Genomic DNA, 82,912 nt, shown 5'->3' on the forward strand with positions numbered 1-82,912 from the left:
CCTCTACAACGAGGAGGAAAAGCGCGCCGTCTGGCGGCGCCTGGAAATCCTCCTGGTGCAGGTGATGACCGCCAAGCTCGAGGTTTTCGACGAAGATCGCCTGAGAATGCAGCTCGAGCAACGCCAGGTCCGCTTCGTTCCCGAGCAGTCGCCCTATTGCTGGGCCTACCAGTTGATCGCCCGCGGCTCGCGCATGATCAATCGCCTGGATGCCTATGGCGTGGCGCTGCTGCCGGAGTTCCGCGGCTGGGCCTTGCCGGAGCTGCGCGAGGCCATCGATCGGGAGTTCTTCCTTCTGTCGGAAGCCCACTACGAGCGCTACATCGCCCCGCGTTTCCTGCTGGAAGGGATGGAGATCCGCGTCTGAGCGCATCCCCACCCTCGGTGAACGCCAGGCATGAAAAAGCCGCCCATCGGGGCGGCTTTTTCGTTCGGGGGTTCAGCGTTGGGCGACCAGTTCCTCCAGGTGGGCGATGATCTCGTCCGGCTTGAGCACCAGCACATCGCTTTCCAGGGAGTCCAGCACCACCTCGGCGGTGTTGCCGATCAGGGCACCGGAGATGCCGGTGCGGGCGACCGTGCCGATCACCGTAACCGCCGCCTTGAGCTTGTGGGCGACATGGGGGATGAGTACGTCGGCCGGCCCTTCCTCCACATGCAGGCGCTCGTCGCTGATGTCGAACTCTTCCTGGAAGGCCCGGCATTCGGCGCGGTAGCGCGCCTCGATGCTCTCCTTGAGCTGGAAGGTCGGGTCTGCCGCCGACAGCATCGGCGAGGGGTGGGCGCTGATCACGTGCAGGGTGCCCTTGGCCAGCCCGGCGATGTCATAGCCGTGGCTGATGATGCTGGCGTGCAGGGTGCGGTGCTCGCCATCGCTGTTGCCGACGTCCACCGCCGCCAGGATGACGCCGTTGGTCCAGGGCGAGTCGGTCTTGACCATCAGCACCGGACCGGGGCAGTAGCGCAGCAGTTTCCAGTCGTCCGGGGTGAGCAGGAAGCGCTTGAGCGGGTTGTCCGGCACATGCTGCTTGATCACCAGGCCGCAACCCTCGGCCTGCTGCACGGCGATCACGGTCTGGTGCAGGTTCTCGTTCCAGGCCTGCTGGGTGGTGACGCTGTAGCCTTCGCTGGCGAGCGAGCCGGACAGGTCGGCAAGGTAGGCGGCGTGGTCCGCCTTGCGGTCGCAGACCAGCAGGTGCAGGTGCGATTGAGTCACCCCGGCGATGAGCTTGGCGCGCTTGAGCGCCAGGCCGCCGGGGTGGTTCGGATCAACTACCACGAGGATGCTGCGGATGGCTTGCATGGTCGTGCTCTCCCTGGAAGACATATAGCTGGATCCACTGTAGCTGCCCTGGGCGCCCGGTGTTCTTGACATATATCAGTGCATCACGCTGGCTGCGCCCTGCAGCCCCCGTATAATGCTCCGCCATTGCCCGCCCGACCAGATCGCCATGCCTGCATCCGCCCTGTCCGCCGTTCCGTTTCCCCCCGTCATCGCCCGCCAGGGAGCACCACGTCCATGAACCTCCCGGAAATCCACGACTTCCTCGGCTGCCGCACGCCCTCGGCCTGGGTGGAGGCCGCGCTGGCGGACCAGGAAACCCTGCTGATCGATCACAAGAACAACGAGTTCAAGGCCGCCGCGACGGCCATGGCGTTGATGGCCAAGTACAGCCTGCACCTGGACCTGATCAACTTCATGTCGCGCCTGGCCCGTGAGGAGCTGGTCCACCACGAACAGGTCCTGCGCATCATGAAGAAGCGTCGCGTGCCGCTGCGCGCGGTATCCGCTGCGCGCTACGCCTCCGGCCTGCGCAAGGTGGTGCGCAACCACGAGCCGGCCAAGCTGGTGGACACCCTGGTGGTGGGGGCCTTCATCGAGGCGCGCTCCTGCGAGCGTTTCGAAGCCCTGGTGCCGCATCTGGACGAAGAGCTGGGCAAGTTCTACTTCGGCCTGCTGAAAAGCGAGGCGCGCCACTACCAGGGCTACCTGAAGCTGGCCTACCAGTACGGCGAGGCGGCGGACGTGGATGCGGTGATCGAGAAGGTGAGGGCGGTGGAGCGTGAGCTGATCGAGAGCCCGGACGAGGCGTTCCGCTTCCACAGCGGTGTGCCGGCCTGAGTCCGGCCTTAACTGAAAAGCGCCCCGAGGGGCGCTTTTTTTGTGGCCGGGGAGGGCTCAGTCCTTCACTTTCAGGTCCAGTGCCAGGTCGCGGGCGGCCTTGGTGGCGAGCACGCCCATCAACTGGCCGATCTCGTCCTGGCGACTGCTGGCGCCATTCTGCCCGGCACCCATCATCACGCTGGGGACCGGCGCCTGGGCGGCGGCCTCGGCCCAGACCTTGTTGATGGCGATCAGCGCGTCGAGCTTGGGCTGCAGCGCGCCGTCCGCCTTGATCACCGCTTCACGGGCATAGGCCTCGGCGTCGGCGGTGATCTTGGTGGCCTGGGCGGTGATGCTGGCCTTGTCACGCAGCAGCTCGGCGGTCTGCTTCTCGATCTCGGCGCGACCCTTCTCGCGTTCGGCGTTGATGCGCGCCAGCTGCTTCTCGGTCTCGGCCTGGGTGGTGCGCTCGATCTGGTCGCGCAGGGTTTCCTGGCGGCGGGCTTCCACTTCCTTCTCGCCGCGGGCGGTGACCAGCAGCTTCTCTTCCTCTTCCTTCAGGCGGTTCTGCCGGGCCACGGCCAGCTCGGCCAGGGCTTGCTGAACCTTGACCATGCGCTGCTTGTACTGCGGGTTGGGGTCGACGTTGGTGATGCGGGCCTCGACCACTTCGACGCCGTACTTGCGGAACTGCTGCTGCTTGCGCACCGGCATGCCCTTGGCGTCGATCACCTTCTCGGTGACGAACTGGCTGGCGTTGTTGTCGCCGAAGGTGCCCTGCTCGGTGCCGGCCTGGAGGATGGCGGTCTGCTGCGGCACGTGGCCACGCGGGCCGCGGACTTCCTTGCGCTTGATCAGGTAGAGGCCGTCGTTGAGCTGGTTCTCGAACTCGGCGGCGAATTCGCTGCGGGCGCCGGCGTAGAAGTCGTCGGCGGTCATCAGGGATGCGGTGGCCTGCAGGGTTTCCTTGATCGCCGGCACCAGCGCGGTGCGGATGAAGTTCTCCGGGTTGCGGTATTCCTGGGCGATCTTGAGGAACTGCTCGCCGCTGGGCAGGCGGAAGCGTGCGGAGGACTCGACCTTGGCGTCGACGTTGCCGAGGAAGACGATGGGGAAGGCCTCGATGGTAGCGCCGAGGGAGTCGTTGTCGCTGGTGTCGTCGATCTGGTTGAGCGCTTCGGTGAGCACCGACTGTACGCTCAGGGCCTTCTTCCAGGGGGTGGCGCGGCCGAACCACTTGGTGGCGTAGCCGACGTCGTCCACCACTTTCTCTTCGCCGAAGATGGTGCGCACATGGGTGGCGAAACCGGCTTCGTTGTAGAAGAAGATGCCGTTGAACAGCACGAAGGCGGCGGCCGTGCCGGCGACGGCGCCGACCAGGTACTTGATATAGGGGGAATCGCTGAACGGCATGGTCGCTCCTTGACGGGTACAGGTGAGCGGCGATGCTGCTGGCCGCGTGCCATCCCGTCAAGGACAGCTGGTGCGGCCTGCGGAGGAGTTCGCGTTGCGCGGCTCAGTCGAGGGCGAACGGTGCCTGGCGGAAGCCATTCTCGTCGACTTCCAGGGCCCAGCCCTGGCGATCCCAATCCCCGAGGACGATGCGCTGGGCGGGCAGGCCGCCGACCTGCAGTTCGTGCACGGCGGGGCGGTGGGTATGGCCGTGGATCAGGGTCGGCACGCCCTGTTCGGCCAGCAGGCGCGGGATCTCTTGCGGGGTGACGTCGGTGATCTCCGCCGCCTTCTGCCGGGTCTGCATGCGGCTCTCGCTGCGCAGCTTGCGCGCCAGCTTGTGGCGGGTGGCCAGCGGCAGGTGGCGCAGTATCCACAGCACGACGGGGTTGCGCAGGAAGCGCCGCATGCGCATGTAGGCCTCGTCGCGGGTGCACAGGCTGTCGCCGTGCATCAGCAGCACCGGGTGGCCGGCCAGCTCGACGCGGCTCGGGTCCGCCAGCAGGGTGCAGCCGGCCTCGCGGCAGAAGCGCGTGCCGATCATGAAGTCTCGGTTGCCGTGCATCAGGAAGATGCGCGTGCCGCCATCGGCCACCTGGCGCAGGGCCTGGGCGATGGAGCGCTGGAAGGGGGTCATGGCGTCGTCGCCGATCCAGGCCTCGAAGAAGTCACCCAGTATGTAGAGCGCTTCGGCCTGGCTGGCGCGGGTCTGCAGGAAACGAAGAAACGCCCGGGTGATGTCCGGGCGCTCCTCTTCAAGATGCAGATCGGAGATCAGCAGGATCACTCGACGATCTCGGCCTTCTCGATGATCACGTCCTCGACCGGTACGTCCTGGTGGCCGGACTTCATGGTGGTGGCCACGCCCTTGATCTTGTTGACCACGTCCATGCCTTCGGTCATTTCGCCGAATACGGCATAGCCCCAGCCCTGCACGGTCGGTGCGCTGTGGTTGAGGAAGCTGTTGTCGGCGACGTTGATGAAGAACTGCGCGGAGGCGGAGTGCGGCTCCATGGTGCGGGCCATGGCGACGGTGCCGACCTTGTTCGACAGGCCGTTGTTGGCCTCGTTCTTGATGGGGGCGCGGGTGGTCTTCTGCTTCATGCCCGGTTCGAAGCCGCCGCCCTGGATCATGAAGTTGGAGATCACGCGGTGGAAGACGGTGCCGTCGTAGTGGCCGGCCTTCACGTATTCCTTGAAGTTGGCCACGGTTTCCGGGGCTTTGTCTTCGAAGAGTTCCAGGGTGATGACGCCATGGTTGGTGTGCAGCTTGATCATTTCGGTATCCGCTCGGTCGAGAATTCGAAGGCCTGTCAGGGGGTTGACAGCTTCGGCTATGATAAGCGCTTTGATTTGACCGGCCTACCCTGTGCCGCGCACCCGTAGACCTAAGGATCCCATGAGCAAGCCTGAGACCCCCGCCGCCGCGAACTTCCTCCGCCCGATCGTCCAGGGTGACCTGGATGCCGGCAAGCACGCCAAGATCGTCACCCGCTTCCCGCCGGAGCCCAATGGCTACCTGCACATCGGCCACGCCAAGTCGATCTGCCTGAACTTCGGCCTGGCCCAGGAATTCGGCGGCGACTGCCACCTGCGCTTCGACGACACCAACCCGGCCAAGGAAGACCAGGAGTACATCGACGCCATCGAGAGCGACGTGAAGTGGCTGGGCTTCCAGTGGTCCGGCGAGGTGCGCTACGCCTCCAACTATTTCGACCAGCTGCACGCCTGGGCCATCGAGCTGATCAAGGCCGGCAAGGCCTTCGTCTGCGACCTCAACGCCGAGGAGATGCGCGAGTACCGCGGCAGCCTGCACGAGCCGGGCAGGAACAGCCCGTTCCGCGACCGCTCCGTCGAGGAGAACCTGGACCTGTTCGCCCGCATGAAGGCCGGTGAATTCCCGGACGGCGCCCGCTCCCTGCGCGCCAAGATCGACATGGCCTCGCCGAACATCAACCTGCGCGACCCGATCCTCTACCGCATCCGCCACGCCCATCACCACCAGACCGGCGACAAGTGGTGCATCTACCCCAGCTACGACTTCACCCACGGTCAGTCGGACGCCATCGAGGGCATCACCCACTCCATCTGCACCCTGGAGTTCGAGGACCATCGCCCGCTCTACGAGTGGTTCCTGGCCAACCTGCCGGTGCCGGCGCAGCCGCGCCAGTACGAGTTCTCGCGCCTGAACCTGAACTACACCATCACCAGCAAGCGCAAGCTCAAGCAACTGGTGGACGAAGGGCACGTCAGCGGCTGGGACGACCCGCGCATGTCGACGCTCTCCGGCTACCGTCGTCGCGGCTACACCCCGGAATCGATCCGCAACTTCTGCGAGATGGTCGGCGTCAACCGCGCCAGCGGCGTGGTCGACATCGGCATGCTGGAGTTCAGCATCCGTGACCACCTGGACGCCACCGCATCCCGTGCCATGTGCGTGCTCAAGCCGCTCAAGGTGGTCATCACCAACTACCCGGAAGGCCAGGTCGAGAACCTCGAACTGCCGCGCCACCCGAAGGAAGACCTCGGTGTACGTGCGCTGCCCTTCGCCCGCGAGATCTACATCGACGCCAGCGACTTCGAAGAAGTCCCGCCGGCCGGCTTCAAGCGCCTGATCCCCGGTGGTGAAGTGCGCCTGCGCGGCAGCTACGTGATCCGCGCCGACGAAGCCATCAAGGACGCCGCCGGCAACATCGTCGAGCTGCGCTGCTCCTACGACGAGAACACCCTCGGCAAGAACCCCGAAGGCCGCAAGGTCAAGGGCGTGATCCACTGGGTGCCGGCCGAGGCCAGTATCGAGTGCGAAGTGCGCCTCTACGACCGCCTGTTCCGTTCGCCGAACCCGGAGAAGTCGGAGGAGGGCGGCAGCTTCCTCGACAACATCAACCCCGAGTCGCTGGTGGTGCTCACCGGCTGCCGCGCCGAGCCGTCCCTGGCCAATGCGCAGCCCGAGGAGCGCTTCCAGTTCGAGCGCGAAGGTTACTTCGTCGCCGACATCAAGGATTCGCAGCCCGGCAAGCCGGTGTTCAACCGCACCGTCACCCTGCGTGATTCCTGGGGGCAATGATGGCGCTGTCGATCTACAACACCCTCACCAAGGTCAAGGAAGCCTTCCAGCCACTGGAAGGCAACAGCGTGCGCATGTACGTGTGCGGCATGACCGTGTACGACTTCTGCCACATCGGCCACGCCCGCGTGATGGTCGCCTTCGACGTGGTCACCCGCTGGCTGCGCGAGCGCGGCTATGACGTGACCTACGTGCGCAACATCACCGACATCGACGACAAGATCATCCGTCGCGCCCAGGAGAACGGCGAACCGTTCGAAGCCCTGGTCGACCGCATGATCGCCGCCATGCACGAGGACGAGGCGCGCCTCGCCGTGCTGCGCCCGGACATCGAGCCCCGCGCCACCGGCCACATCGGCGGCATGCACACGATGATCCAGACCCTGATCGACAAGGGCTTCGCCTACGCCCCCGGCAACGGCGACGTCTACTACCGCGTGGGCAGGTTCGAAGGCTACGGCAAGCTGTCCCGCCGTCGCATCGACGAGCTGAAGATCGGCGCGCGCATTGAGGTCGACGAATCCAAGGAAGACCCGCTGGACTTCGTGCTGTGGAAGGGCGCCAAGCCCGGCGAGCCGAGCTGGGAATCCCCCTGGGGCCCCGGCCGTCCCGGCTGGCACATCGAGTGCTCGGTGATGTCCACCTGCTGCCTGGGCGAGACCTTCGACATCCATGGCGGCGGCCCGGACCTGGTGTTCCCCCACCACGAGAACGAGATCGCCCAGAGCGAGGCGGCCACCGGCAAGCTCTACGCCAAGGCCTGGATGCATGCCGGCGCGGTGCGCGTGGACGGCGAGAAGATGTCCAAGTCCCTGGGCAACTTCTTCACCATCCGCGAGGTGCTGGAGAAGTACCACCCGGAAGTGGTGCGCTACCTGCTGGTTTCCAGCCACTACCGCAGCCCGATCAACTATTCCGAAGACAACCTCAAGGAAGCCAAGGGCGCGCTGGAACGCTTCTACACCGCCCTGCGCGGCCTGCCCGAGGCGCCCGCCGCCGAGGGCGAAGCCTTCGTCGAGCGCTTCAATGCCTCCATGGATGACGACTTCAACACCCCCGAAGCCGTCGCCGTGCTGTTCGACATGGCCCGCGAGGTCAACCGCCTGCGCGACACCGACACGGCTGCCGCAGCGGCCCTGGCGGCCCGTCTCAAGGCGCTGGGCGGCCTGCTCGGCCTGCTCCAGCTGGACCCGGACGCCTTCCTCCAGGCCGGCGCCACCGGCAAGGTCGATGCCGCCGAGGTCGAAGCCCTGATCCAGGCGCGCCTGCAGGCGCGCGCGGAGAAGAACTGGGCCGAGTCCGACCGCATCCGCGACCAGCTCACCGCCCTGGGCGTGGTGCTGGAAGACGGCAAGGGTGGCACCACCTGGCGCCTCGCCGAGTAGTCGCATGCGTCATGAACGAGGCCGCTTCCGAGCGGCCTTTTTCTTGGGCGCCGGAACCTTCATCGAAACTCCACGGCAATTCCATCTGCGGTCCACGCAGCCAGCACGGCGCGCGTGCATAAAGGCGTCCCGCCCCGAGCAAAAGGACGTCGCCGTGGACATCACCCTGATCAACCCGCCCCACACCGCCATCGGCAGTCGCATGCCCCGCGAGCACCTGCCGCCCCTGGGGCTGCTCGCCATCGGCGGGCCGCTGCTGGACGCGGGCTTCCACGTCTCGCTGCTGGATGCGGACCGCGAGGGACTGAGCGTCGCGCAGATCGTGGCGCGCATCCAGGCGACGGCGCCGGATGTGGTGATGCTCGGGCACTCCGGTTCCAGTTCGGCGCACCCGACGGTGGTGGACATCTGCCGCGCCCTCAAGGCCGTGCTGCCCGGGCTGGTCATCGTCTACGGCGGGGTGCACCCCAGCTATCACTGGGACGAGATCCTCCAGCAGGTGGCGGAAGTTGATTTCATCGTACGCGGGGAGGGCGAGCAGACCGCCCTCTCGCTGATGCAGGCGCTGGCGCAGGGGGGCTCGCCGCTGGAGGTCCACGGCATCGCCCTGCGCTACCTGGGCGAACCCTACGCCACGCCCGCTGCCGCCATGTTGCGCAACCTCGACGACTACCGTGTGGGCTGGGAGCTGATCGACCACGCCGACTACGCCTATTGGGGTGGCAAGCGGGCGGTGGTGGTGCAGTTCTCCCGGGGGTGTCCCTACCTGTGCAACTACTGCGGGCAGCGCGGGTTCTGGACCCGCTGGCGGCACCGCGACCCGGTGCGCCTGGCCCGGGAGCTGGCACGCCTGCACCGGGAGCAGGGCGTGGAGCTGATCAACTTCGCCGACGAGCTGCCCACCGGTTCGCGCAGGATGTGGAAGGCCTTCCTCGAGGCCCTGATCGCCGAGGACGTGCCGCTGCTGCTGGTGGGTTCCACCCGTGCCGGGGACATCGTCCGCGACGCCGACATCCTCCACCTGTACCGCAAGGCCGGGGTGATCCGCTTCCTGCTGGGCATCGAGAGCTACGACGAGGGCACCCTGGAGGCGATTCGCAAGGGCGGCACCACCCGCGAGGACCAGGAGGCGATCCGCCTGTTGCGCCAGCACGGCATCGTCTCCATGGCCACCTACGTGATCGGCTTCCAGGAGGAGACCGACCTGGACTACTGGCGCTCCCTGCGCCACCTGCTGCGCTACGACCCGGACCAGATCCAGCTGCTCTACGTCACCCCGCACCGCTGGACGCCCTTCTACGAGACGGCGGCGCAGCGCCGGGTGATCCAGACCGACACCCGCCGCTGGGACTACAAGCACCAGGTGCTGGCGGTGCAGCGTGTGCCGGCCTGGCGGGTGTTCCTCTGGTTCAAGGCCATCGAGGTCTGCATGCAGGCCCGCCCACGGGCGCTTGCCCGGCTGGTGTTCCATCCCGATGCCGACTTCCGTCATGCCATGCGCTGGTACACCCGCATCGGTCGGCGGGTCTGGTTCCACGAGGTGGCGGAGTTCCTCTTCGCCACCCGGCTGATGAAGATGGGGCCGACGCTCAGGGAGTTTTTCGGCGCCTCCCTGGTGGATCGCGAGTACCTGCTGGACAAGCGCAAGGGCCGTGCAGTGGAGGTGATTGCGCGGGGATGAGCGTCATGGCGCGCCGGGTGCGAGGCCCTGCCGTCGTGTGGAGCCCGGCATCGCTGTGGTGGGCAATCGCGCTTGAATCCGTTCCCACGAGGTCGCTGCCCCTGGGATTGTCCAAACCGTATCCGCGCGGTGCACCGGCATCAGCCGCCCGGATACAGGCCCTGTTCCCGCAGGCGCTTGTACAGGGTGTTGCGGCTGAGGTTGAGGCGCCGGGCGAGGTCGGAGATGTTGCCGCCGCAGGCCTGGAGCTGGGCGGCGAGGCTTTCGTCCGTTGGCTGCGCTGGCGTGGCGCCGGGGTTGGGCTGCGGGGCGTCTGGCAGGTCGGCGAAGAAGTCATCCGGCAGGTGCTCGCGGCGGATGGGGTGTTCCTCGGCCATGGCCAGGGCGACCTGGATCACGCTGCCGGCCTGGCGCAGGTTGCCGGGCCAGGGGTGGGCCATGAACAGCTCCAGCACGTCGCGGCTGAAGCCGGCCCATTGGCGCGGCTCGCGGTGCTGTTCCCAGAGGCGGCGGAACAGTTCGCCACGGTCGCTGCGTTCGCGCAGGGGCGGCAGTTCGAGGTTGAGGCCGCTGACACGGTAGTAGAGGTCCTGGCGGAACAGCCCGGCGTCCACATCCTGGCGCAGCGGGCGGTTGGTGGCCGACACCAGGCGGATGTCCACCGGGTAGGGCTCGCCGCCGCCGAGCGGCTGCACGCTGCGTTCCTGCAGCACCCGCAGCAGGCGGGCCTGGACGTTGAGGGGCATGTCGCCGATCTCGTCGAGGAACAGGGTGCCCTGGTGCGCCTTGCGGATCAGGCCGACGCTGCCCTTCTGGTTGGCGCCGGTGAAGGCGCCCTTTTCGTAACCGAACAGCTCCGACTCCACCAGTTCGGCCGGGATGGCCGCGCAGTTCACCGCCACCAGCGCCTTGCCGGCGCGGGAACTGGCCTGGTGCAGGGCCTTGACGAACACCTCCTTGCCGACGCCGGTTTCGCCCTGGATGAGGATGGGGATGTCCTTTTCCAGCAACCGTTGTGCCTGTTGCACCACGCGGTCGACGCGGGCATCGCCGAGGCTGATGGCGCCCAGGGCCAGCTCGCCGGTCGGCGCTTCGCCCGATGCGGCCGGGGCCGGGCGGAAGTCGCGGGCCTCGATGCGCGGCTTGCGCGGGCGCAGCAGGCGGCCGTGGAAGCGGTAGCGGCCGGCGGCGCGAAGCGGGAATGGCAGGTTGTCCGGTTGCGCCAGCAACTGCGGCAGGCTGAGGTCGAACAGGCTCTCGATGTTCATCCACGACAGGCCGATGCCCAGCAGCGAGTCGGCGCGGCGGTTGGCCGAGACCACCTGGCCGGCCTCGTCGAACACCAGCAGCCCGGCCCACTGGCTGTCGAGGTTGTCCAGGCTGGTATTGAAGCTGAGCTGGAAGTAGTCGTCCTTGAAGCGCCCGAGGATCAGCCGGTTCTCCACCGACTGGCTCATCATCTTGACCATGCCCAGGGTGTGCGAGGGCGGCAGGTAGCTGTCGCTGGAGACGTCGAGCACGCCGATCATCTGCCGCGTGGCGTCGAAGATCGGCGAGGCGGAGCCGGTCATGAAGCGGTTGGCCTTGAGGAAATGCTCGTCGCGCTGGATGTGCACGGCCTGGCCGCAGGCCAGCGCGGTGCCGATGGCGTTGGTGCCGGTGGTGCGCTCCTGCCACAGGGCGCCGGCGACGAAGCCGGCAGCCTGGGAGGGTTCGACGAAGCGGCGGTCGCCCCAAGACTGCAGCAGCTGGCCCCGGCTGTCGGCGAGCATGATCAGGCAGTTGGAGTTGGCGAGGATGTTTTCGTAATAGGGCAGGACCTCCTGGTGGGTGGTCTGCACCAGGAAGTGCCGGCTTTCCAGCAACGCCGAGACGTCGCCCGCAGCCGCGTCGCCGAAGCTCGGCCGGCTCTGGTGGGTAAGGCCGAAGTCGCGGCAACGGTTCCACGAGTCGCGGACGATCGCATCGTGGTTCGGCGCCGGGGCGGGCGCCTGGGCAGGAGTGGCCATGTGAGCCTCGCAGCGTTCTTGTTGTTATGGGGCATTCGCTCTGCGGCGATCCGAGCAGTGTTGTTCATGACTGTTCAAAGTCAACGCCCGAGATGTTCAGTTGTTCACATTCGAATGTTCAATTCTGTTCAAGTGAACATCCCTGCGGGGCGCTGATTGGGCTCTAAGTTCTTATAAATCAACGGGATGAAGTGGGTTTTCGTGTCCTGGCACGGAAGTCGCCTTGTGGTAGTGCGGCCCAGAGCCGCCAATGGCTGAGAACAACCACAAGGACACGCCATGTCGTTAACGCTGGAGCATGTCTCCCGCGTCGTCGACCACCAGGTCTACATCGACGACGCCTGCCTGAGCTTCGAGCCGGGCTCCTTCAACGTGCTGGTCGGTCGCACCCTGGCTGGCAAGACGTCGCTGATGCGCCTGATGGCCGGGCTGGACAAGCCCAGCAGCGGGCGCATCCTGCTCAATGGCGTCGACGTGACCGGTGTGCCGGTGCGCCGCCGCAACGTGTCGATGGTCTACCAGCAGTTCATCAACTACCCCAACCTCACGGTGTTCGAGAACATCGCCTCGCCGTTGCGGCAGAACGGCGTGGGCCGCGAGGAGATCGAGCGCAAGGTGCGCGAGACGGCGCAGATGCTGCGCATCGAGAAGTTCCTGCAACGCCATCCGCTGGAGCTTTCCGGCGGCCAGCAGCAGCGCACGGCCATGGCCCGGGCGCTGGTCAAGGATGCCGACCTGGTGCTGTTCGACGAGCCCCTGGTCAACCTCGACTACAAGTTGCGCGAGGAGCTGCGCCAGGAGATGCGCGAGCTGTTCCGTACCCGTCGCAGCATCGCTGTGTACGCCACCACCGAGCCCAACGAGGCGCTGGCCCTGGGCGGCACCGCGACCATCCTCCACGAGGGGCGGGTGATCCAGAGCGGGCCGACCACCGAGGTCTACCAGCGGCCGCAGCAGGTGCTGGCCGCCGAGCTGTTCTCCGAGCCGCCGATCAACCTGGTGGACGGGCGCATCAGCGAGGGCGAGGTGAGCTTCCGCGACTTCGTGCACTTCCCCCTGACCACCGAGCTGCGCGAGCTGGGCGAGGGCGCCTACCGCTTCGGCGTGCGCCCCGGCCACATCGGCCTGGTGCCGTCCAACGACGACGACCTGGAACTGGCGGTGAAGGTGGAGCTGGCCGAGATCAGCGGCTCCGAGACCTTCCTCCATGTGCGCAGCGAGCACTTCGCCCTGGTCCTGCACCTGCAGGGCGTGCACGAGTACGACGTGGATGCGCCGATCCGCATCTACATCCCCACCCACAAACTCTTCGTCTTCGACGCCCAGGACCGCCTGGTCCTGGCGCCGAGCCGTCGTACCTGAGGAGCCGCCCATGGCCGAGATACGCCTGCAGAGCCTCGCTCACAGCTACGCCAGCCAGCCGAAGGGGCCGGAGGACTACGCCATCCTGGCGATGGACCACGTCTGGGAGCAGGGCGGCGCCTATGCGCTGCTGGGGCCTTCGGGCTGCGGCAAGTCGACCCTGCTGAACATCATCTCCGGGCTGCTCAGCCCGTCCGAAGGGCAGGTGCTGTTCGACACCCGCGAGGTCAACCTGCTGCCGCCGGAGGCACGCAACATCGCCCAGGTTTTCCAGTTCCCGGTGGTCTACGACACCATGACGGTGTTCGACAACCTGGCCTTCCCGCTGCGCAACCAGGGCCTGCCCGAGTCGCGGGTGCTGAGCAAGGTCAGCGAGATCGCCGAGGTGCTCGACCTGCACCACCTGCTCAAGCGCAAGGCGCGCAACCTGACGGCGGACGAGAAGCAGAAGGTGTCGATGGGGCGCGGGCTGGTGCGCGACGACGTGTCGGCGATCCTCTTCGACGAGCCGCTGACGGTGATCGACCCGCACCTGAAGTGGAAGCTGCGGCGCAAGCTCAAGCAGATCCACGAGCAGTTCAACATCACCATGATCTACGTGACCCACGACCAGTTGGAGGCCTCGACCTTCGCCGACAAGATCGCGGTCATGTACGAGGGCCGCATCGTCCAGTTCGGCACCCCGCGCGAGCTGTTCGAGCGGCCGCTGCACACCTTCGTCGGCTTCTTCATCGGCAGCCCGGGGATGAACCTGATCGAGGTGCGCCCGGAGGGTGAGGCGCTGGTCTTCGGCGCCACCCGGGTGCCCCTGGCCCCTGCCATGGCGGCGCACCTGGCCAGGGGTGGCTGGAGCAGCCTGAAGCTGGGCATCCGCCCGGAGTTCGTGCACGTCAGCGACGAGCCTTTCGTCGACGCCCTGGCCGGCGAGGTGACCCACGTGGAGGACCTGGGCACCTACAAGATCCTCACCCTGAACCTGGATGGGCAACGCCTCAAGGCGCGTATGCAGGAAGACCAGGCGGTACCGCGCGGCACGGCGTGGATCGGCTTCCCCTCGCAGTGGCTGATGCTCTACGCCGATGACTTGCTGGTGGAGGTGGCGCCATGACCGACAAGGTGATCAACAACAAGGCCTGGTGGCTGGTGCTGCCGGTGTTCCTGCTGGTGGCCTTCAGCGCCATCCTGCCGATGATGACGGTGGTGAACTATTCGGTGCAGGACATCTTCGATGCCTCCACCCGCACCTTCGTCGGCACCGAGTGGTACAAGCAGGTGCTGCAGGACCCGCGCCTGCACGACTCGCTGTTGCGCCAGTTCATCTTCTCCGCCTGCGTGCTGCTGATCGAGATCCCGCTGGGCATCGGTATCGCCCTTTGCATGCCGACCCGGGGGCGCTGGGCTTCGGCCAGCCTGATCGTGATGGCCATCCCGCTGCTGATCCCGTGGAACGTGATCGGCACCATCTGGCAGATATTCGGCCGCGCCGACATCGGCCTGCTGGGCTGGACCCTGAGCAAGCTGGGCATCAGCTACAACTACGCCTCCAACACCATGGATGCCTGGGTGACGGTGCTGGTGATGGACGTGTGGCACTGGACCTCGCTGGTGGCGCTGCTGTGCTATTCCGGCCTGCGCGCCATCCCCAATGCCTACTACCAGGCGGCGCGCATCGACCGTGCCTCGGGCTGGGCGGTGTTCCGCCACATCCAGCTGCCGAAGATGAAGAGCGTGCTGCTGATCGCCGTGATGCTGCGCTTCATGGACAGCTTCATGATCTACACCGAGCCCTTCGTGCTCACCGGCGGCGGGCCGGGCAACGCCACCACCTTCCTCAGCCAGACGCTGACCAAGATGGCGGTGGGGCAGTTCGACCTGGGACCGGCGGCGGCATTCTCGCTGGTGTACTTCCTCATCATCCTGCTGGTGTCTTGGCTGTTCTACACGGCCATGACCCACGACGACTCGAAGAGCTGAGGCCGCCCATGACGCCACGCAAAACCCTGGTGCTGCTCGCCTACATCCTGTTCCTGCTGGTGCCGATCTACTGGCTGCTGAACATGTCGTTCAAGAGCAACACCGAGATACTCGGCGGCCTGACGCTCTGGCCCCACGAGTTCACCCTGCGCAACTACCAGGTGATCTTCACCGACCCGAGCTGGTACGAGGGCTACCTCAACTCGCTCTACTACGTGTGCCTGAATACGGTGATCTCCCTGGCGGTGGCGCTGCCGGCGGCCTACGCCTTCTCGCGCTACCGCTTCCTGGGGGACAAGCACCTGTTCTTCTGGCTGCTGACCAACCGCATGGCGCCGCCGGCGGTGTTCCTGCTGCCGTTCTTCCAGCTGTATTCGTCCATCGGCCTGTTCGACACCCATATCGCCGTGGCCCTGGCCCATTGCCTGTTCAACGTGCCGCTGGCGGTGTGGATCCTCGAGGGCTTCATGTCGGGGGTGCCGAAGGAGATCGACGAGACGGCCTATATCGACGGCTACAGCTTCCCGCGCTTCTTCGCCAAGATCTTCATCCCGCTGATCGGCTCGGGCATCGGCGTGACGGCGTTCTTCTGCTTCATGTTCTCCTGGGTCGAGCTGCTGCTGGCACGCACCCTGACGTCGGTGAATGCCAAGCCGATCGTGGCGGTGATGACCCGCACCGTGTCCGCCTCGGGGATCGACTGGGGCGTGCTGGCGGCGGCGGGGGTGCTGACCATCCTGCCGGGCGTGCTGGTGATCTGGTTCGTACGCAACCACGTGGCCAAGGGCTTCGCCCTCGGCCGGGTATGAGGTGACTTATGGAATGGATGGCCTGGACCCTGCCCACCGCGACCTTCTTCGGCAGCATCGCGCTGGTGCTGTTGCTGATGGGTATCTGGGAGCTGCGTTCGCCCTGCGTCGAGCGCAAGGGCTTCCTGCCGATCGTCACCACCCGTGGCGACCGGCTGTTCATCGGGCTGCTCGGGAGCGCCTACCTGCACCTGCTGGTGATAGGCGCGACCAGCTGGAACCTGTGGGTAGCGTCTGCGCTATCCGTCGTGTGGTTGTTGGTCGTGATGCGCTTCGGCTAGTTGCGACCGTTCAAAATCCCCAAGGAGGTGTCTATGTTCGAAAACAATTACAAGACCCGACATAGCATGGCGATGGCGGCCCTGCTGGCGTTGTCTGGATTGAGTGGCGCGGCCTGGGCCGATGCCTATGAGGATGCGGCGAAGAAGTGGATCGACGCGGAGTTCCAGCCCTCGACCCTGAGCAAGGAGCAGCAGCTGGCGGAGCTGAAGTGGTTCATCAAGGCCGCCGAGCCGTTCCGCGGCATGGAGATCAACGTCGCCTCGGAGACCATCGCCACCCATGAGTACGAGTCCAAGGTGCTGGCCAAGGCCTTCAGCGAGATCACCGGCATCAAGCTCAAGCACGACCTGATGCAGGAAGGCGACGTGGTGGAGAAGCTGCAGACGCAGATGCAGTCGGGCAAGAACATCTATGACGGCTGGGTCAACGACTCGGACCTGATCGGCACCCACTTCCGCTACGGCAAGGCGGTCTCGATCACCGACATGATGGCCAACGAAGGCAAGGACGTGACCTCGCCGACCCTGGACCTCAACGACTTCATCGGCATCTCCTTCACCACCGGGCCGGACAAGAAGATCTACCAACTGCCCGACCAGCAGTTCGCCAACCTCTACTGGTTCCGCGCCGACTGGTTCGAGAAGCCGGAGCTGAAGGCCAAGTTCAAGGAAATCTACGGCTACGAGCTGGGCGTACCGGTGAACTGGTCCGCCTACGAGGACATCGCCGAGTTCTTCAGCAAGCACGTGAAGGAGATCGACGGCAAGCGCGTGTATGGCCACATGGACTACGGCAAGAAGGACCCGTCCCTCGGCTGGCGCTTCACCGACGCCTGGTTCTCCATGGCCGGCGGCGGCGACAAGGGCCTGCCCAACGGCCTGCCGGTGGACGAGTGGGGCATCCGCGTCGAGGGTTGCCGCCCGGTGGGCTCCAGCGTCACCCGTGGTGGCGATACCAACGGCCCGGCGGCGGTCTATGCGACCCAGAAGTACGTCGACTGGCTGCACCAGTACGCGCCGCCGGAAGCCCAGGGCATGACCTTCTCCGAGGCTGGCCCGGTGCCCGCGCAGGGCAACATCGCCCAGCAGATCTTCTGGTACACCGCCTTCACCGCCGACATGACCAAGCCCGGGCTGCCGGTGGTCAACGCCGACGGCACGCCGAAGTGGCGCATGGCGCCGTCGCCCAAGGGCCCGTACTGGGAGGAGGGCATGAAGCTGGGCTACCAGGACACCGGTTCCTGGACCTTCCTCAAGTCCACCCCCGAGAAGCAGCGCCTGGCGGCCTGGCTCTACGCGCAGTTCGTCACCGCCAAGACCGTTTCGCTGAAGAAGACCCTGGTGGGGCTGACGCCGATCCGCGAATCGGACATCAACTCCCAGGCGATGACCGACGCGGCACCGAAGCTCGGCGGGCTGGTGGAGTTCTACCGCAGCCCGGCGCGCCTGCAGTGGTCGCCCACCGGCACCAACGTCCCGGACTACCCGCGCCTGGCGCAGCTGTGGTGGCAGTTCATCGCCGAAGCCGCCAGCGGCGACAAGACCCCGCAGGAAGCCCTGGATGGCCTGGCCGCCGCGCAGGACACCATGATGGCGCGCATCGAGCGCTCCGGCGTGCAGGGCGAGTGCGGGCCGAAGCTCAACGAGGAGCGTGACGCCCAGTACTGGTTCGACCAGCCGGGTGCGCCGAAGCCGAAGCTGGCCAACGAGAAGCCGAAGGGCGAGACCGTGAGCTACGACGAGCTGGTCAAATCCTGGCAGAAGAAATAAGGCGGGAAGGCAGGTCCCGGACGCCCGGGGCCTGTTCGCTGAAACGAGAAACGGCACCCGAGGGTGCCGTTTTTCATGGTGCTGCCGCTGCTCAGTCGTGCAGGGTTTCCGCCGCGTGGAGGGTGTTTTCCAGCAGGCAGGCGCGGGTCATGGGGCCGACGCCGCCCGGGACCGGGGTGATCCAGCTGGCGCGTTGCAGGGCCGGCTCGTATTCCACGTCGCCCACCAGCTTGCCGTCTTCCTGGCGGTTGATGCCGACGTCGATGACGATGGCGCCTTCCTTGATCCACTCGCCCTTGACCAGGCCCGGCTTGCCGGCGGCGACCACCACCAGGTCGGCGCGGCCCACGTGGCCGGCCAGGTCCTTGGTGAAGCGGTGGGTGACGGTGACGGTGCAGCCGGCCAGCAGCAGCTCCAGGGCCATGGGGCGGCCGACGATGTTGGAGGCGCCGACGACGACCGCGTCCATGCCGTAGAGATCGGCCCCGGTGCTTTCCAGCAGGGTCATGATCCCCTTCGGCGTGCAGGGGCGCAGCAGCGGCATGCGCTGGGCCAGGCGGCCGATGTTGTAGGGGTGGAAGCCGTCCACGTCCTTGTCCGGGCTGATGCGTTCGAGCAGCAGGGACGCGTCCAGGTGCGCAGGCAGCGGCAGTTGCACGAGGATGCCGTCGATGGTCGGGTCGACGTTGAGGCGGTCGATCAGCGCCAGCAGGTCTTCCTGGCTGGTGCTGGCCGGGAGGTCGTGGGCCTCGGAGATGAAGCCGACTTCCTCGCAATCCTTGCGCTTGTGCGCGACATAGACCTGAGAGGCCGGATCGCTGCCAACCAGGATGACGGCCAGGCCGGGAATGCGCAGGCCTTGCTGGCGGCGCTCGTCGACGCGCTGGGCTATCTGTTGGCGGAGGCGGGCGGCGATCGTTTTGCCGTCGATCAGTTGTGCGGTCATGTCGCGTGATTAACCATCGGAAGGGGCTAAAAAGGGCGCATATTCTCGCATGGCGTGGCTTTCGGGCAAAGGCGGCTGGTCAGCATTTTCCCGTAACCCCTTTATCTTTATAAATATTTTTTAAAATCCTGTTGACGAGGTAGGGGCCCCTCTATAACATGCGCCCCGCTTGTCGAGCACAGCACCTAGCTGGGTAAGACGGCAAACGTAGAAGTCTACAGGCTTCTGCTGAAGCCGAAGCTTTTAGTAATCTGTTCCACAGATGAATAAGCGCCCGTAGCTCAGCTGGATAGAGCATCCGCCTTCTAAGCGGATGGTCGCAGGTTCGAGTCCTGCCGGGCGTGCCAATTTGGCAAGTTTGGCTCAAGCAAGACGTAATATGGTGGGCGTAGCTCAGTTGGTAGAGCACAGGATTGTGGCTCCTGGTGTCGTGGGTTCGATTCCCATCGTCCACCCCATATTCGAGAAAGCGCCAGGCCTAGTGCCTGGCGTTTTCGTTTCAAGCGTTGCAAGCGGACGTGGTGAAATTGGTAGACACACCAGATTTAGGTTCTGGCGCCGCAAGGTGTGAGAGTTCGAGTCTCTCCGTCCGCACCATGTAAGCAGTCGTAGTCCGGGTTGCGCGAGGTGAGCCTCCAAAGATCACGGATACGCAGTTAGAGAAAGGCAGCTCCCTCGGGGCTGCCTTTTTTCGTTTTAGGGCGCGGTTCGTGCGCCAACCGGCCGCAGTGCCGTTCCCTGGGGGCTGTGTTCTACTCGAGTCTCGCCGCCCGCCCGGCCGCAAGGCATCGGGCAGGGATGCTGGTCGGGTGGGGCGGTCTGTTCATTCCACGTTCTTGTAGAGCCTTTCCTGGGTGCATCCGCCCGGTTGGTTTTCTCGTGCGCGTAGTTTGCAGGCCGGCTGGGTGGTCAGGGATTGGCGTCATTGCGTACGAAGCGGTAGCCCAGGGCTTCGAAGCCGTCCGGGCGCAGGGTGAGGGTGTCGCCGAGGCTGCGGCCGCTCCCGGCGAGGATGGCGTGGGCATTGTCCTGTGGCTGCAGGATGTAGTCGCCGATGGGTTCGCCGTCGGAGCGACCGCTGGCCAGGAGCAGGCCGTCTTCCAGGCGCAGCCTGAGGCTCAGGGTGCTGTCGTCGCTCGCGTCACCGGCAATGCGATAGTCGCCAGCCAGCTCTGCCCATTCGGGAGTGATGGGGGCGGCATCTACGCGTTCACCGATGAATAGCGTCTGCCCGTGTCGGCGGCCGACCAGCACCTGGCGCTCTTGCAGTTCCACCACATCCAGCTGCAATTGGCCCAGCTCGCCCAGATCCTGGGGCCAGAGGCCGAGGAGTTTCTTGCGGGCCCTCAGCCAGCCGGCTTCGTCCCGCAGCAGTTCGACGCGAAGGCCGGGGAGCTCCGCGTACAGGCGTTCGCCCCTGGGATGGATATGGATCAGGCCGGCGCCTGTGGCGTAGCGCCCGCTCAGGCGTCGGCGATCCTGTGGGTGCGGGCGTTGCAGGCCGGCAATGCCGGAAGGCTTCGCCGGGTTGTTTTCGGGGTGGGCTGCCATGCCATCGCGCGCCTGCAGCATCAGTCGCATCGACAGGCTGGTGAGCTGAGCTGTGAAGGCTGCGGCACTGTCCGAGTTGGCGAGGACGACGACGCCGAGGCGCTGTTCAGGCAGCAGGATCATCTGGGCATTGAAGTCGCCGGTCGAGCCGCTGTGTTCGACGATGCTCAAGCCCGGGATGGCCAATTCGCCGCCGCAATCATCGAGGAACCAGCCGAGGCCCACCGAGCAGTCCAGGTCCAGCGCGTTGCCGACGTTCTGCGGGCGCAGCATCTCGCGGATGGAGGTTGGCTGTAGTACCTGTCGGCCCTGGTAACGGCCCTCGGCGAAGATCATCTGCATGAAGTGGCTGAGGTCGACCGGGCTGGCCCAGAGGCTGCCCGCGGAGAGGTCCCTTATGTTGAGATCCGCCGAGGGCTTGCCTCCTTTATAGCCGTGTGCGCGGTAGGGCTGCTGGGCGCTGTTGCCGAGGAAGCTCGCATGGCGCATGCCCAGCGGTTGCAGCAGGGCTGCCTGGGCACACTGCTCGAAGTCGCAGTCACTGCTGCGTTCGATAGCCGCGCCGACCAGGGCGTAGCCGAGGTTGGAATAGACGGTCTGGGTACCGGGCTTATGGCTCAGCCAGGTGCCGCTGGCGAGGGCGGGCAGTTCGCCCAGGGGCCGCGGGTGCTCGGCGACCTGGCCTTCGAGGCGGTCGGTCGGCAGGCCCGATTGGTGGCTGAGCAGGCGGCGCAGGGTGATCGCCCGGTCGGCTGCCGCCTGATCCGTGTGGAAGCGCGAGCGCACGTAGAACTCGCGCAGGCTGGATTGCAATGGGGCGTCCAGGTCCAGGGCTCCCCGTTCGCGCAATTGCATGGCGAGGCTGGCGGTGATCGGCTTGGACAGCGAGCCGACGCGGAAGGCGGTGTGCTCGTCGGCGGAGAGGCGTCGCTCGCGGTTCGCGTAACCGAAGCCCCGGGCCCAGATCACCTGCTGGTCGTCCACCAGCGCCAGGGCCAGGCCGGGTATTTCGTGGATCTGCATCTGCTGACGGATGTGCTCCTGCAGGAAGACGATCAGTTCGCTGTAGTCGCCCTGGCGGATATCCGGCGACGGTGTGCTCGGCAGGCCCTGGCAGCCAGCGCTGCCCAGCAGGCAACCGAGCAATGGCAGGCGCAACGCGTGGAACATGGGGGTCTCCCTGGGTGATCAGGGAGCCGATGCTAGGGGCGGTGGGGTGGGGCAGTCCGCCTGGCTTTGTCTGCAGTCTGTGAAAGATTGTGAAGCGGCGCCTCAGCCCTGGCGGGCCCAGCTGAGGCGGAAGGAGGCGCCGCCCTGTGGTGCGTCCAGCACTTCGGCTCGGCCACCGTGCCATTGCGCGACACGGTGGACGATGGCCAGTCCCAGGCCGAAGCCGCCGGTGCGACGGTCGCGGCTCTCGTCGAGGCGGGAGAAGGGTTCGAAGACCCGCTGGCGGGACTCCTCGGGGATGCCCGGGCCGTCGTCGTTGACCTGGATCTGGTAGCTGTCACCGTCCTGGAGGAGGGCGACATCCACCCGGCGGTCGGCATGGCGGATGGCATTGCGCAGCAGGTTGATCACTGCGCGGGCCATGAAGCGTGGCTCGATGCGCAGGCTTTCTACCGTGCAGGTGCTGATCTCGCAGCGCACGCCGGCCGCTTCGGCTTCCAGGGCCACGTCGGCGACCACGCTTTCCAGCCAGCTGGCGGCGTCGATGTTCTCGCGGTGCGAGCCTATGGCGCTGTGCTCCAGGCGCGCATAGGTGAGCAGTTCGGAGACCATCCCTTCCAGCTCGCCCAGGTCGGCACGCATGTCGTCCACCAGGGCCTGGTGGTCGGGGTGGTCGGAGCGGCGGGCCATCTGTTCCAGTTCGAAGCTGAGGCGGGAAATGGGGGTGCGCAGTTCGTGGGAGACGGCGTTGGTCAGCTCGCGCTGGTTGCTGATAAGGCTTTCGATGCGATCGGCCATCTGGTTGAAGTGCTCCGCCAGCTTGCGGCAGTCGGAGCCACGGAATACCGGCGTGCGGGTGCCGAGGTCGCCGTCGCCGAAGCGCTGGGCGGCCAGGCGCAGGGTCTCCAGGTTGCGCCAGTGTGGGCGGACCCAGAGGAACAGCACCAGGCCCACCAGGAAGCCCAGCAGCAGGTAGGCGCCGATGGTGTAGAGCAGGGTGCCGGCCGGCTCCGCGGGCAGGTCGATCACCAGCAGCTGCGGGCCGTCATCGATGCGGCTTATATAGCGGGTGTAGTTCTCGCGGGTGACCAGCAGGTCGTTGAGGATCAGCTTGCGCTCGCGCTCGTCCAGGGCGAGGTCGCTGGCGTCCTTCAGCTCCAGGCGCAGGCCGTAGTGGGGGCGCCAGTCATCCATCTGGCGCGCGCGGCCGGTGGCGTCCAGTTGGCGCAGGCGCTCGGTGAGGGCGTAGGCCTGGCCGCGCACCGCTTCGCGGTTGTATTCCTCGAGGCTCGGGGCGAAGAGGGTTGAGATGACGTGGTCGACCACGAAGATGGCGCCGCCGAAGCCCACCGCGAGCAACAGATAGAGGCGCAGGAACAGGCGCAGCATGGTTCAGCTCTCCCAGCCCAGGGGGTTGAACAGGTAGCCCTTGCCCCAGACGGTCTTGATCCGCACCGGCTCGCGTGGGTTGTCCTGCAGCTTGGCGCGCAGCTTGCTGATGCAGACGTCGACGCTGCGGTTGAGGCCGTCGAAGCCGATGCCGCGGGTGCGGTTGAGAATCTCGTCGCGGGAAAGGATCTCGCCAGCCTGGCCGGCCAGCAGCCAGAGCAGTTCGAACTCCATGGTGGTGAGTTCGATGTCCTGGCCGCCCAGTTCGGCACCTCGGCGGCGGCGATCGATGTTCAGGCGGCCGAATTCCAGGCTGTCGCGCTCGCCGCCGGCTGGGGCATGGCGCCTTAGCAGCGCGCGCAGGCGGGCGAGGAGGACAGGGGGCTCGATGGGCTTGATCACGTAGTCGTCGGCACCGGATTCGAGGCCGAGGATGTGGTCGAGGTCGCTCTCCTTGGCGGTGAGCATCAGGATCGGCGTGTCGGCGATGCGGCGGATCTCGCGGCAGACGTGCAGGCCGCTCTGGCCGGGGAGCATCAGGTCGAGCATCACCGCCTGGGGGCGGAATTCGACGAAGTTGTCGAGCGCGGTGTCGCCACGGTGCACCTGGCGAACCTCGAAACCGTGTTCGGAGAGGTACTGGGACATCAGGCGGGCGAGCTTCTGATCGTCCTCGACCAGCATTACCTTGCTGAGGGCGTGGCTTTCCATGGTTGTTTCGTCGGTCGGCGGGAGGCGTCGCGCATTATAAGCACCCTCCGCGGTCGTCGCTCCAGTGGTGCGCCAGGCGGCGTAGTCCCTGGCCTTGAGGCCTTCTCGGGGAGGCCTGCCGGGTCCAGGCGGAGCACGGGAAAAGCGCTGTTGCATCTGCCGTCGCCGCTGGGGTGACTTCTGCATTTCGCTCCTCTAGAATGCATGCCCTTGATTATGGGGCCGGTCCGGCCGGCTAACGTCTGCAACGAGGAATATCCATGCAAGTTTCTGTTGAAAGCACCTCCGCTCTCGAGCGCCGTATGACTGTTGGCGTTCCGGCTGAGCGGATCGAGACTGAGGTCACCAAGCGTCTTCAGCAGACTGCTCGTCGCGCGAAAGTCGCTGGCTTCCGTCCGGGCAAGGTGCCCATGAGCGTGATCCGTCAGCGTTACGAAGATTCCGCTCGTCAGGAAGTTCTGGGCGATCTGATCCAGTCCTCCTTCTATGAAGCCGTCGTCGAGCAGAAGCTCAACCCGGCGGGCCAGCCTTCCGTAGAGCCGAAAGTGTTCGAGAAGGGCAAGGACCTCGAGTTCATCGCCACCTTCGAAGTGTTCCCCGAGTTCCAGGTTGCCGGTTTCGATTCCATCGCCATCGAGCGCCTGCAGGCCGACGTGTCTGACGCCGATGTCGACAACATGCTGGAAATCCTGCGCAAGCAGAACACCCGCTTCGAAGCCGTCGAGCGTGCCGCCGAGAACGGCGACCAGCTGAACATCGACTTCGTCGGCAAGATCGACGGCGAAGCCTTCGCCGGAGGTTCGGCCAAGGGCACTGCCCTGGTTCTGGGTTCCGGCCGCATGATTCCGGGCTTCGAAGAGGCACTGGTCGGCGTCAAGGCCGGCGAAGAGCGCGTCATCAATCCGACCTTCCCCGAGGATTATCAGAACCTCGACCTGGCCGGCAAGACCGCTGAGTTCACCGTCACCGTGAACAGCGTTTCCGCTCCCCAGCTCCCGGAGCTGAACGACGAGTTCTTCACCCTGTTCGGCATCAAGGAAGGCGGTCTGGAAGGTTTCCGCGCCGAAGTCCGCAAGAACATGGAGCGTGAGCTGCGTCAGGCCATCAAGTCCAAGGTCAAGAACCAGGTGATGGACGGCCTGCTGGCTGCCAACCCGATCGAAGTGCCGAAGGCCCTGATCGGCAACGAAGTGAACCGTCTGCGCGTGCAGGCCGTCCAGCAGTTCGGTGGCAACATCAAGCCCGACCAGCTGCCGGCCGAACTGTTCGAAGAGCAAGCCAAGCGCCGCGTCGTGCTGGGCCTGATCGTCGCCGAAGTGGTCAAGCAGTTCGAGCTCAAGCCCGATGACGCCCGTGTTCGCGAGCTGATCGAGGAAATGGCTTCCGCTTATCAGGAGCCCGAGCAAGTCGTGGCCTGGTACTACAAGAACGACCAGCAACTGAACGAAGTGCGTTCTGTTGTGCTGGAAGAACAAGTTGTAGATACTGTCCTGCAGAAGGCCAACGTGACCGACAAAGCGGTCTCCTACGAAGATGCAGTCAAGCCGGTAGAAGCTCCGCAAGCCGCCTGATCGTTTCGCCTCGTTCGAGCACACCATAAGCCAGCCTCCGCGCTGGCTTATGCGTCTTTGAGACATGACATTAGTTAGGGAGTGATCGCTGGACATGTCCCGCAATTCTTATATGCAGCAACAGGTCCCTGATATCCAGGCCGCCGGTGGCCTCGTGCCCATGGTGATCGAGCAGTCCGCCCGTGGCGAACGTGCCTATGACATCTACTCACGCCTCCTGAAGGAGCGGGTGATCTTCCTGGTTGGCCCGGTAGAGGACTACATGGCCAACCTGGTCGTGGCGCAGCTCCTCTTCCTCGAGGCGGAGAACCCCGACAAGGACATCCACCTCTACATCAACTCCCCGGGCGGTTCGGTGACGGCTGGCATGTCGATCTACGACACCATGCAGTTCATCAAGCCCAACGTTTCCACCACCTGCATCGGCCAGGCCTGCAGCATGGGCGCGCTCCTGCTCGCCGGTGGCGCTGCCGGCAAGCGCTACTGCCTGCCGCATTCGCGGATGATGATCCACCAGCCGTTGGGCGGTTTCCAGGGCCAGGCTTCGGACATCGAGATCCACGCCCGCGAGATCCTGACCATTCGTGAGCGCCTGAACAAGATCCTCGCCGACCACACCGGTCAGCCGATCGACGTCATCGCCCGCGATACCGACCGCGACAACTTCATGAGCGGTGAAGAGGCGGTCAAGTACGGCCTCATCGATCAGGTCCACAGCAAGCGCCAACTGGCGAGCTAAGCGGTTCCGCAATACCGCGGCCGGAACATCTCCGGCCGCTTCGCGGGCTTGAAAATGCCCGCATTTGCCTTCATCTTGTGTTTCATGCCTATCCCGATTGGATTGATCGAATGACTGACACCCGCAATGGCGAGGACAACGGCAAGCTGCTCTATTGCTCCTTCTGCGGCAAAAGCCAGCACGAAGTGCGCAAATTGATTGCCGGCCCCTCGGTCTTTATCTGCGACGAGTGCGTGGACCTGTGCAACGACATCATCCGCGAGGAGGTGCAGGAAGCCCAGGCCGAGAACAGCGCGCACAAGCTGCCCGCGCCCAAGGAAATCCGCACCATCCTCGATCAGTACGTCATTGGTCAGGAACGTGCCAAGAAGGTGCTGGCCGTAGCGGTCTACAACCACTACAAGCGCCTCAATCAGCGTGACAAGAAAGACGATATCGAACTCGGCAAGAGCAACATCCTGCTGATCGGCCCGACCGGCTCGGGCAAGACGCTGCTGGCCGAGACGCTGGCTCGTCTGCTCAATGTCCCCTTCACCATCGCCGATGCCACCACCCTCACCGAGGCGGGCTACGTGGGTGAGGACGTCGAGAACATCATCCAGAAGCTGCTGCAGAAGTGCGATTACGATGTCGAGAAGGCCCAGATGGGCATCGTCTATATCGACGAGATCGACAAGATTTCGCGCAAGTCCGACAACCCGTCCATCACCCGTGACGTTTCGGGCGAGGGCGTGCAGCAGGCGCTCCTGAAACTCATCGAAGGTACTGTCGCTTCGGTTCCGCCCCAGGGTGGTCGCAAGCATCCACAGCAGGAGTTCCTGCAGGTCGACACGCGCAATATCCTGTTCATCTGCGGTGGTGCGTTCGCTGGTCTGGAAAAAGTCATCCAGAACCGTTCCGCTCGCGGCGGTATCGGCTTCAATGCCGAGGTCCGCAGTGTCGAGCTGGGCAAGAAGGTCGGCGAAGCCCTCCGTGACGCAGAGCCGGAAGATCTGGTGAAGTTCGGGCTTATTCCGGAGTTCGTGGGTCGTCTGCCGGTCATCGCCACGCTGGACGAGCTCGACGAGGCCGCGCTGATGCAGATCCTCACCGAGCCTAAGAATGCTCTGACCAAGCAGTACGCCAAGCTCTTCGAGATGGAGGGGGTCGATCTCGAATTCCGTCCCGATGCGCTGAAGGCAGTTGCCCACCGCGCTCTGGAGCGTAAGACCGGCGCCCGTGGCCTCCGCTCCATCCTCGAAGGCATCCTGCTCGATACCATGTACGAAATCCCCTCGCAGACCGAGGTGAGCAAAGTGGTAATCGACGAGAGTGTCATCGAAGGTACTTCCAAGCCCTTGCTGATCTACGAGAACAGCGAGCAGCCGGCCAAGGCCGCGCCTGACGCTTGATGAAACAAAGGGGCCTCCGGGCCCCTTTGCATTTCCTACTACAGCGCTTGTTTTTTCCCGGACCTGCCCCCATCTTAGGTCCCAGGGTTATCCCATCTGTTACCGGCCATTGGCCGCTGTAGAGCTGAAATCATGAAGACAACCGTTGAATTGCCTCTCCTGCCATTGCGTGATGTCGTGGTCTATCCGCACATGGTCATCCCACTCTTCGTGGGCCGTGAAAAATCCATCGAGGCCCTCGAAGCCGCGATGACCGGGGACAAGCAAATTCTTCTGTTGGCGCAGAGGAATCCGGCCGATGACGATCCGGGCGAAGACGCCCTTTACCGGGTCGGCACCGTAGCGACCGTCCTGCAGTTGCTGAAATTGCCCGACGGCACCGTGAAGGTGCTGGTCGAGGGCGAGCAACGTGGTTCGATCGAGCGTTTCACCGAGGTCGATGGCCACTGCCGCGCCGAGGTCTCCCTCATCGATGAGGTGGACGCTGGCGAGCGCGAGTCCGAGGTCTTCACCCGCAGCCTGCTCAGTCAGTTCGAGCAGTACGTGCAACTGGGCAAGAAGGTGCCTGCCGAGGTTCTTTCCTCGTTGAACAGCATCGACGAGCCCGGTCGCCTGGTGGACACCATGGCTGCTCACATGGCGCTGAAGATCGAGCAGAAGCAGGAAATCCTCGAAATCACCGAGCTTCCCGAGCGCGTCGAACACGTGCTGGCGTTGCTGGATGCCGAGATCGACCTGCTGCAGGTCGAGAAGCGTATCCGTGGCCGCGTGAAGAAGCAGATGGAACGCAGCCAGCGCGAGTACTACCTGAATGAGCAGATGAAGGCCATTCAGAAAGAACTGGGTGACATCGATGAGGGCCATAACGAGATCGAGGAGCTGAAGAAGCGCATCGATAACGCCGGCCTGACCAAGGAAGCATTGGCCAAGGCCAATGCCGAACTGAACAAGCTGAAGCAGATGTCGCCGATGTCTGCGGAAGCCACCGTGGTGCGTTCCTATATCGACTGGCTGGTCAATGTGCCGTGGAAGGCTGAGAGCAAGGTGCGTCTCGACCTCGCCAAGGCCGAGGATATCCTCGATGCCGATCACTACGGCCTGGAGGAGGTCAAGGATCGTATCCTCGAGTACCTCGCCGTGCAGAAGCGCGTGAAGAAGGTCAAGGGCCCGGTGCTTTGCCTGGTCGGCCCGCCCGGCGTCGGCAAGACCTCGCTGGCCGAGTCCATCGCTCGTGCCACCAACCGCAAGTTCGTACGCATGGCCCTCGGTGGCGTGCGTGACGAGGCGGAAATTCGCGGCCACCGTCGGACTTACATCGGCTCCATGCCGGGTCGCCTGATCCAGAAGATGACCAAGGTCGGCGTACGTAACCCGCTGTTCCTGCTGGACGAAATCGACAAGATGGGCAGCGACATGCGTGGCGACCCCGCTTCGGCGCTGCTGGAGGTGCTCGATCCCGAGCAGAACCACAACTTCAACGACCATTACCTGGAAGTCGACTACGACCTTTCCGACGTGATGTTCCTTTGCACGGCCAACTCCATGAACATTCCGGCGCCGCTGCTGGATCGCATGGAGGTGATCCGTCTTCCGGGCTACACCGAGGACGAGAAGGTCAATATCGCCACCAAGTACCTCGCGCCCAAGCAGACCCAGGCCAACGGCCTCAAGAAGGGCGAGCTGGAGTTCGACGAGGCCGCGATTCGCGACATCATCCGCTACTACACCCGCGAGGCCGGGGTGCGCAGTCTCGAGCGGCAACTGGCCAAGGTGTGCCGCAAGGCGGTCAAGGAACATGCCCGCGAGAAGCGTTTCAAGGTGCTGGTAACGGCCGAGTCGCTCGAACACTTCCTCGGTGTGCGCAAGTTCCGCTATGGACTTGCCGAGCTGCAGGACCAGGTCGGGCAGGTCACCGGCCTGGCCTGGACCCAGGTCGGCGGCGAACTGCTGACCATCGAAGCCGCCGTGGTCCCTGGCAAAGGCCAACTGACCAAGACCGGTTCGCTGGGTGATGTGATGGTGGAATCCATCACGGCTGCATTGACCGTCGTGCGCAGTCGCGCGAAGAGCCTCGGTATTCCTGCTGACTTCCATGAGAAGCGTGACATCCACATCCACATGCCGGAAGGGGCGACCCCCAAGGATGGCCCGAGCGCGGGTATCGGGATGTGCACCGCATTGGTTTCGGCCATGACCCAGATCCCCGTGCGGGCCGATGTGGCCATGACCGGGGAGATCACCTTGCGTGGTCAGGTACTCGCCATCGGGGGGCTGAAAGAGAAATTGCTGGCTGCTCACAGGGGCGGGATCAAGACCGTGATCATCCCCGAAGAGAATGTGCGTGATCTGAAAGAGATTCCCGAAAATATCAAGCAGGACCTGGCCATTAAACCTGTTAAATGGATTGACGAGGTCCTGCAAATTGCGCTGCAATACGCCCCGGAGCCCTTGCCCGATGCGGCTCCCGAGATGGTTGCAAAGGATGACAAGCGCGAGTCTGATTCCAAGGAGCGAATCAGCACGCATTAGCCGGGGGGCTTTCTTGACACATTTTTCTAGCCCTTGTTATAAAGCGGCTCTTATGTGTCGGCAGGCCATCCAGCACCCGCTTTGCTTACACCAAACAACTAAGAAACAAACTCAACAGAAATAAGGGGACTTAAGAGTGAACAAGTCGGAACTGATCGATGCCATCGCCGCATCTGCTGATATCCCGAAAGCTGTCGCTGGCCGTGCGCTGGACGCAGTTATCGAATCCGTCACTGGCGCTCTGAAGGCTGGTGATTCCGTGGTGCTGGTAGGTTTCGGTACTTTCGCTGTGAAAGAGCGCGCTGCTCGCACTGGCCGTAACCCGCAGACTGGCAAGCCGATCAAGATCGCTGCTGCCAAGATCCCTGGCTTCAAAGCTGGTAAAGCTCTGAAAGACGCCGTCAACTAAGCGTCTTTCGGGCTTTGCCCTTCCAGCCGGGGCCTTGCCCTGGCTGGCAGCGGAGCGGTAGACCACGGGGAATACCCCGCGTCCAGGAAGCCCAGCTTCCGACCGCTCCGCCAGTTACGAGAGAAGGCGCATCCTCGGATGCGCCTTTCTTATATCCGGACTCTACCCGCGCTGCGCGGCTGTTTTATTCGGTACAGCCGTTTCTGGGGGACGCATGCTGCAGAACATCAGGGACAATTCACAGGGATGGATTGCCAAGACCATTATCGGCGTCATCATCGCGCTGCTCGCGCTGACGGGTTTCGACGCCATCTTCAATGCCACCAGCAATCGCCAGGATGCCGCCAAGGTCAACGGTGAGGAGATCACCCTCGACCAGTTGAGCCAGGCCGCAGACATGCAGCGCCGCCAGCTGATGCAGCAATTGGGCAAGGACTTCGATGCTTCCCAGCTCGACGACAAGCTGCTGCGCGAAGCCGCCCTCAAGGGGCTGATCGAGCGCAAGCTGCTGTTGCAAGGTGCCAAGTCTTCCGGTTTCGCCTTCTCGCAGCCTGCCCTGGATCAACTGATCCTGCAGACCCCCGAATTCCAGGTCGATGGCAAGTTCAACCCTGATCGCTTCGATCAGGTGATCCGCCAGATGAGCTATACCCGCCTGCAGTTCCGCCAGATGCTCGAGCAGGAAATGCTCGTCGGCCAGTTGCGCGCAGGCCTTGCCGGCAGTGGCTTCGTCACTGACGAGGAAATCCGTGCCTTCGCCCGCCTGGAGAAACAGACCCGCGACTTCGCGACCCTGACCTTCAAGGCTGATCCCAAGGCGGTCACTGTCAGCGACGACGAGATCCAGGCCTACTACGACGAGCACAAGGGCCAGTTCATGAGCCCCGAGCAGGTCGTGCTCGAATACATCGAACTGAAGAAGGAGGCTTTCTTCAGTCAGGTCGAAGTCAGCGAGGACGACCTCAAGGCCCAGTACGACAAGGAGATCGGTAACCTCTCCGAGCAGCGCGACGCGGCCCACATCCTGGTCGAGATCAACGACCAGCAGACCGAAGAGCAGGCCAAGGCCAAGATCGAGGAGATCAAGCAGCGCCTGGACAAGGGCGAAGCTTTTGCTGCCCTGGCCAAGGAGTTCTCCCAGGACCCTGGTTCCGCTGCCAACGGCGGTGACCTCGGCTTCGCCGGTCGTGGTGTCTACGAACCGGCGTTCGAGGACGCGCTCTACGCCCTGAAGAAGGACGAAGTCTCCGCTCCGGTACGCACGCCCTACGGCCTGCACCTGATCAAGCTCCTCGCCATCCAGGCCCCCGAAGTGCCGAGCTTCGACAGCCTGAAGGAGAAGATGGTCCGCGAGCTGAAGACCCAACAGGTCGAGCAGCGCTTCGTCGAGGCCACCAAGGAACTGGAGGACTCCGCATTCGAGGCATCCGACCTGGCCCAGCCGGCCCAGGAGCTGAACCTCAAGGTCCAGACCAGCGCGCCCTTCGGTCGTGAAGGTGGCGAAGGCCTGACTGCCAATCGCCAGGTCCTGCAGGCTGCGTTCAGCCCCGAGGTCCTGGAAGACGGTGGCAACAGTGGCGCCATCGAACTTGATCCGGATACCGTGGTTGTCCTGCGTGCCAAGGAGCACCGCAAGCCCACGCAGCTCGAACTGGCTTCCGTCAGTGACAGCATCCGCCAGCACCTGACCCAGGAGAAGGCCAGCGAAGCGGCCAAGGCCAAGGCCGACGAGCTGTTGGCCAGCCTGCGTGAAGGCAAGACCCCGGCTACCCAGGCGCCGCAAGGCCAGACCTGGAACGTGGTCGAGGCCGCCACCCGCAGCCAGGAAGGTGTAGACCCCGCCCTGTTGCAGACGCTGTTCCGCATGGGCAAGCCCGAGTCCGCCGACAAGCCGACCTTCTCCACCCTGAAGCTGAGCAATGGCGACTACGTGGTGATCCGCCTGAACGGCGTGAGCCAGCCCGAGGACGCGCTATCCGAGCAGGACAAGGCCATGTATGGCCGTTTCCTGGCTTCGCGCAGTGGTCAGCAGGACTTCGCTGCCTACCGTCGCCAGCTGGAAGCCGAAGCCAAGGTCGAGCGTTTCTGATCGACCTGACGTGATTGACCAAGGCCGCTGCGAAGCGGCCTTTTTCATGCCTGGCGAAAAGGGGAGGGCTGTGGTTCCTGAGCGTTCCCCGGACTGAAGTCCGGGCTACAGATTGAGCAGCGATACGTTTCGAGCGTCCATGAAAAAGCCCGCCACCAGGCGGGCTTTTTCACGTCCGGGGCGATCAGTCTTCGATCGCGCCCATGGCGGTGGTGTTGAAGCCGCCGTCGACGTAGAGGATCTCACCGCTGATGCCCGAGGCCAGGTCGGAGCAGATGAAGGCGCCGGCGTTGCCGACCTCCTCAATGGTCACGTTGCGGCGCAGCGGAGTCTGCTTCTCGTTGGCGGCGAGCATCTTGCGGAAGCTCTTGATGCCGGAAGCGGCCAGGGTGCGGATCGGGCCGGCAGAGATGGCGTTGACGCGGGTGCCTTCCGGGCCGAGGCTGCCGGCCAGGTAGCGGACGCCGGCTTCCAGGCTGGCCTTGGCCATGCCCATCACGTTGTAGTTGGGCATGGTGCGTTCCGCGCCCAGGTAGGACAGGGTCAGCAGGCTGCCATTGCGGCCCTTCATCAACTCGCGGCCGGCCTTGGCCAGGGCCACGAAGCTGTAGGCGCTGATGTCGTGGGCGATGCGGAAGCCCTCGCGGGTGGTGACCTCGGTGAAATCACCGTCCAGTTGGTCGCCCGGTGCGAAGCCGACGGAATGGACGATGCAGTCCAGGCCGTCCCACTTCTTGCCCAGGGCCTCGAATACGGCTGCGATCTCATCGTCGTTGGCGACGTCGCAGGGGAAGCACAGGTCGGCGCTGGAGCCCCAGCCTGCGGCGAACTCTTCCACACGGCCCTTCAGCTTTTCGTTCTGGTAGGTGAAGGCGAGCTCGGCGCCCTCACGGTGCATGGCAGCAGCGATGCCCGATGCGATGGACAGTTTGCTGGCGACGCCAACGATCAGTACGCGCTTACCGGCGAGAAAACCCATGTGCGTTCTTCCTCTTCTGGTTAATTGGCAGTTTCCGGAGCCAGGAATGCGGCTTCCAGCAACTGCTTCGTATAAGTGTGCTGCGGTGCGGCGAAAACCGTCTCGGCAGGGCCTTGCTCAACCACCTTGCCGTGCTTGACCACCATCAGGTGGTGGCTCAGGGCCCTGACCACCGCCAGGTCGTGGCTGATGAACAGGTAGGTCAGGTTGTACTTGGCCTGCAGCGAGCGCAGTAACTCCACCACTTGGCGCTGCACTGTCCGGTCGAGCGCCGAAGTGGGCTCGTCCAGCAGGATCAGCGCCGGTTTCAGCACCAATGCCCGGGCAATGGCGATCCGTTGCCGTTGCCCGCCGGAAAACTCATGGGGGTAGCGGTTCCGGGTTTCCGGATCCAGCCCCACCTCCAGGAGCGCGTCGATGATGGCCTGTTCCTGCTCCGCCTCGGTGCCCATGCCATGGATCTTCAGGCCTTCCCCGACGATCTGGCCCACGCACATGCGTGGACTCAAACTGCCGAAGGGGTCCTGGAACACCACCTGCATCTGGCGCCGGAACGGACGCACCTCTTTCTGCGAGAGCCCCTCCAGGGCCTGGCCCTGGAAGCGGATGGCGCCCTGGCTGCCGAGCAGCCGGAGGATCGCCAGGCCCAGCGTGGACTTGCCGGAACCGCTTTCACCCACGATGCCCAGGGTCTGGCCCTGGTGCAGGGTGAAGTCGATGCCGTCCACGGCCTTCACATGATCGACCGTGCGGCGCAGCAATCCCTTCTTCACCGGGAACCACACACGCAGGTCGTCCACCTCCAGCAACGGCGGCCCCTCCAGGCTGTCCACCGGCTTGCCCGAGGGCTCGGCGGCGAGCAGTTCCCGGGTGTAGGGATGCTGCGGTGCACGGAACAATTCTTCACACGACGCCTGTTCGACGATGCAACCGCGCTGCATGACACATACGCGATGCGCGATACGTCGCACCAGGTTCAGATCGTGGGTGATCAGCAGCAGCCCCATGCCCAGGCGGGCCTGCAATTGCTTGAGCAACTCGAGGATCTTCAGCTGCACGGTGACGTCCAGCGCAGTGGTCGGCTCGTCCGCGATCAGCAGCTCCGGCTCGTTGGCCAGGGCCATGGCGATCATCACCCGCTGGCGCTGGCCGCCGGAAAGCTCGTGCGGGTAGGCCTTCAGCCGCTTGGCCGGTTCGGGGATGCCCACCAGCTCCAGCAGTTCCAGGGTGCGCTGGGTGGCGGCCTTGCCGCTGATGCCCTTGTGCAGGGCCAGCACTTCCTTGATCTGCTTCTCGATGCTGTGCAGCGGGTTGAGGGAGGTCATGGGCTCCTGGAAGACCATGGCGATGCGGTTGCCGCGGATGCCGCGCAGCTTGGCCTCGGGCAGCTTGAGCAGGTCCTTGCCGGCGTAGGTGATGCTGCCGGCCGGGTGGCGCGCGAGCGGGTAGGGCAGCAGGCGCAGGATGGAGTGCGCGGTGACCGACTTGCCCGAGCCGGACTCGCCGACCAGTGCCAGTGTCTCGCCCTTGCGGATGTCGAAGCTCACGCCCTCGATCACCCGCTGGGTGTGTTGCCCGGTGACGAATTCGACCGCGAGGTCGCGGATTTCAATCAGGTTCTCGCTCATCTCACTTCCTCGGGTCGAAGGCATCGCGGGCGGCTTCGCCGATGAACACCAGCAGGGTCAGCATGACGCCGAGTACGGCGAAGGCGCTTATGCCCAGCCAGGGCGCCTGCAGGTTGGCCTTGCCCTGGGACACAAGCTCGCCCAGGGAGGGCGCGCCGGGTGGCAGGCCGAAGCCGAGGAAGTCCAGGGCGGTGAGGGTGCCGATGGCGCCCGTGAGGATGAAGGGCATGAAGGTCATGGTCGAGACCATGGCGTTGGGCAGGATGTGGCGGAACATGATCGCGCCGTTCTGCATGCCCAGCGCCCGGGCAGCGCGCACGTACTCCAGGTTGCGACCCCGGAGGAACTCCGCGCGCACCACGTCCACCAGGCTCATCCACGAGAACAGCAGCATGATGCCCAGCAGCCACCAGAAGTTCGGCTGCACGAAGCTGGCGAGGATGATCAGCAGGTAGAGCACCGGCAGGCCCGACCAGATTTCCAGGAAGCGCTGCCCGGCCAGGTCCACCCAACCCCCGTAGAAGCCCTGCAGGGCGCCGGCGATGACGCCGATGATGGAACTGAGGATGGTCAGCGTCAGGGCGAACAGCACCGAGATGCGGAAACCGTAGATGACCCGCGCGAGCACGTCGCGCCCCTGGTCGTCGGTGCCCAGCAGGTTGTCGGCGGAGGGCGGCGCGGGGGCCGGCACCTTGAGGTCGTAATTGATGGTCTCGTAGCTGAAGGGTACCGGCGGCCAGATCATCCGCCCGTCCTTGGCCGCGATCAGCTCGCGGATGTAGGGCGTCTTGTAGTTGGCCTCCAGGGGGAACTCGCCGCCGAAGGCGGTTTCCGGGTAGCGCTTGAACACCGGGAAATACCACTGGCCGTCGTAGCGCACGGCCAGCGGCTTGTCGTTGGCGATCAGCTCGGCGCCCAGGCTGGCGACGAACAGCACGAGGAACAGCCAGAGCGACCACCAGCCCCGCTTGTTGGACTTGAAGCGCTCGAAGCGACGTCGATTGATTGGCGAGAGTTGCATGTCAGCCCTCCCGGCTTTCGAAGTCGATGCGGGGATCGACCAGGGTGTAGGTGATGTCGCCGATCAGTTTCACGATCAGTCCCAGCAGGGTGAAGATGAACAGGGTGCCGAACACCACGGGATAGTCGCGGTTCAGCGCCGATTCGAAGCTCAGAAGACCCAGGCCGTCGAGGGAGAAGATCACCTCGATCAGCAGCGAGCCGGTGAAGAACATGCCGATGAAGGCGGCGGGGAAGCCGGCGATGATCAGCAGCATCGCGTTGCGGAACACGTGGCCGTAGAGCACGCGTCTCTCCGACAGGCCCTTGGCGCGGGCGGTGATCACGTACTGCTTGTTGATCTCGTCGAGGAAGCTGTTCTTGGTCAGGAAGGTGAGGGTGGCGAAGTTGCCGATCACCAGTGCCAGTACCGGCAGCGCCAGGTGCCAGAGGTAGTCCAGGATCTTGCCGCCCAGGCTCAGCTCGTCGAAGTTGTTGGAGGTCAGCCCGCGCAGGGGGAACCAGTCGTAGTAGCTGCCGCCGGCGAACAGCACGATCAGCAGGATGGCGAAGAGGAAGGCGGGAATGGCGTAGCCGACGATGATCGCGGTGCTGGTCCAGACGTCGAAGGCATTGCCGTGGCGCACCGCCTTGGCGATGCCCAGGGGCACCGAGACCAGGTACATGATCAGCGTGCTCCACAGGCCCAGCGAGATCGACACCGGCATCTTCTCGATGATCAGGTCGGTGACCTTGGCATCGCGGAAGAAGCTGTTGCCGAAGTCGAAGTGCAGGTAGTTCTTGATCATCAGCCAGAAGCGTTCATGGGCCGGCTTGTCGAAGCCGTACATCTTCTCGATTTCCTTGATCAGTTCCGGGTCCAGGCCCTGGGCGCCACGGTAGTTCGAGCCAGCCACCGAAACCTCGGCACCGCCGCCGGAGATGCGACCGGTGGCGCCGCCGGCGGCGGCATCGAAGCCTTCGAGCTTGGCGATCATCTGCTCAACGGGGCCGCCGGGGGCCGCCTGGATGATGATGAAGTTGATCAGCAGGATGCCGAACAGGGTGGGGATGATCAGCAGCAGGCGCCGCAGGATGTAGGCGAGCATTACTGCGCTTCCTCGCTCTGTGCGGCGTCGGCCGGGGCGTCTTCGGCATCGGCCTCCTCGGCAGCGGGGGGCTTGGCGCCGGGCTTCTGCCACCAGGTGAGCATGCCGAAGTCATACAGCGGCGTGGTGGCGGGGCGGTCGAACTGGTTCCAGTAGGCCACGCGCCAGGTGTCCACGTAGTAGTTGGGCACCACGTAGTTGCCCCACAGCAGCACCCGGTCCAGGGCGCGGGAATGGTCGATCAGGCTCTGCCGCGAGTCGGCGCGGATCAGCCCTTCGACCAGCTTGTCGATGGCCGGGTCGCGCAGGCCGATGAAGTTGCGGCTGCCAGGGCTGTCTGCGCTGCGCGAGTGCCAGAACTCCATCTGCTCGTTACCCGGCGAGTTGGATTGGCCCCAGGTCCCGGGGATCATGTCGTAGTCGCGCGAGCGCAGGCGGTTCATGTACTGCGAGACGTCGACGCGGCGGATGGTCAGGTCGATGCCCAGCTCGGAGAGGTTGCGCTTGAACGGCAGGATCACGCGCTCCAGGTTGGCCTGGGCGATCATGATCTCGAAGGCCAGTGGCTTGCCGTCGGGGCCGACCATCTTGTCGTTCTCGATGCGGTAGCCGGCGTCGGTGAGCAGCTTGTAGGCGCGGCGCTTCTGCTCGCGGATGATGCCGCTGCCATCGCTGACCGGTGGCTTGAACTCCTGGGTGAAGACCTCGTCGGGAATCTGCCCGCGCAGCGGTTCCAGGATCTTCAGTTCGGCCTCGCTGGGGAGCCCGGTGGCGGCCATCTCCGAGTTCTCGAAGAAGCTCCGGGTGCGCTTGTAGGAGCCGAAGAACAGCTGCTTGTTGGTCCATTCGAAGTCGAACAGCGAGGCGATGGCCTCCCGTACCCGGCGATCCTGGAACACCGGCCGGCGGATGTTGAAGGCGAAGCCCTGCATGCCTACCGGGTTGTGATTGGGAATGGCCTGCTTGATGATCTTGCCGGCGCGCAGGGCGGGGCTGTCGTAGCCGGTGGCCCAGTCCTTGGCGGAGTACTCGAGGTTGAAGTCGAACTGGCCGGCCTTGAAGGCCTCCAGCGCCACCGACATGTCGCGGTAGTAGTCGACGGTGATGACGTCGAAGTTGTAGTAGCCGCGGTTCACCGGCAGGTCCTTGCCCCACCAGTCCTTGACCCGCTCGAAGCGGATCGAGCGTCCGGCGTCCACCTTGGTGATGCGATAGGGGCCGCTGCCCAGCGGCGGCTCCAGGGTGTTCCGGGAGAAGTCGCGGGTCGCCCACCAGTGCTTGGGCAGCACCTGGATCTGCCCGAGGATCAGCGGCAGTTCACGGTTGCCCGGGTGCTTGAAGTCGAAGCGCACGCGTTGCTTGTCCTCGGCCACCACCTGGGCCACGTCGGAATAGTAGTGGCGGTACATCGGGTCGCCATGCTCGACCAGGGTGTTGAAGGTGAACACCACGTCGTCAGAGGTCACCGGGGTGCCGTCGTTGAAGCGCGCCTTGGGGTTCAGGTAGAAGCGCACGTAGCTGTTGTCCGGGGCCTTCTCGATCTTCTCGGCGAGCAGCCCGTACTCGGTAAAGGGCTCGTCGGGGGAGTGGTAGGTCAGGGTGTCGTGGATCAGCCCCAACTGGCCTGCCGCCGTGCCCTTGGGGATGAACTCGTTCAGGCTGTCGAAGCCGCCGAAGCCTGAGAGGCGCAGGGTGCCGCCCTTGGGGGCGTCCGGGTTGACCCAGTCGAAGTGCTTGAAGCCCGCCGGGTACTTGGGCGGCTCGTCGTAGAGGGTGATCGCGTGGCGGGGCTCGGCATGGGCGAGGCCGGCGAGGGTCAGCAGCAATGCGCCGCAGCCGCTCAGGCAGAGGGAGCGCAGGGTCTTGCTCATCGGGATTTCTCCGTGGGCTTCAGCCACCAGGCGCGCAGGCCCAGGGTATAGGGCGGCGTGGTGACGAAGGCGAACCTGTTGCGGTACGCCAGGCGGTGGTAGTTGATGTACCAGTTGGGAATGCTGTAGTGCTGCCAGAGCAGCGTGCGGTCCAGTGCGCGTCCGGCGGCGACCTGCTCGTCGCGGCTCTGGGCACCGAGGAGCTTCTCGACCATGGCGTCCACCACCGGATCGGCGATGCCCGCGTAGTTCTTGCTGCCTTTCACGGAGGCCTGGCTGGAGTGGAAGTAGAGCGACTGCTCCAGTCCGGGGCTGAGGGTCTGGGCCAGGGTCATGAGGATCATGTCGTAGTCGAAATGGTCCAGGCGCTGCTTGTACTGGGCGCGGTCGACGGTACGCAGGGTGACGTCGATGCCGATGCTGGCGAGGTTTTCGCTGTAGGGCTGGAGGATGCGTTCAAGGTTCGGATTGACCAGCAGGATTTCGAAACGCAGCGGTTCGCCACGGCTGTTCACCAGACGCTGGCCGGAGAGCTTCCAGCCGGCGTCGGCCAATAGACCCAGGGCGCGGCGCAGGGTTTCCCTGGGGATGCCACGGCCATCGGTTTCCGGCACCTTGAAGGGCTCGGTGAACAGCCTGGCCGGCAACTGCTCGCGGTAGGGGGAGAGCAGCAGCCATTCCTGGCCCTCGGGTTTCCCGCTGGCCTCGAACTCGCTGTTGGGGTAGTAGCTGCGGGCTCGCGCATAGGCATTGTTGAACAGCGCGCGGTTGGTCCATTCGAAGTCGAACATCAGGCCCAAGGCCTCGCGCACGCGGCGATCCTGGAAGGTGGCGCGGCGGGTGTTCATGAACAGCGCCTGGGTCTGGGTGGGGATCTGGTGCGGTATCTCGGCGCGGATCACATCCCCGCGTGCGATGGCCGGGAAGCGGTAGCCATTGGCCCAGTTCTTCGCCTGGTGCTCGATGTAGAAATCGAACTCGCCGGCCTTGAAGGCCTCGAAGGCCACGTTGCTGTCGCGGTAGAACTCCACCTCGACGCGGTCGAAGTTGTACTTGCCACGGTTCACCGGCAGCTTCTCGCCCCACCAGTCCTTGACCCGTTCGAACACCAGCCCGCGCCCGGGGCGAACCTGGGTGATGCGGTAAGGCCCGCTGCCCAGTGGCGCCTCGAAGCTGGTGGCCTTGAAGTCGCGGTTCTTCCAGTAATGCTGCGGCAGCACCGGCATCTCGCCCAGGCGCAGGATCAGCAGCGGGTTGCCCGCGCGCTTGAGCACGAAGCGGATGCGGTGGCGGTTGAGGATGTCGACCCGCTGCACCTCCTGCAGGCTAGTGCGGTACTGCGGGTGACCGCTGCTCACCAGGGTGCGGTAGGAGAAGGCGACGTCATAGGCCGTGATCGGCTGGCCGTCGTGGAAGCGCGCTTCCGGGCGCAGGTTGAACACCACCCAGCTGCGGTCCTCGCTGTACTCGACGCTCCTGGCGATCAGCCCGTAGCTGGAGGCCGGCTCGTCGCCGGAGGGGTCGTAGGCGCCGGTGCCCGCCATCAATGGCTCGTTCAGCTCGGTGACGCCGTACTGTAGGAAGTTTGGCGTCGATACCGGGCTGCTGCCCTTGAAGGTGTAGGGGTTGAGCGTGTCGAACGTGCCAAAGGCCATCACCCTCAGCGTGCCGCCCTTGGGGGCATCGGGATTGACCCAGTCGAAGTGGGAGAAGCTTTCCGGGTACTTGAGGGTGCCGAACTGGGCATAGCCATGGCTCTCGCTGATGGTCGCGGCCACCGGGCCGCTGGCCAGGCTGATCATCAGGAGCAAGAGGCGGCGCATCAGGCGTGTATCCGGTCCATGGCAGGGTGGTCGTGGGTGGGATCGTGAGCCTGGCTGGGCATGAACACCTCGGACGGGCGTGCCGCCGGCTGCATCTCGGGCCCTCGGCGGGAGCCGTCGGGCGGGCATTTTGTCCGGTACAGTAACAGCTTGTATCCACTGGAAAAAGAGCTGGTTCAGGGCCGGATGGCCAGCATTTTGACTACACTTCCGGAAAACGTGCAGGGGTTCCTATCTTGGGTTCACGTAGCCATGGTTTGCAGTCATGGATCGACAGGCTCAATCAGGCGGATTTGCCCGCTCTCGCCGCGGTGGTGCAGGACCTGCACAAGCTGGCGCAACACGACAAGGCGTCGGTCCAGCAACTGGCCGACGTGCTCCTGCGCGACGCCGCGCTCACCTCGAAGGTGCTGCGGGTCGGCAATAGCGTCTACTACAACCCTTCCCAGGAAACGATCCGCACCATCTCGCGGGCGATCGTGCTGATCGGCTTCGACAACGTGAGGCTGATCGGCCTGTCGCTGTCGCTGATCGACGGCCTGCTCACCCGCGCCCCGCGCGAGCAGCTGCAGGAGTTGCTCGCACGCTCCTTCCATGCCGCCGTGCAGGCCCGCAACATCGCCGGCTACGTGCTCACCCGCGATCAGGAGGAAGTGTTCATCGCCGCCTTGCTCTACCACCTGGGCGAGCTGGCTTTCTGGGGGTGCGGCGGCGAGCAGGCCGACGAGCTGGCCAGCGCCCTGGCCCAGGCGGGCGTCGACGAGGACGAGGCGGTGCGCCAGGTGCTGGGCACCAGCTTCCGTCAGCTCACCGGTGGCCTGGTGAAGAGCTGGAACCTCGGCGAGATCGTCGCCCTGGCCCAGGGCGGCGGCGCGCAGAACGACCCTTCGGTAAAGGCCGTCAGCCTCGGCGTGCGCATCAGCGAGGCGGCTCTCGAAGGCTGGGATTCGGCGTCCATGGGCAAGCTGGTGGAGCAATTGGCGAGCTTCATCGGCGTCACCCCCGAGGAAGCGATGCAGCAGGTACTGTCCAGCGCCGACGAGGCGGTGAAGGTGGCGGCGACCTTCGGTGCCAGCAAGCTCTGCGCGCTGATCCCCAATACCGATCCCGAGCAGTTGCTGCAACAGCAGGCCCAGCGCAAGGCGCGGCTGCTGCAGCCGGACCTGCTGCTGATGCAGCAGGCCTTGCAGGACCTGGGGATGATGGTTTCGCGCAATGCGGATGTCAGCCTGATCCTCGATACCCTGACCAAGGGCCTGCACCAGGGCGTCGGCCTGGAGCGGGTGATGATCGCCGTGCTTGCCGATCGGCAGACACGCTTCCGCGCCAAGCGCGCGGTGGGCGAGGGCAGTGCCCACTGGCTCAGCGAGTTCGAGCTGCCGGCGGAACTGCCCGAGCAGCCGCATCTGTTCAGCTATGTGCTGCGCAGTCGCGAGGCGTTGTGGATGGGAATTCCGGCGAGCTACAGCCTCAGCGACCTGGTGACCCAGCCCATGCGCCGCTGGTTCGGCCAGGGCATGTTCTTCGTCGCACCGCTGCGGGCGGGCAGCCGCGAGATCGGGGTGATCTACGCCGACTGCCGGCTATCGGGAAGGGCGCTCAAGCATGAACAGTTCATCGCCTTCCAGCGCTTCGCCCAGTTGGCCGGGCGATGCCTGGAGGCCCTGACTCAGGGAAGGTAGAGCGTGAGGGTCTGGCCGGGCTTGAGGGCGTGGCCGCTGCGCGGGTTCCAGCGCTGCAGGTGCTTCATCTCGACGTTGAAGCGCTTGGCGATCACGTAGAGCGAATCGCCTTCCTTGACCTTGTAGTAGGTCACCGCATCGCGGCCGGGCTTGTCGATCGAGGCGACCATGCGCGCGGTGCCCTTCGTTGCGGTTGACTGGCCGGGAGCTTGCAGCGCCAGGCTCTGGCCAACCTTCAGGGCGTTACCGGAAAGACGGTTCCAGCGCTTGAGATCAGCCACATCGACCCTGGTCTGCTTGGCGATCTGCCAGAGGTTGTCGCCATTCTTCACCTTGTAGGTACGCGGTGCGCTGCTCGGGCGCTCCTCGGCACGGGCCAGGTTCTGGAACAGCGGCTGGCTCGGCTTGGCGCCCGGCTCCACCGGGATGCTCAGGGCCTGGCCCACGCGCAGGTGGTTGCCGGAAAGACCATTGATCTCCTTCAGAGTGTTAACCGTCACGTGGTAGCGGTTGGCGATGCCATGCAGGCTGTCGCCGTTGCGCACCTTGTACTCCTGCCACTCCACCAGGTCCTGCGGCTTCATCATCGACAGGTTGGCGGCCAGCAGCTCGGCCTTCTCGGTCGGCACCAGCAGCTGTTGCGGGCCGTCCACGGTGATGCGTTTCTTGAAGGCGGGATTGAGCTGGTAGAGCTCGTCCTCGTCCACTTCTGCCATGGCGGCCACGCGGGACAGGTCCATGCGCTGCTTGAGCTCGACCACTTCGAAGTAGGGCTCGTTGGCGATGGGGCTGAGGTTCACGCCGTAGGCTTCGGGCGCCAGCACCACCTGGGACAGGGCCAGCAGCTTGGGCACGTAGTCACGGGTTTCCTGGGGCAGCGGCAGGTTCCAGTAGTCGGTGGGCAGCCCCAGCTTCTGGTTGCGTTCGATGGCACGGCTCACGGTGCCTTCGCCGGCGTTGTAGGCGGCCAGGGCCAGCAGCCAGTCGCCATTGAACATTTCGTGCAGGCGGCCGAGGTAGTCCATGGCCGCATTGGTGGAGGCGGTGATGTCACGGCGGCCGTCGTACCAGCTGGTCTGGCGCAGGTTGAAGTGACGGCCGGTGGAGGGGATGAACTGCCACAGCCCCACCGCATCGGAGCGGGAATAGGCGAAGGGGTTGTAGGCGCTCTCGATCACCGGCAGCAGCGCCAGTTCCAGCGGCATCTTCCGCTCTTCGAGGCGCTCGACGATGTAATGGATGTACAGGCTGCCGCGCTGGCTGGCGTTCTCGACGAAGGAGGGATTGCTGACGAACCACAGGCGCTGTTGCTCGATGCGCGGGTTGACGCCGATCTCGTCCTGCAGGGCGAAGCCCTTGCGCATGCGCACCCAGATGTCCTGGGGTTCGCGCTCGACGGGCACCTCGTCCAGCCACTGGTTCTGCTGCTGCATGCCGACGGCGAGGTCGGTGTCCTGGCCCTCGTCCTCGGGCTTGTGGGCGGCGCTCTGGCATCCAGCCAGCGCGGCGGCGCACACCAGCACGAGCGCCCGGGAGGCTCGAACCAATGCGTCTAGATCAAGGGTTTGGTACGACTTGGACGGCATTGGTCAGGGTGCTTTTCCGGGCAAAAAGATCGGGCGATTCTAGAAACCGACCCGGGGGTGGTCAAGTTTTCACCAGCTCAACTGTGACCTGAGAGGGGTTTCAGAAGCCGTCTTTCCAGGCCCGGATGACGGCGAAGACCTGTGCGGGTGCGGGATTGTGGGTCCCGGTCCGCTTGTCGGCTATTTCTTTTACGGATGTTTCGTTCACCCGCAGGAAGGGATTGGTAAGGCGTTCCAGGCCGATGGTCGTGGGCAGGCTGACGCCGTCCTGCTCGCGCAGTCGGGTGATTTCCTCGAAACGTCGCGCCACATCGGCATTGCCGGGCTCCACCGCACGGGCGAAACGCAGGTTGCTCAGGGTGTATTCGTGGGCGCAGTACACCAGGGTTACCGGCGGCAGCGCGGCGAGGCGGGCGAGGGCATCCTGCATGCCTTCCGGGTCGCCCTCGAACATGCGCCCGCAGCCCGCGGCGAACAGGGTGTCGCCGCTGAACAGCAGCGGCCGCGTGGCATCCGCGTGGAAGAAGGCGATGTGGCCGAGGGTGTGGCCGGGCACGTGGATGACGCGGAACGAAAGACCCAGCACCTGCACCAGGTCACCTTCGCCCAGGGCCTGGTCGCGACCGGGGATGCGCTCGCTGGCCGGGCCGAGCACGCGGGCCCCGGTGGCCGCCTTGATGCGCTCGACGCCGCCGACGTGGTCGGCGTGGTGGTGGGTGATGAGGATGTCCGACAGGGTCCAGCCGGGGTGGGCCTCGAGCCAGGCCAGCACCGGTGTTGCGTCACCCGGGTCGACCACCGCGCAACGGCGTTCCGTCGCATCCTGCAACAGCCAGATGTAGTTGTCGGAGAAGGCACGCAGGGGGTCGATCTGTATCATGATCCGGTCGCCAATCAGTGAGCAAAGGAGCATCTTAGGGCTCCCATGCAGGAGATTTCCATGACCGAGAAAGCCTTCGCCCAGGCCGACCCCGCCTGGATCGAGCTGATCGACGATGCGCGCACCTGGTTCGAAGGCCCGCTCGGCGGCCTGATGCTGTTCGAGGAGCAGCGCCTGCTGGAGGACGAACTGGCACGTTATTTCGGTGGCTACCTGGTGCACTACGGCCCGCGCGCCGAACTGCCGCCGGGGGCGAAGCAGATCCAGCGCAGCGTGCACCTGGGCGCGCCGCTGTCCGGCGTCGAGATCGTCTGCGAGGAAAATGCCTGGCCGCTCAGCGAGCACGCCGCCGACGTGGTGGTGCTGCAGCACGGGCTGGATTTCTGCCTGTCGCCCCATGGCCTGCTGCGTGAAGCCGCGCGCAGCGTGCGGCCCGGCGGGCACCTGCTGATCGTCGGGGTCAACCCCTGGAGCCCCTGGGGGCTGCGCCACTACTTCGCCGGGGACGCCCTGGGCAAGGCCCGCTGCATCTCGCCGACGCGGGTCGCGGACTGGCTCAACCTGCTGGGCTTCGCGCTGGAGAAACGCCGCTTCGGGTGCTATCGTCCGCCGCTCGCTTCGGCGGCCTGGCAAGCGCGCCTGGCCCGGCTGGAGCGCTGGGGAGGCGCCGGGCAATGGTTCGGCGCCGGCTTCTATCTATTGGTGGCGCGCAAGCTGGTGGTCGGCCTGCGCCCATTGCGTCCGGCACGCCGCGAGCCCATGGGCAAGCTGGTGCCGATGCCGGTGGCCAAGGTCAGCCGGCGCGATTCGAAACACGAGGCATAAGTGACCGATCAAGTCGAGATGTACACCGACGGCGCCTGCAAGGGTAATCCCGGTCCCGGTGGCTGGGGCGTATTGCTCGTCTACAAGGGCGTCGAGCGCGAGCTCTGGGGGGGCGAGCGCGACACCACCAACAACCGCATGGAGCTGATGGCCGCCATCAGTGGCCTGGCCGAGCTCAAGCGGCCGTGCAAGGTGCGCCTGGTGACCGACTCCGAATACGTGATGCGTGGCATCCGCGAGTGGATGCCGAACTGGAAGAAGCGGGGCTGGAAGACCGCCGCCAAGCAGCCGGTGAAGAACGCCGACCTGTGGCAACTGCTCGACGAGCAGGTGAACCGCCACGAGGTGGAGTGGCAATGGGTGCGCGGCCATACCGGCCACCCGGGCAACGAGCGCGCCGACCAGTTGGCCAATCGGGGTGTCAGCGAGCTGAACGCCCGCTAGAATGCCGCCTGCGGCTTCCCCTCCTTATATACAGAGCCATTCATTCACGGGCCCGAACATGCGTTATGTAGTACTGGATACCGAAACCACCGGCATGCCGGTGACCGATGGTCACCGCATCATCGAGATCGGCTGCGTCGAGCTGGAGGGCCGCCGCCTGACGGGGCGTCACTTCCACTATTACCTGCAGCCCGATCGCGAAGTGGACGAGGGCGCCATCGCGGTCCACGGCATCACCAACGAGTTCCTGGTGGGCAAGCCGCGCTTCAAGGACATCGCCGACGAGTTCTTCGAGTTCATCAAGGGCGCCGAGCTGATCATCCACAACGCGGCGTTCGACATCGGCTTCATCAACAACGAATTCGCCCTCTTGGGCCAGAGCGACCGCTCGGACATCGCCGAACACTGCGGCGTGCTGGACACCCTGCTGATGGCTCGCGGTCGCCACCCGGGCCAGCGCAACAGCCTGGACGCCCTGTGCAAGCGCTACGACGTCGACAACTCCGGCCGCGACCTGCACGGCGCACTGCTCGACGCCGAGATCCTCGCCGACGTCTACCTGGCGATGACCGGTGGCCAGACCAACCTGTCCCTGGCGGGCGAGAGCGGCGAGGACAGCGGCAACGGTCCGCAGGCCAGCCCCATCCGTCGCATCACCGGCCGCGCGCCGGGCCGCGTGATCCTCGCCAGCGAGGCCGAAGTCCAGGCCCACATGGCCCGCATGGCGGTGATCGAGAAGTCCTCCGGCGCCCCCGCGCTCTGGGTGCAGATGGAGCAACCGGCGGCTCCGGAAGCCTGAGCCGGCCGAGTTCCAGAGGCGCGACCTTTTCTTACAGGCTGAGGCAGTCGGGGTTCCGTCGACTCCGGCAAGCTTCTACCCTGAGGGCACAGGCGGGACGACCCCCGCCGCCCTCGGGAAGCCTGCATGTACAAAGACCTGAAGTTCCCCATCCTCATCGTCCACCGCGACATCAAGGCCGACACGGTCGCCGGTGATCGCGTGCGCGGCATCGCCCGCGAGCTGGAGCAGGACGGCTTCGCCATCCTCTCCACCGCCAGTTCCGCCGAAGGGCGCATCGTCGCCTCCACCCACCATGGCCTGGCCTGCATCCTCGTCGCCGCCGAAGGCGCGGGCGAGAACCAGCGGCTGCTGCAGGACGTGGTCGAGCTGATCCGCGTGGCCCGGGTGCGCGCACCACAACTGCCGATCTTCGCCCTGGGCGAGCAGGTCACCATCGAGAACGCCCCGGCCGAAGCCATGGCCGACCTCAATCAACTGCGCGGCCTGCTCTACCTCTTCGAAGACACCGTGCCCTTCCTCGCCCGGCAGGTCGCCCGCGCCGCGCGCAACTACCTCGAAGGCCTGCTGCCGCCGTTCTTCCGCGCCCTGGTGGAGCACACCGCGCAATCCAACTATTCCTGGCACACGCCCGGCCACGGCGGTGGCGTCGCCTACCGCAAGAGCCCGGTCGGGCAGGCGTTCCACCAGTTCTTCGGCGAGAACACCCTGCGTTCGGACCTTTCCGTCTCGGTGCCCGAGCTGGGGTCGCTGCTGGACCACACCGGCCCGCTCGCCGAGGCCGAGGCCCGCGCCGCGCGCAACTTCGGTGCCGACCACACCTTCTTCGTGATCAACGGCACCTCGACGGCGAACAAGATCGTCTGGCACTCCATGGTCGCCCGCGACGACCTGGTGCTGGTGGACCGCAACTGCCACAAGTCCATCCTCCACTCGATCATCATGACCGGCGCCATCCCGCTGTACCTCAGCCCGGAACGCAACGAGCTGGGCATCATCGGGCCCATCCCGCTCAGCGAGTTCAGCCGCGAATCCATCCAGGCCAAGATCGACGCCAGCCCCCTGGCCCGGGGCCGGGCGCCGAAGGTGAAGCTGGCGGTGGTGACCAACTCCACCTACGACGGCCTCTGCTACAACGCCGAGCTGATCAAGCAGGCGCTGGGCGATGTGGTGGAGGTGCTGCATTTCGACGAGGCCTGGTACGCCTACGCCGCCTTCCACGAGTTCTACGACGGGCGCTACGGCATGGGCACCCGGCGCACCGACGACGGCCCGCTGGTGTTCACCACCCATTCCGCCCACAAGCTGCTGGCGGCCTTCAGTCAGGCCTCGATGATCCACGTGCAGGACGGCGGCAGTCGCCAGCTGGACCGTGACCGCTTCAACGAGGCGTTCATGATGCACATCTCCACCTCGCCCCAGTACGGCATCATCGCCTCGCTCGACGTGGCCTCGGCGATGATGGAAGGCCCCGCCGGGCGCTCGCTGATCCAGGAGACCTTCGACGAAGCGGTGAGCTTCCGCCGCGCCCTGGCCAACGTTTGGCAGACCCTCGATGCCCAGGACTGGTGGTTCGATATCTGGGAACCGCCGCAGGTGGAGGGCGCCGAGTCGGTGGCGACCCGCGACTGGTTGCTGCAGCCGGGCGCCGACTGGCACGGCTTCGGTGACGTGGCCGACGACTACGTGCTGCTCGACCCGATCAAGGTCACCCTGGTCACACCCGGCCTCAGCGCCGATGGCAAGCTGTCCGAGCAGGGGATTCCCGCCGCCGTGGTGGGCAAGTTCCTCTGGGAGCGCGGGCTGGTGGTGGAGAAGACCGGGCTCTACTCCTTCCTCGTGCTGTTCTCCATGGGCATCACCAAGGGCAAGTGGAGCACGCTGCTCACCGAGCTGCTGGAGTTCAAGCGCTCCTACGACGCCAATGCCCCGCTGACCAGCGCGTTGCCCTCGGTGGCCCGTGCCGGTGGTGCCCGCTACCAGGGGCTGGGCCTGCGCGAGCTGTGCGACGAGCTGCACGCCTGCTACCGCGACAACGCCACCGCCCGCGCCATGCGGCGCATGTACACCGCGCTGCCGGAGCTGGCGATCAAGCCCTCGGAAGCCTACGACAAGCTGGTGCGCGGCGAGGTCGAGGCGGTGCCCATCGAACAGCTCCAGGGGCGCATCGCCGCCGTCATGCTGGTGCCTTACCCGCCGGGCATCCCGCTGATCATGCCGGGCGAACGCTTCACCGCCGAGACCCGCTCGATCATCGACTACCTGGCCTTCGCCCGGACCTTCGACACCTGCTTCCCCGGCTTCGATTCCGATGTCCACGGCCTGCAGCACGACGACAGCCCCACGGGGCGCTGCTATACCGTTGACTGCATCAGGGAATGACGAGCCTGGGGGCGCGATGAGCGAGGAAAGACCGGCGAGCCGGGCAGGCACCATGGGGTTCTGGACCTGCACCGCGCTGGTGGTGGGCAACATGATCGGCTCCGGGGTCTTCCTGCTGCCCTCCAGTCTCGCGGCCTATGGCGGCCTGAGCCTGTTCGGCTGGCTCATCTCCAGCACCGGGGCGGTGATCCTGGCCCTGACCTTCGCCCGCCTGGCCCGGCTCAACCCCGGTGCCGGCGGGCCCTACGCCTATACCCGCGACGGCTTCGGCTCCTTCGCCGGCTACCTTTGCGCCTGGACCTACTGGAAGGCCGCCTGGATCGGCAACGCGGCCATCTCGGTGACCCTGGTGGGCTACCTGCAGGTGTTCTTCCCGGCCCTGCGCGACCCGCTGCTGACAGTCGCCACCGCCATCGGTGCCATCTGGCTCTGCACCCTGATCAACCTGCGCGGCATCGGCGCCTTCGGCCTGGCGCAGAACATCCTCACCGCCCTCAAGCTGATCCCCTTGCTGCTGGTGGGCGTGCTCGGCTGGTTCTCCTTCCACCCCGAGTACCTGCGCATCCCCGCTGTCAGCGAGCTGCCGCCCGGTTCCGGCGGCTACGCCAAGGCCATCGCCACCACGGCGGCGCTGACGCTCTGGTCCTTCATCGGCCTGGAGTCCGCCACCGTGCCGGCCGATCACGTGCGCGACCCCAAGCGCACCATCCCCCGTGCCACCGTGTTCGGCACGCTGGTGGCGGCGGCGGTCTACATCCTCTCCATCACCGCCGTGCAGGGCGTGCTGCCGCCCGAGGTCCTGGTGCGCTCCACGGCGCCCTTCGCCGATGCGGCGCGGGTGCTGATCGGCGACTGGGGCTACCACCTGGTGGCGGCCGGCGCGGTCATCGCCTGCCTCGGCGCGCTCAACGGCTGGGTGCTGCTGCAGGGGCAGATCCCCATGGCCACCGCGCGCGACGGCCTGTTGCCCGAGTCCCTGGCCAGGACCAACAAGCACGACGTGCCGGCCAACGGCCTGCTGATCTCCGGCGTGCTGGTCACCGCCCTGGTGCTGGTGGACGGGCAGGGCGACCTGGTGGACGTGTTCAACGTGATCATCCTGCTCGGCACCATGACCGGCGTCGTGCCCTACGCCTTCTGCACCGCCGCGCTGCTGCAGCAACTGGCGGTGCAGCCGGGGGACTTCTCCGCCAGCGAGCGGGGCCGCCTGGTGGCCATCGGTGTGCTCGGTTTCGCCTACTCGATCTGGGCGCTCTACGGCACGGGCGAGCAGGCGATCTTCTGGGGATTCCTCGTGCTCATGGCCGGCATCCCGCTCTACACCTGGCGCCAGTGGCGCAACCGGGTGCACGGGGAGGCCCTTGGCTCGCGTCGTTGAGCGGCGTTGCAAGCGGCTTGTCACTGCCATGGCGTGTCCTGCATCACAGAGGTCGCCTTCGACTTTCATCGAACGCTTGATATAGTTGCCGGATTCAAAAAACCTGAAATTTCTGACAGGCCAGCACCAGAACTGGCGAGGATGACTGCCGTGTCCGACTACAAAGCCTTTCGCGTAGAACTGGCAGACAAGATTGCCCACGTCGAAATAAACCGCCCCGAGAAAATCAACGCCATGAACGCGGATTTCTGGGTCGAGATCATCGACATCTTCCGTTGGGCGAGCGAGAACGACGAGGTCCGCGTGGTGGTCCTCTCCGGCGCCGGCAAGCACTTCTCCTCGGGCATCGACCTGATGCTGCTGGCGTCGGTCGGCGCCCAGCTGGGCAAGGATGTGGGGCGCAACGCCCTGGCGCTGCGGCGCAAGATCCTCGAACTGCAGGCCTCCTTCAATGCGGTGGACACCTGCAGCAAACCGGTGCTCGCTGCCATCCAGGGCTACTGCCTGGGCGGCGCCATCGACCTGATTTCCGCCTGCGACATGCGCTACTCCACCACCGATGCCCAGTTCTCCATCAAGGAGATCGACATCGGCATGGCCGCCGACGTCGGCACCCTGCAGCGCCTGCCGCGCCTCATCGGCGACGGCATGATGCGCGAGCTGGCCTACACCGGGCGCACCATCGACGGCGAGGAGGCCCGCTCCATCGGCCTGGTCAACCGTACCTACGCCGACCGCGACGCGCTGCTGGAAGGGGTCTTCGCCCTGGCCCGCGAGATCGCCGCCAAGTCGCCGGTCGCCGTGCGTGGCACCAAGGAAATGATCCGCTACATGCGTGACCACCGTGTCGACGACGGCCTCGAATACATCGCCACCTGGAATGCGGCGATGCTGCAATCCGCCGACCTGCGTGTGGCCATGGCCGCCCATATGAACAAACAGAAGCCGGAATTCGCCGACTGATGCTGTACGAGAACTCCGCGCGGGAGGCGCGCTAGACCCATGGTCACTGGAGCCACTTCCCTGAGCCTGGTGCGCGACGAGCTGTTCGCCACCATTGAACAGGCCGAACAGAGCCTCGAGCAGTTCATCGTCGAGCGGCAGAACGGCAGCCTGCTGCAACAGGCCGTGGAAAGCCTGCAGCAGGTGCGCGGCACCCTGAACCTCATCGAACTCACCGGCGCCGAACTGCTGGCCCAGGAAGTCCTGGACCAGGCGACCGACATCCCCGCCGGTGTCGGCGAGGAGCGTGACACCCAGCTGGCGGCCCTGAGCAATGCGCTCTACGTCCTGCGCCGTTACCTGGAGAACGTCGACGCCCATCGCCAGGAAATGCCCGAGCTGCTCCTGCCGGCGATCAACGAACTGCGCCAGGCCGCCGGCCAGCCGGCGCTGCCGGAAAGCTTCTTCTTCAGCGTGCGCCTGGACCAGGCGCGCGTTCCCGCCGCCGCCAACCTGCCCGAGACCGGCGCCCAGGACCTCCTGGCCCGCCGCCTGCGGCAGATGTACCAGGTGGGCCTGCTGGGCTTCATCCGCGAGCAGAACACCCAGGCCAGCCTGAAGCTGATGGGCCGCGCCCTCGGTCGCCTCGACAGCCTCTACGCCATCGATCCGCGCGCACGCCTGTGCTGGATCGGCGCCGCCGCCGTCGAGGCCGTCCTGGACGGCCAGCTGCTGCCGCGCAAGGCTCGCAAGCAGCTGTTCTCGCGCATCGACCGCGAGCTGAAGCAGCTGCTGGCGAACGAGCTCTACGAGGCGCCCCGCAGCCTGCAGAAAGAGCTGCTCTACCTCGTCGCCCTGGCCGATACCCAGGGACCCCGTGCGAGCGAGCTGCGCACCGTCTTCGGCATGACCGCGCTGCCCTTCACCGACCACCTGCTGGAAGAGGAATACCAGCGCCTGGCCGGCCCGGGGCAGGCAGTGATGCGTTCCCTGTCCTCGGCCATCCGCGAGGAACTGGCCAGCGTCAAGGATGTGCTCGACCTGATCGAGCGCGGTACCGCCCAGGCGGACAGCTTCGGCAGCCTTCACGCGCTGCTGGGCAAGCTGGCCAAGACCCTCGGCATGGTCGGCCAGACCTCCGCCGCCAATGCGCTGCACGCCCAGTTGCCGGTGGTGGCGGGCTGGAGCGAGGCGACGCCGGCCGCGCCCGAGTCCCTGCACAAGCTGGCGGACGCGGTGCTCTACGTGGAAAGCATGGTCGCCGACCTGGAGCGTGGCGAGCGCCGCGAAAGCCGCCAGGCCGCCGCCCAGGCGATGACCGAGTCCGAATCCTTCGCCCAGCACCAGCTGACCGAGGCGCGCATTGTGGTCATCGATGAGGCCCAGGCGGGCCTGGCCATGGCCAAGCGCGCCATCACCGCGTACCTCGAGTCCAACGGCGACAAGCTGCACCTGGCCAACGTGCCCCTGACCCTGCAGGCGGTGCGTGGCGGCCTCTGGTTCCTCGGCCAGGAACGTGCGGCCCTGCTGGTGGGCGCCTGTGGCGACTTCATCCAGAAAGACATGATCGAAGCGCCGCAGATGCCGTCCGAACAACTGCTGGAAACCCTGGCCGATGCGCTGACCAGCCTCGAGTACTACCTCGAGGGGGGCGGCGTGCTGCGCCCCGACGCCCAGCCGAGCGTGCTCGACCTGGCCGCCGAGAGCGTTCGCGCCCTGGGCCTGTCGGTGGCTGCCTGATGGCTGGCGAACGCTGGCAGCCCGGCCTGCTCGATGCCGGTCGCACCGGTGGCTGGGCCCTGGCCCATTGCCGCCAGCAGTTCCTCGCCGATGGCAACGGCGTGCTGTTCCCCCGGGAATGGCTGAAGCGCCAGGACCTGCCGATCCTCTCCGAACACGGTATCGGCCATTTCGATGGCGACGAGATCTACCTGCTTGAGCTGGCGAGCACCGCCGAGGTGCCCGGCAGCGCCTGGGTCGGCCTGCGCCAGCTGATGATGCAGGGCGATCCGGACACCTTCCGCATGCTCGGCTTCGCCACCCAGATCGGCACCTGGGCCGACCATCACCGCTTCTGCGGCAGCTGCGGCGCGCGCATGAGCCAGGTGAGCGGCGAGCGTGCCATGCATTGCCAGAGCTGTGGCGTGCACCATTACCCGCGCCTGTCGCCGAGCATGATCGTGCTGGTGACCCGTGGTGATGAGCTGCTGCTGGCGCGTTCGCCGCGCTTCGTCAGTGGCGTCTACAGCACCCTGGCCGGTTTCGTCGAGCCGGGCGAATCGGTGGAGCAGTGCGTGGCGCGCGAGGTGCGCGAGGAAGTCGGCGTGGAGATCGCCACGCCGCAGTACATCGGCAGCCAGAACTGGCCGTTCCCGCATTCGCTGATGCTCGGCTTCCACGCCGAGTACGTCAGTGGCGATATCGTCCCGCAGCCCGGCGAGATCGAGGACGCCCAGTGGTTCTCCATCCATGACCTGCCGCCGTTGCCGGCGAGCAAGTCCATCGCGCGCTACCTGATCGACCTCTACCTGGCGCGCCGCCTGGGCCACTCAGAACCAGTGCTGCCAGGCTAGCCGCGCAGTCAGCGCCAACACCACGCAGATGAATACCGGGCGGATGAACTTCGCCCCGCCGCTGATGGCCGTGCGTGCGCCGAGGAAGGCGCCCGCCATCAGGGCGATGCCCATGCTGATGCCCAGCAGCCAGGCCACCTGGCCACCGATCACGAACACCGCGAGTGCCACGCCATTGCTGACGAAGTTCATGGTGCGGGCCACGCCGCTGGCGCGCACCAGGTCGAGGGGGTAGAGCAGCAGGCTGCTGACGGTCCAGAAGGCGCCCGTGCCAGGGCCGGCGACGCCATCGTAGAAACCCAGGCCCAGGCCCTGGGGCCACTGGCGACGGCGGGGAATGGGAGCGTCCACGGCGTGCTGGGCGTCCGGCACCTTGCCGAACAGCAGGTACAGGCCACAACCGAACACCACGGCGGGGAGCATCTGGTTCAGCCAGTGGGCCGGCAGCCAATGGGCGATGACGGCGCCGATGGCCGCGCCTAGGGCCGTGGCGATCAGCGCGCCGCGCCATTTGGCCGGCTCGAACAGCTTGCGCCGGTAGAAGGTGTAGCTGGCGGTGGCCGAGCCGAAGGTGGCGCACAGCTTGTTGGTGCCCAGCACCAGGTGGGGCGGCAGGCCGGCGGTGAGCAGGGCGGGAATGGTCAGCAGGCCGCCGCCGCCGGCGATGGCATCGATGAAACCAGCGATGAATGCGACCGCCGCCAGCACCAGAAGGGTGACGGGGTCGACGGCGAAGTCGAGAGGGAAGGGCATAAATGCTCGATCTGTGTCCGATTGCGCAGCGCGGCAACTGGTCGCTGCGCCGGGAGGTCCGCATAATGCCGGCTATTTTGCACAGAAGGAAAGGGTTCCATGCAGTACGACGGCCTGGCCTGGGGCATTGCCCTGCTGGCTCTACTCGCGGCGGTGGTCGCCGCGCGCATCCTCTTCGATCGCAGCTGGTTCCTCGGCTGGTTGCGCGGCACCGTCGGGCTGGTATTCCTCGCCCTGGCGCTGCTGGTGGGCACCGTGGCCTGGGACCTGACGCGCTACGAGCCGTTGCATGCCGACAAGCCCATCGTCACCCTCAATTTCAAGGCGCTCGGCCCGCAACGCTACGAGGTGACCCTGCTCGAGGGGGGCAACGAGCGCAGCGTGCTGCTGGACGGCGACCTGTGGCAGCTGGACGCGCGCCTGCTGCGCCTGAAGGGCCTGGCCGAGCTGATCGGGCTGCAGCCGGGCTACCGCCTGGAGAAACTCTCCGGCCGCTTCCTCGCCATCGAGGAGCAGCAACTGGCGCAGCACCCCGAGGCGGAGCTGGCTGCCAGCCCCTATGGCATCGACCTGTGGCGCTGGCTGCGGCTGAACCAGCGCGACCTGTTCCTCTTCGATCCGCAGGCGCAGCGGGTGACCTACCTGCCGATGGCCGATGGCGCGGTCTACTCCGTCGCTCTTTCGCCCACCGGCCTGCTGGCCCAGCCGCTCAACCCGGTCGCCACCCAGGCGCTCAAGGACTGGCGCTGATCGGCCCTGCATCACCCGTGTCGATGCGCAAACAAAAAGGGAGCCCGGAGGCTCCCTTTTTCATGGGCGGGGTGGCCTCAGGAGAGGAAGCCGCCGTCCACGTTCAGTGCCACGCCGGTGGTGTAGCTGGAGGCGTCGCTGGCGAGGTAGAGCACGGTGCCGGCCATCTCGCTCGGATCGGCCACGCGTTTGAGCGGGATGCGCTGCAGGGCGACGTTGAGGATGGCGTCGTTCTTGGTCAGGGCCGAGGCGAACTTGGTGTCGGTCAGGCCCGGCAGCAGGGCGTTGCAGCGGATGCCGAACTGCGCGCATTCCTTGGCGAAGACCTTGGTCATGCTGATGACGGCGGCCTTGGTCACCGAGTAGATGCCCTGGAACTCGCCCGGGGAGACGCCGTTGATGGACGCGACGTTGATGATGCTGCCACCCCCGTTCTGCTTCATCAGCTTGCCGCCTTCGATGGACATGAAGTAGTAGCCGCGGATGTTGACGTCGACGGTCTTCTGGAAGGCCGACAGGTCGGTGTCCAGCACGTTGCAGAACTGCGGGTTGGTGGCGGCGTTGTTGACCAGGATGTCGAGGCGGCCGAACTGTTCGCGGATCTGCGCGAAGACGCTCTGGATCTGTTCCATCTCGCCGATGTGGCAGGCGATGGCGGTGGCCTTGCCACCCTCCGCGATGATGGCGTCGGCGATGGCCTGGCAGCCGTCGATCTTGCGGCTGGAGACGATCACGTGGGCGCCCTGCTGGGCCAGCAGCTTGGCGATGGCCTCGCCGATGCCGCGGCTGGCGCCGGATACGAAGGCGATCTTGCCGTCGAGGTCGAACAGGTGGGTCTTGGACATGGGGTTCCCCTTGTTGTGAGCCGTGTTACAGCCGTGATTTGCCGATGACCTGCAGGCTCATCTGCTCCAGCAGCTTGTTCATGTGGATGAACTGTGCGAAGCGCTTGTCCTGGGTCTGGCCGTGGAAGAAGCGGTAGTAGATCTGCTGCACGATGCCGGCCAGGCGGAACAGGCCGTAGGTGTAGTAGAAGTCGAGGTTGGTGATCGGCGGCAGGCCGGCGCGCTCGGCGTAGTAGTCGGCGAACGCCTGGCGGCTGAGCATGCCCGGCAGGTGGCTGGGCTGGCGGCGCATCAATTGCACCGGCGCCGGGTCGGCGGCTTCGATCCAGTAGGCGAGGGTGTTGCCCAGGTCCATCAGTGGGTCGCCGATGGTGGTCAGCTCCCAGTCGAGCACGCCGATGATGTTCATCGGGTTGGCCGGGTCGAGGATCACGTTGTCGAAGCGGTAGTCGTTGTGCACGATCGCCGGCTTGTGGTGGTCGGCCGGCATCTTGTCGCGCAGCCAGGCCTTGACCGGCTCCCAGGTGGGCGCATCGGGTGTCAGGGCCTTCTCGTAGCGGTCGCTCCAGCCCCCGATCTGGCGCTGCACGTAGCCTTCCGGCTTGCCCAGGTCACCCAGGCCGCAGGCGTTGTAGTCGACGTTGTGCAGCTCGACGAACTTGTCGATGAAGTTCTTGCACAGCTCGCGGGTCTTGGCTTCGTCGAGGTTCAGCTCGGCCGGCACGTCCGCCCGCAGGATCACGCCCTTGACCCGGTCCATCACATAGAACTCGGCGCCGATCACCGACTCGTCGGTGCAGTGCACGTAGGCTTTCGGGCAGTAGGGGAAGCCGTCGTTGAGCTGGTTGAGAATACGGAATTCGCGGCCCATGTCGTGCGCGGACTTGGCCTTGTGGCCGAAGGGCGGCCTGCGCAGGACGAACTCGCGCTCCGGGTATTCCAGCAGGTAGGTCAGGTTCGAGGCGCCACCGGGGAACTGGCTGATGCGCGGCGTGCCGGTCAGGCCGGGGATATTGGCCTTGAGGTAAGGATCGATGGCTGCGGCGTCGAGCTCTTCGCCTTCGCGGATGCGGGTGGACTGATCAGTAAGCGTCATGCTTATCCCTTCTACTTATGATGAGGGCCCGAGATTATTCGCTAATCTAATGCCGCCCCGAGGGCGTCACAAGGGCGAAGGGCCGTTATAGGCAGGCGTGTTGCAGCACAATCAAACTGCCTGATTAGCCCGGATTCACCTGCGCCGGGCGAAAAAAAACCGGAGCCCTGGGACTCCGGTTTCCTTTGTTCCTGGTCAGCTCGAAAGCTTAGACCGGGAAGAGCTCGCCGAGCTTCATGGCGAGCATCATGTCGCCTTCGGCGCGCAGTTTGCCGCCCATGAAGGCCTGCATGCCGTCGGTTTCACCGGTCATGATGCCGACCAGGGTCTCGGTGCTCATGATCAGGGTGACGTTCGGGTTCGGGGCATCGCCTTGCTGTACGTCGCAGGTGCCGTCCTTGACGACCAGGTAGTGGTTGTCGCCATCTTCGATGTTGAACTGGAATACCAGGTCCAGGCCAGCGGCGGCACCGGCGTTGAACTTGGACTGCATGTTTTTGACGATGTCAGCAACTGTGGTCATGGTTCTATCCTTTATTTTTCAGGTTTTTCTAGCGGCCCGGGAGCCGCAGTGGGCCGTGCTCATCGATAGGTGATGAGCTCCGGCGCCCTCAACAGTTCCAGATGCACATGACTGTTGAAGGAAGCTAGCGCCACTTCGCTGCCACGGAACTTCAGGCGCGAGAGCGAAGTATTGACGATCTGCCAGTTGAGTTCGAATGCGCGGTCCGCCGGCACGCCGGCCACATGGTGGAGCAGGGCGGTGATGGTACCGCCGGAGGTGAAGACCGCGATGTTCTGTTTGCTTTCGGCGTGTTGCAGCACACGTTCCAGCCCGCCCGCGACCTGGTCGTGGAAGGCCTGCCAGCTCTGCAGCTCGGTGCTGTCGTAGTCGCCCGCCACCCAGCGCAGCACCAGCTTGGAGAACAGGCGCTGGAACTCGGCGCGGTTCTGCGGGGCGTTGCGCATGATGTGCAGGGCTTCGGGCTCCTGCTCCAGCAGGCTGGGCAGCAGTGCGCGGATCACGGCGTCTGCGTCGAATTCGTTGAAGGCCGGGTCGGTGTCCACGGCGGGTGCGTCCAGGCCGGCGGCACGGAAGCGCGAAAGCGCGGCTTCGGCGGTGTGTTGCTGGCGCTGCAGGCTGCCGGCGACGCAACGGTCGAGGCGCAGTCCGAGGCCGGCGAGATGGTCGCCGAGGACTTCGGCCTGGCGAACTCCGACGGCGGAAAGCACGTCGTAGTTATCGGCGCCGAATGAAGCCTGGCCATGTCGGATCAGGTAGATGCTGCCCACGTACGCTGCCGTCCCGGGACGTTGAAAGTTTCGCGAGGTTATGGGGAAGCTCTGGGGCTGTCAACGAAAAAACATACGCTTGTTTGAATGCATTCCCGCTATTTATTAAGCGGTTTTTCCGTCTCTGGTGGATGACCGATGGGGGCGGGTATGCTTGGCCGGTTTCGCGCCTGCCACAGCGGGCGTCAGTCGATCCCAAAGGGGGTGTTGTGGAGTTCCTAGCCGATTACGCGAGCTTTCTCGCCAAGACGATAACGCTGGTGGTGGCCATCCTGGTGGTCCTGGTGGCGATAGCTGCCGTGCGCGGGCGAGGGCGTCGCGCGGGCGGTGGCCAGCTGGTGGTGACCAAGCTCAACGATTTCTACAAAGGGCTGCGCGAGCGCCTGGAGCACTCGCTGCTGGACAAGGACCGCATCAAGGCCCTGCGCAAGGAAGAGGCCAAGGCCGCCAAGGCGGCGAAGAAGGCCGGCGAGCAGAAGCCGCGGGTCTTCGTCCTCGACTTCGACGGCGATATCAAGGCCTCGGCCGCCGAGCAGATGCGCCACGAGATCACTGCGCTGCTGACCCTGGCCACCCCCGCTGACGAAGTGGTGCTGCGCCTGGAAAGCGGCGGCGGCATGGTGCACAGCTACGGCCTGGCCTCCTCGCAGCTGGCGCGCATCCGCCAGGCGGGCATCCCGCTGACCGTGTGCGTCGACAAGGTCGCTGCCAGCGGCGGCTACATGATGGCCTGCATCGGCGACAAGGTGCTCTCCGCGCCCTTCGCCATCCTCGGTTCCATCGGCGTGGTGGCGCAGCTGCCCAACGTGCACCGCCTGCTGAAGAAGCACGACGTCGACTTCGAGGTGCTCACCGCCGGCGAATACAAGCGCACCCTCACCGTGTTCGGCGAGAACACCGAGAAGGGCCGGGAGAAGTTCCAGGAAGACCTGGAGACCACCCACGAACTGTTCAAGAACTTCGTCGCCCGCTACCGCCCGCAACTGGCCATCGACGAGGTGGCCACCGGCGAGGTCTGGCTGGGCATGGCCGCGCTGGACAAGCAGCTGGTGGATGAGCTCAAGACCAGCGACGAGTACCTGGCCGAGCGCGCCCGCGAGGCCGACCTGTTCCTGCTCAACTTCATCGAGAAGAAGAGCTTGCAGGAGCGCTTCGGCCTGGCCGCCAGCGCGGCCGTCGACCGGGTGTTGCTGAACGGCTGGGGTCGCCTCAGCCAGCAGCGCTTCTGGCAGTGAATGAAAGAGGCCCGGAGTGATCCGGGCCTCTGCGCTTTCACGCCTTGCTCAGGTACATGGTGATCTCGGCGCGCAGCACGGCGGTGTCGCCGACATAGGCCATGACCGGGACCTTGATATCGCCCAGCACCGACCAGTCCACCGCGCTGCCATCGGCCACCGCGCGCACGTCGCCATTGGCCTTGGCCAGGTATTCCACGGTCATGCCGCGGGGAATCCAGCGGGTGCCGGCGGGGATGGAGGCGTCGGTCATGGTGCCGGCCACCAGCTCGGCGGCGTTGCACAGGGCGATGGCGTGCACGGTGCCGATGTGATTGAGCACCTCGCGACGCTTGGGAAAGGTGATCTCGGCGTAGCCCGCGCGCAGTTCGACAAACTGCGGGGCGATGCTGGCGAAGTAGGGGGCGACCTGGCCGATCATCGCGCTGAACTGCGCTGCACCGGCCTGCTGGAACATCTGCAACATCTGGCTCATGGGTTCCGATTCTCTCGTGAGTGGATTGAAGATGAGCGCGCGCCGCAGCAGTATACGAGTATTAGAAAAGAATTCTAGAATTATATTCTAGTCATTTCACCGGGAGTTCCATGGCTCGTTCCTCGCGCAAAGACGACATCCTCCAGGCCGCCCTCCGGTGCTTCACCGAGGAAGGCGTGGACGCCACCACCATCGAGATGATCCGCGACCGTTCCGGCGCCAGCATCGGCAGCCTCTACCACCACTTCGGCAACAAGGAGCGCATCATCGGCGCGCTTTACCTCGCCGGGGTCGGCCAGTACGCCGCGCTGCTGCAGGAGGGGCTGGCCAGGGCCGCCGATGCCGAGGCCTGCGTGAAGCTGCTGGTCACCGCCTATATCGACTGGGTGGTGGCCAACCCCGATTGGGCGCGCTTCGTCCTGCACAGCCGCTCGCGGGTGGAGGCGGGGGAGGTGGGCGACCAGTTGCGCGAAGCCAACCGCGAACACCACGCGCGCATCCTCGCGGCGTTGCAGGGGCACCGTGAGGCGGGTGCATTGCGGGCCCTGCCCGAGGACTGCTTCGCCTCGGTGGTGATCGGCCCGACCCACGACTTCGCCCGCAACTGGCTGGCCGGTCGCACCCGCACGAGCCTCGCCGACTGTCGCGACCTGTTGGCCCAGGTGGCCTGGGAAAGCGTGCGGGCGTGAAGCGGTGATCGGCAGGCCAGGTTGAGGACGCAGACACGATCCACGCACCGTTGGGCCTCGCTGCGCTCGGCGCCAACCTACGGTGCCACACCCACCTAAGGAGCTGGCCGGTGCGTAGGGTGGATGACGCTCCTTTCATCCACCAGGCGGTGCTGCAGGGAGGCGCGGAGTCAAGGCAGCCCTGCGGCCTGCTTGGCGACTGAAGTCGCCCCTACAGGCTGTGTTTGGCCTGTAGGTCGGGTGCGAGCCGGCGTTTGCTGTGATGGGTTTCGCTACGCTCTACCCATCCTGCGGCGCCGAGCCAACCCACGGTGCCGACCGATGCGCAGGGTGGATGGCGCTCTTTGATCCACCAGGCGATGCCTGGCCTGGCACAGGGTCCGCCCCATGAAACGGCGTGCGCCCCGGGCTGAAGCCCGTTCCACGTTGGCAGGTTCACGCCCAATAAAAAGCCCCGCAGGTGCGGGGCTTCTTCTTCGGCGGTGCGGCTCAGGCCGAGCGGCGGCGGAACAGCGGCAGGGGCTGGTCGCTGGACGCCTGGTAGACCTCGGAGTAGTCCTCGAACGCCTTGAGCGCGTCGTAGGGGTCCTTGTCCGCGCGCAGGGCGAAGGCATCGAAGCCGCAACGCTTGAGGGCGAACAACTGGTCGCGCAGCACGTCGCCGATGGCGCGCACTTCACCCTTGTAGCCATAGCGCTCGCGCAGCAGGTAGGCGGTGGAGGAGTGGCGGCCGTCGGTGAAGGCCGGGAAGTTCAGGGCGATGACCTTGAAGTTGTCCAGCTGGTCGGCGATCTCCTCGATCTCCTCGTCCGCATCCAGCCAGACGCCGAGGCCACCGTCGCGGGCCTTCAGCGCATGGGCGTGATCGCGCCACAGGGACAGCGGCACGATCAGGTCGTCGCAGTTGGACAGGCCGTCGAGGGTCGCGTCCTTGTCCAGCAGGTGCCAGGTCTCGTCGATGACCTGGTTGTTCTTAATGATTCGCTGCATAAACGCGCTCCTTGAAGGGGTCGATGCCGATGCGGCGATAGGTGTCGAGGAACTGTTCTTCCTCGGTGCGCTTCTCCACGTAGACGTCGATGATCTTCTCGATCACATCGGGCATGGCTTCCTGGGCGAAGGACGGGCCGAGGATCTGCGCCAGGCTGGCGTCGCGGCCGGCGCTGCCGCCGAGGGACACCTGGTAGAACTCCTGGCCCTTCTTGTCCACGCCGAGGATGCCGATGTGGCCCACGTGGTGGTGGCCGCAGGCGTTCATGCAGCCGGAGATGTTCAGGTCCAGGTTGCCGATGTCGAACAGGTAGTCCAGGTCATCGAAGCGACGCTGGATGGCTTCGGCCACCGGGATCGACTTGGCGTTGGCCAGGGAGCAGAAGTCGCCGCCCGGGCAGCAGATGATGTCGGTCAGCAGGCCGACGTTCGGCGTGGCGAAGCCCAGCTCGCGCAGCTCGTTCCAGAGGGTGAACAGCTGAGCCTGCTCGACGTCGGCGAGGATGATGTTCTGGTTGTGGCTGTTGCGCACTTCACCGAAGGCGTAGCGGTCGGCCAGGTCGGCGACGGCATCCAACTGCTTGTCGGTGATGTCGCCGGGGGCGACGCCGGTGGGCTTGAGCGACAGGGTCACGGCGGCGTAGCCGGGGCGCTTGTGGGCGATCACGTTGCGCTGGCGCCAGCGGGCGAAGCCCGGGTGCTCGGCATCGAGCCGGGCGAGGGCGGCGCTCTGGTCGTCCAGGGCCTTGTAGGCGGGGTCGACGAAGTGCCTGGACACGCGCTCGACTTCCGCCTCGGTCAGGGTGGTCGGGCCGTCCTTCAGGTGCGCCCACTCGGCGTTTACGCGCTCGGCGAACACCTCGGGGGTCAGCGCCTTGACCAGGATCTTGATGCGCGCCTTGTACTTGTTGTCCCGGCGGCCGTAGCGGTTGTACACGCGCAGGATGGCGTCCAGGTAGCTCAGCAGGTGCTGCCAGGGCAGGAATTCGTTGATGAAGCTGCCGACGATCGGGGTACGGCCCAGGCCGCCGCCGACGGAGACACGGAAGCCCAGCTCGCCGGCTTCGTTCTTCACCGCTTCCAGGCCGATGTCATGCACTTCGATGGCGGCGCGGTCGGTCACGGCGCCGTTGACGGCGATCTTGAACTTGCGCGGCAGGTGCGAGAACTCGGGGTGGAAGGTGGACCACTGGCGGATGATCTCGCACCAGGGGCGCGGGTCCACCAGCTCGTCATGGGCGACGCCGGCGAACTGGTCGGTGGTGGTGTTGCGGATGCAGTTGCCGCTGGTCTGGATCGCGTGCATCTGCACGGTGGCCAGCTCGGCGAGGATTTCCGGCACGTCTTCCAGCTCCGGCCAGTTGAACTGGACGTTCTGGCGGGTGCTGATGTGGGCGTAGCCCTTGTCGTAGTCGCGAGCGATCTGCGCCAGCTTGCGTACCTGGGTGGAGGAGAGCAGGCCATAAGGCACCGCCACGCGCAGCATCGGCGCGTAGCGCTGGATATACAGGCCGTTCTGCAGGCGCAGGGGGCGGAACTCCTCGCCTGAGAGTTCCCCGGCCAGGTAGCGGCGGGTCTGATCGCGGAACTGCTTGACGCGGTCCTCGACGATCCGTTGATCGTACTCGTCGTATACGTACATGAAATGTCCTGTTGTCAGGCTGCTTGCAGCTTTTCTGCGCGCACGGCCGCGCACTCCTGTCGGAGCCGGGGGAAGATACCAGCTCAGGGTTATGCGCAAAAGTGATGTTTGAGTATATGTAAAGAACTGGAATGCATAAGGGCGGCGCCGAGCATAACCACGGCGCGCTGCCACCGGGATCAGCGCCGGAATGGTTCCCGACGGGCAGTTCCAGACGCCTCTGGCCTTACCCCAGGGCCAGCAGCCGGACCATCAGATGGCTGCTGGCCAGCAGCGCTTGCGGGGACACGTCGGCGGGCTCGCGCAGCTGCCGCAGGTGCTGGGCGAGCAGTTCGACGCCGGCGGCGCTGGCCAGTGTTTCCTGCTGCTGGAGCACCTCGCGCTGGTGCCGGGACAGCTGTTGGCGGCCGCAACTGGCGAGGGACTCCAGCACGTCCAGGGCCGGCTCCACCAGACGTGTGGCCAGGCTGGGCGTTTCTGCAGCGACGGCCAGCGGGCGCTGGCGGTCGAGCAGGCGCTGGATGCGCTCGAACAGCCGTCGGTTGAGGCTCAGGCCGCCACGGATCACCGACTCGAAATCCAGCGACAGGCAGCGCAGCTCGCCGCTGTCGGCGATCAGCAGCGCCAACGGCTCCAGGGTGCGGCGCCGGCCATCCAGGCGCGGCCGGACCAGCACCGCGCGGATGTCGTCGCGGGCCTTCTGGGCGCGCTCCAGGTTGTCCAGGCGATCGCGACGCTCCGCCGTGCAGGGCAGCTCCAGGGTGATGGCCTCGCCCTGGTCGTCCTCCAGCGTCCAGCACAGCGCCTGGTGCACCTCGTCGAGCACCGCCTCGTGGCATCGGGTTGGGCGCAGCAGCAGGCTGGTCGGGGCCTCGGCGCTGAGCGCGGCGCTGTCCTCCAGCCGTTCGCGGAGCGTGCTCCAGCGCCCGATGCCCAGGGTGCCGAGGCGCGGGTCCTGTCCGGACCAGTGCGGCTGGGCTTGGCTGCGGCTGTCGCCATGGCTGGCCAGGCGTCCGTCGTCGGCCTGGCGGGGCGAGAGGAGGCGCAGCGGCGACCGGCACAGCAGCTGCGGCGTGGATTTCCACAGTGCCTGCTGGCTCCAGGCCGATTCGCGGCGAAAGCCCGGGTCGTTGTTGTCAGGGCGTGCCAGGCTGGCTTCGCGCACTTCACCTTCCTGCAGGTCCCAGAACGCCAGGGTCAGGCCGCGAGCGCCACCGGGCGTGGTCCACCAATGCCCGCCTAGGGGCAGCAGGTCGAGCGTGGCTCCGGCCTGGTAGTCGCGACGCAGGCGGCCACGCAGCGCGGGCAGGCGTGCGGCGTCGGCCTGTTGCAGGGCGGTTGCCAGGGCGTGCACCTGGGCCATCTGCACCAGGACCTCCCGTTCGCCGATGTGGTCATCGCGGTCGGTAAGGCGGCCGATCTGCCCGCCCAGGGTGCGCAGCCGGGCGGCGAGACGCGGCAACCCCTCGGTACGGGCGGACAGGTTGAGCATGCGCAACTGCACGGCGCTGGCCTGGCTGGCGTGGGACAGCCCCTGGCGCAGCAGCTCCTGCAGCAGCGCCTGGATGCTGGCGAGCAGCTCGCGCTCCGCCGGGCTCAGTTGCACGGGGTCGAGCGCTGGTGCGTCGCTGTCGGCCGGCCACTCCCAGGGCTGGCCCAGCCCCTGGAACAGCAACGCCAGCGCGGCCAGGTGCAGGGCCTTGCGTTCGTTTTCCCGGCCCTCCGAAAGCATGCCGTCGAAGCCGCCTCCGGCCAGGTAGATGACCTCGCAGGCCAGCGCCGGCAGGTGGATCACCAGGCGCCGGCCGTGGCTCTGGTGGCGGGCCTCGCCCAGCTCCCCCAGCCATTGCCGGGCCTTGCGCGTGGCCGCCTTGCCGGCCTGCTTCTGCAGCCGTTGCGGTTCCAGCGCCAGGGCCTCGCGCAGCGCGATGTCGGCATCGTCTGCCGGCGCTTCTTCGTCGGCGGGCGCCGTGGGGTGTTCACGCAGCCAGATCACGGCCGCGAGGATGTGCTTGCAGCAGCCGTTGGCGGGGCAGGTGCAGCGCGCCGCGTCGATGCCGGTCGCATCCAGGCGTACCTGTTGGCCATCGGCTTCCACCAGGCCGCCCCGCTCGTCGTTCTCCAGCCAGCGCAGCTTGCCGGCCTCCACGTCCTTGGTGGCGCGGCGCAGCAGGCCGGCGTTGGCCAGCACCTCCAGCGCGGCATCGTCGTAGCTGCGGTAGCGGTCCTGCCAGGCGCTCATTGCATCACCTCGGCCAGCCACTGGGCGAAGTGCTCCGGGGTCAGCGCGGCGATCTGCATGCCGCGGTCGGCGAGGCGTTGCCCCATGGCCGGGTCGTAGACCGGCTGGGCGCCGTCATCCAGAGCGGCGAGGCCCAGCAGCCTGACCCGCGCTTCGTTGAGGCGTGCCACGCAGGCCAGCAGCGGGCCCACGGCGGCGCCTTCCTCGAAGTCGCTGATCAGGGTGAGCACGGTGCGTTGCGGGTTCTCCACCAGCTGCTCGCAGTAGCGCATGGCCTTGCCGATGTCGGTGCCACCGCCCAGTTGCACGGTCAGCAGCACTTCCACCGGGTCGTGGGCCAGGTGGCTGAGGTCCACGACCTGGGTGTCGAACAGCACCAGGCGCACGCGCACGCTGGGCAGGCTGGCGAGAATGCTGGCGCAGATGGCGCTGTACATCACCGAGTCGAGCATCGAGGCGCTCTGGTCGACGCAGAGGATGATGTCCCAGGGCAGTTGCCGGCGTACGCGGGCGTTGAAGCGCGGCGATTCGATCAGCAGGCGTTTGCGCTGCGGGTCGTAGTGCTTGAGGTTGGCGGCGATGGTGGCGCGCCAGTCGAAGTTCTGCGCGTTCTTCACCAGCGAGCGGCGGAAGCGGTTGCGCCGTCCGTGCAGGGCGTTGGTGAAGCGGTTGCGCAGGCGCTGGAGGATTTCCTCCACCACGCGGGTGATCAGCTGGCGCACGGCATCGCGGGTTTCCGCGCCCAGGCGCCCGCGCACGCCGAGCAGGGCCTTGGCCAGCGCCGGGCTGGGTTCGAGGGTGGCCAGGCTGTTCGGGTCGGTGAGCAGGGCGCTGATCTCGTAGCGCTCGATGGCCTGTACCTGCAGGCGCTCGAAGGTGGAGCGGGGGAACAGCGTGCGCGCCTGCTCCAGCCAGTTCAGCGCGGTCAGCTGGCTGTCGTCCAGCGAGCCGCCACGCCCGCCCTGGACGTGGCCGCGACGCTGGTATTCACGGTTGTAGAGGTAGTCGAGGGTCTTCTCCAGGCGCGCGTCGGCGGCGTCGAACTTCGCTTCGTGCAGCGCACGGTCGGCGTAGCGGCCGAGGATCAGGCGCCAGCGGCGGGCGGCTTCCAGGTCACTCATGGTGGGTCTCCTGGGCCCAGGCCAGCAGCCCGTCGCGCTCCAGCGAGCGCTTGAGCGCCAGCTGCAGGGCGGCGCCGGCGAGCAGGTCGTGGCTGTCGAGTTCGTGGTGGGCGCTGTCGAGGGCGGCCCCGGTGATGCCGTTCAGCTGCGCCAGGTGGTCGGCCAGGCGCCCGGTTTCGCGGGGCTTGAGGCGGGTGAAGGCGAGGCGCAGGTCCGGCAGGTGACGGACGAAGGTGGCCTCGTCCCAGTCCGCCACCAGGGCGTTGAGCCGGTGGGCCAGGTCATCCACCCGCAGGATCAGCTCCGGTGCGGCCTGCAGCAGCCCGTTCAGGTAGCGCACCGCGCCTTCGCTGTCGGCGCCGGTGCCGAAGCGCCGTTGCAGGGCGTCGGCCAGTTGCTCCTCGCTGCTGCGCCCGTCGATGAAACGCAGCGCGTCGAGCGCCCCGGCGATGCCGGCGGGGGCCACTGCCTGCAGGCGGTCGAGCGTCTCGTGGAGCGATGCCGCCTGCAGGGCCAGGCCGGCCTGGCTGCCGCCCAGGTGGAGGAACTCGCGCAGGCCGAGCAGGGCGTCGGTGGCGGCGCTTTCGCGTTCGGCTTCACAGGTGGCGAGGCCGGGTAGCAGGAACAGGGCGGCGGGGAGGATGCGTTGCAGCAGCGCCGGGAGCTGCGGGTACTCGTCCAGGCCGAGCAGTTCGCGGCCGCGCCAGAGGTGCAGCAGGCGCTGGCCGCAGGTCACCACGGAGGCCAGCTCCGGGTCTTCGTCCAGGTGCTCGGCCAGGCGGTCGAACAGCCGTGGCAGTTGCTCGCCGAGGCCGATCGACCCGGCTCGGGCGAGCAGTTGCGCAGCGCGGCTGGCACTGCGGCCCTGGCCGCTGGCCTGCAGCGCCTGCTCTTCGTCCAGCAGGCGGCGGATGGCGACCTCACGCAGGCTGCAGCCCAGCTCGGAGCGTTCGATCAGGCGGGCTTCGACCACCGGTGACCAGGCGTAGTCCCACTCCTCGAAGAGCAGGTCCAGCCCGGTGCCGTTGACGAAGTCCGGGCCGCCCTGGTGGCGGGCGAAGCCGCTGTCCAGGTAGGCCATCAGGTGCAGGAAGCGGCTCCGCGCGCGGTGCCGGGGCTTGCGGTAGAGGTCCAGTCGGGCGCGGCGCTGGAGGCTGTCGCTGAGGTCGAGGCGATGGCCCAGGGCCAGGCGCCGGGCTTCTTCCACCAACGGTGGCGCCAGGCTCGACGGGGGGATGTCGCCCAGGCGGTTGCCGCCCAGCTGGTTCTTCACGGCGTCGAGGAAGGCGGCCTGGCCGTCGTCCAGGCTGCCCTTGACGAAGCAGGAGTGGATGGCGTCGAGCAGGTCGTAGCGCCCCGGCCCGGGGTGCTGGCGCAGGGCGGCGAGGCCAGCGGCCTGCTGCGCGGCCTGGCTGACGCTGGCGAAGGACAGGGCGTCGGCCAGCTTCCGCTCGCGGGTTTCGGCGGCGATGGCGCTGAGGATGCGCGCGGCGATGCGCTGGCGCGCCAGGGCATCGGCCGGGTGTTCCAGCAGTGCCTCCCAGACCCGCTGGTGGTAGGCCGGCGAGGGCATGCCCGAGGCGTAGCCGTTGAGGGCGTCGAGGCGGTCGAAGCTGTAGCGGATCAGCCAGGCCTGGCTGTCGCCGGTGGCGGCGGGTGTGGCGGCGGGCGGACTGTCGCTGGCCAGCGCCTCCACCAGGGCGAGGGTGTGGAAACCGCCGGTGACCACCAGCAGGGGGCCGTCGCAACGCGCCCGCCAGTCGCGGATGCAGGCGAGCATGTGCGCCTCGCGGGGCAGGGAGCCCTCGGCGGCCAGCACGTCGTCCTCGTAGTCGAGGCGTGCCATGGAGCACCAGGCGAAGGCGTCGCCGAACAGCGTGCGCCAGTCCTGCAGGGCGTCCGCGCCGCGCAGTTCGAACAGGTGCTCCCAGAGTTCGTCATGGTCACGGCAATGGGCTTCGCGGGCCAGCGCCGCAAGGTAGGCGCTGTGGGCCAGGTAGCGCTCGGCCATCAGGCTGCGGCTCTGCTGCGGGTCGTCCTCGACGGCCACCTGGTGGGCCCAGGGCAGGTCGATGAAGGCCAGCCGTGCGCCGAGGCGATGACCTTCGCGCAGGGCCTGCCATTCCGGCGAGTAGTCGCAGAAGGGGAAGAACGCCGAGCGCGGTGGTGCGTCTGCCGTGGAGCCGCTGCGGTGCTGGGAGAGGATGGCCAGGGGCGGGCGGCTGCGCGGGTCGAGCAGGTCGGGAATCAGGGCGTCGAAGTCGGCCGGCCCCTCGATCAGCACCGCTGCCGGGCGCAGTTCGTCCAGCTGCGCGCGCAGGGCGAGGGCGCAGGCCGGGCTGTGGTGGCGCAGCGGCGCGAAGTGCACGCCGGCTGCTGCCAGCGCCCGGCGGTTGCGCTCGGCGGCCTGCAGCCGCGCGGGCAGGCGCGGATCGGCGGCGGGGCTCGATTCGGGCGGCATGGGTCAGTCCAACAGGCCCTTGCTGGCGTCGAAGAAGTGCTTCCACTGGCCGTCGCGGCGGGCGCGCTCGCGCACCACGCTGTCCAGGTAATGGCGCAGGCGCTTGGCGTCGTCGCGGTTGTCCTTGAACACCACGCCGAGCAGTTGCCGCGCCAGCTCGGCCGGGCCCAGGCGGCCGTCGCCGAGGTAGCGGGCCTCCAGCGCGGCGGCGTAGGCCACGCTGACCGCCTCGGCGGTGGACATGACCGCGTCCGGCGCCTTGATCGCGGTGCCCTCGCGGGTGGTGCCGCCGCGCAGCTCCTGGAACACGGTGACCAGCAGGCCGATGACGTCGCGCTCGACCACCACCTTGCCGGCCTCCTCGCCCAGTTCCCGCAGCAGCTGGCGCATCACCAGTTCCACCTCGAACTCGCCGTCGGCGATGGGGCGCACCGTCTCGAAGTTGAAGCGGCGCTTGAGGGCGGCGGACATCTCGTGCACGCCCCGGTCGCGCAGGTTGGCGGTGGCGATCAGGTTGAAGCCGGGGCGGGCGTGCAACCGCCCGGTCTCGCCCAGCTCGGGGATCATCATCTGCTTTTCCGAGAGCAGGGAGATCAGCACGTCCTGGATCTCCGGCGGGCAGCGTGTGATCTCCTCGAAGCGCACCAGCTTGCCCTGGCTCATTCCCTGGTGCAGCGGCGAGCCCACCAGGGCGCGCGGGGTCGGGCCTTCGGCCAGCAGCAGGGCGTAGTTCCAGGAGTACTTGATGTGGTCTTCGGTGGTGCCGGCGGTGCCCTGGATGGTGAGCATCGAATCACCGCTGATGGCGGCGGCGAGCAGCTCGGAGAGCATCGACTTGGCCGTGCCCGGCTCGCCCACCAGCATCAGGCCCTGGCGGCCGAGCAGGGTGACGATGGCGCGGTCCACCAGGGCATCGTCGCCGTAGAACTTGCGGCTGACGCCGAGCGCCTCGTCACCGAGGATGAAGCGTCGCACCGAGCGCGGCGAGCGCAGCCAGCCGGGCGGCAGGTCGGCGCCGGCCTGCTGGTCGGCCTGGGCCAGGCGTTGCAGTTCCTCGGCGAAATGCTGTTCCGCAGCCTGGCGGAGAACGGTGCTTACCATGGGGTCTTCTTCTCCCACTGGGGATCGAAGCCGACGCAGACATCGGCGGCGGCGCGGTAGTCGGCGTAGGTTTCGGCGAGCAGGACCGGCGGGATGTCGGCCAGCGGCAGGCTGTCGCCACCGGACCAGCGACGGCCCATCTTCTCGAAGGTGAGCCGGGTCAGCGCGGCGGGGACGTTCTCCTCCGGCAGGCAGTTGCCGGTGAAGCCGATGTTCACGCGCAGGCCCAGGCTGGTGAATTCCTTGAAGTAGTGGTCGAAGAAGCCTCCGTCCTCGGCGGCCGCGCGCTGGTAGCCGAGCTTGGTCAGCACGCCGCGCAGGGTGAAGGTGTCGCTCAGCCAGCCCAGGCGGTCGCCGATGGCGTTGCCGCTCTCCTGGTCGGCGACGGCTTCGGCGCTGATCTCCGGCAGCTGGCGCGACATCTGCGCGAACAGCGGCTTGACCTTGTAGTCCTTGAAATGGCGGACCCAGCCCTTGGCCGTTTCGCCATCCACCAGGGCGGCGTGGGCGAGGCGCACGAGGCTGCCGTCGGCCAGCTCCACCTCGTCATCGTCGAGGTCGATCAGGCTGCCGTCCTCGGTGGGGCGGAACAGGCGCGTCGCCCCCTCGGCGCCCACCTCGGCCCAGACCAGGCGCTGCAGCAGGTGGCGCATGATCGGGTGCTGCTGCAGGTACTCGCGCCACTCGGCCACGGGCCACAGGCGCGCTGCGCACATGGCTTCGTAGAGGCGCTGGCTCTGCAGGTCGATCACCTGCTTGAGCTCCTTCTTGCTGGTGGAGAGCTGCGTCTTGGCCTCCTTGATCAGCGCCGGGTCGTCGCTCTTGCGCGGCTCCGGCAGGGCCTTGACCACCTTGCCGTCGGGGTTGCACAGCTCCAGCTTGAGCGCGGCATCGAGGCGCGCGGTGAACAGGCGCTCGCCGTACTGCAGGGCGAGCACGCCGTTTTCGTCGAAGCCGGCGCTGGGGATGGTGCGGTCGGCCAGTTCGTCGGCGCTCCAGCCGTTGCGCTGGGCGATCTGCTCCACCAGCTCGCGGGCGCGGGTCTGGACCGAGGCGGTGCGGTGGCGGCGGGCGATGGACAGCAGCAGCTGGATCACCAGCGGCTCGTTGCTGTTGGCGGCGGCGCTGAGCATGGCTTCGATCTGCGAGCGACGCGGGTAGTGGTCGCGCATGTAGGCCTGGATCAGGCTCACCTGCTCGTGGCCGGTGGTGTGCCAGGTGAGGGCGAGGATGCCCTTGTCGGCGATGGCGCTGCCCAGGTAGGTGCCCAGGTGCTCGCGCTTGAGCGATTCGAAGGCCTGTTCCAGGGTGATGTCGGCGTACTCGGGCGAGTACTTCGCCCAGGCCTGGTAGTTCTGCATCTGCCGCGCGACATTGGCCTGGGCGTAGGCGATGGCCTCTTCCAGGGTCGGGTTGCGGGTGTCCTGGGCGATGAAGGCCAGCAGCAGGCTCTTGCCCAGGGCGTTGCGGCTGGCAGGGGCGAGGCGCTCCAGGTAGCGGTTGAGCAGGCCGTTGCCGGCGGGCTCCTTGAGCTTGCAGGCGAGGATCACCCACCAGCGCAGGATGGCCGGTTCCACCGGGGTGCCGTCGAGCCACTGGCAGGCGGGCAAGTGGTCCAGGTCGAGCCACGCGAGGCTGGCCGGCGGCTTGGTTTGCAGGCCTTTCTGCGCCTCGGCCAGCAGCACGTCCGGGGCCAGGTGGCCGGAGATGTCTTCGCCGAGGCTTTCCAGGGTGGTGAGCAGGGCGGCGCGTACGGTTTCGCGCTTTTCCTTGGCCAGGGTCGCCTTCAGCGCGGGAATCGCCTCGCGGTAGCCCAGGCGCTGCAGCCATTCGGCGGCCAGGGTGCGGATCTCCTGCTTGCTCGAAGCCAGGGCCTCCACGGCGCGGTCGCCGATGTCCGGCAGGGTCTCCAGCAGTTGCTGGGCTTCGGCGCGGTTGGTCTTGCTGCTGCCCAGGGCCAGCTCCAGCAGCACAGGGATGAAGCGCGCCGGCAGGACGGGGAACTGCTCGAGCAGGGTCAGCGTGGTGGCCACGCTGTAGCTGTAGCGGCCCGGAGCGGGGCGCAGGCCGAAGGCCTCTTCGATGAACTCGGGGTGCGCGGCGAAGAAGGGCCAGACGCGCTCCGGGGCGATCTGCCCGATGGGCGAGTTCCAGCCGAAGCAGATATCCGCCGTGGCCCGCGCCGGGTCTTCATGGCCGCTGCGTTGCAGGGCGTCTTCCAGGGTGCGCAGGTCCAGGCGCTGCAGGGCGTCGCCCTTGAGCCACTGGGCGACCTGGTACCAGTTGAAATGGCGGTTGGCCGGGGAGCGGAGGATGTGCAGCAGGTTGACGTCGGCATTGGCCGCCAGGCGCCCCTTGTAGTGCAGCACCGCGTCGATGCCGTTCGGGACTTTGCCGCGCGCCGCGCCGTTGAGGCGCTCCAGGGCGTTGCGCAGGTCCGACTCGCCCAGTGCCTGCAGCGACTTGTAGGTCTTCTGCTGCCAGTCCCACTTGCGCTTGTGTTCGAGGTTCTGGCGCACCTCCTCCTCGGCGGCGATGCGGCTTTCCTCCAGCAGCTCCACGAGGTTCTGGCGCAGCAGCTGCAGCACCGCATCGCCGAGCTGGACCTCGGCGCAGCGCTCGAAGTCGCCGGCCTCGGGCAGTTCCTCCTGCTGGGCGCGGGTCTGGCTGTCCAGGCGCGCCAGGGCATTGGCCAGCGCCTGTTGCACGGTCTTGGAGCCCTCCACCTCCAGGCGGGCCTGCAGCAGGGGGCGCGCTTGCTCGCCGGCACGGGCGAGCATGTCGGCGGCCTGGGCGCGTTCGGCGTTGTTGCCTGCTTCCAGCAGCTGCTGCAAGTGGGTGAGCTTGACCTGCAGCGGCAGTGTCTCCACCTGGGGCGCGGCTTCGGCGCGAACGCTCTTGGCGTTGCTCACCGCCAGGCGCACCAGTACGTCGGCGTAGGCGTCGGCGAGGGTGCGCTGGCTGCCCAGCAGCTTCACCAGGGTCAGGCAACCGCTCGCCGACAGCCGCGAGGGCAGGGCGCGGGTGCTGGAGGGGTGCTGCAGCAGGTAGTCGCCGGTGCCGGGCAGGTCGAGCAGCGCGGCGAGGTCGCGCCAGTGGTATTCGTTGAGGTCGCGGCGGTCGAGGAGCAGCAGCAGGGCGTCGTCGGCCGGCAGGTCGTCCACCGCCAGCAGGCGCACCAGCAGGTCGAGGGTCCAGTGCTTGCGCAACTCCTCGCCGTGCTTGTTGCCGAGGTTCTTCATCGTCGTGTGCAGGGCGTCGACCACCAGGTAGATGAGCCAGTCGGGCACCTTGGCGATGCGCACCAGGTTGGCGCCCTGGCAGGCGGCTTCGAGCACCTTGCCGAAGCGGGCGAGGGCGAGCACGTCGGTCCCGGGGGTTACGACATAGAGCCGGGCACGGGCATTGGCGGCGGCGTTGATGCGCTTCTTGTGCTTCTGCGCGTCGTTGCGCAGGTTGCCGGAGGGGTGCCACCAGCCCAGCGTGGCGGGCATGTCGAGGAGCACGACGGCCTCTTCGGCCAGCACCTTGCGCAGGTCGAGCAGGACGCCTTCGTCGTGGCCGCCGAGCACGTAGGTGGCGGCGCGCTCGGCCAGGCCGGGCGCCAGGATGTCGAGCACCTCGAGGCTTTCGACGACGTGCTTGGCAAAGGGCGTGGCCGGGGCGGCGGCGGTGGAAAGGCCGATTTTTTCCAGCAGCTTCTGAAACATGGTGAACCTGTCCTTGGCGATGCGGTGCCCGATGGTAATTCATCGGGGCGGTTCAAGGCCTCTGCCACGGGCGGTCCAATGTGCATTTCTGTTGCTCAGCTCATGTTTTTCCGGCGCGGGGCCACCTTGGGGATGTGCGAGGTCGATGGGTGCCTTGAGAGGTTGCCGGTCCTGGTCTTAACTCGTGGACGTAGCGCCCATAACCACAGCAAGGGGATGCCATGAGCGATCACACCGAGCAATCCAGTTCTGACAGCGGCATCGACGCCGTCGCCATCTTCTGCCTGATCCTGATCGCGGTGGCCACCGCGGTGTTCTGGGTCAGCCACCAGTAACGAACCCGCCGCCGAACCCTCTGGCGGCCAGCCACGGGGCCCCCAGGGCGATGCCGTCCTGTGCGGGCTGCGGGCCGAGTCCATGGGCTCTGTCTGCGTTGGCTGTTGCGGACTCAACAGGCTCGGGCACGGTGCCTTTCGGCTATGCATGGCGCCCCTGCCACGCCCACCGCGTGGGTTTCGCTTCGCCCTACGCCACCCTACGGATGCGCTGCGCGCGCACATCGATGACGACTCTGGTCAGGCGTGGGGGCTTCCGACGCAGTCGGTCGGGGCATCAGAGCCCGGCGAGGTGCAGCACCAGCTTGACCACACCGAACAGCGTCAGCGCGAAGACCAGGGTGAAGAGCACCCCGAGGATGATGAAGTGGCTGGGCTTGCCGCGGCTGAAGTCCCGCGAGCGATTCTTGCCGCTCTGTACCCCGAAGGCGGCGGCCGCGACGCTGTGGAGCATCTCGCGGAACGTCAGGGGGCGTTGGTTTTCGTCGTTGCTGTCGTCCATGGTGCACCTCCGTGGGGCACAAGCTTAGCTCGCCCCCGGCAGGCTGCCCGGATCAACGTGCGCGATGCAGCAACTGGCGGGTATCGAGCGCCCCGGCGCGGGCGCGCAGTTGGCCGCAGCCTCCGTCGATGTCCTGGCCGGCGGAGTTGCGCACCTTGGTCAGCACGCCACGGCTGTGCAGGTAGCGCACCAGTTCGACGATGCGCTCGCCGCCCGGGCGCTGGTAGTCGTCGGCTTCCAGGCTGTTGTAGGGAATGAGGTTCATCACCGCGAACTTGCCCTTGAGCAGGCGCAGGATGCCGTCCGCTTCCTCCAGGCTGTCGTTGATGCCGGCGAGCAGCGTCCACTGGTACTGGATGGGGTAGTCGGTGGTGCGGGCATAGGCCTCGCCCAGCTCGACCAGCTCCTCGGGGCTGATGCGCGGCGCCTTGGGCAGCAGGCGTTCGCGCAGTTCGGCGCGGCTGCTGTGCAGCGACAGCGCCAGGGCCGGCTTCACCCGTTGCTGCGGCAGGCGCTCGAAGACCCTTTGGTCGCCCACGGTGGAGAACACCAGGTTCTTGTGGCCGATGCCGCCGTCGGTGCCCAGCAGGTCGATGGCCTCCAGCACGTTGTCGAGGTTATGGGCCGGCTCGCCCATGCCCATGAACACCACCTTCTTCACCTTGCGATAGCGTCGCGCCAGGGCTACCTGGGCGACGATCTCCAGGCTGCCGACCTGGCGCAGCAGGCCGCTCTTGCCGGTCATGCAGAACACGCAGCCCACGGCGCAGCCGACCTGGCTGGAAACGCACAGGCCGTCGCGCGGCAACAGCACGCTTTCGACCATCTGGCCATCGGCCAGGCCTACCAGGAGGCGCGCCGAACCGTCGGCGGCGGGGTGTTCCGAGCGCAGCCGCGCCAGGTTGTCCAACTCCTCGGCCAGGGCCGGCAGGCCTTCGCGCACGCTGATGGGCAAGAAGTCCTGGGCCTGCTGGCGCAGGGTGCAGGCGTCGAGGGGCTTGCCCTGCAGCCAGGCGCGTATCACCCGGCCCTGGTGGATGGGCTTGGCGCCGAGGGCGGCGAGGCGGTCGTGCAGGTCTTGGATGCGCATGGGGCGCGAATCCTACCACCGGCGTTGGTGCATAAGTAGGGGCGCACTGCCGGCAGCAGGCGCCCCTGTGCGTATAGCTTCCTTCAGCGGCCCCGGCTCAGCTCCGCCAGGCGTGTCGCCGATTGGCGCATTGCCTGGCCGAGGGCGTCGAGGTCGACGGCATCGCGGGCGTTCTCCTCGCTGGCCGAGTGGATGCGCACCGCCAGTTCGTTGATTTCCTGGGTCACGTGGCTCTGTTCCTGGGCGGCGACGGCGATCTGCTGGGCGCGCTGGGAAATGTCATCGAAGCTCTGCACCGTGGTCGACAGCGCCGCGGCGGCGCCTTCGGCTTCCTCCACCGCGTGGCGGGTGCGTGCCTCACCGGCCTGCATCGCCTGGACCGCCTGGCGCGAAGCCTGCTGCAGGTTGGCGATCATGCCGCTGATCTCGTTGGCCGAACTCTGGGTCTTGGCTGCCAGGGAGCGCACCTCGTCGGCCACCACGGCGAAGCCGCGCCCCTGCTCGCCGGCACGTGCCGCCTCGATGGCGGCGTTGAGGGCCAGCAGGTTGGTCTGCTCGGAAATGGCCTTGATCACGTCCAGCACGGCGCCGACCTGCTGGCTGTCCTGCTCCAGGCGGGCGATCACCGTGGCGGCCGCCGCCATTTCGCTGGACAGCGACTGGATGGCGCGGCTGTTGGATGCGACCTTCTGCTGGCCTTCGTTGACCACGGCCTGGGAGCGTTGCGCGGTGTCGGCGCAGTCGTTGGTGTTCTGCGCCACTTCGTTGGCGCTGGAGGACATCTCGGTGATGGCCGCCGCCAGCTGGGTGTTCTCCTGGCGCTGCTGTTCGGCGCGCTGGAGCAGGGCGCCGCTGAGGCGGCCCAGGCTGGTGGCTTCCTCCTGCATGCGCCGGGATTCGTCGGCGATCACCTGGAGCATGCCCTGCAGCCGGCCGGCGTACTGGTTGACCGAACGGCGCAGGCCGCCGATCTCGTCGTCGCGCAGGATGGTCAGCGCACCGCCATCGCCCTGGCCGCTGCCCAGTGCGTCGATCTGTGCGGTGGTCTCGCCCAGTTGCTCGAGGATCTTGCGCCCGGCCAGCCAGACGAAGAACAGCAGCAGGCCGAGCAGCGGCAGGAGGAAGGCCAGCAGCTCATAGGTGAGCGCCTGGGCGAGCCCGGTGACCCGTGCCCTGGGCGTGACCAGGCCGACGGTCCAGTGGGTTTGCGGCATGACGAAGAGATTGGCCTGGCTGGCTTCGCCGAGCACCGCGTCGTCATCCAGGGGCACGCTGACGGTGCCGCCGGAGCCGAGCTTGCGGCGTGCTTCGGCCAACGGCGCCAGCCAGTCTTGGCGACCGGCGAGTTCGTCGAACTTCTGCATGCTGGCTTCGGCGCCGCTGCCGGGCAGGGGGAAGAACAGGATGTTGCCGGCAGGGTCGAGGGCGAAGGCGTAGCCCCCGGTGACCTTGCCCTGGTCGCGGAGGAAGGCGGCCAGGTCGTCGAGGCGCAGGTCGATGGTGCTGACCCCGGCGAAGCGGCCCTGCAGCTTGTACGGCACGCTGCAGGTGACCATGGGCACCTTGCTCACCGGGTCCTGGTAGGCCTCGGACCAGACGCAGGCGTTGCCCGCTGCGCTGCGCGCGCCGGTGTACCAGGCGTCGTTGTGGTAGCCGGGGCCGTCGGGCTTGTTGTAGTCGTCGGAGTATTCCAGCGCGCCTCCGGCGCCACGGGCCCAGAAGAAGCTGCGGCGGTCGGTGCCGTCGGCGAAGGCGTTCGGCTCCGGCCAGATGCCGCCACCGGCGATGGCCGCATCGCCGCCGTTGTCGATCAGGTTGGGGAAGTTGTCGCGGTACAGCGCCTCTTCACGGGGCAGGACCTCGGCCAGGTGCGCCATGCCGACGGCCAGGCCTTCGATGCCGGCCAGCTTGAGGCCGAGCTGGCGGACGATGGCGCTGCCCGTCTGTTCGATCAGGGCGTTGCTTTCCGCCACCACCCGGGGCTGGCCGCGGAACACCATGATGGCGAAGACGGCGAGGGCGGTGAGCAGCAGGAGGAAGATCGCGCCCAGGGTCAGGCGGCTGGATATGCGGTCAGGCAGCAGAGACATTCGGTACTCCTCGATTCCCGATCTGGAAGGCAGCGCACGGCAGAGGCGCGGCAGGCACTTGATATGCAATAGCAGTGCCCGCGCGGTTTCGCCTCTAGAAGGCGTGTCGGCAGATGTCGGGGTTCCTGCAGTGGTTTCGGAGGAGTGGTCGTTCGTAAGGGAGAGGAGGGGCCTTTCGGAAAGGCTGAGTGTGGCATCGCGGTGATGGGTTTCGCTTCGCTCGCGGAACGCCGCCCGACCCATCCTACGAAGAGCACCAAGCCCCGCGAAACCCATCGTTGCGCCGCTGGGAGCCAGAAAGAACCAGGCCCGCATTGCGCGGGCCTGTCCGGGGTCAGTAGTCGTAGCCGAGGTTCGGCGCCAGCCAGCGTTCGCTCACGGCCTGGTCCTGGCCCTTGCGCCTGCTGTAGCTCTCCACCTGGTCGCGTTCGATCTTGCCGACGGCGAAGTACTGCGCCTCGGGGTGGGCGAAGTACCAGCCGCTGACGGCCGCCGCCGGGAACATGGCGTAGTGCTCGGTGAGGAACACGCCGCTGACGCCGGCCTTGTCGAAGCTGGCGCTCGGGTCCAGCAGGTCGAACAGGGTGCCTTTCTCGGTGTGGTCCGGGCAGGCCGGGTAGCCGGGGGCGGGGCGGATGCCGTTGTACTGCTCCTTGATCAACGCCTCGTTGTCCAGGTGCTCGTCGGCGGCGTAGCCCCAGTAGTCCTTGCGCACGCGCTCGTGCAGCCATTCGGCGCAGGCTTCGGCCAGGCGGTCGGCGAGGGCCTTGACCATGATCGAGTTGTAGTCGTCGCCCTTGGCCTCATAGGCCTTGGCCACTTCCTCGGCACCGATGCCGGCGGTGGTGATGAAGCCGCCGACGTAGTCGACCACGCCGCTCTCCTTGGGCGCGACGAAGTCGGCCAGGCACAGGTTCGGCTTGCCGTCGGGCTTGATGGTCTGCTGGCGCAGGTGGTGCAGGGTGGCCAGCGGCTTGCCCTGCTCGTCACGCACTTCGATGTCGTCGTGGTTGACCTGGTTGGCCGGCCAGAAGCCGAGCACGGCGCGGGCCTTGATCAGTTTCTCGTCGATCAGTTTTTTCAGCATCGCCTGGGCGTCGGCGAACAGCGCGGTAGCGGCTTCGCCCACCACCTCGTCGGTGAGGATGTGCGGGTATTTGCCGGCCAGGTCCCAGGAGATGAAGAAGGGCGTCCAGTCGATGTACTCGGCCAGCACGGCCAGGTCGATGTCTTCCAGCACGCGCACGCCGGTGAAGCTGGGCTTGGGCGCACGGTAGCCGGCCCAGTCGAAGTCCGGCTTGTTGGCGATGGCGTCGGCGTAGGCCAGGCGCTCGGTGCGGGCGGCGCGGTTGGCGGTGCGTTCGCGGGTTTCGACGTAGTCGGCGCGGGTGCGCTCGACGAAGCCGGCCTTGAGCTCCTTGGACAGCAGCTGGGTGGCCACGCCCACGGCGCGCGAGGCGTCGGTGACGTAGACCACGGCGTCATTGCTGTACTGCGGGTCGATCTTCACCGCGGTGTGGGCCTTGGAGGTGGTGGCACCGCCGATCATCAGCGGCAGCTGGAAGCCCTGGCGCTGCATCTCGCGGGCGACGTGGACCATTTCGTCCAGCGACGGGGTGATCAGGCCGGAGAGGCCGATGATGTCGCATTTCTCGTCGCGGGCGGTCTGCAGGATCTTCTCCGCCGGCACCATCACGCCGAGGTCGACGATGTCGTAGCCGTTGCAGCCGAGCACCACGCCGACGATGTTCTTGCCGATGTCGTGGACGTCGCCCTTGACGGTGGCCATGAGGATCTTGCCCTTGGCCTCGGGCTTGTCGCCTTTCTCCGCTTCGATGAAGGGAATCAGGTGGGCCACCGCCTGCTTCATCACGCGGGCGGACTTGACCACCTGCGGGAGGAACATCTTGCCCGAGCCGAACAGGTCGCCGACCACGTTCATGCCGGACATCAGCGGGCCTTCGATCACTTCGATGGGGCGCGCGCACTGCTGGCGGCATTCCTCGGTGTCTTCGACGATGAAGGCGGTGATGCCCTTGACCAGCGCGTGTTCCAGGCGCTTGTCGACCGGCAGCGAACGCCACTCCTCGTTCTCCACTTCCTTGGCCGCGCCGTCGCCCCGGTACTTGTCGGCGATGGCCAGCAGGGCCTCGGTGGCGTTGGGGTTGCGGTTGAGCACCACGTCCTCGACGGCGTCGCGCAGCTCTTTCGGGATCTCGTCGTAGATCTCCAGCTGGCCGGCGTTGACGATGCCCATGGAGAGGCCGTTCCGGATGGCGTAGTAGAGGAAGACCGAGTGGATCGCCTCGCGTACCGGGTTGTTGCCGCGGAAGGAGAACGACACGTTGGATACGCCGCCCGAGCTCAGGGCGTGGGGCAGGTTGTCGCGGATGTAGGCGCAGGCGTTGATGAAGTCGACCGCGTAGTTGTTGTGTTCCTCGATGCCGGTGGCGACGGCGAAGATGTTCGGGTCGAAGATGATGTCTTCCGGCGGGAAGCCCACTTCATTGACCAGAATGTCGTAGCTGCGCTTGCAGATTTCTTCCTTGCGCGCCTGGGTGTCGGCCTGGCCGACCTCGTCGAAGGCCATCACCACCACGGCGGCGCCGTAGCGCTTGCACAGCTTGGCGTGGTGCTTGAACTGCTCGACGCCTTCCTTCATCGAGATGGAGTTGACGATGCCCTTGCCCTGGATGCATTTGAGGCCCGCCTCGATCACTTCCCACTTGGAGGAGTCGATCATGATCGGCACGCGGGAGATGTCCGGCTCGCCGGCGATCAGGTTGAGGAAGCGCACCATCGCCGCCTTGGAGTCGAGCATGCCCTCGTCCATGTTGATGTCGATGACCTGGGCGCCGGCCTCGACCTGCTGCAGGGCGACTTCCAGCGCCTCGGTGTAGTTCTCCTCGCGGATCAGCCTGGCGAACTTGGCGGAGCCGGTGATGTTGGTGCGCTCGCCGACGTTCACGAACAGCGAGCTGCGGTCGATGGTGAAGGGCTCCAGGCCCGACAGGCGGCAGGCCTTGGGAATCTCCGGGATCACGCGTGGCGGGTGCTTGGCCACGGCCTTGGCGATGGCCTCGATGTGCCCCGGGGTGGTGCCGCAGCAGCCGCCGATGATGTTGAGGAAGCCGCTGGCGGCGAACTCCTCGACCACCACGGCCATCTCCGCCGGGGTTTCGTCGTACTCGCCGAAGGCGTTGGGCAGGCCGGCGTTGGGGTGGGCGGAGACGTGGGTGCCGGCCTTGCTCGCCAGCTCGGCGAGGTAGGGACGCAGTTCCTTGGCGCCGAGGGCGCAGTTCAGGCCCACGGAGATCGGCTTGGCGTGGCTCACCGAGTTCCAGAAGGCCTCGGTGGTCTGGCCGGATAGGGTGCGGCCGGAGGCGTCGGTGATGGTGCCGGAGATCATGATCGGCAGCTCGACGCCCAGTTCCTCGAACACGCCCTGCACGGCGAAGATCGCCGCCTTGGCGTTGAGGGTGTCGAAGATGGTTTCGATCAGGATCAGGTCGGCGCCGCCTTCCATCAGGCCACGGGTGGCCTCGGTGTAGTTCTCCACCAGTTCGTCGAAGGTGACGTTGCGGTAGCCCGGGTCGTTGACGTCGGGGGAGATGGAGCAGGTGCGGCTGGTCGGGCCGAGGACGCCGGCGACGAAGCGCGGCTTGTCCGGGGTTTCCAGGGTCTTGGCGTCGGCCACTTCACGGGCCAGGCGCGCGCCCTCGACGTTCAGCTCGTACACCAGGGACTCCATGCCGTAGTCGGCCTGGGACACCTGGGTGGCGTTGAAGGTGTTGGTCTCGAGGATGTCCGCGCCAGCGTCCAGGTAGGCCTTCTCGATGGCCTGGATCACGTCCGGGCGCGAGAGCAGCAGCAGGTCGTTGTTGCCCTTGACGTCGCTCGGCCAGTCGGCGAAGCGCGTGCCCCGGTAGTCCTCCTCCTGGAGCTTGTAGCTCTGGATCATGGTGCCCATGCCGCCGTCGAGGATCAGGATGCGTTCCTTGAGGGCTTGGTGAAGGGCGTGCAGGCGGGCGCTGCGATCGGTGAGCGGGCTGGACATGGAGGACCTGACTAGCTGGGCGGAAAAGGTCGCAAAGCATAGCAAAGATGAAGGGGATCGACCGCCCACCGGCTGTTGCATGAATATGGCTCATGTTGCTGTGGGCCGAAGCCGGCCGGCGCCCTGGCGGGCATGGAGTGCGGGGA

Annotated in this window: 63 protein-coding genes, 3 tRNA genes and 1 pseudogene; 32 read left to right on the top strand and 35 right to left on the bottom strand. The window is 66.3% G+C overall.

Going from position 1 to position 82,912, the window contains the following annotated elements; genetic code table 11:
- A partial coding sequence (locus DMX10_RS12125) for a DUF1289 domain-containing protein (RefSeq protein ID WP_111261305.1) occupies positions 1-367 on the top strand: 367 nt, incomplete at its 5' end.
- Positions 368-439: 72 nt separating this feature from the next.
- Here DMX10_RS12125 and DMX10_RS12130 read toward each other — a convergent pair.
- Entirely contained in the window at positions 440-1,303 is an 864-nt protein-coding gene (locus DMX10_RS12130) for a universal stress protein (RefSeq protein ID WP_111261306.1), read from the bottom strand.
- A gap of 216 nt (positions 1,304-1,519) precedes the next feature.
- Here DMX10_RS12130 and DMX10_RS12135 point away from each other — a divergent pair, with 216 nt between their 5' ends.
- Positions 1,520-2,122 carry a tRNA-(ms[2]io[6]A)-hydroxylase gene (locus DMX10_RS12135; RefSeq protein WP_111261307.1) on the top strand — a complete coding sequence of 201 codons (603 nt, stop codon included), beginning with the start codon at positions 1,520-1,522 and terminating at the stop codon, positions 2,120-2,122.
- Positions 2,123-2,179: 57 nt separating this feature from the next.
- Here the strand turns inward: DMX10_RS12135 and DMX10_RS12140 are convergent, their stop codons facing one another.
- The 3 genes from DMX10_RS12140 to DMX10_RS12150 all read right to left on the bottom strand — a co-directional run bounded on the left by DMX10_RS12140 (position 2,180) and on the right by DMX10_RS12150 (position 4,834).
- Complete coding sequence (locus DMX10_RS12140) at positions 2,180-3,517, bottom strand: SPFH domain-containing protein (RefSeq protein WP_021220290.1); 1,338 nt, start codon at positions 3,515-3,517, stop codon at positions 2,180-2,182.
- Between the two features lie 103 nt (positions 3,518-3,620).
- A complete protein-coding gene (gene lpxH / locus DMX10_RS12145; RefSeq protein WP_111261308.1) occupies positions 3,621-4,343 on the bottom strand; it encodes a UDP-2,3-diacylglucosamine diphosphatase in 723 nt (240 codons plus the stop codon).
- A complete protein-coding gene (locus DMX10_RS12150; RefSeq protein WP_111261309.1) occupies positions 4,340-4,834 on the bottom strand; it encodes a peptidylprolyl isomerase in 495 nt (164 codons plus the stop codon). The genes lpxH and DMX10_RS12150 overlap by 4 nt, the downstream gene beginning before the upstream one ends.
- Positions 4,835-4,955: 121 nt before the next feature.
- On the opposite strand from DMX10_RS12150, the gene DMX10_RS12155 reads away from it, so the two are divergent.
- From DMX10_RS12155 to bchE, 3 genes are all read left to right on the top strand, one after another.
- Entirely contained in the window at positions 4,956-6,623 is a 1,668-nt protein-coding gene (locus DMX10_RS12155; RefSeq protein ID WP_021220287.1) for a glutamine--tRNA ligase/YqeY domain fusion protein, read from the top strand.
- Positions 6,623-8,008, top strand: coding sequence for a cysteine--tRNA ligase (gene cysS, locus DMX10_RS12160; protein WP_111261310.1), 1,386 nt, complete (start codon positions 6,623-6,625; stop codon positions 8,006-8,008). Before DMX10_RS12155 ends, cysS begins: the two co-directional genes overlap by 1 nt.
- Positions 8,009-8,162: 154 nt before the next feature.
- Entirely contained in the window at positions 8,163-9,689 is a 1,527-nt protein-coding gene (gene bchE, locus DMX10_RS12165) for a magnesium-protoporphyrin IX monomethyl ester anaerobic oxidative cyclase (protein WP_111261311.1), read from the top strand.
- Positions 9,690-9,829: 140 nt separating this feature from the next.
- Here the strand turns inward: bchE and DMX10_RS12170 are convergent, their stop codons facing one another.
- Entirely contained in the window at positions 9,830-11,698 is a 1,869-nt protein-coding gene (locus DMX10_RS12170; RefSeq protein WP_111261312.1) for a sigma-54-dependent Fis family transcriptional regulator, read from the bottom strand.
- Positions 11,699-11,977: 279 nt separating this feature from the next.
- Here DMX10_RS12170 and DMX10_RS12175 point away from each other — a divergent pair, with 279 nt between their 5' ends.
- From DMX10_RS12175 to DMX10_RS12200, 6 genes are read left to right on the top strand one after another with little or no spacing between them, the layout of a single operon-like run.
- On the top strand, positions 11,978-13,060 hold the full coding sequence (locus tag DMX10_RS12175) for an ABC transporter ATP-binding protein (RefSeq protein ID WP_111261313.1): 1,083 nt from the start codon (positions 11,978-11,980) through the stop codon (positions 13,058-13,060).
- Positions 13,061-13,070: 10 nt separating this feature from the next.
- Entirely contained in the window at positions 13,071-14,168 is a 1,098-nt protein-coding gene (locus tag DMX10_RS12180) for an ABC transporter ATP-binding protein (RefSeq protein ID WP_111261314.1), read from the top strand.
- Complete coding sequence (locus DMX10_RS12185) at positions 14,165-15,034, top strand: carbohydrate ABC transporter permease (protein ID WP_111261315.1); 870 nt, start codon at positions 14,165-14,167, stop codon at positions 15,032-15,034. The genes DMX10_RS12180 and DMX10_RS12185 overlap by 4 nt, the downstream gene beginning before the upstream one ends.
- 8 nt (positions 15,035-15,042) lie before the next feature.
- Positions 15,043-15,843 (top strand): carbohydrate ABC transporter permease, encoded by an 801-nt coding sequence (locus DMX10_RS12190; protein ID WP_111261316.1) that lies wholly within the window; start codon positions 15,043-15,045, stop codon positions 15,841-15,843.
- An 8-nt stretch (positions 15,844-15,851) separates the two neighbouring features.
- Positions 15,852-16,124 carry a DUF2160 domain-containing protein gene (locus tag DMX10_RS12195; protein WP_111261317.1) on the top strand — a complete coding sequence of 91 codons (273 nt, stop codon included), beginning with the start codon at positions 15,852-15,854 and terminating at the stop codon, positions 16,122-16,124.
- Positions 16,125-16,157: 33 nt separating this feature from the next.
- Positions 16,158-17,894: an ABC transporter substrate-binding protein gene (locus DMX10_RS12200; protein WP_111261318.1), complete on the top strand. Its 1,737-nt coding sequence runs from the start codon at positions 16,158-16,160 to the stop codon at positions 17,892-17,894.
- Positions 17,895-17,985: 91 nt separating this feature from the next.
- Here DMX10_RS12200 and folD read toward each other — a convergent pair whose 3' ends face one another.
- The gene (gene folD, locus DMX10_RS12205; protein WP_111261319.1) at positions 17,986-18,840 is read right to left on the bottom strand and encodes a bifunctional methylenetetrahydrofolate dehydrogenase/methenyltetrahydrofolate cyclohydrolase FolD; all 855 of its coding nucleotides are present in this window, start codon (positions 18,838-18,840) and stop codon (positions 17,986-17,988) included.
- Between the two features lie 270 nt (positions 18,841-19,110).
- On the opposite strand from folD, the gene DMX10_RS12210 reads away from it, so the two are divergent.
- From DMX10_RS12210 to DMX10_RS12220, 3 genes are all read left to right on the top strand, one after another.
- Positions 19,111-19,187 (top strand) — tRNA-Arg (locus tag DMX10_RS12210).
- A gap of 35 nt (positions 19,188-19,222) precedes the next feature.
- Positions 19,223-19,298, top strand: a tRNA-His gene (locus DMX10_RS12215).
- 54 nt (positions 19,299-19,352) lie between these two features.
- Positions 19,353-19,437, top strand: a tRNA-Leu gene (locus tag DMX10_RS12220).
- A gap of 312 nt (positions 19,438-19,749) precedes the next feature.
- On the opposite strand, the gene DMX10_RS12225 is transcribed toward DMX10_RS12220, so the two are convergent.
- The 3 genes from DMX10_RS12225 to DMX10_RS12235 all read right to left on the bottom strand — a co-directional run bounded on the left by DMX10_RS12225 (position 19,750) and on the right by DMX10_RS12235 (position 23,661).
- On the bottom strand, positions 19,750-21,561 hold the full coding sequence (locus DMX10_RS12225; RefSeq protein ID WP_111261320.1) for a serine hydrolase: 1,812 nt from the start codon (positions 21,559-21,561) through the stop codon (positions 19,750-19,752).
- A gap of 102 nt (positions 21,562-21,663) precedes the next feature.
- Entirely contained in the window at positions 21,664-22,950 is a 1,287-nt protein-coding gene (locus DMX10_RS12230; protein ID WP_111261321.1) for an ATP-binding protein, read from the bottom strand.
- Between the two features lie 3 nt (positions 22,951-22,953).
- The gene (locus DMX10_RS12235; RefSeq protein ID WP_111261322.1) at positions 22,954-23,661 is read right to left on the bottom strand and encodes a response regulator; all 708 of its coding nucleotides are present in this window, start codon (positions 23,659-23,661) and stop codon (positions 22,954-22,956) included.
- Positions 23,662-23,921: 260 nt separating this feature from the next.
- Here DMX10_RS12235 and tig point away from each other — a divergent pair, with 260 nt between their 5' ends.
- From tig to DMX10_RS12265, 6 genes are all read left to right on the top strand, one after another.
- The gene (gene tig / locus DMX10_RS12240; RefSeq protein WP_111261323.1) at positions 23,922-25,232 is read left to right on the top strand and encodes a trigger factor; all 1,311 of its coding nucleotides are present in this window, start codon (positions 23,922-23,924) and stop codon (positions 25,230-25,232) included.
- Positions 25,233-25,326: 94 nt separating this feature from the next.
- Positions 25,327-25,971, top strand: coding sequence for an ATP-dependent Clp endopeptidase proteolytic subunit ClpP (gene clpP, locus DMX10_RS12245; RefSeq protein ID WP_111261324.1), 645 nt, complete (start codon positions 25,327-25,329; stop codon positions 25,969-25,971).
- A gap of 110 nt (positions 25,972-26,081) precedes the next feature.
- Entirely contained in the window at positions 26,082-27,362 is a 1,281-nt protein-coding gene (gene clpX, locus DMX10_RS12250) for an ATP-dependent Clp protease ATP-binding subunit ClpX (protein WP_111261325.1), read from the top strand.
- A gap of 132 nt (positions 27,363-27,494) precedes the next feature.
- Positions 27,495-29,891 carry an endopeptidase La gene (gene lon / locus DMX10_RS12255; RefSeq protein ID WP_111261326.1) on the top strand — a complete coding sequence of 799 codons (2,397 nt, stop codon included), beginning with the start codon at positions 27,495-27,497 and terminating at the stop codon, positions 29,889-29,891.
- A 136-nt stretch (positions 29,892-30,027) separates the two neighbouring features.
- Positions 30,028-30,300 (top strand): nucleoid-associated protein HU-beta, encoded by a 273-nt coding sequence (gene hupB, locus DMX10_RS12260; RefSeq protein ID WP_003087931.1) that lies wholly within the window; start codon positions 30,028-30,030, stop codon positions 30,298-30,300.
- A gap of 214 nt (positions 30,301-30,514) precedes the next feature.
- Positions 30,515-32,389 (top strand): SurA N-terminal domain-containing protein, encoded by a 1,875-nt coding sequence (locus DMX10_RS12265; RefSeq protein ID WP_111261327.1) that lies wholly within the window; start codon positions 30,515-30,517, stop codon positions 32,387-32,389.
- 184 nt (positions 32,390-32,573) lie between these two features.
- Here the strand turns inward: DMX10_RS12265 and fabI are convergent, their stop codons facing one another.
- Genes fabI through DMX10_RS12295 form a run of 6 tightly spaced genes read right to left on the bottom strand, consistent with a single transcriptional unit; the run spans position 32,574 to position 40,798 of the window.
- Positions 32,574-33,368: an enoyl-ACP reductase FabI gene (fabI, locus tag DMX10_RS12270; RefSeq protein ID WP_111261328.1), complete on the bottom strand. Its 795-nt coding sequence runs from the start codon at positions 33,366-33,368 to the stop codon at positions 32,574-32,576.
- Positions 33,369-33,388: 20 nt separating this feature from the next.
- A complete protein-coding gene (locus DMX10_RS12275) occupies positions 33,389-34,996 on the bottom strand; it encodes an ABC transporter ATP-binding protein (RefSeq protein ID WP_111261329.1) in 1,608 nt (535 codons plus the stop codon).
- Position 34,997: 1 nt separating this feature from the next.
- Positions 34,998-36,017, bottom strand: coding sequence for an ABC transporter permease (locus DMX10_RS12280; protein WP_111261330.1), 1,020 nt, complete (start codon positions 36,015-36,017; stop codon positions 34,998-35,000).
- Position 36,018: 1 nt separating this feature from the next.
- Positions 36,019-37,104, bottom strand: coding sequence for a microcin C ABC transporter permease YejB (locus DMX10_RS12285; protein ID WP_111261331.1), 1,086 nt, complete (start codon positions 37,102-37,104; stop codon positions 36,019-36,021).
- Positions 37,104-38,975, bottom strand: coding sequence for an extracellular solute-binding protein (locus DMX10_RS12290; RefSeq protein ID WP_111261332.1), 1,872 nt, complete (start codon positions 38,973-38,975; stop codon positions 37,104-37,106). The genes DMX10_RS12285 and DMX10_RS12290 overlap by 1 nt, the downstream gene beginning before the upstream one ends.
- On the bottom strand, positions 38,972-40,798 hold the full coding sequence (locus DMX10_RS12295) for an extracellular solute-binding protein (protein WP_111261333.1): 1,827 nt from the start codon (positions 40,796-40,798) through the stop codon (positions 38,972-38,974). Before DMX10_RS12295 ends, DMX10_RS12290 begins: the two co-directional genes overlap by 4 nt.
- Before the next feature lie 257 nt (positions 40,799-41,055).
- Here DMX10_RS12295 and DMX10_RS12300 point away from each other — a divergent pair, with 257 nt between their 5' ends.
- Positions 41,056-42,480 (top strand): HDOD domain-containing protein, encoded by a 1,425-nt coding sequence (locus DMX10_RS12300; protein ID WP_111261334.1) that lies wholly within the window; start codon positions 41,056-41,058, stop codon positions 42,478-42,480.
- Here the strand turns inward: DMX10_RS12300 and DMX10_RS12305 are convergent.
- Together DMX10_RS12305 and gloB are read right to left on the bottom strand one after the other, a co-directional pair.
- A complete protein-coding gene (locus DMX10_RS12305; protein ID WP_111261335.1) occupies positions 42,468-44,066 on the bottom strand; it encodes a lytic transglycosylase domain-containing protein in 1,599 nt (532 codons plus the stop codon). The two genes, DMX10_RS12300 and DMX10_RS12305, sit on opposite strands and share 13 nt — an antisense overlap.
- A gap of 100 nt (positions 44,067-44,166) precedes the next feature.
- Entirely contained in the window at positions 44,167-44,946 is a 780-nt protein-coding gene (gene gloB, locus DMX10_RS12310; RefSeq protein WP_111261360.1) for a hydroxyacylglutathione hydrolase, read from the bottom strand.
- Positions 44,947-45,006: 60 nt separating this feature from the next.
- On the opposite strand from gloB, the gene DMX10_RS12315 reads away from it, so the two are divergent.
- The 8 genes from DMX10_RS12315 to nudC all read left to right on the top strand — a co-directional run bounded on the left by DMX10_RS12315 (position 45,007) and on the right by nudC (position 54,289).
- Positions 45,007-45,771 carry a methyltransferase domain-containing protein gene (locus DMX10_RS12315; protein WP_111261361.1) on the top strand — a complete coding sequence of 255 codons (765 nt, stop codon included), beginning with the start codon at positions 45,007-45,009 and terminating at the stop codon, positions 45,769-45,771.
- 18 nt (positions 45,772-45,789) lie between these two features.
- Complete coding sequence (rnhA, locus tag DMX10_RS12320; protein ID WP_111261362.1) at positions 45,790-46,215, top strand: ribonuclease HI; 426 nt, start codon at positions 45,790-45,792, stop codon at positions 46,213-46,215.
- 58 nt (positions 46,216-46,273) lie between these two features.
- Positions 46,274-47,014: a DNA polymerase III subunit epsilon gene (gene dnaQ / locus DMX10_RS12325; protein ID WP_111261336.1), complete on the top strand. Its 741-nt coding sequence runs from the start codon at positions 46,274-46,276 to the stop codon at positions 47,012-47,014.
- A gap of 126 nt (positions 47,015-47,140) precedes the next feature.
- The gene (locus DMX10_RS12330; RefSeq protein ID WP_111261337.1) at positions 47,141-49,396 is read left to right on the top strand and encodes an arginine/lysine/ornithine decarboxylase; all 2,256 of its coding nucleotides are present in this window, start codon (positions 47,141-47,143) and stop codon (positions 49,394-49,396) included.
- Positions 49,397-49,448: 52 nt separating this feature from the next.
- Entirely contained in the window at positions 49,449-50,774 is a 1,326-nt protein-coding gene (locus tag DMX10_RS12335; RefSeq protein ID WP_178082944.1) for an amino acid permease, read from the top strand.
- A 150-nt stretch (positions 50,775-50,924) separates the two neighbouring features.
- On the top strand, positions 50,925-51,737 hold the full coding sequence (locus DMX10_RS12340; RefSeq protein WP_111261339.1) for a crotonase/enoyl-CoA hydratase family protein: 813 nt from the start codon (positions 50,925-50,927) through the stop codon (positions 51,735-51,737).
- 39 nt (positions 51,738-51,776) lie between these two features.
- Positions 51,777-53,456, top strand: a complete 1,680-nt coding sequence (locus DMX10_RS12345; RefSeq protein ID WP_111261340.1) for a ferrous iron transporter B — start codon at positions 51,777-51,779, stop codon at positions 53,454-53,456.
- Positions 53,456-54,289: an NAD(+) diphosphatase gene (nudC, locus tag DMX10_RS12350; RefSeq protein ID WP_111261341.1), complete on the top strand. Its 834-nt coding sequence runs from the start codon at positions 53,456-53,458 to the stop codon at positions 54,287-54,289. The genes DMX10_RS12345 and nudC overlap by 1 nt, the downstream gene beginning before the upstream one ends.
- Here the strand turns inward: nudC and DMX10_RS12355 are convergent.
- Positions 54,266-55,042: a TSUP family transporter gene (locus DMX10_RS12355; protein WP_111261342.1), complete on the bottom strand. Its 777-nt coding sequence runs from the start codon at positions 55,040-55,042 to the stop codon at positions 54,266-54,268. The genes nudC and DMX10_RS12355 overlap by 24 nt on opposite strands.
- Before the next feature lie 99 nt (positions 55,043-55,141).
- Between DMX10_RS12355 and DMX10_RS12360 the strand changes: the two genes are divergently transcribed.
- A complete protein-coding gene (locus tag DMX10_RS12360; RefSeq protein ID WP_111261343.1) occupies positions 55,142-55,792 on the top strand; it encodes a hypothetical protein in 651 nt (216 codons plus the stop codon).
- Positions 55,793-55,869: 77 nt separating this feature from the next.
- Here the strand turns inward: DMX10_RS12360 and DMX10_RS12365 are convergent, their stop codons facing one another.
- The 4 genes from DMX10_RS12365 to DMX10_RS12380 all read right to left on the bottom strand — a co-directional run bounded on the left by DMX10_RS12365 (position 55,870) and on the right by DMX10_RS12380 (position 59,026).
- On the bottom strand, positions 55,870-56,637 hold the full coding sequence (locus tag DMX10_RS12365; protein WP_111261344.1) for an SDR family oxidoreductase: 768 nt from the start codon (positions 56,635-56,637) through the stop codon (positions 55,870-55,872).
- A gap of 25 nt (positions 56,638-56,662) precedes the next feature.
- On the bottom strand, positions 56,663-57,733 hold the full coding sequence (locus tag DMX10_RS12370; protein WP_111261345.1) for a phosphotransferase family protein: 1,071 nt from the start codon (positions 57,731-57,733) through the stop codon (positions 56,663-56,665).
- Between the two features lie 208 nt (positions 57,734-57,941).
- Entirely contained in the window at positions 57,942-58,256 is a 315-nt protein-coding gene (locus tag DMX10_RS12375) for an SCP2 sterol-binding domain-containing protein (RefSeq protein ID WP_021221784.1), read from the bottom strand.
- A gap of 59 nt (positions 58,257-58,315) precedes the next feature.
- Complete coding sequence (locus DMX10_RS12380) at positions 58,316-59,026, bottom strand: histidine phosphatase family protein (RefSeq protein ID WP_111261346.1); 711 nt, start codon at positions 59,024-59,026, stop codon at positions 58,316-58,318.
- Positions 59,027-59,235: 209 nt separating this feature from the next.
- Between DMX10_RS12380 and sohB the strand changes: the two genes are divergently transcribed.
- Positions 59,236-60,261 carry a protease SohB gene (gene sohB / locus DMX10_RS12385; RefSeq protein WP_111261347.1) on the top strand — a complete coding sequence of 342 codons (1,026 nt, stop codon included), beginning with the start codon at positions 59,236-59,238 and terminating at the stop codon, positions 60,259-60,261.
- A gap of 37 nt (positions 60,262-60,298) precedes the next feature.
- Here the strand turns inward: sohB and DMX10_RS12390 are convergent, their stop codons facing one another.
- The gene (locus DMX10_RS12390; protein WP_111261348.1) at positions 60,299-60,736 is read right to left on the bottom strand and encodes a hotdog fold domain-containing protein; all 438 of its coding nucleotides are present in this window, start codon (positions 60,734-60,736) and stop codon (positions 60,299-60,301) included.
- 110 nt (positions 60,737-60,846) lie between these two features.
- On the opposite strand from DMX10_RS12390, the gene DMX10_RS12395 reads away from it, so the two are divergent.
- Positions 60,847-61,425 (top strand): TetR/AcrR family transcriptional regulator, encoded by a 579-nt coding sequence (locus DMX10_RS12395; protein WP_111261349.1) that lies wholly within the window; start codon positions 60,847-60,849, stop codon positions 61,423-61,425.
- Between the two features lie 489 nt (positions 61,426-61,914).
- Here the strand turns inward: DMX10_RS12395 and DMX10_RS12400 are convergent, their stop codons facing one another.
- From DMX10_RS12400 to metH, 12 genes and pseudogenes are all read right to left on the bottom strand, one after another.
- On the bottom strand, positions 61,915-62,415 hold the full coding sequence (locus tag DMX10_RS12400) for a DUF934 domain-containing protein (protein ID WP_111261350.1): 501 nt from the start codon (positions 62,413-62,415) through the stop codon (positions 61,915-61,917).
- On the bottom strand, positions 62,399-64,057 hold the full coding sequence (locus DMX10_RS12405) for a nitrite/sulfite reductase (RefSeq protein ID WP_111261351.1): 1,659 nt from the start codon (positions 64,055-64,057) through the stop codon (positions 62,399-62,401). The genes DMX10_RS12400 and DMX10_RS12405 overlap by 17 nt, the downstream gene beginning before the upstream one ends.
- A 226-nt stretch (positions 64,058-64,283) precedes the next feature.
- On the bottom strand, positions 64,284-66,299 hold the full coding sequence (locus tag DMX10_RS12410; protein WP_111261352.1) for an SWIM zinc finger family protein: 2,016 nt from the start codon (positions 66,297-66,299) through the stop codon (positions 64,284-64,286).
- On the bottom strand, positions 66,296-67,420 hold the full coding sequence (locus DMX10_RS12415) for a VWA domain-containing protein (protein ID WP_111261353.1): 1,125 nt from the start codon (positions 67,418-67,420) through the stop codon (positions 66,296-66,298). The genes DMX10_RS12410 and DMX10_RS12415 overlap by 4 nt, the downstream gene beginning before the upstream one ends.
- Positions 67,413-69,881 (bottom strand): DUF5682 family protein, encoded by a 2,469-nt coding sequence (locus tag DMX10_RS12420; protein ID WP_146603008.1) that lies wholly within the window; start codon positions 69,879-69,881, stop codon positions 67,413-67,415. Before DMX10_RS12420 ends, DMX10_RS12415 begins: the two co-directional genes overlap by 8 nt.
- Positions 69,882-69,884: 3 nt before the next feature.
- Positions 69,885-70,982: an AAA family ATPase gene (locus DMX10_RS12425; protein WP_111261354.1), complete on the bottom strand. Its 1,098-nt coding sequence runs from the start codon at positions 70,980-70,982 to the stop codon at positions 69,885-69,887.
- On the bottom strand, positions 70,976-74,692 hold the full coding sequence (locus DMX10_RS12430; protein WP_111261355.1) for a DUF4132 domain-containing protein: 3,717 nt from the start codon (positions 74,690-74,692) through the stop codon (positions 70,976-70,978). The genes DMX10_RS12425 and DMX10_RS12430 overlap by 7 nt, the downstream gene beginning before the upstream one ends.
- A gap of 612 nt (positions 74,693-75,304) precedes the next feature.
- Positions 75,305-75,529 (bottom strand): DUF2970 domain-containing protein, encoded by a 225-nt coding sequence (locus DMX10_RS12435; protein ID WP_111261356.1) that lies wholly within the window; start codon positions 75,527-75,529, stop codon positions 75,305-75,307.
- A 52-nt stretch (positions 75,530-75,581) separates the two neighbouring features.
- Positions 75,582-76,619 (bottom strand): RNA methyltransferase, encoded by a 1,038-nt coding sequence (locus tag DMX10_RS12440; RefSeq protein ID WP_111261357.1) that lies wholly within the window; start codon positions 76,617-76,619, stop codon positions 75,582-75,584.
- An 83-nt stretch (positions 76,620-76,702) separates the two neighbouring features.
- The gene (locus DMX10_RS33590; RefSeq protein WP_371921687.1) at positions 76,703-77,983 is read right to left on the bottom strand and encodes a methyl-accepting chemotaxis protein; all 1,281 of its coding nucleotides are present in this window, start codon (positions 77,981-77,983) and stop codon (positions 76,703-76,705) included.
- Between the two features lie 120 nt (positions 77,984-78,103).
- Positions 78,104-79,024 (bottom strand): annotated as a pseudogene (locus tag DMX10_RS33595) (cache domain-containing protein); the annotation flags it as partial.
- 19 nt (positions 79,025-79,043) lie between these two features.
- On the bottom strand, positions 79,044-82,766 hold the full coding sequence (gene metH / locus DMX10_RS12450; RefSeq protein WP_111261359.1) for a methionine synthase: 3,723 nt from the start codon (positions 82,764-82,766) through the stop codon (positions 79,044-79,046).
- Positions 82,767-82,912 lie beyond the last annotated feature (146 nt).

This window comes from Pseudomonas sp. 57B-090624 (genome assembly GCF_003234055.1).
In the GTDB taxonomy this organism is placed as follows: domain Bacteria; phylum Pseudomonadota; class Gammaproteobacteria; order Pseudomonadales; family Pseudomonadaceae; genus Metapseudomonas; species Metapseudomonas tohonis.

Bases quoted from the DNA above. Each gene is read 5' to 3' on its own strand.
- DMX10_RS12130 (WP_111261306.1), bottom strand. From the start codon at position 1,303: ATGCAAGCCATCCGCAGCATCCTCGTGGTAGTTGATCCGAACCACCCC.
- DMX10_RS12135 (WP_111261307.1), top strand. From the start codon at position 1,520: ATGAACCTCCCGGAAATCCACGACTTCCTCGGCTGCCGCACGCCCTCG.
- DMX10_RS12140 (WP_021220290.1), bottom strand. From the start codon at position 3,517: ATGCCGTTCAGCGATTCCCCCTATATCAAGTACCTGGTCGGCGCCGTC.
- DMX10_RS12150 (WP_111261309.1), bottom strand. From the start codon at position 4,834: ATGATCAAGCTGCACACCAACCATGGCGTCATCACCCTGGAACTCTTC.
- DMX10_RS12155 (WP_021220287.1), top strand. From the start codon at position 4,956: ATGAGCAAGCCTGAGACCCCCGCCGCCGCGAACTTCCTCCGCCCGATC.
- cysS (WP_111261310.1), top strand. From the start codon at position 6,623: ATGGCGCTGTCGATCTACAACACCCTCACCAAGGTCAAGGAAGCCTTC.
- DMX10_RS12170 (WP_111261312.1), bottom strand. From the start codon at position 11,698: ATGGCCACTCCTGCCCAGGCGCCCGCCCCGGCGCCGAACCACGATGCG.
- DMX10_RS12175 (WP_111261313.1), top strand. From the start codon at position 11,978: ATGTCGTTAACGCTGGAGCATGTCTCCCGCGTCGTCGACCACCAGGTC.
- DMX10_RS12180 (WP_111261314.1), top strand. From the start codon at position 13,071: ATGGCCGAGATACGCCTGCAGAGCCTCGCTCACAGCTACGCCAGCCAG.
- DMX10_RS12185 (WP_111261315.1), top strand. From the start codon at position 14,165: ATGACCGACAAGGTGATCAACAACAAGGCCTGGTGGCTGGTGCTGCCG.
- DMX10_RS12190 (WP_111261316.1), top strand. From the start codon at position 15,043: ATGACGCCACGCAAAACCCTGGTGCTGCTCGCCTACATCCTGTTCCTG.
- DMX10_RS12195 (WP_111261317.1), top strand. From the start codon at position 15,852: ATGGAATGGATGGCCTGGACCCTGCCCACCGCGACCTTCTTCGGCAGC.
- DMX10_RS12200 (WP_111261318.1), top strand. From the start codon at position 16,158: ATGTTCGAAAACAATTACAAGACCCGACATAGCATGGCGATGGCGGCC.
- folD (WP_111261319.1), bottom strand. From the start codon at position 18,840: ATGACCGCACAACTGATCGACGGCAAAACGATCGCCGCCCGCCTCCGC.
- DMX10_RS12225 (WP_111261320.1), bottom strand. From the start codon at position 21,561: ATGTTCCACGCGTTGCGCCTGCCATTGCTCGGTTGCCTGCTGGGCAGC.
- DMX10_RS12230 (WP_111261321.1), bottom strand. From the start codon at position 22,950: ATGCTGCGCCTGTTCCTGCGCCTCTATCTGTTGCTCGCGGTGGGCTTC.
- DMX10_RS12235 (WP_111261322.1), bottom strand. From the start codon at position 23,661: ATGGAAAGCCACGCCCTCAGCAAGGTAATGCTGGTCGAGGACGATCAG.
- tig (WP_111261323.1), top strand. From the start codon at position 23,922: ATGCAAGTTTCTGTTGAAAGCACCTCCGCTCTCGAGCGCCGTATGACT.
- clpP (WP_111261324.1), top strand. From the start codon at position 25,327: ATGTCCCGCAATTCTTATATGCAGCAACAGGTCCCTGATATCCAGGCC.
- clpX (WP_111261325.1), top strand. From the start codon at position 26,082: ATGACTGACACCCGCAATGGCGAGGACAACGGCAAGCTGCTCTATTGC.
- lon (WP_111261326.1), top strand. From the start codon at position 27,495: ATGAAGACAACCGTTGAATTGCCTCTCCTGCCATTGCGTGATGTCGTG.
- DMX10_RS12265 (WP_111261327.1), top strand. From the start codon at position 30,515: ATGCTGCAGAACATCAGGGACAATTCACAGGGATGGATTGCCAAGACC.
- fabI (WP_111261328.1), bottom strand. From the start codon at position 33,368: ATGGGTTTTCTCGCCGGTAAGCGCGTACTGATCGTTGGCGTCGCCAGC.
- DMX10_RS12275 (WP_111261329.1), bottom strand. From the start codon at position 34,996: ATGAGCGAGAACCTGATTGAAATCCGCGACCTCGCGGTCGAATTCGTC.
- DMX10_RS12280 (WP_111261330.1), bottom strand. From the start codon at position 36,017: ATGCAACTCTCGCCAATCAATCGACGTCGCTTCGAGCGCTTCAAGTCC.
- DMX10_RS12285 (WP_111261331.1), bottom strand. From the start codon at position 37,104: ATGCTCGCCTACATCCTGCGGCGCCTGCTGCTGATCATCCCCACCCTG.
- DMX10_RS12290 (WP_111261332.1), bottom strand. From the start codon at position 38,975: ATGAGCAAGACCCTGCGCTCCCTCTGCCTGAGCGGCTGCGGCGCATTG.
- DMX10_RS12295 (WP_111261333.1), bottom strand. From the start codon at position 40,798: ATGCGCCGCCTCTTGCTCCTGATGATCAGCCTGGCCAGCGGCCCGGTG.
- DMX10_RS12305 (WP_111261335.1), bottom strand. From the start codon at position 44,066: ATGCCGTCCAAGTCGTACCAAACCCTTGATCTAGACGCATTGGTTCGA.
- gloB (WP_111261360.1), bottom strand. From the start codon at position 44,946: ATGATACAGATCGACCCCCTGCGTGCCTTCTCCGACAACTACATCTGG.
- DMX10_RS12315 (WP_111261361.1), top strand. From the start codon at position 45,007: ATGACCGAGAAAGCCTTCGCCCAGGCCGACCCCGCCTGGATCGAGCTG.
- rnhA (WP_111261362.1), top strand. From the start codon at position 45,790: ATGTACACCGACGGCGCCTGCAAGGGTAATCCCGGTCCCGGTGGCTGG.
- dnaQ (WP_111261336.1), top strand. From the start codon at position 46,274: ATGCGTTATGTAGTACTGGATACCGAAACCACCGGCATGCCGGTGACC.
- DMX10_RS12330 (WP_111261337.1), top strand. From the start codon at position 47,141: ATGTACAAAGACCTGAAGTTCCCCATCCTCATCGTCCACCGCGACATC.
- DMX10_RS12335 (WP_178082944.1), top strand. From the start codon at position 49,449: ATGGGGTTCTGGACCTGCACCGCGCTGGTGGTGGGCAACATGATCGGC.
- DMX10_RS12345 (WP_111261340.1), top strand. From the start codon at position 51,777: ATGGTCACTGGAGCCACTTCCCTGAGCCTGGTGCGCGACGAGCTGTTC.
- nudC (WP_111261341.1), top strand. From the start codon at position 53,456: ATGGCTGGCGAACGCTGGCAGCCCGGCCTGCTCGATGCCGGTCGCACC.
- DMX10_RS12355 (WP_111261342.1), bottom strand. From the start codon at position 55,042: ATGCCCTTCCCTCTCGACTTCGCCGTCGACCCCGTCACCCTTCTGGTG.
- DMX10_RS12360 (WP_111261343.1), top strand. From the start codon at position 55,142: ATGCAGTACGACGGCCTGGCCTGGGGCATTGCCCTGCTGGCTCTACTC.
- DMX10_RS12365 (WP_111261344.1), bottom strand. From the start codon at position 56,637: ATGTCCAAGACCCACCTGTTCGACCTCGACGGCAAGATCGCCTTCGTA.
- DMX10_RS12370 (WP_111261345.1), bottom strand. From the start codon at position 57,733: ATGACGCTTACTGATCAGTCCACCCGCATCCGCGAAGGCGAAGAGCTC.
- DMX10_RS12375 (WP_021221784.1), bottom strand. From the start codon at position 58,256: ATGACCACAGTTGCTGACATCGTCAAAAACATGCAGTCCAAGTTCAAC.
- DMX10_RS12390 (WP_111261348.1), bottom strand. From the start codon at position 60,736: ATGAGCCAGATGTTGCAGATGTTCCAGCAGGCCGGTGCAGCGCAGTTC.
- DMX10_RS12395 (WP_111261349.1), top strand. From the start codon at position 60,847: ATGGCTCGTTCCTCGCGCAAAGACGACATCCTCCAGGCCGCCCTCCGG.
- DMX10_RS12400 (WP_111261350.1), bottom strand. From the start codon at position 62,415: ATGCAGCGAATCATTAAGAACAACCAGGTCATCGACGAGACCTGGCAC.
- DMX10_RS12405 (WP_111261351.1), bottom strand. From the start codon at position 64,057: ATGTACGTATACGACGAGTACGATCAACGGATCGTCGAGGACCGCGTC.
- DMX10_RS12410 (WP_111261352.1), bottom strand. From the start codon at position 66,299: ATGAGCGCCTGGCAGGACCGCTACCGCAGCTACGACGATGCCGCGCTG.
- DMX10_RS12415 (WP_111261353.1), bottom strand. From the start codon at position 67,420: ATGAGTGACCTGGAAGCCGCCCGCCGCTGGCGCCTGATCCTCGGCCGC.
- DMX10_RS12420 (WP_146603008.1), bottom strand. From the start codon at position 69,881: ATGCCGCCCGAATCGAGCCCCGCCGCCGATCCGCGCCTGCCCGCGCGG.
- DMX10_RS12425 (WP_111261354.1), bottom strand. From the start codon at position 70,982: ATGGTAAGCACCGTTCTCCGCCAGGCTGCGGAACAGCATTTCGCCGAG.
- DMX10_RS12430 (WP_111261355.1), bottom strand. From the start codon at position 74,692: ATGTTTCAGAAGCTGCTGGAAAAAATCGGCCTTTCCACCGCCGCCGCC.
- DMX10_RS12435 (WP_111261356.1), bottom strand. From the start codon at position 75,529: ATGGACGACAGCAACGACGAAAACCAACGCCCCCTGACGTTCCGCGAG.
- DMX10_RS12440 (WP_111261357.1), bottom strand. From the start codon at position 76,619: ATGCGCATCCAAGACCTGCACGACCGCCTCGCCGCCCTCGGCGCCAAG.
- DMX10_RS33590 (WP_371921687.1), bottom strand. From the start codon at position 77,983: ATGCAGAAGTTCGACGAACTCGCCGGTCGCCAAGACTGGCTGGCGCCG.
- metH (WP_111261359.1), bottom strand. From the start codon at position 82,766: ATGTCCAGCCCGCTCACCGATCGCAGCGCCCGCCTGCACGCCCTTCAC.